This window comes from Imhoffiella purpurea, from assembly GCF_000585215.1.
Taxonomy (GTDB): Bacteria; Pseudomonadota; Gammaproteobacteria; order Chromatiales; family Chromatiaceae; genus Imhoffiella; species Imhoffiella purpurea.
Window position 1 is genome coordinate 56855 of sequence record NZ_AONC01000025.1, and the last position, 115343, is coordinate 172197.

Annotated in this window: 83 protein-coding genes and 1 tRNA gene (1 of these 84 cut by a window edge); 49 read left to right on the plus strand and 35 right to left on the minus strand. The window is 65.2% G+C overall.

Going from position 1 to position 115343, the window contains the following annotated elements:
* The 3 genes in view from secA to D779_RS08270 are tightly spaced (at most 10 nt apart) and all read left to right on the plus strand, a layout consistent with a single transcriptional unit that may run on beyond the window.
* Window positions 1-2798, plus strand: partial view of a preprotein translocase subunit SecA gene (secA, locus tag D779_RS08260; RefSeq protein WP_043752382.1) — the 3' portion only. The gene continues 31 nt to the left of window position 1, outside the view; 2798 of the gene's 2829 nt are visible here — the last part of the coding sequence; its start codon lies beyond the left edge, outside the window; its stop codon occupies window positions 2796-2798.
* Between the two features lie 10 nt (window positions 2799-2808).
* A complete protein-coding gene (argJ, locus tag D779_RS08265) occupies window positions 2809-4020 on the plus strand; it encodes a bifunctional glutamate N-acetyltransferase/amino-acid acetyltransferase ArgJ (protein ID WP_043752384.1) in 1212 nt (403 codons plus the stop codon).
* On the plus strand, window positions 3989-4972 hold the full coding sequence (locus D779_RS08270) for a Nudix family hydrolase (protein WP_052347962.1): 984 nt from the start codon (window positions 3989-3991) through the stop codon (window positions 4970-4972). Before argJ ends, D779_RS08270 begins: the two co-directional genes overlap by 32 nt.
* On the opposite strand, the gene yacG is transcribed toward D779_RS08270, so the two are convergent.
* From yacG to D779_RS08285, 3 genes are all read right to left on the minus strand, one after another.
* Window positions 4955-5155 (minus strand): DNA gyrase inhibitor YacG, encoded by a 201-nt coding sequence (yacG, locus tag D779_RS08275; protein WP_043752392.1) that lies wholly within the window; start codon window positions 5153-5155, stop codon window positions 4955-4957. The genes D779_RS08270 and yacG overlap by 18 nt on opposite strands.
* 14 nt (window positions 5156-5169) lie before the next feature.
* Window positions 5170-5937: a cell division protein ZapD gene (zapD, locus tag D779_RS08280; protein WP_043752396.1), complete on the minus strand. Its 768-nt coding sequence runs from the start codon at window positions 5935-5937 to the stop codon at window positions 5170-5172.
* A gap of 199 nt (window positions 5938-6136) precedes the next feature.
* Window positions 6137-8113, minus strand: a complete 1977-nt coding sequence (locus tag D779_RS08285) for an LOG family protein (RefSeq protein WP_043752398.1) — start codon at window positions 8111-8113, stop codon at window positions 6137-6139.
* A gap of 302 nt (window positions 8114-8415) precedes the next feature.
* On the opposite strand from D779_RS08285, the gene D779_RS08290 reads away from it, so the two are divergent.
* From D779_RS08290 to glcF, 5 genes are all read left to right on the plus strand, one after another.
* Window positions 8416-9165 carry a YebC/PmpR family DNA-binding transcriptional regulator gene (locus tag D779_RS08290; protein WP_043752401.1) on the plus strand — a complete coding sequence of 250 codons (750 nt, stop codon included), beginning with the start codon at window positions 8416-8418 and terminating at the stop codon, window positions 9163-9165.
* Between the two features lie 39 nt (window positions 9166-9204).
* Window positions 9205-9753, plus strand: coding sequence for a crossover junction endodeoxyribonuclease RuvC (ruvC, locus tag D779_RS08295; protein WP_052347963.1), 549 nt, complete (start codon window positions 9205-9207; stop codon window positions 9751-9753).
* A 4-nt stretch (window positions 9754-9757) separates the two neighbouring features.
* Entirely contained in the window at window positions 9758-10366 is a 609-nt protein-coding gene (gene ruvA, locus D779_RS08300) for a Holliday junction branch migration protein RuvA (RefSeq protein WP_043752403.1), read from the plus strand.
* Window positions 10367-10561: 195 nt separating this feature from the next.
* Window positions 10562-11647 (plus strand): glycolate oxidase subunit GlcE, encoded by a 1086-nt coding sequence (gene glcE / locus D779_RS08305; protein WP_081763406.1) that lies wholly within the window; start codon window positions 10562-10564, stop codon window positions 11645-11647.
* An 8-nt stretch (window positions 11648-11655) separates the two neighbouring features.
* Window positions 11656-12900, plus strand: a complete 1245-nt coding sequence (glcF, locus tag D779_RS08310) for a glycolate oxidase subunit GlcF (RefSeq protein WP_043752406.1) — start codon at window positions 11656-11658, stop codon at window positions 12898-12900.
* Here glcF and D779_RS08315 read toward each other — a convergent pair whose 3' ends face one another.
* Together D779_RS08315 and D779_RS08320 are read right to left on the minus strand one after the other, a co-directional pair.
* The gene (locus D779_RS08315) at window positions 12901-15312 is read right to left on the minus strand and encodes a putative bifunctional diguanylate cyclase/phosphodiesterase (protein ID WP_043752409.1); all 2412 of its coding nucleotides are present in this window, start codon (window positions 15310-15312) and stop codon (window positions 12901-12903) included.
* Window positions 15313-15586: 274 nt separating this feature from the next.
* Window positions 15587-15919 carry a hypothetical protein gene (locus D779_RS08320; protein ID WP_157726356.1) on the minus strand — a complete coding sequence of 111 codons (333 nt, stop codon included), beginning with the start codon at window positions 15917-15919 and terminating at the stop codon, window positions 15587-15589.
* Between the two features lie 359 nt (window positions 15920-16278).
* On the opposite strand from D779_RS08320, the gene D779_RS08330 reads away from it, so the two are divergent.
* The 3 genes from D779_RS08330 to D779_RS08340 are packed head-to-tail and all read left to right on the plus strand — an operon-like array spanning window position 16279 to window position 19938.
* Window positions 16279-17805, plus strand: coding sequence for a DegQ family serine endoprotease (locus tag D779_RS08330; protein WP_043752418.1), 1527 nt, complete (start codon window positions 16279-16281; stop codon window positions 17803-17805).
* A gap of 25 nt (window positions 17806-17830) precedes the next feature.
* Window positions 17831-18505: a winged helix-turn-helix domain-containing protein gene (locus D779_RS08335; protein ID WP_043752421.1), complete on the plus strand. Its 675-nt coding sequence runs from the start codon at window positions 17831-17833 to the stop codon at window positions 18503-18505.
* Window positions 18502-19938, plus strand: coding sequence for a sensor histidine kinase (locus D779_RS08340; protein WP_052347964.1), 1437 nt, complete (start codon window positions 18502-18504; stop codon window positions 19936-19938). The genes D779_RS08335 and D779_RS08340 overlap by 4 nt, the downstream gene beginning before the upstream one ends.
* Before the next feature lie 121 nt (window positions 19939-20059).
* On the opposite strand, the gene D779_RS08345 is transcribed toward D779_RS08340, so the two are convergent.
* Window positions 20060-21271: an exo-beta-N-acetylmuramidase NamZ family protein gene (locus tag D779_RS08345; RefSeq protein WP_198295689.1), complete on the minus strand. Its 1212-nt coding sequence runs from the start codon at window positions 21269-21271 to the stop codon at window positions 20060-20062.
* Window positions 21272-21423: 152 nt separating this feature from the next.
* On the opposite strand from D779_RS08345, the gene queA reads away from it, so the two are divergent.
* From queA to D779_RS08390, 9 genes are all read left to right on the plus strand, one after another.
* Window positions 21424-22446, plus strand: coding sequence for a tRNA preQ1(34) S-adenosylmethionine ribosyltransferase-isomerase QueA (gene queA / locus D779_RS08350; RefSeq protein WP_043752644.1), 1023 nt, complete (start codon window positions 21424-21426; stop codon window positions 22444-22446).
* Between the two features lie 396 nt (window positions 22447-22842).
* Entirely contained in the window at window positions 22843-23325 is a 483-nt protein-coding gene (locus D779_RS21615; RefSeq protein ID WP_332307751.1) for an H-NS histone family protein, read from the plus strand.
* A gap of 476 nt (window positions 23326-23801) precedes the next feature.
* Window positions 23802-24074, plus strand: a complete 273-nt coding sequence (locus D779_RS08360) for an RNA recognition motif domain-containing protein (protein WP_043752646.1) — start codon at window positions 23802-23804, stop codon at window positions 24072-24074.
* A 120-nt stretch (window positions 24075-24194) separates the two neighbouring features.
* The gene (locus D779_RS08365; protein ID WP_052347965.1) at window positions 24195-26042 is read left to right on the plus strand and encodes a M61 family metallopeptidase; all 1848 of its coding nucleotides are present in this window, start codon (window positions 24195-24197) and stop codon (window positions 26040-26042) included.
* Window positions 26039-27037 carry a bifunctional biotin--[acetyl-CoA-carboxylase] ligase/biotin operon repressor BirA gene (gene birA, locus D779_RS08370; protein WP_043752429.1) on the plus strand — a complete coding sequence of 333 codons (999 nt, stop codon included), beginning with the start codon at window positions 26039-26041 and terminating at the stop codon, window positions 27035-27037. Before D779_RS08365 ends, birA begins: the two co-directional genes overlap by 4 nt.
* Window positions 27037-27777, plus strand: a complete 741-nt coding sequence (locus D779_RS08375; RefSeq protein ID WP_043752654.1) for a type III pantothenate kinase — start codon at window positions 27037-27039, stop codon at window positions 27775-27777. Before birA ends, D779_RS08375 begins: the two co-directional genes overlap by 1 nt.
* Before the next feature lie 173 nt (window positions 27778-27950).
* A complete protein-coding gene (locus D779_RS08380) occupies window positions 27951-28535 on the plus strand; it encodes a MarR family winged helix-turn-helix transcriptional regulator (protein ID WP_232424122.1) in 585 nt (194 codons plus the stop codon).
* Between the two features lie 288 nt (window positions 28536-28823).
* Window positions 28824-29984, plus strand: a complete 1161-nt coding sequence (locus D779_RS08385; RefSeq protein ID WP_232424123.1) for an HlyD family secretion protein — start codon at window positions 28824-28826, stop codon at window positions 29982-29984.
* Between the two features lie 17 nt (window positions 29985-30001).
* Entirely contained in the window at window positions 30002-31534 is a 1533-nt protein-coding gene (locus D779_RS08390; protein WP_043752433.1) for a DHA2 family efflux MFS transporter permease subunit, read from the plus strand.
* Window positions 31535-31775: 241 nt separating this feature from the next.
* Here the strand turns inward: D779_RS08390 and D779_RS08400 are convergent.
* Window positions 31776-31852, minus strand: a tRNA-Arg gene (locus tag D779_RS08400).
* Window positions 31853-32175: 323 nt separating this feature from the next.
* Here D779_RS08400 and ppsR (D779_RS08405) point away from each other — a divergent pair.
* Window positions 32176-33552, plus strand: a complete 1377-nt coding sequence (gene ppsR, locus D779_RS08405; protein ID WP_043752438.1) for a transcriptional regulator PpsR — start codon at window positions 32176-32178, stop codon at window positions 33550-33552.
* Between the two features lie 16 nt (window positions 33553-33568).
* A complete protein-coding gene (locus tag D779_RS08410) occupies window positions 33569-35659 on the plus strand; it encodes a GAF domain-containing protein (protein WP_081763407.1) in 2091 nt (696 codons plus the stop codon).
* A gap of 171 nt (window positions 35660-35830) precedes the next feature.
* Here D779_RS08410 and D779_RS08415 read toward each other — a convergent pair whose 3' ends face one another.
* From D779_RS08415 to ppsR (D779_RS08425), 3 genes are all read right to left on the minus strand, one after another.
* Entirely contained in the window at window positions 35831-37033 is a 1203-nt protein-coding gene (locus D779_RS08415; protein WP_043752442.1) for a geranylgeranyl diphosphate reductase, read from the minus strand.
* Window positions 37034-37137: 104 nt separating this feature from the next.
* Window positions 37138-38043, minus strand: a complete 906-nt coding sequence (gene chlG / locus D779_RS08420) for a chlorophyll synthase ChlG (protein WP_043752662.1) — start codon at window positions 38041-38043, stop codon at window positions 37138-37140.
* Between the two features lie 180 nt (window positions 38044-38223).
* A complete protein-coding gene (gene ppsR / locus D779_RS08425; RefSeq protein WP_043752664.1) occupies window positions 38224-39669 on the minus strand; it encodes a transcriptional regulator PpsR in 1446 nt (481 codons plus the stop codon).
* A 579-nt stretch (window positions 39670-40248) separates the two neighbouring features.
* Here ppsR (D779_RS08425) and bchF point away from each other — a divergent pair.
* From bchF to D779_RS08490, 13 genes are all read left to right on the plus strand, one after another.
* Window positions 40249-40767 carry a 2-vinyl bacteriochlorophyllide hydratase gene (gene bchF, locus D779_RS08430; protein ID WP_043752445.1) on the plus strand — a complete coding sequence of 173 codons (519 nt, stop codon included), beginning with the start codon at window positions 40249-40251 and terminating at the stop codon, window positions 40765-40767.
* The gene (locus D779_RS08435; protein ID WP_043752447.1) at window positions 40764-42050 is read left to right on the plus strand and encodes a ferredoxin:protochlorophyllide reductase (ATP-dependent) subunit N; all 1287 of its coding nucleotides are present in this window, start codon (window positions 40764-40766) and stop codon (window positions 42048-42050) included. The genes bchF and D779_RS08435 overlap by 4 nt, the downstream gene beginning before the upstream one ends.
* Before the next feature lie 4 nt (window positions 42051-42054).
* Window positions 42055-43635 carry a ferredoxin:protochlorophyllide reductase (ATP-dependent) subunit B gene (gene bchB / locus D779_RS08440; protein WP_043752449.1) on the plus strand — a complete coding sequence of 527 codons (1581 nt, stop codon included), beginning with the start codon at window positions 42055-42057 and terminating at the stop codon, window positions 43633-43635.
* Window positions 43610-47356: a magnesium chelatase subunit H gene (locus D779_RS08445; protein ID WP_043752452.1), complete on the plus strand. Its 3747-nt coding sequence runs from the start codon at window positions 43610-43612 to the stop codon at window positions 47354-47356. The genes bchB and D779_RS08445 overlap by 26 nt, the downstream gene beginning before the upstream one ends.
* Before the next feature lie 23 nt (window positions 47357-47379).
* Window positions 47380-48270, plus strand: coding sequence for a ferredoxin:protochlorophyllide reductase (ATP-dependent) iron-sulfur ATP-binding protein (gene bchL, locus D779_RS08450; protein WP_043752667.1), 891 nt, complete (start codon window positions 47380-47382; stop codon window positions 48268-48270).
* Entirely contained in the window at window positions 48270-48971 is a 702-nt protein-coding gene (gene bchM, locus D779_RS08455; protein WP_043752456.1) for a magnesium protoporphyrin IX methyltransferase, read from the plus strand. The genes bchL and bchM overlap by 1 nt, the downstream gene beginning before the upstream one ends.
* A 340-nt stretch (window positions 48972-49311) precedes the next feature.
* The gene (puhA, locus tag D779_RS08460) at window positions 49312-50094 is read left to right on the plus strand and encodes a photosynthetic reaction center subunit H (protein WP_043752670.1); all 783 of its coding nucleotides are present in this window, start codon (window positions 49312-49314) and stop codon (window positions 50092-50094) included.
* Window positions 50091-50741, plus strand: coding sequence for a photosynthetic complex putative assembly protein PuhB (gene puhB, locus D779_RS08465; protein ID WP_043752459.1), 651 nt, complete (start codon window positions 50091-50093; stop codon window positions 50739-50741). The genes puhA and puhB overlap by 4 nt, the downstream gene beginning before the upstream one ends.
* 30 nt (window positions 50742-50771) lie before the next feature.
* Window positions 50772-51233, plus strand: coding sequence for a photosynthetic complex assembly protein PuhC (gene puhC / locus D779_RS08470; protein WP_043752461.1), 462 nt, complete (start codon window positions 50772-50774; stop codon window positions 51231-51233).
* A 148-nt stretch (window positions 51234-51381) separates the two neighbouring features.
* The gene (puhE, locus tag D779_RS08475) at window positions 51382-52305 is read left to right on the plus strand and encodes a putative photosynthetic complex assembly protein PuhE (protein ID WP_043752464.1); all 924 of its coding nucleotides are present in this window, start codon (window positions 51382-51384) and stop codon (window positions 52303-52305) included.
* Between the two features lie 609 nt (window positions 52306-52914).
* On the plus strand, window positions 52915-54201 hold the full coding sequence (gene hemN, locus D779_RS08480) for an oxygen-independent coproporphyrinogen III oxidase (protein WP_052347968.1): 1287 nt from the start codon (window positions 52915-52917) through the stop codon (window positions 54199-54201).
* Entirely contained in the window at window positions 54198-54791 is a 594-nt protein-coding gene (bchJ, locus tag D779_RS08485) for a bacteriochlorophyll 4-vinyl reductase (RefSeq protein WP_043752472.1), read from the plus strand. The genes hemN and bchJ overlap by 4 nt, the downstream gene beginning before the upstream one ends.
* A 74-nt stretch (window positions 54792-54865) precedes the next feature.
* The gene (locus D779_RS08490; protein ID WP_043752475.1) at window positions 54866-56254 is read left to right on the plus strand and encodes an AMP-binding protein; all 1389 of its coding nucleotides are present in this window, start codon (window positions 54866-54868) and stop codon (window positions 56252-56254) included.
* 40 nt (window positions 56255-56294) lie between these two features.
* Here D779_RS08490 and D779_RS08495 read toward each other — a convergent pair whose 3' ends face one another.
* The 6 genes from D779_RS08495 to D779_RS08520 all read right to left on the minus strand — a co-directional run bounded on the left by D779_RS08495 (window position 56295) and on the right by D779_RS08520 (window position 62813).
* The gene (locus D779_RS08495; RefSeq protein ID WP_043752477.1) at window positions 56295-57077 is read right to left on the minus strand and encodes a DUF4412 domain-containing protein; all 783 of its coding nucleotides are present in this window, start codon (window positions 57075-57077) and stop codon (window positions 56295-56297) included.
* A 71-nt stretch (window positions 57078-57148) separates the two neighbouring features.
* Window positions 57149-58489: a phenylacetate--CoA ligase family protein gene (locus D779_RS08500; RefSeq protein WP_052347970.1), complete on the minus strand. Its 1341-nt coding sequence runs from the start codon at window positions 58487-58489 to the stop codon at window positions 57149-57151.
* Between the two features lie 192 nt (window positions 58490-58681).
* The gene (locus D779_RS08505) at window positions 58682-59119 is read right to left on the minus strand and encodes an ACT domain-containing protein (protein ID WP_043752480.1); all 438 of its coding nucleotides are present in this window, start codon (window positions 59117-59119) and stop codon (window positions 58682-58684) included.
* Between the two features lie 120 nt (window positions 59120-59239).
* A complete protein-coding gene (locus tag D779_RS08510; RefSeq protein WP_043752483.1) occupies window positions 59240-60577 on the minus strand; it encodes a phenylacetate--CoA ligase family protein in 1338 nt (445 codons plus the stop codon).
* 16 nt (window positions 60578-60593) lie between these two features.
* Window positions 60594-61088 (minus strand): indolepyruvate oxidoreductase subunit beta, encoded by a 495-nt coding sequence (locus D779_RS08515; RefSeq protein ID WP_043752486.1) that lies wholly within the window; start codon window positions 61086-61088, stop codon window positions 60594-60596.
* A gap of 93 nt (window positions 61089-61181) precedes the next feature.
* On the minus strand, window positions 61182-62813 hold the full coding sequence (locus tag D779_RS08520; RefSeq protein WP_043752491.1) for a thiamine pyrophosphate-dependent enzyme: 1632 nt from the start codon (window positions 62811-62813) through the stop codon (window positions 61182-61184).
* A gap of 247 nt (window positions 62814-63060) precedes the next feature.
* On the opposite strand from D779_RS08520, the gene amt reads away from it, so the two are divergent.
* Entirely contained in the window at window positions 63061-66150 is a 3090-nt protein-coding gene (gene amt / locus D779_RS08525) for an ammonium transporter (RefSeq protein ID WP_052347971.1), read from the plus strand.
* Window positions 66151-66205: 55 nt separating this feature from the next.
* Here amt and D779_RS08530 read toward each other — a convergent pair whose 3' ends face one another.
* Window positions 66206-67405 carry an HDOD domain-containing protein gene (locus tag D779_RS08530; protein ID WP_043752494.1) on the minus strand — a complete coding sequence of 400 codons (1200 nt, stop codon included), beginning with the start codon at window positions 67403-67405 and terminating at the stop codon, window positions 66206-66208.
* Between the two features lie 44 nt (window positions 67406-67449).
* Window positions 67450-68343 (minus strand): sensor histidine kinase, encoded by an 894-nt coding sequence (locus tag D779_RS08535; RefSeq protein WP_052347972.1) that lies wholly within the window; start codon window positions 68341-68343, stop codon window positions 67450-67452.
* Between the two features lie 437 nt (window positions 68344-68780).
* On the opposite strand from D779_RS08535, the gene D779_RS08540 reads away from it, so the two are divergent.
* Window positions 68781-71015, plus strand: a complete 2235-nt coding sequence (locus tag D779_RS08540) for a methyl-accepting chemotaxis protein (protein ID WP_198295690.1) — start codon at window positions 68781-68783, stop codon at window positions 71013-71015.
* Window positions 71016-71094: 79 nt separating this feature from the next.
* On the opposite strand, the gene D779_RS08545 is transcribed toward D779_RS08540, so the two are convergent.
* Genes D779_RS08545 through D779_RS08550 form a run of 3 tightly spaced genes read right to left on the minus strand, consistent with a single transcriptional unit; the run spans window position 71095 to window position 74478 of the window.
* Window positions 71095-72465, minus strand: a complete 1371-nt coding sequence (locus D779_RS08545) for an alginate export family protein (protein WP_043752497.1) — start codon at window positions 72463-72465, stop codon at window positions 71095-71097.
* The gene (locus tag D779_RS22620) at window positions 72455-72625 is read right to left on the minus strand and encodes a symporter small accessory protein (RefSeq protein ID WP_198295691.1); all 171 of its coding nucleotides are present in this window, start codon (window positions 72623-72625) and stop codon (window positions 72455-72457) included. The genes D779_RS08545 and D779_RS22620 overlap by 11 nt, the downstream gene beginning before the upstream one ends.
* 14 nt (window positions 72626-72639) lie before the next feature.
* Window positions 72640-74478, minus strand: a complete 1839-nt coding sequence (locus tag D779_RS08550) for a sodium:solute symporter family protein (protein ID WP_043752500.1) — start codon at window positions 74476-74478, stop codon at window positions 72640-72642.
* Between the two features lie 159 nt (window positions 74479-74637).
* Here D779_RS08550 and D779_RS08555 point away from each other — a divergent pair, with 159 nt between their 5' ends.
* Window positions 74638-74991 carry an acyl-CoA thioesterase gene (locus D779_RS08555; protein WP_043752503.1) on the plus strand — a complete coding sequence of 118 codons (354 nt, stop codon included), beginning with the start codon at window positions 74638-74640 and terminating at the stop codon, window positions 74989-74991.
* A 189-nt stretch (window positions 74992-75180) separates the two neighbouring features.
* Here D779_RS08555 and D779_RS08560 read toward each other — a convergent pair whose 3' ends face one another.
* Complete coding sequence (locus D779_RS08560) at window positions 75181-75846, minus strand: hypothetical protein (RefSeq protein ID WP_232424126.1); 666 nt, start codon at window positions 75844-75846, stop codon at window positions 75181-75183.
* A 238-nt stretch (window positions 75847-76084) separates the two neighbouring features.
* On the opposite strand from D779_RS08560, the gene D779_RS08565 reads away from it, so the two are divergent.
* Together D779_RS08565 and pbpC are read left to right on the plus strand one after the other, a co-directional pair.
* Window positions 76085-81598: an alpha-2-macroglobulin family protein gene (locus tag D779_RS08565; RefSeq protein WP_043752509.1), complete on the plus strand. Its 5514-nt coding sequence runs from the start codon at window positions 76085-76087 to the stop codon at window positions 81596-81598.
* Between the two features lie 5 nt (window positions 81599-81603).
* Window positions 81604-83784 carry a penicillin-binding protein 1C gene (gene pbpC, locus D779_RS08570; RefSeq protein ID WP_232424127.1) on the plus strand — a complete coding sequence of 727 codons (2181 nt, stop codon included), beginning with the start codon at window positions 81604-81606 and terminating at the stop codon, window positions 83782-83784.
* A gap of 76 nt (window positions 83785-83860) precedes the next feature.
* On the opposite strand, the gene D779_RS08575 is transcribed toward pbpC, so the two are convergent.
* Complete coding sequence (locus D779_RS08575; protein WP_157726357.1) at window positions 83861-87697, minus strand: hypothetical protein; 3837 nt, start codon at window positions 87695-87697, stop codon at window positions 83861-83863.
* Between the two features lie 823 nt (window positions 87698-88520).
* Between D779_RS08575 and D779_RS08585 the strand changes: the two genes are divergently transcribed.
* Genes D779_RS08585 through D779_RS08595 form a run of 3 tightly spaced genes read left to right on the plus strand, consistent with a single transcriptional unit; the run spans window position 88521 to window position 92513 of the window.
* Window positions 88521-90473, plus strand: coding sequence for a TonB-dependent receptor plug domain-containing protein (locus tag D779_RS08585; protein ID WP_232424128.1), 1953 nt, complete (start codon window positions 88521-88523; stop codon window positions 90471-90473).
* A gap of 29 nt (window positions 90474-90502) precedes the next feature.
* On the plus strand, window positions 90503-91087 hold the full coding sequence (locus D779_RS08590) for a hypothetical protein (RefSeq protein WP_043752518.1): 585 nt from the start codon (window positions 90503-90505) through the stop codon (window positions 91085-91087).
* Entirely contained in the window at window positions 91080-92513 is a 1434-nt protein-coding gene (locus tag D779_RS08595) for a GGDEF domain-containing protein (protein ID WP_052347989.1), read from the plus strand. Before D779_RS08590 ends, D779_RS08595 begins: the two co-directional genes overlap by 8 nt.
* A 65-nt stretch (window positions 92514-92578) precedes the next feature.
* Here the strand turns inward: D779_RS08595 and rho are convergent, their stop codons facing one another.
* Both rho and trxA read right to left on the minus strand, forming a co-directional pair.
* Window positions 92579-93835 (minus strand): transcription termination factor Rho, encoded by a 1257-nt coding sequence (gene rho / locus D779_RS08600; RefSeq protein ID WP_043752525.1) that lies wholly within the window; start codon window positions 93833-93835, stop codon window positions 92579-92581.
* 192 nt (window positions 93836-94027) lie between these two features.
* Window positions 94028-94354 carry a thioredoxin TrxA gene (gene trxA / locus D779_RS08605; protein ID WP_043752527.1) on the minus strand — a complete coding sequence of 109 codons (327 nt, stop codon included), beginning with the start codon at window positions 94352-94354 and terminating at the stop codon, window positions 94028-94030.
* A 244-nt stretch (window positions 94355-94598) separates the two neighbouring features.
* On the opposite strand from trxA, the gene D779_RS08610 reads away from it, so the two are divergent.
* Window positions 94599-96353, plus strand: coding sequence for a DEAD/DEAH box helicase (locus D779_RS08610; protein ID WP_043752530.1), 1755 nt, complete (start codon window positions 94599-94601; stop codon window positions 96351-96353).
* 13 nt (window positions 96354-96366) lie between these two features.
* Here D779_RS08610 and yrfG read toward each other — a convergent pair whose 3' ends face one another.
* Entirely contained in the window at window positions 96367-97050 is a 684-nt protein-coding gene (gene yrfG, locus D779_RS08615; RefSeq protein WP_043752533.1) for a GMP/IMP nucleotidase, read from the minus strand.
* 69 nt (window positions 97051-97119) lie between these two features.
* Between yrfG and nudE the strand changes: the two genes are divergently transcribed.
* The 5 genes from nudE (at window position 97120) to D779_RS23120 (ending at window position 104177) form a co-directional block, all read left to right on the plus strand.
* Window positions 97120-97665 carry an ADP compounds hydrolase NudE gene (nudE, locus tag D779_RS08620; protein WP_043752536.1) on the plus strand — a complete coding sequence of 182 codons (546 nt, stop codon included), beginning with the start codon at window positions 97120-97122 and terminating at the stop codon, window positions 97663-97665.
* Between the two features lie 46 nt (window positions 97666-97711).
* Window positions 97712-98746, plus strand: coding sequence for a thioredoxin family protein (locus D779_RS08625; RefSeq protein WP_052347975.1), 1035 nt, complete (start codon window positions 97712-97714; stop codon window positions 98744-98746).
* A 241-nt stretch (window positions 98747-98987) separates the two neighbouring features.
* Window positions 98988-101102: a phosphate acetyltransferase gene (pta, locus tag D779_RS08630; RefSeq protein ID WP_043752540.1), complete on the plus strand. Its 2115-nt coding sequence runs from the start codon at window positions 98988-98990 to the stop codon at window positions 101100-101102.
* Window positions 101099-102298, plus strand: coding sequence for an acetate/propionate family kinase (locus tag D779_RS08635; protein WP_043752545.1), 1200 nt, complete (start codon window positions 101099-101101; stop codon window positions 102296-102298). Before pta ends, D779_RS08635 begins: the two co-directional genes overlap by 4 nt.
* 109 nt (window positions 102299-102407) lie before the next feature.
* Window positions 102408-104177 carry an OmpA family protein gene (locus D779_RS23120; protein ID WP_043752548.1) on the plus strand — a complete coding sequence of 590 codons (1770 nt, stop codon included), beginning with the start codon at window positions 102408-102410 and terminating at the stop codon, window positions 104175-104177.
* A 67-nt stretch (window positions 104178-104244) separates the two neighbouring features.
* On the opposite strand, the gene D779_RS08645 is transcribed toward D779_RS23120, so the two are convergent.
* From D779_RS08645 to D779_RS08685, 9 genes are all read right to left on the minus strand, one after another.
* Window positions 104245-105657 (minus strand): FtsW/RodA/SpoVE family cell cycle protein, encoded by a 1413-nt coding sequence (locus tag D779_RS08645; RefSeq protein WP_052347976.1) that lies wholly within the window; start codon window positions 105655-105657, stop codon window positions 104245-104247.
* Window positions 105658-105699: 42 nt separating this feature from the next.
* Window positions 105700-107274: a peptidoglycan D,D-transpeptidase FtsI family protein gene (locus D779_RS08650; protein ID WP_043752551.1), complete on the minus strand. Its 1575-nt coding sequence runs from the start codon at window positions 107272-107274 to the stop codon at window positions 105700-105702.
* A complete protein-coding gene (gene menC, locus D779_RS08655) occupies window positions 107271-108332 on the minus strand; it encodes an o-succinylbenzoate synthase (protein WP_232424129.1) in 1062 nt (353 codons plus the stop codon). The genes D779_RS08650 and menC overlap by 4 nt, the downstream gene beginning before the upstream one ends.
* Entirely contained in the window at window positions 108329-109249 is a 921-nt protein-coding gene (locus D779_RS08660) for a 1,4-dihydroxy-2-naphthoate polyprenyltransferase (RefSeq protein WP_081763411.1), read from the minus strand. Before D779_RS08660 ends, menC begins: the two co-directional genes overlap by 4 nt.
* A gap of 71 nt (window positions 109250-109320) precedes the next feature.
* Window positions 109321-110181, minus strand: a complete 861-nt coding sequence (gene menB, locus D779_RS08665) for a 1,4-dihydroxy-2-naphthoyl-CoA synthase (RefSeq protein WP_052347977.1) — start codon at window positions 110179-110181, stop codon at window positions 109321-109323.
* Window positions 110182-110238: 57 nt separating this feature from the next.
* Entirely contained in the window at window positions 110239-110838 is a 600-nt protein-coding gene (locus D779_RS08670; protein WP_043752552.1) for a Uma2 family endonuclease, read from the minus strand.
* A 19-nt stretch (window positions 110839-110857) separates the two neighbouring features.
* Window positions 110858-112570 carry a 2-succinyl-5-enolpyruvyl-6-hydroxy-3-cyclohexene-1-carboxylic-acid synthase gene (gene menD, locus D779_RS08675; protein WP_043752555.1) on the minus strand — a complete coding sequence of 571 codons (1713 nt, stop codon included), beginning with the start codon at window positions 112568-112570 and terminating at the stop codon, window positions 110858-110860.
* A gap of 6 nt (window positions 112571-112576) precedes the next feature.
* Window positions 112577-113962: an isochorismate synthase gene (locus D779_RS08680; protein ID WP_043752558.1), complete on the minus strand. Its 1386-nt coding sequence runs from the start codon at window positions 113960-113962 to the stop codon at window positions 112577-112579.
* 105 nt (window positions 113963-114067) lie between these two features.
* A complete protein-coding gene (locus D779_RS08685) occupies window positions 114068-114982 on the minus strand; it encodes an alpha/beta fold hydrolase (RefSeq protein ID WP_043752708.1) in 915 nt (304 codons plus the stop codon).
* Between the last annotated feature and the right edge of the window lie 361 nt (window positions 114983-115343).

The following is a 115343-nucleotide window of genomic DNA, read 5'->3' on the forward strand; positions in this document are numbered from 1 at the left end:
GCAGCCGTAACGACCGGCTGGTCAAGTCGCTGATGAAAACGGTGGCTCAGATCAATGCGCTCGAGCCGACGCTGGCATCGCTGTCGGATCAGGCGCTCGCGGCGAAGACGAACGAGTTCCGCGAACGGCTGGCGGCCGGCGCCGAATTGGATACGCTCCTGCCCGAGGCCTTCGGCGTGGTCCGCGAGGCGGGCAAGCGTGTCTTGGGGATGCGTCACTTCGACGTCCAGATGGTCGGCGGCATGGTGCTCAACAGCGGCCGCATCGCCGAGATGCGCACCGGCGAGGGCAAGACCCTGGTCGCGACGCTCGCCGCCTATCTCAACGCGCTGCCGGCCAAGGGCGTGCACGTCATCACCGTCAACGACTATCTGGCGCGCCGCGACGCGGCCTGGATGGGGCGGCTCTATCATGCGCTCGGTCTGTCCGTCGGGGTCATCAACTCCTCCGGCGGCATGGGGCCGGACATGGCTTCCTACGTCTTCGACCCGGATTTCGAGCCGGACGGTGATCAGGGGTATCGGCATCTGCGCCCGGCGACCCGCCGCGAGACCTATGCCGCCGACATCACCTACGGCACCAACAACGAGTACGGCTTCGACTATCTGCGCGACAACATGGCCTTCACGCCGCAGCAGCGGGTCCAGCGCGACCCCTTCTATGCGATCGTGGACGAGGTCGACTCCATCCTGATCGACGAGGCCCGGACCCCGCTCATCATCTCGGGGCCTTCCGAGGGCAACACGGATCTCTACAAACAGATCGACGGCCTGATCCCCAGGCTCACCCGCCAGGATCCCATCACCAACGAAGAGGGCCAGCCCGACTTCGGTCCGGGCGACTACTCGATCGACGAGAAGATCCGTCAGGCCTTCCTCAGCGAGGAGGGGCACGAGAAGGTCGAGCGGATGCTGGTCGAGATCGGTCTGCTCGAGGAGGGTGCGAGCCTCTACGATCCGGGCAACATCGTGCTGATGCATCATGTCTATGCCGCGCTGCGCGCCCACGCCCTCTACCAGAGGAACGTGGAGTACATCGTGCGCGACGGCCAGGTCGTCATCGTCGACGAATTCACCGGCCGCACCATGCCCGGGCGGCGCTGGTCGGAGGGTCTGCATCAGGCGATCGAGGCCAAGGAGGGGGTCTCCATCCAGGCCGAGAACCAGACGATGGCCTCGATCACCTTCCAGAACCTCTTCCGGCTCTATCCCAAGCTCTCGGGCATGACGGGCACGGCGGACACAGAGGCCTACGAGTTCCAGCAGATCTACGGGCTGGAGGTGGTCGTGATCCCGACCAACCAGCCGATGGTTCGCGACGATCGCGGCGATCTGGTCTATCTCACCCAGGACGAGAAGTACCAGGCCATCATCGACGACATCCAGGATTGCGTGAAGCGCGGCCAGCCTGTTCTGGTGGGTACCGCCTCGATCGACGCCTCCGAGCTGGTTTCGGGTCTGCTGAACAAGGAAGGCATCCCTCACGAGGTGCTGAACGCCAAGCAGCACGAGCGCGAGGCCGGGATCATCGCCCAGGCCGGCAAGCCGGGGGCGGTCACCATCGCCACCAACATGGCGGGCCGCGGAACCGATATCGTGCTCGGCGGCAACCTGGACTCCGAGCTGGACGAGGCCGGTCCGGATGCCGATCGCGACGCCATCCGCGCGGCCTGGAAGGAGCGTCACCAGGCGGTCCTGACGGCGGGCGGTCTGCACGTGGTGGGCACCGAGCGTCACGAGTCGCGGCGTATCGACAACCAGCTGCGCGGCCGTTCGGGCCGTCAGGGCGATCCGGGCTCCTCGCGCTTCTATCTCTCGCTCGAGGACAACCTGATGCGCATCTTCGCCTCCGACCGGGTCGGGCGCATGATGCAGCGTCTCGGCATGCAGAAGGGCGAGGCGATCGAGCATCCCTGGGTGACCAAGGCGATCGAGAACGCCCAGCGCAAGGTCGAGGGGCGCAACTTCGACATCCGCAAGCAGTTGCTCGAATACGACGATGTCGCCAACGACCAGCGCAAGGTCATCTATCGTCAGCGTCGCGACCTCATGGACGCGCTGGACGTCTCCGAGACCGTGGAGGCGATGCGCGCCGATACCCTCAAGGGTCTGATCGACGGCTACATCCCGCCCGAGAGCCTGGAGGAACAATGGGACCTGCCGGGCCTCGGCGAGGCCCTGACGCATCATTTCGGCGGCGACTGGCCGATTCAGCGCTGGCTGGACGAGGATCACGACCTGCACGAGGAGACCCTGCGGGCCAAGATCCGGGACGTGCTGATGGAGCGTTACCGCGCCAAGGAAGAGATGATCGGCACCCCGAACCTGCGCCAGCTCGAAAAGACCGTGATGCTCCATACCCTGGATACCCATTGGAAGGACCATCTGGCCGCCATGGACTATCTGCGCCAGGGCATCCATCTGCGCGGATACGCCCAGAAGAATCCCAAGCAGGAGTACAAGCGCGAGGCCTTCGAGATGTTCTCGGCCATGCTCGACGGCATCAAGCAGGACGTGGTCACCACATTGGCCAAGCTCGAGGTCCAGGTGCAGGGCGCGCCCGAGCTCGATGCCTACGAGTCCGCTGCGGAGCGGAATCGGTTCGAGTTCAAGCACGAGACCTTCAAAGGTCTCGGGGCCCAGGAGCCCGAGTCCGGCGAGGCCCCCGAATCCTCCGAGGAGGGTTTCGATCCGCAGCATCAGCCGTTCGTGCGCGACGGCCGCAAGATCGGGCGCAACGAGCCATGCCCCTGCGGCTCGGGCAAGAAGTACAAGCAATGTCACGGCAAGCTGAGCTGAGCGGGCGTCCATGAGCGATTCCGATCTGCCCTTCGAGCCTGTCGCCGGCGTGCGTCTCGCCGCCGGCGCGGCTGGTATCCGCTATCAGGGACGCGACGACCTGGTCGTCCTGGCCCTGGATCCGGGCACGACCTGCGCCGCGGTCTTCACCCGCAACGCCTTCTGCGCCGCGCCCGTGACCCTGGCGCGGCGGCATCTGCAGGCTGTACAGCCGAGTTACCTGCTGATCAACTCGGGCAACGCCAATGCCGGAACCGGCAAGCGCGGTCTGGAGGATGCGCACGCCTCCTGTCAGGCGCTGGCCGATCTGGCCGGCTGTGGGGCCGAGTCCGTGCTGCCCTTCTCGACTGGTGTCATCGGCGAGCATCTGCCGGTGGACCGGATCGCCTCGGCCCTGCCCGCCGTGCTCCAGTCGCTCGACGCGGATGCCTGGCCCCGTGCGGCTCGGGCCATCATGACGACCGACACCCGTCCCAAGCTCCGCTCGGTCCGTTTCGACCTGAACGGGCGCACGGCGACGGTCACCGGCATCGCCAAGGGTTCCGGCATGATCTGCCCGAACATGGCGACCATGCTCGCCTTCCTGGCGACCGATGCCGTCGTCGACCCCGAGGTGCTTCAGACCTGTCTGCGCTCCGCCGCCGACCGTTCCTTCAACGCCGTCAGCGTCGACGGCGACACCTCGACCAACGACGCCTGCGTCCTGGCCGCGACCGGCGCGCTCGGCAATGCGCCGATCGAGGATCCCCATGGGGCCGACTATGCCGCCCTGCTGGCGGCGGTCGAGGCGGTCTGCGTCGATCTGGCGACCGAGATCGTCCGCGACGGCGAGGGCGCGACCAAGCTGGTGCGGATCCGGGTCGAGGAGGCCCTCGACCGTGACGAGGCGCGCCAGGTGGCCTATACCATCGCCCATTCGCCCCTGGTCAAGACCGCGCTCTTCGCCTCGGATCCCAACTGGGGCCGCATCCTGGCCGCGGTAGGGCGCGCCGGGGTCGCGGATCTGGACATCGATCGGATCCGCATCCATCTCGGCGATGTTCTGATCGTCGAGGAGGGCGGGCGCGCCGCCTCCTATACCGAGGAGGCCGGTGCCGCCGTCATGGCCGGGTCCGAGATCGACATCCGCGTCTCGCTCGGTCGCGGGTCCGTGGATGCGCAGATCCTCACCTGCGACTTCTCCTACGACTATGTCCGCATCAACGCCGAGTACCGCAGCTGAGGTCAGGTTCATCCATGTGATGGCCGGGGCCATCGCCGACGCCGATGGCCGGATCCTGCTGACGAAACGCCCGGATCACGTCCATCAGGGCGGCCTCTGGGAGTTTCCGGGCGGCAAGCTGGAGCCCGGCGAGTCGCCCGAACAGGGGCTGGCGCGCGAACTGGAGGAGGAGCTGGGTATCCGGATCCGGGGCAGCCGTCCGCTGATCCGGGTGCGTCACGACTATGGCGATCGGCGCATCCTGCTCGACGTGCATCGGGTCGAGGACTACGCGGGCGAGCCGCACGGTCGCGAGGGTCAGCCGCTGCGCTGGCTCGCTCCGGAGGCCATGGATCCGGCCGATTTCCCGGCGGCGGATCGTCCCATCATCCATGCGCTGCGTCTGCCGTCGCTGTTTCTGATCACGGGCGAGGATCCTGCGGATGCCGATGCCTTTCTGGCGTGTCTGGATCGGGCCGTCGCGCGCGGCATCCGCCTGGTTCAGCTGAGGGCCCCGAGCCTGGATGGCGATTCCTATGCCGATCTGGTGCTCCGTGCCTATGCGCTTTGCGAGTCGCGCGGCGCCCTGCTGCTGCTCAATCGCGATCCGGACGAGGTCGAGGGGCTGCCCCGTCACGGCCTGCATCTGTCCGCGCGACGCCTGATGGAATCTCATGCGCGACCTGGGGGGCCAGGCGAGTGGGTCGGCGCCTCCTGTCACGATGCCGCTCAGCTGGCACGGGCTGCCGATCTCAATCTCGACTATGCGCTGCTGTCGCCTGTGCTTCCCACCTTGACGCACCCTGGGGCCGAACCCTTGGGCTGGGAGCGATTCGCCGAACTCGTGGATCCGGCCCCCTTGCCGGTCTATGCCCTGGGCGGTCTCGGGCCGGAACATCTCGATCAGGCCATCGCGCGAGGGGCTCAGGGCATCGCGGCCATCCGCGGCCTCTGGTCAATGCGGGGTCGATAGATCGTCCGAGGGCGGCGGATCCTCGCTCGGGGCATCCGTGGGATCCGCGATGCGGTGGCTCTCGTTGAGCCATTCGCCCAAGTCGATCAGCCGGCAGCGCTCGCTGCAGAATGGGCGCCACTGGGACTGCTCGCTCCATTCCACCGGTTTGCCGCAGTTGGGGCAGGAAACCTCTTTCGCCATGGTCTCGGGGTCGCTCAGAAGGCGCAGCAGGTGAGCCTGAAGTCCACGTCCTGGTTGTGTTGAGAGGCGCGTCCGCGCGGCTCGGCATTCATGAAACGGATGCTGAAGCGGTTCTTGTGGCCGCTGATCTCGGGGAAGATATCCGCCTCCGCGTCGAGAGCCACCCGTAGCAGCTGGGCCGGTAGCTGGGGATCGAGCGCCTCCTGGAAGAATCCGCCTTCGGCCAGCACCTTCCGCCGCGATCCGCTTGAGCGGACGAGCATCAGGATCAGCCGGATGCCCTCCATCGCCGGCTGAAGATCATGGAGCCAGTGGTCGAGCCGATCCTGGTGGACCTCGCTCGACTGGGTGAGCCAATGGTGGAAATGCGGCAGGTCGAAGCTGCAGGTGGCGCCCGGGATGCTGCTGCGCTGGGCGATTCCCTTGAGGAATTCGTCCTCGCGCGCCGTGTGTCCGATGGGGCCGGGGATGTTTTGGATGCCTTCGAGCGCGCGGCGCATGTCGCCCAGCAGCTGTTCGAGCGCCTCGGGATCGACGCCGCGCTGATTGGTCATGCGGCCGAGCGTGACCTGATGGCGGTCGAGCTCCTTGATGATGTCGTTCTTGACGTCCGCGCGCGCCGTGATGGCGATGATGTCCAGCAATGCGGCGATCGCGGCACGCGTCGTGCGCCGGTCATCCTCGACCATGAAATGATCGAGCTGTCCGAATTGGTGCTCGAGCCTGAGAAAGGTTCGGATGCGCTCGTTGAGTGGATGTTCGTATGTGGTCAATGTGGACACGGCTGTTTCTCGAAACTGTCGAGACGTGCATCCTGGGACGCATCCCGCACGGCGATCAAGTGTCTAGGGTAGGGTATCTGGAATGTGCACACTAGACTTCGGGTGAATTGTCCTGGTTTCGATGGGGAATGTCACCTATCCCCGATGATCCTGTCGGCGAAGATGGCGACCGGCTTCGCGCGAGGCCGGGCTAGGGCGCTCATCCAAGACGCAGCCTCTGCTTGTAGAAATCGGGTACGGCATCCGGGTCGCTGGTCATGAGGACCTGATCGATCAGCCAGGGCGGCACGCGACCCTGTCTGGCCATTTCGGCGAGCTGCTCGCGCAGCCCCTGCCAATAGAAACCGTTCCCCGATCCGTCGAAGAAGACGAGCGGGCTGCGTTCGATGACGCCCAGCTTCATGTCGGTCAGGGTGAGACCGATCTCCTCCAGCGTGCCGACGCCGCCGATCAGGAAGAGATGGAAGCTGGCGATCTCGAACCAGCGCTGCCGGGACTGGCGGCTGCGTGCCTGGAAGGTCTGGTAGAACTCGGCGCTCTGGTTGGGCTCCTGGTCGATGGTTTCGATGAAGCTGGAGCCGGCCATGAGCCCCATGTGCTGGGCGATGTCCGTTACCTGCTGCATGGCGCCGGGTCCGCCGCCGGTCAGGATGCCGATGTCGCTGCCGAAGAGACCGCGCAGATTCTCCAGCAGCCGTTCGGTCTGGCGGACGGCGCGATCGTTGAGCGGTCGGGTGGAGCCGTAGATGGCGAAGATGAGGCTCGAGCTGAAGCGGTCGACCTTGTCCGAGGTGGTGAAATAGCCCCGCAGTCCGCGGAAGACGTGGCGGACCACGTGTCCGCGCATCTCGTTGCACCAGAAGACCTCCAGCCCCAACCCCTCGTAGTCGGCGAGCCGGCCGTGGTCGCGCGACGAGAGGAAGGGGCCGTGCTCGAAGGAGGCGCGGCGGAAGACGATACGGGCGACCCGCTGACGCAGTGCTGCGGCGCAGATCTCGGTGTGCTCGATCAGGTTGGGGAAATATCCCAGCAGCAGCGTCGCGCGCGCCCCGTCCGCGAGTTCGCCGAGGATCTTGGTACCGCACTCGACCGGGATGTCGAGATGCAGCCCCTCGGCGACCAGCCCGGCGGCGAGGTCCGTTCCGATCCTGGGGTCGCGCGGCGTCTGCGGGTGGGTCCAGAGCTGCTCGGGCGGGGCGCCGGTCAGCAAGGGGAGCGGATCCAGCGTCGCCGCCATCATGCGGTGCGAGTAACGGCCGCCGACGGGGGATGCCTCCAGCCGGTCGAAGACCCGGATCAATGCCTGGCAGGCATCGGGGCCGCTGCCTTCGCGCGGTGCCGGCTCGGCGAGGTCGTGGCCGTGCCAGTAGCGGGGTGGCGGATCCAGGCGGATCGCCTCGTGCACCGAGGCGGCGATGCTGGGGTTGATGATGAGCTGCTCGGTACGGTTGATGAATTCCAGATAGACGTTGGTTCCCCGGGTCGTGATCGGGTCCAGGACGGTGGCCTGGAGATGGAAGCCCAGCGATTCGTCGAGATTGCGCAGTACCACGTAGTGGCTGTGCAGGAACATGGAGCAGGCGGTGACCAGTCCGTCCCTCGGCTGCAGCTCGATGTGGTCGACCTCCTCGCGGACCTGCAGCCGGTTGAGCAGATCCTTGCCGTCGGCATGGGTGGCGATGGCGGTGATCTCTTCCGTGGTCAGGGGCTTCTGGAAGCGGAAGATCTGGCGCTGCGGTCTCAGGATCAGATAGCCGTTGCCGTCGAGCGAGAAGCCCTCGGGGACCTGCAGCCGGTTGTCGCGGATGAGCCGATGGATGTCCGCCGAGTCGAGCCGGTTGTCGGTCGGGCAGAAGACCAGCCGGCCGACGCGCAGTCCGGGAACGATGATGCGTTCGAGGTGTGCGCCGATGCCGTAGGAGACGATGGCGGGGACGACCTTCAGCCGGATGTCGCAATACCGACCGTCGAGATCCGGTTCGCCCAGGGGCAGGATGTTGATGCCGAGCCGGGCGAGTCGACTGCGGGCGGCGAAGACGAGATCCGGCTCGCGTCCGCCGATGGCGCGCCGGAAATCCGGTGAGAGCGCGAAACGCGCGATGACGACGAAACCGCCGTCCTCGCGGCCTTCGATGCGGGTGATCCAGCCGTCTCCGGTTTCAGGGGTGGCATACATGATGGGGGCTCGGGATGCTGTCGGCGGGCGATCGACTCTGAATACGGGATCCCGAGGGTACCACAAGGGCGGTCTCTCGGATTCGGGTTCCAGGCGTCGCGGCAGAACCCTCGCTTGCGGCGCGAACCGGTTTCGCCTCGTGGTTCCCGGCGATGCTAAAATGACCGGCTAATCACTTGGCAGCGCAGGCTCATGGTCTCCGTGGCTCGTTTATCGGGCATTCGTCGGGGCCTCCTGGATGCGTGCCCGCGGCGTTCGGCGCGTCTCGCCGGACAGAGTCATATCTTGAGGAGAACGCACCCATGGCCGGTCACAGTAAATGGGCCAACATCAAGCATCGCAAGGCCGCGCAGGACAAGCAGCGCGGCAAGGTCTGGACCAAGCTGATCCGCGAGGTCACGGTCGCCGCGCGCGAGGGCGGCGGAGATCCGGGCGCCAACCCCAGGCTCCGACTCGCCATGGACAAGGCCTTCGGGGCCAACATGCCGCGCGACACGGTCGATCGCGCCATCAAGCGCGGCGCCGGCGGCATGGAGGGCGAGAACTACGAGGAGATCCGCTACGAGGGCTATGGTCCGGGCGGCGTCGCCATCATGGTCGACTGCATGAGCGACAACCGCAACCGTACCGCCTCCGAGGTCCGGCACGCCTTCACCAAGCGCGGCGGCAACCTGGGCACGGACGGCTCGGTCAGCTATCTCTTCACCAAACAGGGCGTCATCAGCTTCCAGCCCGGCACCGACGAGGACGCCGTGATGGAGGCCGCGCTCGAGGGCGGTGCCGAGGACGTGGTCGTCAACGACGACGGCTCGCTCGACGTTGTCACCTCGCCCGAGGACTTCGCCGCGGTCAAGGATGCCCTGACCCAGGCCGGATTCGACACCGAGGTGGCCGAGATCACCTACAACGCTTCGACCCAGGCCGAGCTCGATCAGGAGACGGCCGAGAAGCTGCTGAAGCTGGTCGAGATGCTGGAGGACCTGGACGACGTGCAGGACGTCTACCACAATGCCGACATCTCGGACGAGATCATGGCTGCGCTGGATGTCTGATTCGGAACGGGGAGCGCATCCGGGCCACCGGCCGCACGCATGCTGAACCGTCCTGCAGGGAGCGGCGAGCTGCGCCACCGCATCCTGGGAATCGACCCGGGATCGCGGACGACCGGGTTCGGCGTCATCGATACCGACGGTCATCGCAGCCTGCGGATCGCGAGCGGCTGCATCCGGGTGGGCGATCAGCCCTGGCCCGACCGGCTCGGCCTCATCTTCGACCGGGTGGCCGAGATCGTCGCCGAGCACCGTCCGCACGAGATGGCCGTCGAGCAGCTCATCTTCGCCCGCGACCCCACAGCGGCGCTCAAGATCGGCCAGGCGCGCGGCGCCGTGCTCTGCGCCGGGCTCAAGGGCGGGGTGAGCGTCCACGAATACAGTCCCAAGTCGGTCAAGCTGGCGGTGGTCGGGACCGGGGGGGCGGAGAAGTCCCAGGTTCAGCAGATGGTTCGCGTGCTGCTGGCATTGACCGAACTCCCGGCCGAGGACGAGGCGGACGCGCTCGCCATCGCCCTCTGTCATGCCCATTCCATGGGGATTCCCGCGCGCAAGCGCGCGGCGGCCTCTTGGCGCGATTGGAGACCCTGAAGCCATGATCGGTCGTCTGCGTGGTGAGATCGTCTTCAAGCAGCCGCCCTGGCTGCTGCTCGACGTCGGTGGGGTCGGTTACGAGATCGAGGCCCCCATGTCCACCTTCTACGAGCTTCCGGCCGTCGGCGAAACGGTGATCCTCATCACCCATCTGGCCGTCCGTGAGGACGCCCAGATCCTCTACGGTTTCATTCGCGAGCAGGAGCGCGCGCTCTTCCGTTCGCTGCTCAAGGTGAGCGGTGTCGGCGCACGCATGGCGCTGGCCATCCTCTCGGGCATGGACGCGGCGCGATTCAGAGCGTGCGTCGAGCAGGAGGACAGCACCGCGCTGACCCGGATTCCAGGGATCGGCAAGAAGACGGCGCAGCGTCTGATCATCGAGATGCGCGATCGGCTGGATGCCGTCGGCGGTGTCGCCGGTCTCGTCCCGGGGCCGGCCGCGTCCCAGGTCGGTGCCGAGGATCGGGCGTTCGCCGATGCCGTGAGCGCACTGGTCGCGCTCGGCTATCGTCCGCCCGACGCCAGCCGGATGGCCAAGGCCGTCGACGACGGCGCCAAGACCTCCGAGGAGATCATTCGGGCCGCATTGCGATCCGTGAGCGCATCCTGATCGGGGCGTTCGATCGGCGGATCCGAGCGATCCGTCGGCTCGCGTTCAGGCTGTGGATCCGGACTGGCGTCTTGTCCGGACGGACCGACATCCCCATTCTTGGACCACGGTGGATACATCGGTCGCGAGGCGCGTGCGCTGCTCGGCCCTTGGCATGCACATCCGAGAGCGCCGATCTCCGTTTCTGGGGGAATTGTGAGCAAGGATTCGACGACCCTGTTCCAAGAGCGTGTGAAGACCGCGATCGCCGAGGCATCGCCAGTGGCGATCCTCGGCAATGGAACCAAGTCCTTCTACGGGCGAATCGCCCAAGGCCAGCCGTTGCGCGTCTCCGAGCATGCGGGGATTCTCAACTACCAGCCCAAGGAACTGGTGCTGACCGCGCGTGCCGGGACGACCCTCGACGAGATCGAGGATGCGCTCGCCCGGCAGGGGCAGTCGCTCGCCTTCGAGCCGCCGCATTTCCGTCCTTCGGGAGATGCGCCCGATGCCACTCTGGGTGGAACCCTGGCCTGCGGACTCGCCGGACCGGCTCGACCCTATGCCGGGGCGGCACGCGATCTGGTCTTGGGTGTGCGGATTCTGACCGGGCGAGCCGAGGTGCTGAGATTCGGCGGTGAGGTCATGAAGAACGTCGCCGGATACGACGTCTCGCGTCTCATGGCTGGCGCCATGGGGACGCTCGGGATCCTGCTCGACATCAGTCTCAAGGTGATGCCGCGCCCCGCGATCAGCGAGACTCGGATACTGAGTGCGGGGATCGAGCAGGCGCTGGACCTCATGATCGACTGGGCCGCCAAGCCCTGGCCCGTCACGGCGACCGCCTGGTACGCGGGGCGGCTCTGGGTGAGGCTCTCCGGCGGGCGTCAGGGTGTGAGCGAGGCGGCGCAGCGGATCGGCGGGGAGGTCATGGATCCGCATGAGGCCGAGACATTCTGGCGCGACCTGATCCGCGAGCAGGGTCATCGGTTCTTCAGCGGCGAGGGGCCGCTGTGGCGTCTGTCGCTGCCCGCAAACGTCCCGCACCTGGCGCTCGCGGGCGATCAGCTGATCGAGTGGAGCGGCTCTCAGCGCTGGCTGCGCGGTGACGCGGATGCCGAGCGGATCCGCGGCGCCGTCTCCGCCGTCGGCGGTCATGCCACGCTCTTTCGCGGGGGCGACCGGGCGGGCCATGTCTTCCATCCGCTGTCCGAGCCCCTGATGCGGCTGCATCTGCGTCTCAAGCAGTCCTTCGATCCCCACGGGATCCTCAATCCGGGCCGGCTCTACGCCGAGTTCTAGGGTCGCGCATGCAAACCGAGATCCTTCCCGAACTGCTCGCGACCGCCGAGGGTCGCGAGGCGGACGAGATCCTCCGATCCTGCGTCCACTGCGGATTCTGTACCGCGACCTGTCCGACCTATCAGCTGTTGGGCGACGAGCTGGACGGACCGCGCGGGCGCATCTATCAGATCAAGTCCGTTCTGGAGGGTCAGACACCGACCCGTGTGACCCAGCGGCATCTCGACCGCTGTCTGACCTGCCGCTCCTGCGAGACCACCTGTCCGTCCGGCGTGCGCTATGCTCGGCTGCTGGATATCGGGCGTCATCTGGTGGAGGCCAGGGTTCGGCGTCCGCTGGCCGAGCGTCTGCTGAGACGCGCGCTCGTGCTGACGCTACCCCATCCTCGGCGTGCTCGATGGCTGCTCGGTCTGGCTCGGTTCGCGGCGCCTCTGCTCCCGTCTGGGTTGCGGGCGAAGATTCCGCGCGCCCAGACGGTCGGCTCCATTCCGCCGCCGCTCGGCCGCAGACGCATGCTGGTGCTCGGCGGCTGCGTTCAATCGGCTGCGACCCCGGCGACCAATGCCGCGGCTGCTCGTATCCTCGACCGCTTCGGAATCGATCTGGTCGAGGTGCCCGAGGCCGGCTGCTGCGGCGCCCTGGCCTATCATCTGGATGCCCGTGAGGAGGGGCTCGGCGCCATGAGGCGCAACATCGACGCCTGGTGGCCCGAGATCGACTCGGGATGCGAGGCGATCCTGGTCAACGCCAGCGGTTGCGGCGCCATGGTCAAGGAATATGGGGAGGTTCTGGCAGGCGACCCGGAGTATGCGGCCAAGGCGGCCCGGGTCGCGGAACTGGCGCGGGATCCGGCCGAAATCCTGGCCGGCATTGAGGATCTGTCCGCGCTCGGGCCTCCTGGATCTGGACCGCGTATCGCCTTCCATGCCCCCTGCAGTCTCCAGCATGGTCAGGGGATCAGACTGGTGGTCGAGTCGATCCTGTCACGGTTCGGGTATGTCCTGACCCAGGTGCCGGACGCCCATCTCTGCTGCGGTTCGTCCGGGACCTATTCCATGACCCAGCCGGAGCTGTCCAGAAGGCTGCGCGACGACAAGATCGCTGCGCTGACCTCGGAATCGCCCGCGCGGATCGCGACCGCCAACATCGGCTGTCAGCTGCATCTTGCCTCCGGGGCTCGAGTCCCCGTGGTGCATTGGCTGGAGCTGCTGGATCCGGAGCGGATTCGGCCGGAACGAGCCTGTGGCGAGTGATCATCTCAGGTCCTCCAGGCGCGCGGGCCGGGAGAAGAAATAGCCTTGAGCGCAGTCCACGCCGATCTCTTCGAGGATGGTGAGGATGTCCGTGTTCTCCACGAATTCGGCGATGACCCGCTTGTCCATGCCGTGAGCCATGTCGGTGATGGCCTTGACGAAGATACGGTCCTCGCGGTTGTTGGGCAGGTCGCGAATGAAGGCGCCGTCGATCTTGATGTCGTCGACCGGGAGCTGGCGCAGATAGGCGTAGGAGGCGTAGCCGCTGCCGAAGTCGTCGAGGGCGAAACGGCAGCCGAGATCCTGGATGCTGCGCATCAATCGGGTGGCGCTGGACAGGCTGTCGATCGCGACCGATTCGGTGATCTCGAAAGAGAGCCGTTCGGGTGCGATCCGATGCCTCTGGATGCGCTGCTTCAGTAGGGACAGGATGGTTGGGTCGTCCATGGCGTTCGCGGACAGGTTGATCGCGATCCGCATTCCCGGATTCCGGGCCAATGTCTCGATGGCCTGGTCGAGGACCCAATGATCGATGTTCTGGATCAGACCGGTCTTTTCGGCGATGGGGATGAAACGATCCGGGAATACCATGCCTCCCTCCTTGCCGCGCATGCGCAGCAGGGCCTCGAAGTGACAGGGGGCGCCCGTGGCGAGATGGATGATCGGCTGGAAATAGAGCTCGAAACGCTCCTCCCGCAGCGCCTGGGCGATCTCTTCCTTCCAAAGGATCCGGTCGTTGAGCTGCTCGCGGGATGTGTCCTGGGACGAAAAGAGGTGCCAGCGGCCACGGCCCCGGTCCTTGGCCTGGTACATGGCCAGATCGGCATTCGCCATGAGCTGCGGAATGTCGAGCCCATGATCCGGGAAGGCGACGATGCCGATGCTGGCCGAGATTCGGTGCTGTCGGCCCTGTTCGCGCAGGGTGATGCCGCGGATGGCCTTCTGGGCCGCCTCGGCGCTGGCGATGGCGTCTTCTGGGCTGGACTCGGGAAGCACCAGGGCGAATTCGTCCCCACCGAGACGGGCCAGAAGGTCGCTCGATTGGGCGATGCCGCGCAGCTGTTCGGCGACGCGCTTGAGCAGTGCGTCGCCCACCTGATGTCCGCTCAGGTCGTTCACGTCCTTGAACTCGTCGAGATCGAGGAAGAGCAGCGCGCCCTGGTGACCGTAGCGCGCGGCCTGATCCACGATGCGCTCGAAGTCCTCGTTGAAGCGACGCCGGTTCATCAGGCGCGTCAGCGGGTCGTGGTCGGCGAGCCAGGCCAGTTGTTCCTCCGCCTGTTCCCGGTCCTGCTGCAGCAGCTCCATGCGATCGGTCAGCCGTCCGACCGTTTCCACCATGAGGTCGATCTCGTCGCGGGGCAGCTGCAGGTGGCTGAAGGGCACGAGCGCGGCGCGCAGATCGGCGTAGCGCCGTTCGGCGAGCAGCGGCAGGGCGGCGGCGAGATCCCGCAGCCGGTAGAGTGGCGGCTGCATGATCACCAGGAGCAGGGATTCGGACAGCAGCAGTCCGAAGACCGCGATCAGGAGGCTGTCGTGCCAGGCATCGCGGATGCTCTCCTGTTGGGCGGTCACGTCGTTGATCACATAGGCGTTGACGCCTGCGGCCAGCCCGCGGATGCGATAGATCTCGAACCAGCCCTGGTCCATCTCGATCATGATCGGGTCCCGTTCCGGACCTGCGTCGCTCAAGGATGCCTGCGCGGCGCGGAGTATGGGCAGCGAGCGCTCAGGAAAGGTGATGACGGGAAACCCGAGATGGTCTCGAGCGTCATCCGGGGCGGAATCCCGGTGGCCGATCCTGTCGACGTCGATGGCGATCTCGGCCCCGGTCAAGGCATTGAAGGACAGCAGGGCATCGGCGAGCGAGCGTTCGAGAATCAGGGATCCGGCGAATGCGCCTTTCCACAGCTGGGGAACCACCAGATACTGGCCGCATCCGAATTCGCAGGAGAGCAACGAGAAGGTGCTTTCGGGCGACTCCGCCAGGCGTGTCAGGAGCTCGGGGGGCAGCTCCGGCGTACCCTCGGGCCAGGATATCCTGTGCGCGTTGTGGGGTTCGATCCAGTGTACCGAGCGGATGTCCCATTCCAGGTCGAGCAAGGCGCCGTGCGCCTCGAGCGCCTTGACGAGCTTGTCCGTGAGATCGGCGGCATCGGCCGGACCCAACAGGGGGACCAGGCTGGCCAGCTTCGACATCTCCTGGGTGCGCTCGTGGAGCATGGCGCGCAGGTGGCGAATCTGCTGTTCTCTGATCTGGGCCTGTTGCAGCTCGAACTGGCGGATCGATTGGGCATTGGCCAGAAAGGCGAGGGATGCGTTGACCACGACCAGGATGAGGCTGAGTACGATGACCGCCTTCCAGCGCAGACTGAAAAACCCAATGATATGGGGGCGCTCTTCGCCCAGCATATGCGTTGACCTCATAGAAGCGCACGGAGAGAGAGGCTGCGAAGGCGTCCCAATCCTCCCGCTAGATCCCAAGGGGGGCGATCGGCGTGACTCGTTTCATAATGGGGCATGAGCTCGATGTCCGCGTCTATGCGGGTCAGGGGCTCCAAATTCAGCGCATTGTACTGGAATGCGAGAATCCAGTTGAGATGATCGATGGCCCCTTCGTTCTCATCCCGGCGTCATCCTTCGTCTCGCCGCTGCGACGGCGCCGCGACCCAAGTCGGACAGCCTCCTAACGGAACACTTCCTGGGCGATGCCGTTGAGGGTGATCACCTTGATGAATCCCGCCGTTCTGGACGGACAGAAATAGTTGAGCGTGCGCACCTGCTGGACCGACTGATTCGTATCCTGGGCATTGAGCCCGATCGAATAATCGCCGCCCGATTTCATCGGAAAGCAGCCGCAGAGGGCGAGCTGCTCGGTGGTCATGCCGGGTTCGGGGCTGCAGCCTTTCCCCTCCTTGCTCGTCGCGTCCGATTGGCATCCGGGCAGACCGATCGTGGACGCCAAGACGATGAGCGTCATGGCGAAGACGCATGGATCCGTGGCTCGCGGGGTGGTCATGGTCGAATCCTCTCTCAGTGCGGCGAACGTTGGGTCTCTGGTGCAGGAACTGCAGCCGGCTCTCTGCGTCTTGGCTGTAGCGGGTTTCCATCCGAGTCATTGGTCTCGGAAGTATTCGAGCATCTTCGTGGATCGCGACGGCGTCTCCCCTGAGGCACGCTGTCGGATCGAGATCTGGCTCGATGGCCGGGCAGGATACGCCATCGGTCTCTACCTGACGGAAAATTAAGGATTCGTTAAGCCGCGTGACATGCGACTGCCCGGATACTGGTCACTCATGACGGCCTGTTCGGTCTGTGGCCTCGTCGGCCGATGGACAAGCCGGTCCTTTTTCCGATGATCTCATGAGGAGCAGGAACATGACGTCGCAAACATCGATCGAATCCTTGGAACACCGCAAGCCCGTACCGCGTCACCGATTGACGAAGACGGTGGTGGCGAGCGCCGTGGCCCTGGCTCTGGTCGCCGGGGGGGGCGTGATGGCTCGGGCGGAGAATCCGCCGGTGTCGGCGCTACCGGCCGCGGGTCAGCCGATGGCGCTGCCCAGTTTCGCGGACGTCGCCGAACGGGTGTCTCCGGCGGTGGTCAATGTGAAGGTCACCTCCGAGATCGGCGGTTCTCCAATGGTGCGCGGTTTCCGTGGCATGCCCGACAATATGCCGGTTCCCGAGTTCTTCAAACGCTATTTCGGCGAGCTTCCCCAGGGGACGCCGCATCGCGTTCAAGGGCAGGGCTCGGGCTTTCTGGTGGACCCCGATGGCTATATCGTGACCAACAATCACGTCATCGATGGGGCCACCGAGGTGACGGTCGTTCTCAATGACGGTTCGTCGCATTCGGCCAAGATCGTCGGGCACGACGACAAGACGGATCTGGCCCTGCTGAAGATCGAGACCGATCGCCCGCTCGCCTATGTCGAGCTGGGCGATTCGACCAAGGCCCGCGTCGGCGACTGGGTGCTGGCGGTCGGCAATCCATTCGGCTTGGGCGGTTCGGTGAATGCTGGCATCATCTCCGCGCGCGGACGCGACATCCATTCCGGACCCTATGACGACTATCTGCAGATCGACGCAGCCATCAATCGCGGCAATTCGGGCGGTCCTCTGTTCGATACCAGCGGCCGGGTGATCGGCGTCAATACCGCCATCTATTCGCCGACCGGTGGCAATGTGGGGATCGGATTCGCCATCCCGGCCGAGACGGTCAGCCGCGTGGTCGCCGATCTGCGCGCGGACGGTCATGTCGAGCGCGGCTGGCTGGGCATCCGGATTCAGCCGGTGACCGAGGATCTGGCCGCCGGTTTGGGTCTGGGCGCGGCCCGAGGCGTCCTGGTCGCGGACGTGGTGCCGGGCGGGCCGGCGAGCGCGACCGATCTGCGTGCCGGAGACGTTATTCTGAGCGCCAACGGCGAGAGGATCGAGAACTACAAGGACCTCCCCAGGCTGGTGGCCGATCTCAAGTCGGGCAGCCGCATGCGGCTGGAGGTGATCCGCGACGGCAAGCCTCGGCATCTGGAGGTCGAGGTCGGCGCCATGCCGGACGAGGATCGGATCGCTTCGGCTTCCAGGTCCGACGGCCAGTCGGAAGGGAATCCGCATCTGGGGCTCTACCTGGCGCCTCTGACGCCCGAACTGAGGATGCGTCGCGGGCTGGACGCGGGCAGCGAGGGCGTCTTCGTCGCCCAGGTCGAGCCCGGCAGTCCGGCGGCCGAGGCCGGAATCGAGCCCGGCAGCCTCATTTCGATGGTGGGGGCGGATCCGGTCAGCTCGCCCGAGCAGATTCAGTCCGCGGTGCGTCGGGCGAGCGCTGAGAAACAGCGGGCGGTGATCATGCGGGTCGAACGCGATGGACAGGCCCTGTTCGTGGCCGTCCCGCTCTCGGCCTGATTCGAGGTTGGGAGGTCGAGGGTCGATGCGTATCCTGCTGGTCGAAGACGATCGTCAGATGGCGGACTATCTGCGCAAGGCGCTGGTGGAATCGGGCGCCACGGTCGATCAGGCCGGTGACGGCCGCGAGGGACTGCTGATGGCGGCCAGCGGGGACTATGACGTCCTCATCCTCGACCGCATGCTGCCGGGCCTCGACGGGCTCGGCATCGTGCGCACCCTGCGCGCCTCGGGCAATCGCACGCCGGTGCTCTTCCTCAGCGCCCTCGGCGAGGTCGACGACCGAGTCGAGGGGCTGCGCGCCGGTGGCGACGACTATCTGACCAAGCCCTTCGCCTTCTCCGAGCTGCAGGCCCGTGTCGAGGCCCTGCTGCGCCGCGGCGTCTCCGAGGCCCCGGAGACGCGGCTCTGCGTCGCCGACCTGGAGATGGATCTGCTCAAGCGGGAGGTGCAGCGCGCGGGCCGGCCGATCCAGCTACAGCCGCGCGAGTTCCGACTGCTCGAATGTCTGATGCAGCAGGCCGGGCGCGTCGTGACCCGAACCATGCTGCTCGAACAGGTCTGGGACTATCATTTCGATCCCCAGACCAACGTCATCGACGTGCATATCAGCCGGCTGCGCGGCAAGATCGACAAGGGCTTCGAGCCGCCCCTGCTGCATACGGTCCGCGGGGCCGGCTATATGATCCGCGCCGAATGACGCCCCCCGCGCTCGCCCTCGTCGGCGCATGGACCGAGCTGCGCGAACGCGCGGTCCGCATCCTGCGCAGCTCCACCTTCCGGCTGGCGCTGCTCTACGTTCTGCTCCTCGGCGTCTCCGTCGCCATTCTGCTGGAGTTCATCTACTGGTCGACCGCCGGCTATATGGACCGTCAGATCGAGGCCACCATCCAGGCCGAGATCCGCGGTCTCGCCGAGCAATACCGTCAACGCGGACTGACCGGGTTGACCGCCGTGATCAGCGAGCGGGTGGCGCGCGACCCGGTCGGGTCCAGCGTCTATCTGCTGGTCGACGGCGAGTTGCATCTCATCGTCGGCAACCTGGATCGGTGGCCGGTCGAACTCCCGGACGCCGACGGCTGGATCAGCTTTCATCTGCGCGAGCGCGGACCGGACCGCTCGGAGGAACACGAGGCTCGCGCCCAGGTCTTTCGGCTCCGCAGCGGTCTGCGGCTGCTGGTCGGTCGCGACGTGCGCGATCTGGAGGCGATCCGGGCGGTGATCCTCGAGGCCCTCGGCTGGGGTCTGGCCATCACCGCCGGGCTCGCTCTGGTGGGGGGCTGGCTGATGAGCGCGAGTCTGGTCCGGCGGCTCGAATCCATCAACCAGACCAGCCGCGAGATCATGGAAGGGGATCTGTCCCGGCGCATTCCATTGAGCGGGAGCGGCGACGACTTCGATCAGCTGGCGGCCTCGCTCAATCGCATGCTGGAGCGGATCGAGGCGCTCATGGCCGGGGTCCGCCAGGTCTCGGACAACATCGCCCATGACCTGCGTACCCCGCTGACGCGTCTGCGCAACAAACTCGAGCTGCTCCGTGCCGAGCTGCCGGATTCGGGGTCGGCGCGCTCACTGGCCGAGGAGACCATCTCGGACGCCGAGGAGATGCTGGCGACCTTCAATGCGCTCCTGAGGATCGCGCGCATCGAATCGGGCAGTCGCCGCTCGGCCTTCGGCGCGCTCGATCTGGTCCCTCTGGCGGAGGACGTGGTCGAGCTCTACGAGCCGGTCGCGGCCGAGCGCGATCAGCGGCTGACGCTTGAGCGGGGCGGGCCGGCCTGGATACTGGGCGATCGCGATCTCATGTTTCAGGCACTCGCCAATCTCGTCGACAATGCCATCAAATATACGCCGGTCGGCGGCCGTCTGGGCGTTCAGCTCAACGTCGCTGACGATCGGGTGAGGCTCGTCGTAACGGACGATGGTCCGGGCATCCCGAGCGAGCTGCGCGAACGGGTCTTTCGTCGTTTCTTTCGCGTCGACGACAGCCGCTCCACGCCTGGTAGCGGGTTGGGGCTGAGTCTGGTGCTGGCGATCGTCCAATTGCATCGCGCGACCATCGAACTGGGGGACAACGGACCTGGGTTGCGTGTCGTTCTGGGATTCGAGTCTTGGATGGTGCGCGATACATGATCCAAGGGGCTGCGATGGATGATGAATTAGCGCGTGCGCTATGAGGCTAGATGGAGTATTTTACCCGGCTCGATCGAATTCTTATTCGAATTCGATCGGTTGCTGAATTCCTGCATTTACACTATTGGGCGTAGATTTTCAATGGCGCGGTCGTTTCCGCCCAATGTTCCTCGTCGGTCTCCAGGCGTCTTTCGAGGTCTCCGGGTTGCCCCTCGGGATCGTCGACCCATTCGCGCAGGAAGGTTCCGCCGGACAGCAGGTCGATGGCGAGGCGGTCCTTTTCGTATTCGTAATGGAAGTGTCGCCAGATCGGGTAGTCCGGATACTCGAGGCGCAGGCATTTCAGGAGTAGGGAGATCAGGCGATAGGGCTTGAAGCGTTCGTGGCCGTAGCTCGATCCGTCCGTATGGATCTGCAGCCCGGAGCAGAGTCGTCCGGCGTGCTTGTGGAAGGTCGGCTCGAACCAGCAGGGGCGGATGAGGGCGCCCTGGGTCCAGCTCGGGCACGACTGAAGCATGCGACGGAGCACGCGCTCGAAGTCGACATCCGGTGCGCCCGCCAGTTCGAGTGCCGTGGTGGTGCCGCGCCCCTCGGAGAGGGTGGTGCCCTCGAGCAGCACCGTGCCGGGAAAGCAGCGGGCCATGTTGAGGCTGGATGCGTTGGGGCTGGGGTTGATCCAGGCGAGTTCGCCGAGCGGCCAGCCGTATCCTGGGGGCTGCGAGGGGCGATAGCCCTCCATGGCGACCAGATGCAGATCCAGCTGGCTGCCCCGGTCGGACACGAACCATTTGGCGAGTTCTCCGAACGTCAGCCCGTGGCGCATGAGGATCGGGCCCGCGCCGACGAAGCTCTCCCAGCCGGGTTCCAGCAGGCTGCCCTCGATCGGTCGCCCGGCGGGGTTGGGACGGTCCAGCACCCAGAGCCCCTTGTCGGATGTACTGCAGGCGTCGATCAGATAGCCCAGCGTTGTGACATAGGTATAGATACGCGTTCCTATGTCCTGGAGGTCGACCAGGAGCACGTCGAAGCTGTCGAGCATCTCCTGGCTGGGGTAGCGGACCTCGCCGTAGAGGCTGTAGACGGGAATGCCGTAGTCGGGATCGACCGCGTCGGAGGTCTCGACCATGTTGTCCTGTTTGTCGCCCTTCATGCCGTGTTGCGGGCCGAATGCGGCGACGATGCTCAGCTCGCTCAGATCCATGAGCGCGTCAAGGCTGTGCTGGCCTCTCGACGTCACGGACGCCGGGTGACCGAGCAGTGCGATACGGCGGCCCCAGAGCGGCTTTCGGAGTTCGGGGTTTTCCAGCAGGCGATCGATGCCGAGTTTCATCATCTTTTCCGGGACCTGTTTCGGTGCCTTGCGTGCGAATGAATGGGTGGCGAAGGCCGTACCGGGGCGACGGCGGGAATCGCTCCTCCGGATTCGGCCCCTGCCCAATGTACCAGGCTCGGCAGGTGCTTCACGATTCTATTCATGACGAAATGATGCGGCGATCCGATTTCCATTACGACCTTCCGCCCGAACTGATCGCACAGCGACCTGCGGCCGAGCGTGCAGGGGCACGTCTCATGACCTTGGACGGGCCGAATGGTGCGCCGCGCGATCTCATGTTCAGAGATCTGCCGCTATTGCTTCGCCCCGATGATCTGCTTGTTTTCAACAATACGCGGGTCATGCGGGCGCGTCTCTACGGACATAAAGAAAGCGGGGGTCGCGTCGAGGTGCTGCTCGAGCGTCTGCTCGGTCCGCGGGAGGCCCTCGCCCATATCCGTTCCAGCAAGTCGCCACGGTCCGGTACCTGCATCCGTCTCGCCGAGGGGTCGCCTCTGGAGGTGATGGGACGCGAGGGCGCATTGTATCGTTTGCGGGCATGTGAGAAAGACTTCGATGCGCTGATGTCGGCTTATGGCCATCTGCCGCTGCCGCCCTATATCCAGCGATCGGACGACGAGGCCGATGAATCGCGCTATCAGACGCTATTCGCGCGGCGCGAGGGTGCCATCGCGGCCCCCACGGCCGGATTGCATTTCGACGAGGCGATGCTGAATCGGCTCGCCGATATGGGAATCGAGCGCGCAGAGGTCACCCTTCACGTCGGTGCCGGAACCTTTCAGCCGGTGAGAACCGAGGACTTGGACCGGCATGAGATGCATTCTGAATGGCTGGAGGTTTCCGAAGAGGTGTGTGGCCAGATCGCGCGGACCCGATCTCGGGGCGGGCGTGTCGTCGCGGTCGGGACAACCTGTGTGCGCAGTCTGGAAACCGCCGCCGCGGACGGATCCCTGCGGCCTTTTCGAGGCGAGAGCCGGCTCTTCATTCGGCCGGGTTATGCATTTCGCGTCGTCGATGCCATGATCACCAACTTCCATTTGCCCGAGTCCACTTTGTTGATGCTCGTCGCGGCCTTCTCGGGTTATGACCCCATCATGAACGCCTATCGACATGCCATATCCCGGCGCTATCGTTTCTTCAGCTATGGGGATGCGATGTTCTTGACGGGCACCTAAAAAACTCGGGGGTAGGCGGATCGAATTCCGTTCCAGCATTCGCCGGGTTCGCGATCCTGAAGTGCGATTCTCGAATTCCTGAAATATCAATGTCTTGCGTTCTTGGCTGCTGGCTTGGTATGCGAGTGCCGCAAGAATAAGTGCAATCCATCGATCTTTTCTTGGGTAGTGTCCAATGGACTTGGCCTGCCCTTCTTCGTCGCCTTGGGGTTTTTCCGCAATACCTGGATTGGAATCCGCCCGAATGATTTGGCGATGCTCGAGTGAGTTTCCGGCGCGTTCCATTCTTGTGCTCGTGTAGACGATCTGGGTCTTTTTGTTGTGGCCCCATTGATATTTTCTTGAATGATTCAAGCCCGTTCGTCGTCGCATGGAGGCATGTCTTCTTGACATTTAATGTCTATTGCATACATTATTGCCATGCACCCTGATTCGTGTGCTTTCATTCGATTCGATCATTGTTTTCTGGAGGTATTGCACGTGGAGTACGCTTCTCTTAGCGTCGAGGAAATTCAGCGCCAACTCCAAGAGGCTGAAAACAAGAAGGTGGAACTGAAGCGCCTTCTGGAAGTGCGTCGTGAAGAAGGCAAGGATGATATCGTCCAGCAGATCAGGGATTTGATCGAGCAAAACGGATACGATTACGACGAAATCATTCCTCATGTCTCGCCCAAGCGTCGTCGTGGAGCCGGTGGGCGTAAACTGGTCGGGGATCGTCAGTACAAGCGTTATGTGGATCCGGATAACCCGGACAACGTCTATGTTCGCGGCGTTCTGCCTGGCTGGATGAAGCAAAAGATGGCCGCCGAGGGATACGATCCCGCTTCTAAGGATGATCGCGAATCATTCAAGGCGAATTGTCTGCGAGAGGAAGGATAAGGCTGCTCTGGCCTTCGCATCCCAATCCTCATCTGCGGGCGGGTGTGGGAGCGACATGGATTTGGAGCGGAGTTTCGTTTGTCAGGCATCGGATATCTGTTGCCGCATGCCGGACGGTTCCTCCGCTCGGAGGGTATTTTCCCTCGCTAGCTTTTGCATTGTTCTGCGCGTACACTGCCAATCACGCGTCTCGATGACGGTATCCGCCGATGAGCGGTATGTCCCCCCTCGAAAGGCATGCAGCCTTCTCAGACAGGCATTCGGTTCATGAACTGTCGGTGGTCGCTGGTTTGCGGCTGCTCGGAATTTCTTAGCTGCAGGGCTTCCCATTCGTCGCAGTATGTGGATGGGTATCCGGGCTATGAAGCACGTTAGGTCTCCTGTGGTTGGAGACGAAGACCGGCGAATCAGTTGTGCATTGATTTTTCGACCGTTCTAATCACTCTCTTCAATGCGCGTTCCCTGGAATTCGAATGATGAACATCTATGTCGGCAACCTGGCCTACGGCGTGACCCAAGAAGAGCTGCGCGACGCCTTCTCGGCATATGGCGAGATCGCGAGCGTGAATTTGATCACCGACAAATTCACCGGTAACTCGAAGGGTTTCGGCTTCGTCGAGATGCCGAACAACGCCGAGGCGGATGCCGCGATCAAGGGGTTGAACGAAACCCCTCTCAAGGGCCGCAACCTCAAGGTCAATGAGGCCAAGCCGCGCAGTCCGCGTCCTTCTCGCGGCCCGCGCTGGTAAGATTCGTCCTCGCCCCGGGATGTCCGATCCCGGGAGCGATGGGTTGGCGATCCTCGAATCGCCCTCGCTCGCCCGAGCCTGGTAGGCTATCGGCTGGTTGACTGCTTCCGATATCCGTCCATGCCCGATACTCCAATCGCTACCGACCCAGGTTCCTGCGCGCTCCTCTATCGCGTTCGGCCCGAATCCCCACATGCCCATCTGTTTCGCGTCGAGATCCTGGTCCAGGATCCGCCGTCGGGCGTTCTGAGGCTCTCCATGCCCGCCTGGATTCCAGGCAGCTACATGGTTCGCGATTTCGCCCGCAATCTGTCCAGGGTGGATGCCTGCGATGATGCGGGGGCGCCGCTCTCCATCGCCAAAAGCGACAAACAAACCTGGATCTGTGAGCCGAGAGGTCGGCCGATCAGGCTGTCCTATCAGGTGTTCGCCTGGGATCTGTCGGTTCGCGGTGCCCATCTGGATGCCCGGCATGCCTATTTCAACGGTTCTGCGCTCCTCTTGAGGGTTCATGGCCTGGACGACCGGCCGTGTCGGATGGAACTCTTTCCTCCAGAGGCTGCGGCCGGGGAGGGCTGGAGTCTTGCGACCAGCATGCGGGCCCTGCAAGTCGATCCGGCCGGCTTCGGGTTGTACGAGGCGCAGGACTATGAGGACCTGATCGATCATCCGGTCGAGATGGGGGCGTTCGTATCCTGCGCCTTCGAAGTGGACTCCGTTCCTCATCGTCTGGCGATCAGTGGCCGTCACTGGGCGAGCGAGTCGCGTCTGGTCGAGGACCTGAGCCGGATCTGTGCGCAGCACGCGGCGCTGTTCGGCGGACTGCCGGTCGATCGCTATCTGTTCCTGGTGACCGCGGTCGGTGATGGCTATGGCGGGCTCGAGCACCGCTATTCGACGAGTCTGATGTGCGCGCGGGACGATCTGAGCGGCTCACTGGACGCGGGGGTGACCGAGGGCTATGGACGCTTCCTGGGGCTCTGCAGCCACGAATATTTCCACCTCTGGAACGTCAAGCGCATTCGTCCCGCCGCACTGGTGGAGGGCGGGCTCGATCGCGAGGTGCACACGCGTCTGCTCTGGGCATTCGAAGGCATCACCTCCTACTATGACGAGCTGGCCCTGGTGCGCAGCGGCTGCATCGATCGTCGGACCTATCTCGGTATGCTGGCCCAGACCATCACGCGTGTCATGCGCACCCCCGGTCGACGGGTGCAGACCCTGGCCGAGTCGAGCTTCGATGCCTGGACCAAATTCTACAAACAGGACGAGAACGCGCCCAATGCCATCGTCAGCTATTACGCCAAGGGCGCGCTCGTCGCATTGGCGCTGGATCTGACCCTGCGTCATCGCACTCTGGGGGCCGTCTCGCTGGACGATGTCATGCGCGCCCTCTGGCGCGAGCATGGCGAGGCGGGGATCGGCGTGGCCGAGCATGGGGTGGAGGCGATCGCCGAGAGGATCTCCGGCCTGGATCTGAGCGATTTCTTCGCCTCGGCCCTGGATTCCACCCGGGAGCTGGACCTGGCGCCTCTGCTCGCGACGGTCGGGATCGAGATGCGCTTGCGTCCCGCTCGTGGTGCCAAGGATCTGGGTGGCCCGGTCGATGCCTTCGATGCTGTCGAGCCATCCGAGACGCTTTCGATCCGTCTCCGTCCCGGGGCTCCGGAGGCCGTCGTGCAGAACGTCCTGGCCGGAGGGGCCGGCGAAGAGGCGGGTCTGGCTCCGGGCGATACCCTGATCGCGGTCGCCGGTCTGCGCGCCAACGCCGAGAATCTGGATCGGCTGCTGAGGCGCGCGGCGGCCGATGGGGTCGTCGAGATCCATGTCTTCAGGGGCGACGAGCTAGTCGTCCTGCAGGCCGTACCTCGGCCGGCCGAGCCGGATACCTGCGAGCTCCTGTGGCTGGATCGGCCGTCCGAGTCGGTCGAACGTGCGCGGCAGGCCTGGCTGGCCAGTCTGGCATGAGCGCGGCGGTGGAACCCCATCTGGCGCTCGTGCGGATGCTGGCCGATGGCCGCTTCCACTCGGGCGAGGCGATCGCCGAGCATCTGGGCGTGACCCGCGCGGCGGTGTGGAAGGCGCTGCGTCGCGCGGCCGATCGGTTCGGTCTGGAGGTCGAATCGGTTCGGGGACGTGGCTACCGGCTTCCGGTCCCTTTGGAGCTGCTCGACCGCGAGGCCATTCTGGGCGCGATGTCCGATGCCGGGCGCAATGCCGTGTCGCGTGTCGAGATCCACGATCGGATCGATTCCACCAATGCCTATCTGATGCGCGAGGCCGCGCTCGGGATGCCGTCCGGCGTGGCCTGTCTGGCCGAGCGACAGACCGCGGGGCGTGGCCGTCGCGGACGTGTCTGGGTGTCTCCCTTCGGCGTCAATCTCTATCTGTCGCTGCTGTGGCGTTTCCCATTGGCCCCAGCCGCCTTGGGCGGAATCAGTCTCGCCGTCGGGGCGGTGCTCGCCGACCTGCTGCATGCCGAGGGGGTTGCGGACCTGACGTTGAAATGGCCGAACGATCTGCTGTGGCGCCGGCGCAAGCTCGCTGGCCTGTTGCTCGAGGTGTCCGGAGAATCGCAGGGGCCGAGCCATCTGGTGGTGGGGCTCGGCATCAATCTGCGGATGCAGACCGGCCAGGGGGACGAGATCGAGCAGCCCTGGGCCTCGCTCGAAGAGGCGCTGCAGGGTCGGCCGTGTCCGCGCAACCGGCTGGCCGGCAAGGTGTTGGACGTCTTGGCCGGGGCCCTGGATCTCTATGGCCGCGAAGGGCTCGAGCCCTTCGCGGAGCTCTGGCGTCGGTTCGATGGACTCCATGGCGAGCCGGTTCGGCTGATGCTTGGCGAGCGCGTCGTCTGCGGCACGCACGCCGGGATCGCGGACGACGGCTCCTTGATCCTGGAGACGGGCGGGGGCAGGATGCGGTTCCAGGCCGGCGAAGTGAGCCTGAGGGCGATGGGGTCTTGATGATGCTGCTGCTGGATATCGGAAATACCAACCTGCGCTGGGCGCTCGCTCGCTCCGAGGACGCGTTCGAGGTCGAGGTGGCGCGTCATTCCGGCGCCGTGCCGCTCGATGTCCTGGCTCGCTGGGAGGTCTTGGATCCGCCTTCGCGGCTGATCGTCGGCAACGTGGGCGGTGCGGCGGTCGGCGAGTCGGTGCGGCGGGTCGCTCACGCCTATTGGGGACTCGAGCCCGAGTTCGTGTCGGTTCGGGCTGCATGGCGCGATCTCCGGATCGCCTATGCCGATCCCAGTCGGCTCGGGGTCGATCGTTGGCTGGCCCTGATCGAGGCGCATGCCTCTGTGGATGGGGCCGTGCTCATCGTCGATGCAGGAACCGCCGTCACCTACGATCTCATCCTCGGCGACGGGCGTCATCTTGGCGGTTCGATCCTGCCCGGTATCGAGATGATGCGAAGCAGTCTGTTGGCCGGCACTCAGATTCCTCGGATCGAATCCGAGCCGAGCGGCCGTTCCTGGGCGACGGATACCGGGAGCGCGATAGCGGCCGGCAGCGTTCAGGCCGTTGCGGCGCTGGCGGACCGGCTGTTCGAGCATCTCGCGCATGAGGCCGGAGCCGAGCCCAGCATGCTGCTCTCGGGCGGAGATGCCGACCGAATAGCGTCGGCGATTCAGGCGCCTTGCGAAATGGTGCCCGATCTGGTGTTGCGGGGGTTGGCGCGAGTCGTCCGGGAGTTGTCCTGAACTACGGCATCGGCGGCGATCCCGCCGGGCGGCGACGTCAAGGCCGGAACCAAGGGCCCGATCGATCGATGCCGTGCCCCGACCCTGTCGCGATATTTCCAGTCGATCTTCGTTGGATCCACCCCAAATCCCAGCCGGCACCGACGCATTCGCAACTCGATCACGCGAGTTGAGTGCTCCTGGCCGTCCCGCAGCCCTCTGGTTATGCCGGATCGCAGGATCTTGACGATAGCAGCTTAGGCAGTTATTGTTTGGGCAGCAATAAAGAGATCGATTGTGCCATGATGCGTGAGACGCGCCTTCAGCCATCTGTCGATGCAGGTCAGGGCCCCTTCTCGAGCGAGAGTGTGGGACGGTATCTGAACGAGGCATCCGTGAGACTGATGGAGGCGCTTGATCGGCAAGCCAGGGGCGTCGGCGTCAGCGCCGCGCAGTGGCGCGTGTTGATACGGATTGCCTTGGATATCGACACGACGGCGGCCGATCTCTGCCAGAACTTGCGCTACGACACGGGCTCCATGACGCGGATGCTGGATCGTCTGGAAAATCTGGGACTGATCCGACGGGAGCGCAGCACCGAGGATCGTCGGGTCGTCCGACTCAGTCTGACCGAGGAAGGAGAGGCGATCTGTCCGCGCCTGCAGCAGATCGGTATCCGGGTTCTCGATCATTTCCTCGGGGGTTTCACGCAAGAAGAGGTCGTTCTCCTCAGGGATCTGTTGAAACGCATCGCTTCGGCCCCGCCGCTCACGAACTGAAACCACAAGATACCGTCCAGGTGCGGAGTTCAAGGGGATGGGTAGGAAGGGTTTTGTCTAAATAGCTGCCTAGGCAGTCGCAGCTTTAGCAGTTAGATGGCTGTGCAGGGTATGGAGTCCCTGCCATTTTCCAAGATTCAATCGAGATCTCCCATGGCTTCGGATCTGTCAGAGTCGTCCGCCCATCCGCGCGCTGAGTCCGCCCCGACGGCTTGCGCCGCTTCTTTCCCTCCGAATCGACCCAGACACCGCCGTATCTTCGGCATGCTTCTGGCCGGATTGATCTTCATGGGACTAGGCGGGGCCTATGGCCTTTACTGGTGGATGGAGGGCCGTTTCCTCGTCGGGACCGAGGATGCCTATGTGGCCGGCAACCGGATCCAGGTCACCGCTCAGGTCGCGGGCACGATCATCGCCGTGCATGCCGAGGATACGGATCGCGTCCAGGCCGGGGACACCCTGGTCGTGCTCGACGATACCGATGCGCGCGTGGCGCTCGACCAGGCCAAGGCCGCCTTGGCTGAACGGGTGCGAGAGGTCCGGGAGCTCTTCGTGCAGTCCCGCGTGCAGGAAGCCAGGGTCAAGGTCCGTGAGGCCGAGCTGAAGCGCGCCGAGGACGATCTGGTCAGCCGGAACCACCTCGCCAGGACCGGCGCCACCTCGCAGGAGACGCGCCGGCACGCCGAAAATGACGTGGCACAGGCCCGGGAGAGTCTGGCGGCGGCCCGCGAGGATCTGGCGGCGGCCCAGGTCCTGATCGACAAGACCTCGGCGAGCGAACATCCGCGCGTGCATCTGGCCGCCGCCCAGTTGCGCGCGGCCTATCTCGACTGGCGACGCACGCGGGTTCCGGCGCCGGCCTCGGGACAGGTGGCCCAACGCTCGGCGCAGGTCGGCCAGCGCACGGAGCCTGGGGCTCCGCTGATGTCGATCGTGCCGCTCGAGGATCTGTGGGTGGACGCCAACTTCAAGGAGGCCCAGCTGTCCGATGCACGGATCGGCCAGCCGGCGGAGATGACGGCGGACCTCTACGGCGGCGACATTCACTACCACGGCCGCGTCGTGGGGTTGTCGGCGGGGACCGGGTCGGCATTCGCGCTTCTGCCGGCCCAGAACGCCACGGGCAACTGGATCAAGGTGGTTCAGCGCGTTCCCGTTCGGATCGCCCTCGATCCCCAGGAACTGGCGGCGCATCCGCTGCGAATCGGCCTTTCGATGCGTGTCACGCTGGACGTTCACGACCGGGAGGGCTCGCAACTCTCAGCCGTGAGGCGGAATGCGCCTGTTGCCGAAACCTCGGTCTACGAGGCCTTGGATCGGGACGCGCAGGCTCTGATCGACGAGGTCGTCGCCGCCAATCTCGGGGACTCGGATATCTCCCAGGCCGCTGCAGGCGGAACCGCGGAGACGGCCTCCAGTCCGATCGACGCCCCGACGGCGGCGCGTTGAAGGATGGGAGTCGAGGGATGAGCCAAGCCCCTCTCGCGCCGCCTCTCCCCCCGCTGACGGGTGCCCCCCTGGTGCTGGCCACCATCGGCCTGTCCCTGGCCACCTTCATGAACGTGCTGGACACGACCATCGCCAACGTCTCATTGACGCCCATCGCAGGCGATCTGGGCGTGAGCCCCAGCCAAGGTACCTGGGTCATCACATCCTTCGCCGTGTCCAACGCCATCACCATTCCTTTGACCGGCTGGCTGGCCCAGCGGCTGGGGGCGCGGCGGCTGTTCCTGATCTCGACATCCCTGTTCACCCTGGCCTCCCTGCTGTGCGGCCTGTCGCAGAGCCTGGGCATGCTGCTGATCTTCCGCGTTCTGCAGGGACTGGTATCGGGTCCCATGGTCCCCTTGTGCCAGACCCTGTTGCTACAGTCTTTTCCCCGGGAGAAGGCGGGCATGGCCCTGGCCTTCTGGGCCATGACGGCGACCGTCGCCCCGGTCATGGGACCGATCCTGGGCGGCTGGCTGACCGACAACTGGTCCTGGCCATGGATCTTCTACATCAATATTCCAGTCGGTCTGGCGTCCGTCTGGCTGACCGCCTTCGCCCTGCGCGGCAGGGAGACCCCAACGACCAAGCGTTCGATCGACTATGTCGGCCTGATCCTGCTGGTGGTGTGGGTCGCGGCGACCCAGATCATGCTCGATCGGGGCAAGGAGCTGGAGTGGTTCAATTCGCTCGAGATCGTCCTGCTGGCCGTGGTGGCGGTCATGGGTCTCACCTTCTTTCTCATCTGGGAGTTCACCGAACGGCATCCCGTCGTCGATCTCTCCCTGTTCAAGGAACGCAACTTCGCCGCCGGCACGCTGGCGCTCTGCCTGTCATACGCGACCTTCTTCGGCACCCTGGTCCTCATCCCCATGTGGCTGCAGCGTTTCATGGGCTATACGGCGACCTGGGCCGGCCTGGTGACCGCGCCGATTGGAATTCTGGCACTCGTTCTGTCGCCGATCATCGGGCGCCTGATGGGCAGGGTCGATCCCCGGCTCTTCGTCACCCTTTCCTTCGGCGTGTTCTTCCTGTGCAACGCCTGGCGAGCGACCTTCTCGCCCGAGGTCGACGCCGGCACCATCGCCGCCACGCATCTGGTTCAAGGGATCGCCATGGCCACCTTCTTCCTGCCTCTGACCGCGATCATCCTCTCCGGGCTGGAACCTCACCGCATTCCAGCGGCATCCGGTCTGTTCAACTTCCTGCGGCTGATGGCCGGCGCCTTCGCGGCCTCCATCTGGACCACGCAGTGGGAAAACACGGCCGCGCGGCATCATGCCTACCTCACCGAGTCCGTCACGGCAGCCTCGGCCGAGACCGCACGGGTGCTAGACACCTACCAGTCCATGGGGATGACGCAGCAGCAGGCCTATGCCCGGATCGCTCGGACGATCGACACACAGTCCTATTTCCTCTCGATCCTCGATATGTTCGCGCTGGCCGCCGCGCTCTTTCTCGGGCTGATCGCCCTGATCTGGCTGGCCCGACCGGCTCGACAGGGGGCGTAAATGCCGGAGGTCGCGCATTTGGAGGGTGGGTTCGCGCGCTTCCTGGCTGCGCTCCACACGCGCGACGAATGCAGGATCAGGATGGCAAGGCGGCCTCTCTCGGTCGAGGGCCAAGCTCGGGCGGTCACAGGATCCGTCATTGACCTGGGGCGCATCGACGCCCGATGCCGATCCGGCTATATTCCCGCAATGGGTACATGAGTCGGATGGATGAAGGGATAAGCGCAAGAAATCGAAAACATGGTGCCCTCGACAGGATTCGAACCTGTGACCTATCGCTTAGGAGGCGATTGCTCTATCCAACTGAGCTACGAGGGCGATGCGGAGATAGTATTCCGACCAGTAAGTTTAACGCAGCTCGCCGGTACGAGTCATTCCCGTTTGATCATGGAATCCGATCCTGATCGATGAGATCCTAATATAGGCCGACGGCCGGTGTGTGGCGGATATCCGGCTTGTCCGAATCTAGTCTCCTCGTATTCCTGTGATCTCGAGCGTCGGTCCAGGATCCAGCGAGGACATCGACCCTTTCGGCCGGAGTGGTCGCGCTCAGGATCGTTCGCTGAGTCGGCTCGCCCCCTACTGAACGGCAGATGGATGCATGGCGCCGTTCATTCCAATGACACTGGATTCGGAAGCCTATGATTGGCGATAACCATCCCCGGCCGGACGTGACGCTGTACCTCGATCGGGAGGGCGTGATTCGACGCGCCGCCCTCTCCGTCGGCATGCCGGGCGAGGGCCTGGACGAATGGGTGGGCCGGCTCTGGTCGGAGACGGTGGATTCCTCGGCCAGTCGGATTCTGACGCGGATGGTGGCGGATGCCCGGGATACGGGCGTCTCGGCGCTGCATCAGGTCGCTCAGCGTTTCCCGAGCGGCCGCTCCATTCCCATCGAATACACCACCGTGCTGCTCGGTGCTCAGGCCGGGCTGGTGGCCGTTGGCCGCAGCCTCCAGGCCGTGACCGAACTGCAGTCGCGTCTGGTCGAGGCGCAGCAGGCCATGGAGCGCGATTATTGGAAGCTGCGCGAGGTCGAGACACGCTATCGTCTTCTGTTCAGGTCATCGACGGACGCCGTACTGCTGCTGCGCGCCAATACCTTGAGCATCGCCGATCTGAATCCCGTGGCCGCGGCCGCGCTGGCCCTGCCGTCGATACGTCCCAGTACGCTGAGTGGGAGGGAGCTGCTGCCGCTCCTGCCGGAGGACGAACGCAATCTCTTTCAATCCATGCTCGCGCAGGTGGCCGAGCAGGGGACGGCGCCTTCCATCATCGTGCATCTGGGGGCCGGCGCGATCGCCTGGGCCGTGCGTGCCTCTCTCCTGTCTTCGGAGTCCGGAGCGGTCTATCTGCTGCAGTTGACCCCTGCGCAGGCGGTTCCCTCTCCCGCAATTTCCGGCGATGCCCCCTCGGCGGCGCTACTCATCGAGCGTATGCCCGATGGATTCGTGGTGACCGACCGGGCCGGCTCGATCCAGCGGGCCAATCGCGGTTGCCTGGATTTGATCCAGATGCCGACCGAGCGGTCGGTGATCCATCAGACGCTCGGTCGCTGGCTGGGGCGTCCTGGCGCCGACCTGACCGTGCTGCTGGCGAACGTGCAGCGGCTGGGGACGGTGCGTCTCTTTTCGACGGTCATCCACGGCGAACTGGGAACGGAGACGGATGTCGAGATCTCGGCGACGGGCAATCTGGACGCCGATCCCGAGTACATCGGTGTTCTGATACGCGACGTCGGTCGTCGTCTTCCAACCCCGGCGGAACCCTGTCGTCTGGGGGATCGCCTGGGCGTTCTGACCGGCAAGATCGGCAAGCACGCCTTGCGCGCGCTGGTCGAGGAGACGGTTGCAATTGTCGAGCGCCACTATATCGAGGAGGCGCTCGAGCTGACCGGAGGCAATCGGACCGCGACGGCCGAGCTGCTTGGTTTGAGCCGGCAGAGTCTTTATGTCAAATTGAACCGCTACGGTTTGGATCACGAGACGGCGAAACATCAGGACGGGATCGTCGAATAACTGGAGGCCCACCGACTTGACTCACGGTTTCGTACCTTCCCTCGACAGTGGGTGGATCAGGCCGGATGAGTGCGAGGCGTCAGGTGTTCGGTCGGTCGATGCCATTCAAGCCCATGGCGCCCTGTTGGTGTTGCGGGAACCTGATCTCCGGATCCTGTGCATGAGCCGCAACGCCGGGGATCTTCTGGGTCTTGGCGAAGAGGTGCTCGGCCGCTCTCTGGCGGATGTCCACGGCGATCTCGCCGAGCGCATCCATGCCCATCTCGATCGGCCGCTGCATCGGGTTCCCCAGGCCATCCGGTGTCCGGCCGGCTTCGCCGGGCGCGCCTTCGACGTATCCTTGCACCGCTTCCGCCGGAACGAACTGGTGATCGAGCTCGAGTCGGTCGCGCCCTCGCCGGATACCTCCGTCCAGGTTCAGGAGATGCTGCGGGGCATTATCGCCTCCTCGTCGTGCGGCGCCTTGTGCGACGAGGTCGCGCGCACGCTGCGCGAGATCAGCGGTTACGACCGCGTCTTGATCTATCGTCTGGGGGTCGACGGCAGTGGAGAAATCCTGGCCGCCGATGGCGATTCGCATCTGGAGCCCGCTGTGGGACGGCGTGAGCCCGGGGTCGCTGCGGCCCTGGTCTCAGGGGGACTGAGTGGTGCGAATCGAGTTCGCTTCGTTGGGGACCGTGATGCCGAGGCGGTGCGCTTGGTTTGCGCCGAATCGACGATCGGCGATCCCGCCTTGGATCTGTCCGATTGCATTCTGGCTGCGCCGACGCCCAGCTGTCGCGACCTCCTCGCGCGTCTGGAGGCGAGGTCGGCCCTCGTGATGCCCCTGATCGTGGCCGGGCGTCACTGGGGGCTCATCCTCTGTCTCGATTCCTCTTCCCGTTATCCCGCCTACGCGATGCGTGCGGTCTGCGAATTGGTTGCCGAGGCGGCGGCGACCCGGATCGCGGCGCTCGAAAGCATCGAGCGTGCCCAGGTCGCCTTCTGCGTGCGCAGCCTGGAGCAGCGCATGATCGATTCCATCGCTGCGAGAGGCGACTGGACCCCCGCGCTCTTCGGCGATCCGGACGCCCTCTTGGGGCCTGTGTCGGCTCAGGGGGTCGCGCTCTTTCATGACGGCAGGACGATCACGGCCGGACAGGTGCCGGATGTCCAGGGGTTGCGGGATATCGTCGCCTGGCTGGATTCTCTACCGGATGCTCCGCTGATCGAAAGCCACTGTCTGGGCGGCGAGCGGCTCGATTTCTCGGCCTTCGCTCCATCCGTTTGCGGACTCATGGCGGTGCCCGTCTCGCGCGGTCTGGGTGAATATCTCATCTGGCTCAGGTCCGGGATCGGTGGCTCTTCATCGGAGCGGGCCATGCCTTGGACCTCGACGGATCGGGCGACGGGGACCGCGATCGCCGAGTCCGTCTCGGACGTCATCCAGCAGTTTCGCGCGGTGCGTCTGCTGATCGCTCAGGCGCAGCTCGCTCAGGTTCGTTCTCAGATGGAGATCGCCGAGCAGCCGCTCCTGGTCGCCGGTAGCGACGGCACCATTCTGCTCGTCAGCCGTTTCATGCGGCACCTCATGGGCGAGGCCGCCGACCCTATGCGTCGGATCGATGATCTGATGCCGCTCGTCGTCGAGCCGAGCGAGGCTGGCGATCGGCTCAGGGATCTGGTCGAGCGCCAAAGACCCTGGCGGGGGGAACTCTGTCTCAAGACGCGGGACAGCGCCCTGAGCCGTTTCATGGTTCGCGCGGACCCCGTTTTTTCGTCCCCCGGGCGGGTGCTGGGGTATGTCCTGATCTTCAGCGATTTCCCGGGGCGCAGCGTCGTGGAAGAGGCGCGCCGGCGATTTCAGGAAGGGCTGGAGCAGCGGCGCTCGAGTATCGAATCGGCGATCGGCTCGGGGGCCGAGGGGCCGTATCGGGATCTTCTGTGCTCGATCGTGGGAAACGCCCGGCTGGCCGAGTCCGAGGTGGTCGGCGGCATGGATCAGGATCGCATTCCCGCGGTGGTGGATGGCGTGAACGACTCGGTCGCGCGAACGGCCGAGCTTTTGGAGCATCTGGTGCGCTACGCGGGCGAGACCTCGAAGCTCGGAGGCTCGAGCAAGCAGTGATTCTGCATCGACTTGAACCTGGATTTACTGGAACCGCAAAGGCCCGGAATATGCGGCAGTCGCCTCCGTGTCTTTGCGGTTCCAGTCTTCGCTGACCGGAGCCGCCTCTCGCCGGTGCGTTCGCTGGCGGCAAGAGGCGTTTCGAGGCTGGTCGGTGGATGATGCCCTGTCTCAGCCCTTCCGTAGAGAGGCGATGCCGAGCAGATGGGCAAGGTCCTTGAAGAAGATGCGCAGATGGGCGCCCGGTCGCGCCTTGACCAGACGCTTGTTCATGTAGGCCTCCCAGGTCAGGTACTGGATGTCCGGATCCGCGCAGAGGCTGACGAACCGCTCGCGACGCTTGTCGCTGGAATACCAGAACTTCTGCAGAATTCCCAGGACCCAGAATACCTTGCCGTGGGCCTTCATGAAGCGCTGACGTGCCTTCTTGAGCGCCTTGGGATTGCCGGTGGCGCAGAACTCGTCGACCGCCTCGGCGGCCAGGCGACCGCAGGCCAGGGCGTAGTAGATGCCTTCGCCGGAGGCCGGCGCCACACAGCCGGCCGCGTCGCCGGCGAGCAGGATGTCGCGGCCGTTGTCCCAGACCTTCAGGGGTTCGAGCGGGATGGGGGCGCCTTCGCGGCGCAGGGTCTCGGCATCCTCCAGGCCGGCGCGGCGGCGCAGCTCGGTACAGGCCGAGCGCAGCGAGAACCCGGGGATGGCGGTGCCGACGCCGACGCTGATGGTGTCGCCGTGGGGGAAGACCCAGCCGTAGAAGTCGGGCGAGATGTCGCCCTGATAGTAGACGTCGCAGCGGGTACCGTCGAAGTCGGCGCCCTTGGGCGTGGTCACGATCTCGTGATAGGCGGAGACGTACTTGACGGTCTCGTAGCCCGGAACATAATTCTTGCCGACGAAGGAGTTGGCCCCGTCCGCGCCGATGACGGCCTTGGCGCGCACGCTCTCGGTTTCGCCGTTGACTCGCTCCTGACCCGGGCGGAAATGCACGACGGCGGTGCCGTCGCTGTCGCGCTCGATGCGGTCGAAGGTGGCGGTCTTGCGGGTCGCGCCGTTCCCGGCCGCGCGCTCGCGCAGCCACTCGTCGAAATGCTCGCGGTCGACCATGCCGACATATCCACCCTCGATCGGCATGTCGACCTTGCGGTCCGAGGGGGAGATCATGCGCGCCGAGTTGACCTTGGCGGCCAGGGCGGACTCGGGGATGTCGAAGTCGCGCATCGCCTGCGGCGGGATGGCGCCGCCGCATGGCTTGATGCGGCCGGCGCGGTCGAGCAGACACACGGAACGGCCCATCTTGGCCAGGTCGTTGGCGGCGGTGGCCCCGGCGGGTCCGCCGCCGATGACGACGACGTCGAAGGTTTCAGGGTTTGACATGGGGAATCTCGTCGATAGCAATGGTGCGCGCGCAAGTCCGCGCAGGGTTCATCTAAAACTGAGCAGTCAGCTTCCAGCTACCAGCTGTCAGCTGGTAGCTCTTCTTACTGGATCAGCCCGCGTACGGCGAATGCGCTGATCATCATGCCGGTGACATAGACGCTGACGCCCAGTCCGCTGAACCAGGTCGCACGTTCGCGCGGGTCGCCCAGGAAGCGGATCATCAGCGCGACCTGGATCAGCAATACCACGCCGACGGCGATGGCGTGAGCCGGCTTGTCCCAGGCGAAGAGCAGGGCGATGACGACGGCCTGCGGCAGCGCCATCACCAGACAGAGGAGTCGCGCGGCACCCTCGACGCCGAGCTGGACCGGCAGCGAGCGGACGTTCATCTGGGTGTCGCCCTCGATTGCCTTGAAGTCGTTCAGGGTCATGATGCCGTGGGCGCCGAGGCTGTAGAGCAGGGCGAGGACGAGGATCTTCCAGTCCGGAAGGGCACCGCCGATCATGACCGCCGCGCCTGTGACCCAGGCCAGTCCCTCGTAGGAGATGCCGGCCGCCAGGTTGCCCCACCAGCCGTTGCCCTTGAAGCGGAAGGGCGGCGCGCTGTAGCCCCACGCGATCGCCATGCCGATCAGGGCGATGCCGAAGACCCAGGGACCGAGCACATAGGCCAGCGCCAGCGAGACGCCGGACCAGATCAGCGAGAGATAGAGGCCCCAGCGGCCTGGGATGCGCCCGGAGGGAATGGGGCGGTCGGGCTCGTTGATGGCGTCCACGTGACGGTCGTACCAGTCGTTGACCACCTGGCTGGTTCCGCACATGAGCGGGCCGGCCAGGACGATGCCGGCGATGACCACGAGCAGCTGCTCCAGAATGGGGGCGCCCGAGGACACCACGCCGCAGCTGAAGGCCCACATGGGCGGGAACCAGGTGATGGGGTGGAGTACCTCCAGCATCGCGGAGGGCTGGGGATAGCGCGCGTTCGCGAGCGGCAGCGTTCGATTCATGCGGGAGACCTTCATCTGCTCCGAGAGCTTCGACTCATCGTGAGGGGTTGGGAATGGGGATGGATGGACGTCGTTCGCGCAAGCGTCCGCGCGGCATCTCCGATGCCGGAACGATCCGAGCCGGCGGTATCGGGATGCTCGAGAGGGGTGCAGCGAGCGGGAGCGGCGGCGATGGCCGGTTCAAGATCGATCCTTCTTGTCTGGCCCTGAAGGCTCCGAGGATTGATCCGCGACGATGCCATAACGATCGATTTTGACGTACAGGCTTTGTCGACTCAAGCCCAGCAGCTCGGCCGCCGAGGCGCGGTTGTCTCCGGTCAGCTTGAGCGCTGCCTCGATGCACAGACGCTCGATGGTATCGGTGGATTCGCGCACCAGTTCCTTGAGCGGAACGCGCCCGACCCGTTCGGTCAGCTGGTCCAGCCAGCGGGTCTGTTCCGGGGTCGTCGGCTGCTCGGCGCTCAGGCGGCGTCCGACGTCGCGGATGAAGAATCCGAAATAGGGCCGATCGCCGTTACGCACCGAGGCGGCCGAGATCTCGACGTCCGTGGTCGAACCGTATTCGCCGCGCAGCGTGGTGGCGAAGAGCCGGACCGTCGTGTGCTGACGCAGATTGGCCATGAGAACGTTCAGGTCGACCCCGGGTCGGCCGAGCCAGCGGTCGAGCGATTCTCCGCGCGCCTGCTGCTCGGTCGGGACCTCGGCGAGACTCAGGAAGGTGGAGTTCGCGGTCAGGATTCGGCCGTCCGTATCCGTGACGACCACGCAGTCCGGGGCGTTTTCGAGCACGCGCAGATAGCGCGCCTTGGTCTCGGGCAGCGCCGTGTTGGAGGAGGGAGCCGAGAGTAGCGGGGCGAGCCTCACCAGGATGAAGGAGGCGTTCTCCTGGCGCAGCAGCGAGGCCGACACCAGGAATTCCTGCATGCTGTCGAGCTGGTGCGCGCGCACGTCGTCCGCCCGGCCGGCTGCTCGGACCCCGGCGAGCAGGCCGTTGATCGCATGCATGCCCTCGGTATCGAAGCCCTCTGGAAATGGCCGGCCGATGACGCGGCTCGGGCTTTCTCCGAGCAGCTGGCCGGCGGCCGGGTTGGCCTCGACGACGCGCTGGGTCGGTGCGTCGATGATGAGGATCGCCTCGGACACCATGCGGAACAGCAGGCGATAGCGGGTCTCGACCTGGCGGAATCGCCAGTAGTCGCGCTCGAGCGCCTGCTGGGCGTCGACCAGCTGCTGCTGGAGCGCGGCCATTCCCTGAAGATTGCGGCCGATCGCGACGACCGGTCCGTCGTCGCGCAGACGCAACGCCCGGTATTGAATGGGGATGTCGGTTCCGCGGGTCGAGGGATGGCTGACCTGGCGCCAGCGGGTCATGCTCCGCTGACGCGCCTCGCTGAGAAGCGCCTCGAGATTGGGGCGGCTATCCGGGGAAACGGTGGATGCCCAGGGGCGACCGATCCAGTCGCTGTCGAAGTCCGCGAGCAGATCCTCGCTGCCGAATGCGATGTCGCTCACCACGCCCTGATCGTCGAGCACGACGGCGATGTCGGCCATGCCTTCGACCAAGGCCGCCGCCGTCTCGGCATCAAGGACGCCGAGGGATTCCCTCGGGGCTCTGAACGAACTCACGGCGACCAGACCCTCCACTGCCTTTGGGCGCGCCCCGTAGGTCCTTATTCCTGGACCTGCAGCGGCAGACTCGCCGAATTGATTCAAACGGTTGCGCGTGCCTTGTGGCACACTGCGTATCGATTTAAGAAAACTGGCTGTCGAGCCATCGATCGAATCGAGTCCCTTGTCGTCGGTGTACGGCTGAGGTCGTCCTCTCGAACACGGTCGTTTCGGAAAACGCCGACAGGGCGACAACCGCAGAACGATCATCTTGACAGGACGCTGTCACATAGGGGCCCTGATCGAGGGCTGTTCGATGCAGCTCGAGTCGGCGACGGTCGCGCCTTTGCGCCGAGCCCAGCGCGATTCTTCATGCGCCCCAGGTGAATTCCCTTTAAGGAAATACCCGGTTAGAGATGGTGAGACACGCCCGCCCATCCTTTAGGGTTTGACTCCCTATTGTGGTGGCTTGTTCGGGGTTGTCAAGTCAGGTTTACGTAAAGTTTGGTTGACGCATTCAGGAAAGCAGACTAGATTTCTGCATGCGACTTAAGTGATGATCTAAAGGATCTTGAGCGGATTCCGACCTAGTAGCAGATGACCCATCACCATACCCAAGAGAACTCGCGTCGTCCTCTTTACACTCCCGAAGAGCGGCGTCGGCGGGACGAGTCGCCGTGGACGCTGGTCCAGGGCATCCTTGCGCCCCTGCAGTTTCTGGTCTTTCTGATCAGTCTCTATCTGGTGCTGCGCTATCTCGCCACCGGCGAGGGCTATCTTGCGGCGACCGTCTCGGTCATCGTCAAGACGCTGGTGCTCTACACCATCATGATCACGGGCTCCATCTGGGAGAAGGTGGTCTTCGGCAAGTATCTGTTCGCCGAGTCCTTCTTCTGGGAAGACGTTTTCAGCATGTTGGTGCTGGCGCTGCATACCGCCTATCTGGTAGCGATCTTCACCCTGGATTCCCAGGCCCAGATGTTCATCGCCCTGGCCGCCTATTCGACCTATGTCATCAACGCGGCCCAGTTCCTCATCAAGTTGCGCGCCGCGCGGCTCGAAGGCGCTCGCAGCAAGACCGCTACCGGAAGCACGCTCGCCGAGGTCGCGGAATGAGCGGTGTCGACGCGCAGCGGCGCGCGGGCGCCGAGGCTTGTGGCGTGCCGAACGTCAATCGCGAGCGCGGGCAGCGCCAGGTCTTCTGCGGTCTGGCGGGTATCGTCTGGCTGCACCGCAAGATTCAGGATGCCTTCTTCCTGGTCGTGGGTTCGCGGACCTGCGCCCATCTGCTTCAGTCCGCCGCAGGCGTGATGATCTTTGCCGAGCCTAGATTCGCGACCGCCATCCTCCAGGAGCGCGATCTCGCCGGTCTCGCGGACTGCCATAAGGAGCTCGACCGGGTGGTCGCCGAGGTGCTCGAGCGTCGGCCCGACATCAAGACCCTGTTCCTGGTCGGCTCCTGTCCGTCCGAGGTCATCAAGCTGGATCTGAGCAAGGCGGCCGAGCGTCTGTCCGGCGTCTACGGCGGTCGCGTACGCGTGGTCGACTACTCGGCCAGCGGTCTGGAAACCACCTTCACCCAGGGCGAGGACACCTGTCTGAACGCGCTGGTGCCGCAGATGCCGGTGATCGCCGATGGCTCCCGCAGTCTGCTGGTCGTGGGTACCCTGCCGGACGTGGTCGAGGATCAGTTCTCGCGGTTCTTCCAGGAGCTCGGGATCGGTCCGGTGCATTATCTGCCGCCGCGTCAGGCGAGCGAGCTGCCTCCGGTCGGCAATGGAACCTCGGTCCTGCTGGCTCAGCCCTTCCTGAGCGAGACCGCGCGGATGCTGCAGAAGCGCGGTGCCACCCTCTTGAGCGCCCCCTTCCCCTTGGGTATCGAGGGAACCCTCGGCTGGCTGCAGGCTGCCGCCGATGCCTGGGGCATCCCCGAGGAGCGGGTGAAGGAGGTGACCGCCGCGGCGGTCGCGCGCGCCGAGCGCGGCCTGGCGCGTCAGCGCGAGCTGCTCGCCGGCAAGCGGATCAGTTTCCTGCCCGATTCCCAGCTCGAGGTGCCGATCGCCCGTTTTCTGCAGCGCGAGTGCGGCATGGAGCTGGTCGAGGTGGCGACCCCTTTCCTGGATCGGCAGCTGATGGAGGCCGAGCTGGGCCTGCTGCCTTCCGATCTGAGATTGACCGAGGGTCAGGACGTAGAGCGTCAGCTCGACCGGGTGCGCGAGGATCGCCCCGACATCACCGTCTGCGGCCTGGGCCTGGCGAATCCGCTGGAGGCCGAGGGGTTGCGGACCAAGTGGTCGATCGAGCTCGTCTTCAGTCCGATCCACGGATTCGATCAGGCGGCCGATCTGGCGGAACTCTTTGCGCGCCCCCTGGTGCGCGGCGCACTCTTGCAGGTTTGATCCCATGCAGTTGACCCTCTGGTCCTACGAAGGTCCACCCCATATCGGCGCGATGCGTCTGGCCGCCTCGATGAAGGGCCTGCATCTCGTTCTGCACGCCCCGCAGGGCGACACCTACGCCGATCTGCTCTTCACCATGATCGAGCGCCGTCCCCAGCGGCCTCCGGTCAGCTATACCACCTTCCAGGCGCGCGAACTCGGCAGCGATACCGCCGAACTGGTGAAGACGACCATCCAGCAGGCCTACGACCGCTTCAAGCCCAGCGTAGTCATGGTCGGCGAGTCCTGCACGGCCGAGCTGATCCAGGATCAGCCGGGCGCGCTCGCCCAGGGCATGGGGCTGCCGGTTCCGGTCCTGCCGCTCGAGCTTCCCGCCTACACTCGCAAGGAGAACTGGGGCGCCAACGAGACCTTCTACCAGTTGGTCCGCGGACTGTTGCGCAGTCGTGTCCCGGCACCCGGTTCGGAGCGCGAGCTGCGTGCCGCCGGTGCCCGCCCCAAGGCCAACCTGCTCGGTCCCTCGTCGCTCGGCTTCCGCTGCCGCGACGATGTGGTCGAGGTCACCCGTCTGCTCGATGGGGTCGGCGTCGACGTCAATGTGGTGGCTCCGCTGGGCGCCTCTCCCGAGGATCTGCTGCGCATCCCCGAGGCCGACTTCAACGTTTGTCTCTACCCCGAGATCGCCGATCAGGCCTGCAACTGGCTCGAGCGCATGTTCGGTCAGCCGACGGTCAAGACGGTGCCCATCGGGATCGGCGCCACCCGCGACTTCCTCTCCGAGGTGGCGCGGATCACCGGGATCGAGATCGACGCCACGGAACAGCCGATCTGGTCTAGAATGCCCTGGTACTCGCGGTCCGTCGACTCGACCTATCTGACGGGCAAGCGGGTATTCATCTTCGCGGATGCCACGCACGCGGTCGCCGCGGCGCGGATCGCCGCCGAGGAGCTCGGTTTCACGGTCGTCGGTTTGGGGACCTATGCGCGCGAGTTCGCCCGCGATCTGCGCGATGCGGCCAAGCGCTATGGTGTCGAGCCGCTGATCACGGATGACTATCTCGAGGTCGAGGCACGGGTCGCCGAACTGCAGCCCGAGCTGGTGCTGGGCACTCAGATGGAGCGCCATATCGCCAAGCGTCTCGGCATTCCCTGTGCGGTCATTTCGGCGCCGGTGCACATCCAGGACTTCCCGTCCCGGTATGCGCCGCAGATGGGCTACGAGGGTGCGAACGTCATCTTCGATACCTGGGTTCACCCCTTGATGATGGGGCTCGAGGAGCATCTCATCACCATGTTCCGGGAGGACTTCGAGTTTCACGATGCCGCCACGCCTTCGCATCTGGGGCCAGGGACACGCAAGTCCGCCCCCGAGCAGGCCGAGTCCGCAGCGAAGGGAGAGACGGGCGAGCCGACTGACGACGCGGGTACGATTTGGGCACCGGAAGCCGAGCAGGAACTGAAAAAGATCCCCTTCTTCGTACGCGGAAAGGCCCGTCGCAATACCGAGAGGTTTGCCGAGGAACGCGGGATCCAGACCATTACTGTGGAGACGCTCTACGATGCCAAAGCGCACTTCGGCCGCTGAGAAGCGTGCCAAATCCCCCGATGCGACGCCCGTTCGCGTCGTCATCGTCAATCTCGATGGGCATTTGGCCGGGACCACTCAGCGCGCGCTTCCTGCCGTTCAGCGCGATCTGCCGGGCTTGCAGCTCAACCTGCATGCGGCCACCGAGTGGGCCGACGATCCGGCCTCGCTGGAGCGCTGTCTGAAGGACATCGCCGAGGGCGACATCATCATGGTCACCATGCTCGTCATGGAGGACCACTTCAAGCCGATCCTGCCCGCGCTGGCCGCGCGGCGCGACGCCTGCGATGCCATGATCGTCTGCATGTCCGCCAGCGAATTGATGAAGATGACCCGCATGGGCGGCTTCACCATGGACGGCTCCTCGAGCGGCGGCCCCATGGCCCTGCTCAAGAAGCTGCGCGGCAATCGCGAACGCAGCCAGAGCGCTGGCGCCCAGCAGATGTCGATGCTGCGCCGCATCCCCAAGCTGCTGCGCTTCATCCCGGGTACCGCCCAGGACGTGCGCGCCTACTTCCTGACGCTCCAGTACTGGCTCGCCGGCTCGGACGAGAACCTGGCCAACATGCTGCGCTTCCTGGTCGACCGCTATGCCGACGGCGACCGCCGTCATCTGCGCGGCACCCTGAAGGTCGGCTCGCCGCTCGAGTATCCGGAGGTCGGTCTCTATCATCCCAAGATGAAGGGCCGGATCGGCGAGAAACTGCCCATGCTGCCGAGCGTCGGCCGCAAGGACAGCAAGGGCCGGGTCGGTCTGCTGCTGATGCGTTCCTACGTCTTGGCCGGCAACTCGGGTCACTACGACGGCGTGATCAAGGCGCTCGAGGCACGCGGTCTGGAGGTGGTTCCGGCCTTCGCCAGCGGTCTCGACGCGCGTCCGGCGATCGAGAAGTTCTTCATGCAGGACGGTATCGCCACCGTCGATGCGGTGGTTTCCCTGACCGGCTTCTCGCTGGTCGGCGGTCCCGCCTACAACGACGCCCATGCCGCCGAGGAGATGCTCACGCGTCTCGACGTCCCCTATCTCTCGACCCTGGCGGTCGAGTTCCAGACCCTGGATCAGTGGGAGGAGTCCAGCCAGGGTCTGCTGCCGGTCGAGGCGACCATGATGGTGGCCATCCCCGAACTGGACGGCGCGACCGGCTCCATGGTCTACGGCGGCCGTAACGGCGGCGGTCCCGAGGACGGCGCGCGCGACATGCATGCGCACGCCGAGCGTGCCGAGATGCTCGCCTCCCGCGCCGCCCAGCTGGTGCGTCTGCGCCGCGCCGAGCGTGCCGAGCGCAAGGTCGCCATCGTGCTCTTCAACTTCCCCCCCAATGCGGGCAACACGGGGACCGCGGCCTATCTGTCGGTCTTCGCCTCGCTCTATCAGACCCTGGTGTCCATGGATGCGGCCGGCTACAAGGTCGATCTGCCCGAGAGCGTCGACGATCTGCGCGAGCGCGTGGTCAACGGCAACGCCTCCCGCTATGGCGCGCATGCCAACGTGCATGTCCGTATCCCGGCCGACGATCACGTCCGCCGCGAGCGCTATCTGGCCGAGATCGAGAAGCAGTGGGGCGCGGCCCCGGGCAAGCAGCAGAGCGACGGTGCCTCCATCTTCGTGCTGGGCGAGCAGTTCGGCAACGTCTTCGTCGGCATCCAGCCCTCCTTCGGTTACGAAGGCGACCCCATGCGCCTGCTGTTCGAGAAGGGCTTCTCTCCGACCCATGCCTTCTCGGCCTTCTACCGCTATATCCGCGAGGATTTCGCCGCCCACGCCGTGCTGCACTTCGGGACCCACGGCGCGCTCGAGTTCATGCCGGGCAAGCAGGCGGGCCTGGGCGAGGCCTGCTGGCCGGACCGTCTGATCGGCGATCTGCCCAACGTCTATCTCTATGCCTCGAACAACCCCTCCGAGGGGACCATCGCCAAGCGTCGCTCGGCCGCGACCCTGATCAGCTACATGACGCCGCCGATCGCCCATGCCGGACTCTACAAGGGGCTGATCGATCTCAAGGGCTCGATGGAACGCTGGCGCTCCCTGCCGCCGAGCGAGGTCGACGAGCGCAAGTCGCTGGTCGAGATCATCCAGGCCCAGGCCGCCGAGCTGGAGTTGGCCGATCCCGAGCCGCAGTGGCCCGAGAACGAGGTCGATGCCCGCGTGACCAAGCTCAACGAGGAGGTCCTGGAGCTCGAGTACACCCTGATCCCGCACGGTCTGCACGTCGTCGGCGAGGCCCCGACCGAGGAGGAGCGCGTCGATCTGCTGATGGCCGTGGCCGAGTCGACCAAGGACATCCGACCCGAGAAGGCCGCGCTCGAGGCGCTGGTCGCCGGCAAGTCCGCGGAGAAGGCGCTCAAGGCCGGCAAGATGAAGACCTCCGAGGAGAACGTCACCCTGTTCCGCGAGCTGGCCGAGATCGACCGGCTGCTGATCCAGGACACCGAGATCCCGGCGATCCTGCGCGCCCTCGACGGTCATTTCATCCCGCCGGCGCCCGGAGGCGACCTGCTGCGCACCCCGGCGATCCTGCCGACCGGACGCAACCTGCACGGTTTCGATCCCTTCCGTCTGCCGAGCGCCTTCGCGGTCAAGGATGGCGCCGCCCAGGCCGCGCGTCTGATCGAGCGTCATCGTTCCGAGGGCAACGACAGCTATCCGGAGACCATCGCCCTGGTGCTTTGGGGGACGGACAACCTCAAGACCGAGGGTGGCCCCATCGGCCAGGCCCTGGCACTCATCGGCGCCCGTCCGCGCTTCGACAACTACGGCCGTCTGGCCGGTGCCGTGCTGATCCCGCTCGAGGAGCTGGGCCGTCCGCGCATCGACGTGGTCATGACCCTGTCCGGCATCTTCCGCGACCTGCTGCCGCTGCAGACCAAGCTGCTGGCCGAGGCATCCTTCATGGCCGCCTCCGCCGAGGAGCCGGTGGAGCAGAACTTCATCCGCAAGCACGCCCTGGAGTACCAGCAGGCCCACGGCTGCGATCTGGAGACCGCCTCGCTGCGCGTCTTCAGCAACGCCGACGGTGCCTACGGCGCGAACGTCAACCACCTCATCGACAGCAGCAGCTGGGACGAGGGCGAGGAGCTGGCCGAGACCTATACCCGCCGCAAGAGCTTCGCCTACGGGCGCTCCGGAAAGCCGGTGCAGCAGGCCGAGCTGCTCAAGAGCTGTCTGGGACAGGTCCAGCTGGCCTATCAGAATCTCGACTCGGTCGAGCTGGGCGTCACCACGGTCGACCACTACTTCGACACCCTCGGCGGTATCGCCAAGGCGGTCGGTCAGTACAAGGGCGACGAGGTCCCGGTCTACATCGGCGACCAGACACGCGGCGACGGCGTGGTGCGCACCCTGGCCGAGCAGGTCGCGCTCGAGACCCGCACGCGCATGCTCAATCCGAAGTGGTACGAGGGCATGCTCAAGCACGGCTACGAGGGCGTGCGTCAGATCGAGGTCCACGTCACCAACACCATGGGCTGGTCGGCCACGACCGGTCAGGTCGCGCCCTGGGTCTACCAGCAGCTGACCGAGACCTTCGTCCTCGACGAGGAGATGCGCAACCGCTTGGCGTCGCTCAATCCGACCGCCTCGGCCAAGGTCGCGAATCGTCTGATCGAGGCCCATGAACGCAATTACTGGTCGCCCGACGAGGCGACGCTCGAAGCGCTGAGAAAGGCAGGAGAAGAGTTGGAAGATCGGCTCGAAGGTGTGATCGAGGAGGCGGCTGCGTGACGATTCAGGATTTGCCCGCCGACATGTTCGGTTCGCTGCCCAAGCACCCAGACGGTGAGGGCAGCGTCCAGGTCCAGCTCGACCCGGATATCCGCATCGACACCGCCAAGGTGTTCGCCATCTACGGCAAGGGCGGTATCGGCAAGAGCACGACCTCGTCGAATCTGTCGGTCGCCTTTTCGAAATTGGGTAAGCGTGTCCTTCAGATCGGCTGCGATCCGAAGCACGACTCGACCTTTACCCTGACCAAGTGTCTGGTGCCGACCGTCATCGACATCCTCGAATCGGTCGACTTCCATGCCGAGGAGCTGCGCCCGAGCGACTATGTCTACGAGGGCTACAACGGCGTCATGTGCGTCGAGGCCGGCGGTCCACCGGCCGGCACCGGCTGCGGTGGCTACGTGGTCGGCCAGACGGTCAAGCTCCTCAAGCAGCATCATTTGCTGGAGGACACGGACGTCGTCGTCTTCGATGTGCTGGGCGACGTGGTCTGCGGCGGCTTCGCGGCCCCCCTGCAGCACGCCGAACGCGCTCTGATCGTGACCGCGAACGACTTCGACTCGATCTTCGCCATGAACCGGATCGCCTCGGCGATCCTGGCCAAGTCCAAGCACTATGGCGTGCGGCTCGGCGGCGTCATCGCCAACCGCAGCCGCAATACCGACGAGATCGACCGTTTCGTCGACGCGGTGGGGCTGAAGCGCCTGGCGCATCTGCCCGATCTGGACATCATTCGTCGGAGCCGGCTCAAGAAGTCGACCGTCTTCGAGATGGAACCGGAGCCCGAGTCGGGACTGGAGGCGGCGCAGCAGCAGTATCTGGACCTGGCCCAGCGTCTCTGGGACGGCGTCGAGCCACTGGAGGCGCATCCCATGCGCGACCGCGACATCTTCGATTTTCTGGGGTTCGATTGATGCCGAATGCTTCCTATCAAGAACGGCGCGGAAAGATCGAGACCTATTTCGATCGTACGGCGGCCGATGCCTGGTCCAAGCTGACCTCGGATGCCAAGGTCAGCCGGATTCGCGAGACGGTGCGTGCCGGTCGCGACGACATGCGCAATACGCTGCTGAGTTGGCTTCCGGCTGATCTCAGCGGCAAGCGTCTGCTCGATGCCGGCTGCGGAACGGGTGCCCTGGCCGTCGAGGCGGCGCGGCGCGGCGCGGAGGTCGTGGCCATCGACGTGGCCCCGACCCTGATCGAGATCGCGCGCGAGCGTGCGCCCAAGGATCTGGGCGGCGGCTCGATCCATTTCGAGGCGGGCGACATGCTGGATCCGGCCCATGGCCGATTCGACCATGTGGTGGCCATGGATTCCCTGATCCACTATCGGCCGGCGGACGTGGTTAATGTGTTGGCTGGTCTGGCCGAGCGGACCAGCGGCTCGATCATCTTCACCTTCGCGCCCAAGACGGTACCGCTCGCCATCATGCACGCCGTCGGACAATTCTTTCCGCGCAGCGATCGGTCGCCCGCGATCGAACCGGTGAGCGAGAAGACCCTGAAGGGACTGATCACCGCTGATGCGGGACTTGCCGGCTGGCAGCCGAATCGGACGCGGCGCATTGCCGTTGGCTTTTATACGTCTCAGGGCCTGGAACTGATTCCCGGATGAGACTCGGCCATACAGTGTTCCGGATCCGTTCGGGGCGCTGTGGTGAGGGCGCATCGTGCGCCGTGGAAGACACAGCCTGGTGCTGTGGAGATTGCTCTGGGGGCGCAGTCGGCGGCATTGGCCATAAGACATCGTCCAGTGATTCATCGGCCCGGCAATGACCGGTTTTTCTACCGGCTTATGGAGTCGTTCATCGCTTCGAGATGCTATCGTTTTTTCGCCACGCCGCTCGCTGTCGCCCCATTCGTGCGAACGGTGCGAGGACTCGGGTCCTGGCGGTCATCGCGCTTCGGGCTAGTCGGCTGTTCCGGCTGGCCATTTGTCCTACGGAGGTTACATCATGTCTGCTGCCATCACTGACTACATCGACGTTGCCCAATTGACGATTTGGGCGTTCTGGTTCTTCTTTGCTGGACTCGTCTACTATCTCCGCCAAGAGGACAAGCGGGAAGGTTATCCGCTTGACTCGGATCGCACCGAGCGTTCCGGCGGTCGTGTCAAGGTCGTCGGTTTCCCCGCTCTGCCGGAGCCCAAGACCTTCATCCTGCCGCACAACGCCGGTACCGTCGTCGCTCCTCGTGTCGAGGCCCCCATGGCCAAGCTCAACGCGACGCCTTCTGCGGCCTTCCCGGGCGCGCCCCTGGATCCGGTCGGCGATCCCATGCTGGCGGCTGTCGGTCCTGGTGCCTCTCCGGATCGTGAGAAGCACCCCGACCTGACCCTCGAGGGTCAGCCGAAGATCGTGCCGATGCGCGTCGCAACCGAATTCTCCATCGCCGATAAGGATCCGGATCCGCGTGGCATGACCGTCGTGGGTCTGGACGGCGAGACCGCTGGCACTATCACCGACGTCTGGGTCGACCGTTCCGAGCCTCAGATCCGTTACCTCGAACTCAAGGTTGCCGCCAACGGCAAGCAGGCGCTGGTTCCGATCGGCTTCTGTGTCTTCAACAAGAAGGAACGTAAGGTCAAGGTCGCCTCGATCAAGGCCGCCCATTTCGCCAACGTGCCCGTATTGTCCAAGCCCGATCAGGTCACCCTCTATGAAGAGGACAAGGTCGGCGCCTACTACGCTGGCGGTAAGCTGTACGCTACTTCGGAACGCTACGGACCCTTGCTGTGAGGGAATATGACTTCGAGCCCGTTCGCGGGCTTCCCGAGCGTCTCCCTCCTGGGGAGGAGATGCTCTGGCAAGGTGCGCCGCGCTGGACATCTCTCGCGCGGCGTGCCTTCCACGTCCGAAAGATCGTCGTTTATTTCGCCGTGCTCGAGGTCTTGGCGCTCGCCGTGGACTGGTCCGATGGTCTGTCCGTGGCGAGTGTCCTCTCCAGCCTGACCTGGATGGTCCTGCTGGCGGCCGTCTCCATCGGTGCGCTCTCCCTGCTGGCCTGGGCGATGGCGCGCACGACCCTCTACACGATCACGAACCGACGTGTCGTGATGCGTATCGGTGTCGCGTTGCCGATGATCATGAACTTGCCGTTCAAGCAGGTGAGGTCGGTGGATCTCAAGGCATATCCGGACGGAACGGGCGATATTCCATTGCTGCTCGCCAAGTCCGCTCGGCCGTCCTACATGATCTTCTGGCCGCATGTGAAGCCCTGGCATTTCTCGCCCGCTCAGCCGATGATGCGTGCGATACCGGATGTCGCCGAGGTCGCCAAGATTCTGGCGGGTGCCCTGAAGGATTACGCTGAGGAGGCTCGGCAGGACAACGACGACTCGGTCGATGCATCGGCCCAGGGTGGCGAGCCTTCGCTGGCCTCCTGACGGCATTTCTCATTCCGATGAGGTTCCATTTTGAGTGATGCGTTTGGTGAACGCCCTTTTCCCAAGGGCGTATTGATTGCCGTTGCCTCCTTACTGAGCTTCGTCATCATCATGGTCGGCGTTGCGCGATTGACTGGGGCAAAGATGGATCAGGCTCCGCTTGGGCCGATCGTCCAGGAGCGCGAGATTCTTTTCGTCGACCAGTCCGATGGTTCCACCAACGTGGTGGATAAGGCGAGCGGTGAGGTGATCCAGAATCTGGCTCCGGGGGGAGAGGGCTTCATCCGCGGTATTCTGCGGGCGATCTCACGTCAGCGTAGGGGCTACGATGTCGCGATCGGGGAGACTCCGTTCCGCTTGGCGCTGCGCGAGAATGGCAATCTGACTCTGGAGGATCCGGTCACTGGAATCCTTCTCGATCTGCGGGCCTATGGTGAAACGAACCAGGAGTCCTTCGCCGCGCTCATGACGGCGCTTGCACCCTCTCGATGACGGTTCCCGCGCCCATCCGGGCGGAGCGCAGGGAACCGGTCGACCCGCGACCGTATCCTGCCATCTACAGGGCGGTCGAACGTGATCCAGTCTTCGACTGAGCGTCGATCGTCCCTCTCGAAACGGCACCAAGACTTGGGTCTCAAGCATGTCCGACTTCGGTTTTCCCGTCATCTATGCGCTCGGCCTCTGGTGGTTCAGCACCGGCCTGGTGCTCTATCTCGACAACCTGCCAGGTCGAACCTTCCGTTGGACATTGCTCGGCGGCTCGTTCGTCCTGGCCGTCGCCATTTTCGGATTCGTCGTCAGCAGCGCCTCGACCTCGGTCGTCTCTCGGTACATCTCCTTCACCAGTGGCGTCGTCATCTGGGGGGTGCTCGAGATGAGCTATTTCACCGGCTTTCTAACTGGACCCCGTAAGACCGCCTGTCCTCTGGGATGCTCCGATCTGAAACGGTTCGGGTTGGCGATCCTGACCAGTCTCTACCATGAGCTGGTGATCATGGGGACGGTCCTGTTCCTGGTGCTGGTCTCCTGGGAGGAGCCGAATCAGGTCGGTACCTGGACCTTCGTCGTCCTGTGGCTGATGCGCTGGAGCGCGAAGCTCAATCTCTTTCTGGGCGTACCCAATCTCAACGAAGACTGGTTGCCCGAGCATCTGCGTTATCTCAAGACCTACATGTCGAAACGGTTCATGAACCTGCTGTTTCCCGTTTCCGTCACCCTCTCGACCGTGATGGTAGTGCTGATTGTGCTTCGGGCCCAGGAGCCGGAGCTCGCCGGCGCCGCGGCTCAGGGGTTGATCCTGGTCGCGACGCTTCTGGCGCTGGCCATCCTCGAGCACTGGTTGCTGGTTCTGCCGCTTCCGGACGAGGCGCTTTGGGCTTGGGCGTTGCCACGGCGCGAAACGCCCGGATCGGACGGCTCCGGTCAATCCTCGTCCGATTCGGCCCGGGCCGAGGTGCTGGCCAAGCGTCGTTTGTCGGCACGGCAGTCGGATTCCTCGCCTCCGCGAGCCGAATCCAGCAGTCCATCCTCCTCTCGGCCATGGCGGCGCGCCTATCAGGCATGATCGGCATCAACTCGAAAGCTCGAATCCGAGTGGATATCGGTGGAACTTTCCGGGGAGTGTGCTGACGAGGTAGAGCTTCTGGTTGGGGCGCAGTATAATCCTCAAGCGCCGATGATCACACATGAAGTCGACACTGCGTGACAGTGCATCCTGGCTTCCGTGTCCGCACGGGCTGGAGGAGTCAGTCGGCGCTGCCGTATCGATCGGATCCAGTCATGAAGTCTACTGGGTCCGATGAATGCGCATGCCCCGAGTTCTCTTCGATCCATGTCGACGTGCGTCCGCGAGGATTGTCGCAGGAGAGCGCATTTCTGATCCGTGTGCGCTGATTCGGTGTCGGTCGACGGATGTTCCCTGATCCAGCATTCATCGCGATCAGGAGTCGCGTGACGCATTTTGGGACGTAGGCAGGGATTGGCCCGTAAATCCTCGCGGAGTCAGGTGTATCGGCATGAATGAAGCCCGGTACGGTATGCGCCGTATCGGCGAGACCCAAGGTGACAGCGGTTCAATCTGACTAGATGGGTTAAGACCATGGCGCTTCCTTCCTCCTCCGTTTTTCCGCTTGAACTGCTCGAGCGATACGGTGTTCCGCCCCATGGATGCACAATGCCGTCATTGAGGCCCGTCGATGACAAGCCCTTCACCGATCTGCATTATCAAGAAGTCCTGTCCTCTTTCCGTCGACGTGCCGACGAGCGACTCGCCGTCTACGTTCACGTCCCCTTCTGTCACGTTCGCTGTCTCTACTGCGCCTGCGACACGACGGTGACCCATAGCGTCGAGAAGGTGGATCAATATCTGGATGCGCTCGAGCGCGAGATGGACATGGTGACCCGGCTCGTCGGACGCGGGCGCAAGCTCGATCAGCTGCATGTCGGGGGCGGGACCCCGAATCATCTCAACGAGCCGCAGTTGGCGCGTCTGATGGAAATCCTGGAGTGCCATTTCGAGCTCTCGGCCGATACGGTCACCTCGATCGAGTGCAATCCGCGCCGCTCCTCGGTCGGTCAGCTGGAGTTGCTCTACGGTCTCGGATTCCGTCGCGTCAGTTTCGGAGTCCAGGACCTCAACGCGGACGTTCAGCGTGCCATCGGTCGCGTGCAGTCGCTCAACATGGTTCGCGACGTCTATTACACCGCACGCGAGACCGGCTTCGAGAACATCAACCTGGATCTGGTCTATGGTCTGCCATTCCAGAACCAGAGGAGCTTCCTCGAGACGCTCGGTCAGATCCTCGAGCTCGCCCCGGACCGCGCCGCCTGCTTCAGCTACGCCCACGATCCATCCAGTCGCCCCCATCAGCACGCCATCAACGTCAACCATCTGCCATCCGCCGACGAGAAGCTGGCCTTGTTCGAAAACGCGGTCAAGGCATTCTCCGATGCCGGCTACCGGTGGGTCGGTCTCGATCTCTTCGTGCGCGAGACCGACGAACTCTTCGATGCCCAGCGCGAGGGACGTCTCTACCGCAATGCGATCGGCTATACCACCATGCCCTCGACCCAGGTGCTGGCGTTCGGTCCGAGCGGCATCGGCGAGGTCGGGGATGCCCTGGTTCAGAACGAGCCCGATCTGCGGGCCTGGCAGAAACGCGTCAACAGCGGTCATCTGCCGGTCGCCTGGGGGCGTCAGCTGAGCGAGATCGATCGGCGTCGGCGCGATGCCATGCTCTATCTGATGTGCAATCTTCAGCTCCCGGCGAGTTCGGCCGCGGATCTGGAGCAGGAGTACAAGCGTCTGTGCCGCAATGCCGAGCACGGACTGGTGGAGGTCTCGGAGGAAGGGATTCGCGTAACCTCCAAGGGTCGTTATCTGTTGCGCGGGCTTTGCGGGCAGCAGGATGATTTGGTCGATTGGGGAAGCAGCCAGTGGCGCTTCAGGGTGCCGAGTTGAAGACAGAGAATCATGGGCGCGTTGGTCCTAACGCAATCATTCGCGTCGCCGAGGCGCTCGAGGCCCGGCAAGGGTCCGACGCCGTATCCGAACTTTTTCAGCGCGCCGGGCTCGAGCGCTATCTGGATGCGATGCCGACCGCGATGGTCGAGGAAGGCGAGGTGACACGCCTTCAGTCCGCATTGCGGGATTATTTGGGGATACCCGTTGCCCGCGCCATCGCGCGCGATGCCGGGATGCGGACGGGCGACTATCTGCTGGCGGTACGTATTCCCCGTCCGGCGCAGGCCATCCTGTCCGTTCTGCCGCCCCGCCTGGCCACGCGAACGCTCCTCAAGGCCATCGGCGGCAACGCCTGGACCTTCGTCGGAACCGGCGTCTTTTCGGCCGATCCAGCATATCCGCCCAGATTGACCGTGAGCGATTCGCTGCTCTGCCGCGGCGCCACGGCCTCCGAGCCCTTGTGCGACTTCTATGCGGGCACCTTCGAGCGGCTCTTCACCCGTCTGGTCCACAAGGACGCCAAGGTGACCGAAATCGCCTGTCGTGCCAATGGTGCTGCGGACTGCGTGTTCGAGATCCGCTGGTAGCCGTGCGACCTCCGTTCTAGGCGCCGGGCGCGATGAATGAGCGCCCAAGCCTGCACGGTCGGGCATTCCCTCCGATGGCTCCTTTCCCCTCGTTCGCCGATGCCCCTTGGTTCGCGGGGCAGGGTTCCGCGCTCGTTCTGGGCGCGCGGGCCTGGACCTACGACGCACTGAGTGACCTGATCGGGGAGCGCGAGTCTGTTCTGCGCTGCTCGGGCGTTCGTGCCGGTCAAGTCGTCATGGCGCCCGATGCGCCGGCATGCGATCTCATCTTGATGCAGCATGCTCTGGCCCGGATGGGGGCCGCCTTGTTTCCGGTGCGTGCCGGGACCGAGCCCGGGATCATGGATGATCTGATCGCAGGAGCCGGAGTCGAATGGACCTGGGATCCCTCGGTCGAGAGTCTGCGGGCGACGGGCTGTCGGAAGGCCGCGTGCGAAAACCGCCCGACATCCCTGGCCTTGCTCATCAAGACCAGCGGGAGCAGCGGCCGGCCCAAGATCGCCATGCTCACCCCGTCCAATGTCCTGGCATCGGCGCTCGAGACCAATGCCGCGCTTGGCTTGGCGCCAGGCGACATCTGGCTGGCCTGTCTGAGGCCAAGCCACATCGGCGGGGTCTCCATCGCCTACCGTTGCGCGCTGGCGGGCGCTACGCTTCTGCTGCAGGAGGGATTCGTCGCCGAGGCCGTGGCGAGCGGCCTGAACGGCATGCCGGTGACGCATCTCTCGCTGGTTCCGCCCATGTTGGCGCGACTGTTGGATCTGGGCTGCCGGCCACCCTCATCCCTGAGGGTGGCCATGATCGGCGGTCAGGCTCTGAGCCTGTCGCTCGCCCAGCGGGCGCTGGATGCCGGCTGGCCGCTGCACATCAGCTACGGCATGACCGAAACCGGCTCCCAGATCGCGACGACACCGCGTCTTTCCGGCAGGATCCGGGAGACCTCACTGGTGGGTCGGCCCATGCGGGAACTCGAAATGGATTTGGGGGGCTGTGGCGAGAGGCCGAGACGGTTGCGTATCCGCGGATCCGTGGTGATGGCGGGGTATGCCAATCCAGAGCGTCGGCCGGGCGATGGGATCGAGGACGGCTGGTTCGAGGCCGCCGACCTGGCCTGCTTTACGGACGAGGGTCAGCTCAGGATCCTGGGCCGCGCCGACGACGTCCTGGTGGTGGGCGGCGCCAATGTTTCGCGTGCGCGGATCGAAGCGGAGCTGTCGCGCATGCCGGGCATCGGCGATGTCCTGATCGTCGATCTGCCCGATCCGGTCTGGGGTCATCGTCTGGTGGCCGTCTACAGCGGCGCGGTATCGGCCTTGCAGGTCGAGACCTGGTGCGGCGCGCATCTGACCGGCCCGGAGCGGCCGCGTGCCTTCAAGCGCCTATCACCCTTTCCGCTGCTCGATTCTGGCAAGCTCGATCGGAGGGGCATCGCTGATCTGGTCAGATCAGCGGATCCTGGCTGATCCTCCAGTCTCCTGTGGAATCAGCCAGGATTTCGGCCGATCAGGGATGCGGCTGTCCGCTCGGCGGGGCCATCATGTCCTTCTTGGTGTAATCCGAGGGGATCTCGAACATGGATTCGGGCACGGATTCTTTGCGGATCACCGTCACCTCGCTTTCGCTCTCCATGTTGGACCCCATCATCTGCATCTTGGTCTTGGTCAGGATGGGATAGCCCTCGATCTTTTCCATTTCGGCACGCATGCTCTTGGCGGCCTCGGAGTCGCCCAGCAGTCCGTCGGGACCGGACATGCTCATCATCTCGGTGTAACGGTCCAGGTCGATATCCACGTCCGTCGTCGCCCAGATCTCCTGCTGGATCTCCATCATGCCGGTCTTGGTGACCTCGTATTTGGTGCAGTCCCAGTCGCCGATCTTGCGGGTCTCGCCGGTCTTTTCGACCTTGATCCTGGTCTGCTCCATCATGGCGCGCATCTGCTCCATGCCTGGCTGCGACATGCCTTCCATCATGCTCTTGAGGTCGATCTGGTAATACTGCTTCGCGGTGTCGTTCACGAAGGTCATGGTGCCGCTGGCGGGGTCCAGGATCATGTTGGCACCGTCCGGCTGCGAGCTCACGACCTTCATCTTGCCGTAGGCGACATAGGTCTTGCTGACTTCTTCGGTCGGGCTCTCGCCCATCAATCCGGAGGTGCGGTTGACGGTCTCGATATAGAGACCCTCGTCTCCGGCGAAGACGGCCGGAAGGCCGAGGAGGGCGGTGGCGAGCACGAGGAGCCCCAGCCGTGCAGCGGTCAGGATGGGCCGAGCGAGGTGTTTCGTCATGGTTCGATTTCCCTGTTGTGAGGATGTCTTCATCTTGATCCGTTCGCCTGGGAACGGGACCGGTCTCTCTCTCAGTTCTGGATGTTGCGCTTGTCCAGCACCCGTTTCGCCTTGCCGACGAAGCGCTCGATGCTGCGGGGCTCGACCAGATCCACATGGGCGCGGATGCCCGCGACGGTGTGGATCTCTCGGCTGATGCGCTCGCAGAGCGACTGCATGCGGTCCATGCGGTCGGAGAAGATCTCGGGATGGATCTCCACCTTCACATGGACCTCGTCGAGCGTACCCGGGCGGCTGACCTCGATCAAATAGTGCGGCGTGGTGCCCTCGACCCGCAGCAGTGCCTCTTCGATCTGCGATGGGAAGACATTGACTCCGCGGATGATGAGCATGTCGTCGGTACGTCCGGTGACCCGGCTCATGCGCATCGTGGTCCGGCCGCAGGAACAGGGCTCGCGGTAGAGTCGGGCGATGTCGCGTGTGCGGTAGCGGATCATGGGCATGGCCTCGCGGGTCAGACTCGTGATGACCAGCTCGCCCGGCTCTCCCTCGGGAACGGGCTCCAGGGTTTCCGGATCGAGACACTCGACCAGGAAGTGGTCCTCCTGGATGTGCATGCCGTCGCGCGCCGAGCATTCGCCGCTGACGCCCGGGCCGATGATCTCGGACAGGCCGTAGTTGTTGAATGCCGAGATATCCAGTTCCTCCTCGATCTCGCGGCGCATGTCCTCGCTCCAGGGCTCGCCGCCGAAATGGCCTAGGCGGATCGGCAAGGAGCGCGGATCGATGCCGAGGTCGCGCGCCGCATCGGCGATGGTCAGCGCGTAGCTCGGGGTGCAAATGAGGCCCTCCGGGTCGAGAGCGCGCATGATCTCGATCTGGCGCCGGGTGTTGCCGGCGGCGGCCGGGATGACGGCGGCGCCGACCTTCTCGATGCCGTAATGGAGACCGAATCCGCCGGTGAAGAGGCCGTAGCCGAAGGCGACCTGGACGGTGTGCTCGGGTTTCAGTCCGCCGGCGACCAGGAAGCGGGCGCAGAGCTCGGACCAGATATCCAGGTCCCGTGCGGTGTAGGCGACGAAGGTCGGCTTGCCCGTGGTGCCGGAGGAGCCGTGGATGCGGGCCAGATCCTTGCGCGGGACGGCGAGCAGTCCCAGCGGATGGTGGCGGCGCATGTCGTTCTTGGTGGTGAAGGGCAGACGGCGAATGTCCGCCAGCGAGCGGATGCTGTGGGTTCCGATCTCGTGATGGGCGAAATGATCGCGGTGGAAGGGTACGTGCGCGACCCGCTCGACGAGCGAGCGCAACCGCTCCAGCTGGAGGGCCTCGAGCTCGGCGCGGGGCATGGTTTCGGCCGTCGGGTTCCAGATGGAGTCGGCGGGTGAATGGGGCTGTCTATCGGCTAGGGACATCGTCCGAGGTACCTTCTGTGGTGAGCCGCGGGGGCTCGCGACGGCGAGTCCCCGCGGCCCTGTCGGTCCGCCGGGAGCGGGCGCAAGCCGGGCCGGCCCGGGCGACGGAGAGGTTCCGGCGTCACTTCGAGCGGTCCGGCGTCCGGGATGGGCGCTCGCGGCGTCTTGCGCTGGGTTTGAGTCGAATCCGGATCAGGATGTCGAGCTGATGAGTTCCTCGCCACCGACGACGTGCAGACCCTTGTCGAGCAGAACCTGGACGGCCCGGTCGGGGTCCTCGAAGCGGAAGATGAGGATGGCCTTGTCGCCGCGGCGCAGCGAGTAGGCGTACATGTACTCGATATTGAGATCCGCGTCCTCGAGGATCTTGAGCGCGGCGGCCAGGCCACCCGGGCGGTCCAGCACGTCGACCGCCACCACCTCGGTGACGTTCACGACCCAGCCGTCCTGCTCGAGGATGCGCTTGGCCTTCTCCCAATCCCTGACGATGAGACGCAGGATGCCGAACTGGGCCGTGTCCGCCAGGGACAGGGTGAGGATGTTGATGTCCTCGGCGGCGATCGCGGCCAGCGGGGCCTCGAGACGCCCGGGGCGGTTTTCGAGGAAGAGCGAGAGTTGTTGCAGTTTCATGGCAGTGGGCTCTCTTGAAAGGGGCTCTCATGGAAGGGAATCGAGTCACGCAGGCGCGGAGGATCCGTGCGTCTGCATGGCTCGAGGGCAGCGCTCGGGGCGGGTCCGTCCGGACTCGGCTCAGCCCTCGTTGCGGCGGTCGATGACGCGCTTGGCCTTGCCCTCGCTGCGCGCGATGGTGCGGGGCTCGACCAGACGCAGCTCGACCCGGATGCCGATGATGTGCTCGATCGCCTGGGCGAGCCGCTTGCGCACCTCCTCGAGACCGCGGATCTTGTCGCTGAAGACCTCCGGGGTGACCTCGACCTCGACCGCGATCTGGTCCAGCCCATGGGCGCGGGTGAGGATGATCTGGTAATGGGGCAGGGTGCCCTCGACCCGCAGCAGGGCGGCCTCGATCTGCGAGGGGAAGACGTTGACGCCGCGGATGATGAACATGTCGTCCGAGCGGCGCCCGATGCGGCGCATGCGCCGGATGGTGCGTCCGCAGGCGCAGGGTTCGGTGATGATGGAGGTGATATCACGCGTGCGGTAGCGGATCATCGGCATCGCCTTCTTGCTCAATGTGGTGAGCACCAGCTCGCCCTCCTCGCCGTCCGGCAGCGCCTCGCCGGTCTCGGGATCGATGATCTCGGGGTAGAAATGGTCCTCGAAGATGTGCAGACCTTCCTGGGTGCTGCATTCGCTGGCGACGCCCGGTCCCGTGATCTCCGAGAGGCCGTAGATGTCGTAGGCCTTGATGCCGGCCTCGGCCTCGATGTGCTTGCGCATCCCGTCGGTCCAGGGCTCGGCGCCGAAGATGCCGATCTTCAGCGGCAGTTCGCGCAGGTCCACGCCCAGTTCGCGGGCGCGCTCGACCATGTGGGTGAAATAGCTCGGGGTACAGCAGAGCGCCGAGACCTGGAAGTCGCGGATGAGCATGATCTGACGGTCGGTGTTGCCGCCCGAGATGGGGATCACGGTCGCGCCCAGCGTCTCGCCGCCGTAGTGGGCGCCGAGCCCGCCGGTGAAGAGTCCGTAGCCGAAGGCGTTCTGCAGGATGTCCCCGCGGTGCATGCCGCAGGCGGCGAAGGTGCGCGCCATGACCTCGGACCAGACCTCGACGTCCTCGCGGGTATAGGCGACCACGATGGGTTTGCCGGTGGTGCCGGACGAGGCGTGCAGGCGGACCACGTCGCTCATGGGGCTGGCGAAGAGCCCGAACGGATAGGTGTCGCGCAGATCGGTCTTGACGGTGAAGGGCAGGCGCTGGATGTCTTCCAGCTGCTGGATCGAGTCGGGCGTCAGGCCGCGTTCATCCAGCCGGCTGCGGAACAGCTCGACGTGTTCGTAGGCGCGTGCGACGACGGCACGCAGTCGCCGCAGCTGCACCTCCCTGAGCGCCGTTTCGGGAAGGAAGTCCGGTGCGCTGGCGGGATGAAAGCCGCCTTCCGCGTCGTTCCAGAGCTCTCTCAGCATGATGTCCTCGTGGTGCTCAGTCGGCCTGAGAGCGCTCGAGCGCGGCGGCGCGTCCGAGGGCGAAGGCCTGTTCGTTGATCTTGTGGAGTTTCTCGGCGAGGTTGGCGTACATGGCTGCGAACCACTCGTCCTCGGGGATGTCCAGGACGGTGGATGCGGCACCCAGCAAGGCCACGTTGAGACTCTTCTTGTTCTTGAGCGCACCCTCGGCGAGCACGTCCGGACCGATGAGGATGCCGCCGTCGCGCAGGGTGGGGCGGTTGATCTCGATCTGGGTTGCCTCCAGGACCAGCAGCACGTCGGCCTCGCCCGGCGGAACCATGGGGCTCAGCACCCGGGTGCCGAAGCGCACGTCGCTACTGACCGATCCGCCGCGCTGGCTCATGCCGTGCAGCTCGCTCTTCTTGACGTCGAATCCGGCGCGGAAGGCCGCGTCGGCCAGGATGTCCGACGCCTTGAGGACGCCCTGACCGCCGAGTCCGGCGATGACTACGTTGGTAACTTTCGTCATGCGATCACTTTGAGAATTGTCTGTCTTGCGCTCGGACAGGTTCGGGGATGGGCGAGACCTGTCCATCGGTTGTGGGGGATGCCGCGCGCGAACTCAGCCGGCCGGCTCGGCCGCGCATCCCTTCTCGGCGGCCAGCTGTTCGGCGGCCGCCTTTTCGTAGAAGCGGATCTTGGGCGCGGCCAGCACGCAGGGCTGGCGGGTGACCACCAGGGATGTTTCCGGCTTGGCCAGCAACTCGGCGATCAAGGTCTTCAAGCCCTCCTCTCCGGCACTCGATTCGACCACATGGACGTTCTGCACGCCCATGGATTCGGCCAGCGCCTCGAAGCTGATCTTGCCGGTCGGCGAGTGGTCGAGCAGGCGTCCGGTTCCGGGATGCTCCTGCTGTCCGGTCATGGCAGTGGTGCCGTTGTCGAGGATGAGCACCAGATGGCCGGTTGCCGGCGGGTTGTAGACCATCTCGGCGATCCCGGTGATGCCCGAGTGCACGAAGGTCGAGTCGCCGATTACGCTCACCACCCGCCGCGCCTGATCCTCGGGCAAGACGTGACGCATGCCGAGCCCGACGCCGATGCTGGCGCCCATGCAGACGCAGGTGTCCATGGCCGAGAAGGGGGGCAGCACCCCGAGCGTATAGCAGCCGATGTCGCCGGCGACGATGCAGTCGAGATCGCGGAGCGCCTGGAACACGGTGCGGTGCGAGCAGCCCTGGCACAGCTCGGGCGGCTTGCCCTTGGGCGGGATCGGCTCGGGACTGGTGTCGCCGGCGAGGATGCGCCGGACCCGCTCCACGTTGAGTTCGCCGAAGCGGTACATCTCGGGCTTGCCCTCGGCCGGGATGCCGGCCGCGCGCAGTGCGTCGACCAATACGGGATCGCCTTCCTCCACCACGACCAGACGCTCGACGCCCTCGGCGAAGGCGCGGATGCGATCGAGCGGCAGCGGGTAGGTGAGACCGATGGTGAGCTGGCGCGCCTCGGGGGCCGCCTCGCGGGCATGCACGGCGGCGATGCCGGTGGCGACGATGCCGAGCTCGGCCTTGCCCTCGTCGAGCCGGTTGGGGCCGTCCTGCTCGTTCCAGTCGGCGATCTCGGCCAGCTTCTGGCGCAGCCGGTGATGGGCCGGCTTGGCGTAGGCCGGGATCATGACCCGGGCCGGGATGTCGCGCTCGAATCGGGGCTCCGCCATCTCGTCGGCCGAATCGCGTGGCACCACCGCCGTCTTGGAGTGACAGACCCTCGTCGTCAAACGCAGAATGACCGGGATCTTCCAGCGCTCTGAGATCTCGAGTCCGAGCCAGGTGAAATCATAGGCCTGCTGGGAGTCGATGGGTTCCAGCATGGGCAGGGCGGCGGCACGCGCATAATGACGGTTGTCCTGCTCGTTCTGGCTCGAGGCCATGCCCGGGTCGTCCGCCGAGACCAGTACGAGTCCGCCCTCGATGTCCGTATAGGCGGCGGTGAACAGGGGGTCGGCGGCCACGTTGAGACCCACGTGCTTCATGGTGACGAGGGTCCGGGCCCCGGCGAAGGCCGTGCCCATCCCGACCTCGAGCGCCACCTTTTCGTTGGGCGACCATTGCGCCCGTCCGCCGAGGCGGTCGAATGTTTCCAGGATCTCGGTGGAGGGCGTCCCCGGATATCCCGTTCCCAGCCTCACGCCCGCATGCAGCGCTGCCAGCGCGACCGCATCGTCTCCACTCATTAAAAGCCGTTCGCCACTCATGTCTTGGATTGCTCTCGCTCTGTGCAGGATATTACGGGCGCATTATCCGCTGCACCGCTCTGGGGCAGCAACTGCCCACGGCCTTGGGTTCCTGCCTCATGTCAAAGGCGGGGAGAATCGAGGTGCTGCAGGACCGGGTCGCGACCGGTCGCCTTCTCTGAATGACCTGTCGATAAGTCGACGGTTACGACGGTTTTGGGGTGTACCATTGGGATCATCGACCTGATGTGTCCCAGTCCATCCGATCATGTCCGACGGCCTCGATATCGCCTGGATCCTGCTCTGCGCCTTTCTGGTGTTCATGATGCAGGCCGGTTTCCTCTGTCTGGAAACCGGTCTGGTGCGGACCAAGAACAGCATCAACGTCGCCATCAAGAACATCACCGACCTCTGTCTGTCCGGGTTGGTCTTCTGGCTGTTCGGCTACGGTCTGATGTTCGGCGATTCGCACGCCGGCTGGATCGGGACCGACGGCTTCCTGTTCGGCGAGGAGGCGTCCGCGCGCGCGCTCGCGGTCTTCTTCTTCCAGGCCATGTTCTGCAGTACCTCGGCGACCATCGTCTGCGGGGCCGTGGCCGAGCGCATGCGCTTCCTCGCCTACGTTTTCTCGACCCTGATGATGGTCGCGCTCATCTATCCGGTGACCGGCCATTGGGCCTGGGGCGGGGTTCCGCTCGGCGAGCCGGCCGGATGGCTGGCGCGGATGGGCTTCATCGACTTCGCCGGCTCCACCGTCGTCCATGCCGTGGGCGGATGGGTGTCGCTGGCGGCCGTGCTGCGACTGGGTGCGCGCCAGGGCCGGTTCGAGGGCGCAGGCTTCCGTCTGCAGGGCGGCAATCTGCCCCTGGCGACGCTCGGCGTCATCCTGCTCTGGTTCGGCTGGTTCGGATTCAACGGCGGCAGCTCTCACACGCTCGACGCCAAGGTGCCGATGATCCTGCTCAATACCTTCATCGCCGCGGCCAGCGGATGCGTGGCGGCGATGCTCGCGAGCTATGCCCGTCACGGCTATCCGGCGGTTCTGGATCTGCTGAACGGCGTCATCGGCGGTCTGGTCGCCATCACCGCCTCCTGCCATCTCCAGTCCCCCATGATGGGCGCGCTCATCGGCGCGGTCGGCGGAATCGTCGTGGTTTATGGAAGCCTGTGGCTCGAACGGCTGCGGATCGACGATGCCGTCGGTGCCATCCCGGCACATCTCTTCGCCGGCATCTGGGGAACGCTGGCGGTCGCGCTTTTCGCGCCGGATTCCGCCTTCGTCCAGACGGGCGGCCGTCTCCAGCAGCTCTGGGTCCAGTGTCTGGGATCCCTGGCGATCGGGTTCTATGCCTTCGCCGTCAGCTTCGCCCTGCTCTGGCTCATCGGACGCTTCTATCGGCTGCGCGTGGATGCCGAGTCCGAGCGGCTCGGGCTCAATGTCGCCGAGCACGGGGCCACCACCGAGATCCTGGACCTGCTCATGGAGATGGACGGCCAGCGCCGCCGCGGCGATTTCTCGCGCCCGGTGACCGTCGAGCCCCATACCGAGGTCGGGCAGATCGCTAGCCAATACAACCATGTGCTGCAGCGGGTCAACCAGGAGATTCAGCGGCGCGAGGACGTCCTCAATGCCCTGAGCGCCAGCGAGGGCCGCAAGAGCGCGATTCTCGACGCGGTTCTGGACTGCATCGTCACCATCGACCGGGATGGACGCGTGCTCGAGTTCAATCCCGCCGCGGCGCGGACGCTGGGCTGCTCGCAGCGCAGCGCCATCGGACGCGATCTCGCCGATCTCATGATCCCGAGCGAGTGGCACGAGGCCTTCCACCAGGCACTGCGCAGCGGCTTCGTGGTCGAGGGGCGCTTTCTGCTCGATCAGCGGACCCATACGGTCCTCAAGCGCGCGGATGGCGAGACCTTCCCGGCCGAGATCGGCATCACCCAGGTGATCGGCGGGCGCCATCCCGAGTACAACCTGCACGTTCGGGACGTGACCAAACAGCGCGAGATCCAGCGCCGGTTGCATCAGCTGGCCCATTTCGATTCGCTTACCGGGCTGTCGAACCGCCATTTCTTCCGCAACAGCCTGTCCTTCTATCTCACGGCCGATACGTCGCGTCAGGTGGCCGTGCTCTTTCTCGACCTGGACCGCTTCAAGAACGTCAACGACACCCTGGGCCACGCCGCGGGCGATCAGCTGTTGCGCGCGGTGGCGGAGCGTCTGCGTCACTGCGTCCGCACCGACGATCTGCTGGCGCGTTGGGGCGGGGACGAGTTCATCGTCGCGCTGCTCGGCGTGGAGGGTCAGGCGGCGGTCGAGCACAAGGCCGACCAGATCCTGCGCGAGCTCGAACGTCCGCATCGGATCGATGGCCGCACGGTTCGGGCGCCGGCCAGTATCGGTGTCGCCACCTATCCGGATGGCGGGGACAGCCCGGAACTGCTGATCCGCAACGCCGATCTGTCGCTCTATCAGGCGAAGAAGGCCGGACGGAATCTGTTCCGGGTCTTCAGTACCGACATGGCCCATCTATTGAGCGAGCGTCTCGAGCTGGAGTCCGATCTGCGCGAGGCGCTGGAGCTGGGCGAATTCGAGCTCTTCTATCAGCCGCAGCTCCTGATCGATACGGGCGAGCTGATCGGTTTGGAGGCCTTGCTGAGGTGGCGGCGGCCGGGCAGGGGCGTGGTGATGCCGGCGGTCTTCATTCCGGTCCTGGAAGAGACCGGGCTGATCGACGGCGTGGGCGAGTGGGTGCTGCGTGCGGCCTGCTCCCAGTATGTTTCCTGGTGCAAGGCGGGATTGCGGCCGCCCCGGATCGCCGTCAACGTTTCCGGCCGTCAGTTTCTGCAGACGGGGTTCAGCGAATCCGTGTCGCGCATTCTGCGCGATCAGGACGCGGCGCCGACGGCGTTCCAGCTGGAGATCACCGAGACCGTTCTGGCGCGGGACACCCGGCATTGCATCGATACCCTGCGCAGCCTGCGCGCTCTGGGGCTGGAGATCGCCCTCGACGACTTCGGGACCGGCTATTCCTCGCTCAGCTATCTCAAGCGCTTTCCGATCGACGTGATCAAGCTCGATCGTTCCTTCGTGAGCGAGTGCCACCTCAAGGAGGAGGACGCCGCAATCTGCGCCGCGGTCATCTCGCTCGGCCGCACGCTCGGACTCAAGACCGTGGCCGAAGGGGTCGAGGAATCCACTCAGCTGGAGTTCCTCCAGCGCGAGGGCTGTCTGGCCTGCCAGGGCTATCTGTTCAGTCCGCCCAAGTCGGCCCATGAGACGGCCGAATTGCTGCGCGAGCGTTCCTGTCTGCCTCCTCGGTCGTCCAGGTGCGTCGAACCGGTCGATCCCGCCTGAACCTACCTCCCGGGGCTGGGTCGCGTGGCGTCCGCGCGACGCGGTCTGTGGGCATTCAATGTCCCACCGCGCTGTCTGACGTGCTGGACCCGATCAGTTCCATCCAGACAGGGATGTCGTCCAGACAGCCGACCTCGCTCAGATAGTCCAGATCCAGATGCGCCTCGGCCCCCGGTGCCCCGTGGGCGATGATATCCGCGACGTGCACGACCGTGAGCGTCGTGAATCCCTCGATTCCCGACCGAGACGGATGATGGTGCCAGGCGACAGCCTGGACGAGCGGCTGCGGAAGCCCCCAGAGCCGCATGAGATAGGCGCCGACCCAGCCATGGTGTGCGCCTGCGATCCTTATTTCCTCGTTGCATAGCTGAATTCCCGAGCCGCCTTCGAGCAGCGTCCCCCGATCGGGGTGATCCTGGAACTCGGCCGCCAGCACCAGCCGGCCGATATCGTGCAGCAGGCTGCCCATCGTCGACTCTTCGCGTTCGGCCGTGCTCATCTGGCGGTGACGGGCGATCCGCATGGCGGCTGCGGCGGTTTTGAGACCTTCGCGATTGAGACGTTCGCGCCAGCTCAGAAGGTTCGGATTCTGCGGTGAGTTGACGAACATCTCATGCTGCAGAACCAGACTGGATAGCAGCCGGATGCCGAGCATCTGCACGGCCTGCTCGATTCGCACCACCTGGGTTCGGCCGGCGAAGAAGGCGCTGTTGGCCAGCTGCATGATCTTGGCCACGAGCGCCATGTCCTGGTTGAGCAGGGCGCAGATGTCCGTCAGGGAGCTGCTCTGGTCCTCCTCCAGAGCCTTGGTCAGATGGGTGAAGAGATGCGGCAGGGGCGGCAGTGCTCTGAGCCCGCCCAAGCGTCGTCGCAGGCCGTCGGGCAAGGGCATCTCGGCCAGCGCCGAGGCGCGCTCGATGAGGTCGGTGATCGCCTTGGGATCGAATGGCTTGCCGATGATGAGATGGGCGTAGGGAACGACCTCTGCCATCTCGGCCTCGCCGCTGTATCCAGAGAGCACGGCCCTCAACCCGCCCGGATTGCATCGAGCGGCCTCCTGCAGTACCTGGACGCCGTTGCATCCGGGCATGCGCATATCCGTGACCACCAGATCGTAGTCGGTTTCCCGCAGACGTCGGAGGGCCGCCAATGGGTCGCCTTCCAGGTCGAGTCGGTCGGTGTCCGGAAGGTTTCTCAAGGTGCGCCGGATGGTGCGCAGAATGGCCGGCTCGTCGTCGACGAACAGGATCTTCATGTCTTTCCTCCTAGCCTCGCGCTGCGTTCTCGCGGGTGGTGTCTTCAAGAGCGTCCATCGGGCGACGGTCGGTGCGGATCCTCATCTGGCGGTTCGGTTGGCAGGGGCAGGAATACGCTGAATCTGGCCCCATCTCCGGGCTCGCTCGAGAGCTCGATGCGTCCGCCGTGCGCGTGGACGATGTCGCGGCTGATCGAGAGTCCCAGGCCGGTTCCCTGTCCTGAGGGCTTGGTGGTGAAGAAGGGGGTGAAGACCCGGTCCAGGTTTTCGGGGCCTATTCCGGGGCCGTCATCGGTGACGGTCAGGCGGACCTCCTTGCCGATCAGGGCGGTCTCGATATGGATCTCGCCGAAGTTCCTGATCGCCTGGGAGGCGTTGACCAGAAGATTGAGGATCACCTGATTGATCTCGCCCGGCTTGCCGCTGAGGATGGGGAGGTCGTCCAGTGACTGATGGACCTGCGCCTTGTACTTGAGTTCGTGCGAGGCCACCTTGAGTGCGTCGCGCACGCACTGGTTGAGGTCGAAAGGTTCTCCGTCCGGCGAGTCGGCGCGCGCGAAGCCCCTCAATCCGCCGACGATGTCCTCCAATCGCTGGACCCCCTCTCGCGTGTCGGAAAAAAGCGGCTGGATGTCGTCGAGGACCATGTCCAGGTCCTCGTCGCCGAGGGTCTCTGCGAGCCGCCTGCCCAGGCGGGTCTGGCCGGCCTCCATGTCCCGTGTCGACTCCGAGACGAGCTGCAGCAGGGGGCGCAGTATCTGGAGATATTCCTCCAGCATGATCAAATTGTTCTTGACGAATCCGATGGGGTTGTTGAGCTCATGGGCCACCCCGGCGGCGAGCGAGCCGAGTGCCGCCATCTTGCCCGATTGAATGAGCTGCTCGCGCAGCGCGTCGGTCTGGCTGCTGTACCGGTCGTCCTCTCGATCCTCGTTCATCTCTCAACCTCGTTGCAGACATCTCGTTTGGAACTGGCTGGTGCGGTCCGATGTTCGTGCCCGGTCTCGTCAGGGGGTTACTTGTAAGTAGAGCCTCTTGCGTTCTCAGTCCAGGACCTCATGTAAAGCGACGATCCGTGTGTGAGCGATCATGCCGACGGTCGTACGATTATCGATCGAATCCGTGTCCGATTGTGAGGAGCCAGCGTCAAGGGGCCCGCCGGGGATAGCGCCCGAGCAGGGATCCGATCTCTGTCGGGACATTTGACGTCGCCTCGATCCAGGGGGCGGGCAAAGCGTTCGCGCCGTGGATGCCGGATCGTCCTCGGCACGAGAGGGTGTAGGGCGTGAAGGGTTGCCATCTGTCGCCACTGCTTCCCCTGTCTTACGGAATCAACCAATAACACTGGATGAAATCGCCCATGTCGTTGAAATCGATGTCTGTGAAGCAACGTCTGACGATGCTGGTGGCAGCCATGGCATTCGGTTTGCTTGTGGTCGCCGGTATCGGTGTCTACCAGATCGCACGCGTCTATGCGGCCGCCAACTTCGCGAACGACAATACGGTACCGGCCTTGACGGCATTGAACGAACTGATCGTTGGGATAGAACGCGAGCGTATCAGAACCATGCGACATGTCTTCGTCGCAGAAAGCGCGGCGGAAATCGCCGATATTGACCGTTCCATCGCTGGCGCCGAGCAGGACATTCAAGCCGCGTTCGATGCCTACGAGCCGACCATCGTCGATGCGGAGGATCGGCGGCGCTTCGAGGAGGTCCTCTCCCATTTCAGGCGGTTCGAGGTGGCGCAGGCTCCGGTGCTGGATGCCTCGCGCTCCAATGAAAAGGGACTGGCGCGCGAGCGTTTTCTGTCTTTCGACGAGGCCGGCAAGGCGTTGGAAACGGAAATTCACGATTTCATCGAATACAACATCGGGCTTGGCCAGAAGGGTGCCGCCGATGCCAGGGACATCAGGGATCGGCAACTCTTCGTCATGACGGCGGTAGCCGGACTGACCCTTCTCGCGGCTATCCTGATCGGGGCCTGGATGATCAGGCATCTCATGGGACAACTGGGCGGGGAGCCCGCCTATGCTGCGGAGATCGCCAACAAGATGGCCGCCGGCGAACTGGTGGATTTCCAGATTCGGCCGGGCGACAAGGAGAGCGTGTTGGCGGCGATGCACCGTATCCTGTCGACGCTCAAGGAGTTCGTTTCGGCCCAGCAGGAGAACGCGAGGCAGCACGACCTGGGGATGATCGACCACCAGATCCCGGTCGAGCGTTTCCATGGCGTTTACGCCCAGATGGCGCACTCCATCAACGAACTGGTGAAGGCCCACATCGCGGTCAAGATGCGGGTGGTCGAGGTCGTGAGCCGTTACGCGGTGGGCGATCTGTCGGTCGATATGGATCGGCTTCCCGGCCGCAAGGCCGAGATCACGAAGGCGATCGATGGCGTCAAGGCGAGTCTCGAGGCCGTCAACGGTCAGATCAAGGAATTGGTGGAGGCTGCCGTGGCGGGCGATTTCAAGGCCCGAGGCGACGCCGAGCGCTTCCAGCACGAATTCAGGGAGATGGTCGAAGGTCTGAACCGTCTCATGGACATCAGCGACGTCGGGCTCGGCGAGGTCTCTCGCATCCTGGAAGCCCTGGCGAAGGGCGACCTGACCCAGCGTATCGAGGGCGATTACCAGGGGACCTTCGGCCGCTTGCAGAAGGATTCCAACGGAACGGTGGCGCGTCTGCGCGAGGTCGTGGGTCAGATCATGGACTCCACCGAGGAGATCGATCGCGCAGCCAAGGAGATCGCGGCGGGCAATCAGGACCTGTCGAGCCGGACCGAGTCCCAGGCCAGCAGTCTGGAAGAGACGGCCAGCGCGATGGAGGAATTGAGTTCGACGGTCAAGCAGAATGCCGAGAACGCCCGCCTTGCGAACGATCTCGCTCAGTCGTCGAACGCGAGTGTCGCGCGCGGAGGCGATCTGGTGCGCCGGGTCGTTTCGACCATGACCGAGATCCAGGACAGCTCGCGTCGGATCGCCGACATCATCACCGTGATCGACGGTATCGCCTTCCAGACCAATATCCTGGCGCTGAACGCCGCGGTCGAGGCCGCGCGCGCGGGCGAGCAGGGCCGAGGGTTCGCGGTCGTCGCCGGCGAGGTTCGCAGTCTGGCTCAGCGCAGCGCCACGGCGGCCAAGGAGATCAAGGATCTGATCGCCGAATCGGTCAATCGGATCGACGAGGGTGCGACCCTGGTGAACGAGGCGGGCACGGCGATCGAGGAGGTGGTGACCAGCTCGACTCAGGTGGCGACCCTGGTGACCGAGATCTCTTCGGCGAGCCGCGAGCAGAGCACGGGCATCGAGCAGGTCGCGCAGGCGATCGGTCAGATGGACGAGATGACGCAGCAGAACGCCGCGCTGGTGGAACAGGCGGCGGCCGCGGCCGAGAGCCTCGAGGAGCAGACCAATGGTCTGGTGCGCTCGATGAACCTGTTCCAGTTGGGGGCCGGGTCGGACACGCAGGCTCTCGTCGCGTCAACCTCGAAGCCGGTGGCTCGGCCCGCGCCCAAGCCGGTTTCTCGGCCCGTCAAACAGGTTCCTGCTCCGGTACGACCAAAGACGGCCCAGGCTGCCGGCGCCGAAGACGAATGGGACGAGTTCTGATTCTAACCTCGGTTTTCTCGATGGCGACTGTCGCGCCCGAGCCGATCGAATGCCCCGCAGGCATTCGATCGGCTTTTCTCTACCAGCTGTAGTTCAGCTGCATGCGAACGAAGAAGGAGTCGTTCTGACGGCTGTCGGCGTAATAGTCGCCCGGCATCAGATACTCGGCGACTAGGTGTCCCGAAAGGTTCTTGTTGAACTTGGTGCGGACCCACCCGGTGAAGAGATGGCCGCGGAAGTCGCCGTCGCCCGAGATCAGAGCCGTCTGATAGGCGTAGCTCGGATATTCCTCGGCGGCCCAGAGTGCGTGGTAGTCGAGCGAGACCTTGGTCGTCGAATGCACCTGGGCGCTCCAGCCGGCGTTGAGATGATGGAGGTTGGTCGCGCCGCCCACCCGGCTGTCGAGCGGCCACTGGTAGATCATCAGCTCGCTCCACTGGGGCCAGCGCGACCAGAGCGGATCGAACCCCTCGTCGTCCTCGCTGTCCGGATCGTCGCCCGACAGATACTCGTAGCCCAGATGCAGCGCGTTGTTCAGCGGGTCGTTGAGGCTGTAGGTCAGGCGGCTGTTGAGTCCGAAGGCGCTGAGGTCGCGGTCGTTGCGGGTGCCCCATTCATAGACGAACTCGGCGCGCAGCCCGAGATTCTCGGTCAGCTTGGTGTCGGCGCGCGCTCCGAGGGCATAGATGTCGGCCGAGTTGCTCGGCGAGGCGAACGGATAGCCGTTGTTGACGCGCAGGTTGCCGGGCGTGTCGTTCGGCGCGTCGTGCTTGTAGATGAAATAGCCGTCCAGGTCGCCGTCCAGCAGAGACTTGTTATTGGCGTAGAGGACGACGCCGGTCTCCTGCTGTTCGGTCTGGTCCTCGAGCTCCCCGTTGAGCGACTGTGGGAAGCGTCCGGTGTCGGGGTTCTGGTCGATGTAGATGAGATCGAAGGTGGTGCCGATGGCCTCGGCGGTGTAGGTGGCGCGCGCGGCATCGAAATAGAAAGTTCGGGAGCCGTCGAGCGGCGTTCCATCCATGATCAGCCAGCCGTTGCCGATCATGATCTCCTGGCGGCCGATTCGGGCCGAGAGCGGCAGTCCGGCGATGTTCTTGGCGTCGAGATGCAGGAGATCGAAGAAGATGCCTCCGCTGTACCAGTTCTCGAGCGCCGGATAATCGGAGCGGTTCGGCGACTGGTAGTGCCGCCCCTCCCAGGCCAGCCGGGCCTTGACCGAGATGTTCTGGTCGAAGGCATAGTCGCCCCATAGACGGGCGCGCAGCCGCTCGAAGGTGCGGTCGGCGGTCTTGCTGTCGGCGTCGAGACCGATATTGTCGACGAAGATCTGCCGCAGGCGCACGTCTCCGCCCCAGGTGAATGGCGATGTCGTTTCTTCGGCGACGGCCGTGGTGCAGCAGAGGGCTGCGGTCAGTCCCCCGATCAGGAATGTCGTTGTCTTAGAGCTCATCGTCTACCTTCTTTTCTTCTAGCGCCCATTGGCGGTCCTCGTTGGTAATCTCATCGCGCGCGGCGTTGCGGCGTGCCAGCCCGTAGAACAGGCTCGCCAGGGTCGCCGCGACGATGCCGAAATAGGCGATCAGCACGAAGGGGTCATCGATACCAATCATGTTTCACGGCCTCCTCAGCGTTTTTTTTCGGGGAAGCAGCGGCGCAGGTGCTCCGCGTCCGGTGGGGTGGTGAAGGCACTGACCAGCATGAGGGTCAGGGCCGCCGCCGGCAGGGCCACGATGATCGGATCGACCGAGGGCCAGTTGGGATGGTCGGCCAGGATGCTGGTCTTGCCTCCCGTGACCAGCTGGACCAATCCGATCGCGGCCGCCTCCTTGGACTTCACAAGCAGCAGCCAGAACAGCGAGACGCCCATGCCGACGACCATCGAGGCCAGCGCGCCGACGCGCGTCACCCTTCGCGAGAAGAGTCCGCCGATATAGGCGGGCAGGAAGCTGGCGGCGCAGAGGCCGAAGAAGATGGCGGTGAAGCGGGCGACGACGTATTCCTGGCGCACCGTGTAGCTGATGGTGACCGCGATCAGCAGGCCGAGCACGATGGCCGTGCGCATGACCAGCAGGCTGGGTTCGCGGCTCTGTCCCTTGTCGCCGATGCGCTCGTAGAGATCGCGTCCGGCCGCCGTTCCGATGGTGTGGAACTGGCTGGAGATGGTGCTCATGGCCGCCGCCAGCAGGGCGAGGAAGAAGATGACGCCGAACCAGTGCGGCAGCGCCGCCGAGATGAAGGCGGGGATGATCCGGTCGGCGTCGCCTTGGACGTAGGTCACCGCGGTCGAACGGCCGCCGACCAGCTCGAAGTCCTGGCCCGAGGCGTCCCGGGCCTGGCTGTGCTCGGTTACGATGAGCGCAGCCTTGGCTGGAGACTGGGTCTTGGCACTGATGACCGGCTCCCAGTCGCCCGCGTCGTTCTGCTTCATCAGCTCGACCAGGGCGCGATCCTTCTCGGCGTCGATGACCTGGACCACCTTGCCGTGCAGGATGGGACCGTTCTGGGCGAACCAGGCGTTGGAGAGACTGCCGACCAGGAAGGGCGTGCCGGTCATCAGCATGATGAAGACGGCGCCGATCGGCACGGCCCGGTCCAGCTCGCGCCGGCTGCGCACCGTCATGAAGCGCACCACCAGCTGGGGCTGGGCGAGCACGCCGATGCCGACGCCGAGGATGATGGAGGTGATGACGATCCACCAGAGGTCGTAGGATTTGTCGCCCCAGCCGAAGGCCGGCATGGCGGTCCAGCCCTCGTGCCCCATGGCCTTGAGCGGTCCGGGAACCATGTCCGCCATGTCGGTCAGATAGCGGTGCCCCTCGGTGATGCCCCCCAGGCTCGAATAGGTGAAGACGAGCAGGAAGATCATGGCGAGTGCCATGACGAACCCCTGGAAGGTGTCGGTGTACATGACCGCCTTGAGTCCGCCGGGGATGACGTAGGCGGCGGTGATGACCGCGAAGATCAGCAGTGCGACCTCGAAATCGATCCCGAACTGGGTGGCGGCGAAGATGCTGCCGCCGGTCATGACCGCGGCCGAATAGAGCGGCATGAAGAGAAAGATGAGCGCCCCGGCGAAGATCTGGATGGCCCGGCTCTGGTAGCGCAGCCCGAGGAACTCGGGGAAGGTATGGGCGCCCAGATGGTGGCCGAGTCGGCGGGTCGGTTCTCCGAACAGCGTGAAGGCGATGAGGATGCCGACCGCGATGTTCAGGAATGTGAGCCAGAGCAGGCTCATGCCGAAGAGTCCGGCCACCCCGCCGAAACCGACGATGGCCGCGGTCGAGATGAAGGTCGCCCCGTAGGAAACCGCCATGATGATCGGGTGTGCGGAACGTCCGCCGACGAGAAAATCGGCCGCCGAGCGTGTTCCCCGATAGCCGAGCCAGCCCAGGTAGCCGGTGGCGAGCAGGTAGGCAAGAATGACGAGGATGTCGATCCAGCCCACCGAAGGATTTCCGGCCATGTTTCCCCCTATTTTCGTTGATTTTTAGGTCTTTGCGATCGCGGGGGCGAAAAATACCCTGATCACTGAGGGCATTTATATAGATCCAGCGCATGAAAATGACGCTTTTGTGAGGATTTTGTCCTCAATTGGCACGCTTGTAATATCGGGAGCTCAGACTTGGAGACGTATACGGTCGTCAGACCTGAACATCTGAACCACTATGGCCATCTGTTCGGTGGCTGTTTGTTGAAATGGGTCGATGAGATCGCCTGGATCGCCGCGAGCCGGGACAATCCGGGTTGCCGGTTCGTGACGGTCGGCATGGATCGGGTCGAATTCCACCGCGGGGTGCACTCTGGAACGGTGCTGCGGTTCGATGCGGTCGAAAGCTGTCGCGGACGGACGTCGCTGACCTATTCGGTCACGGTATTCGCGGATGACTTGGAAACGGGCGAGGAGGAATCCATCTTCTCCACCTGTATCACATTCGTGCGTCTCGACGAGTCGGGCCGGAAGATGCCTCTCGGCTGAGACGCGGTCGGCCCGGGATGGGCGTATGGTCCGCCGTTCAGGATCCGGCGGGCTCGCCCCTCTCCCTGATTGGGAGAGGGGCCGTGTCTTCGTCGATTGCCGCGGAGGGCTTGGCTCTCTCTGACGCCTCGGAGAGGCGAATGTACGAGTCCTGACCCGGGAACTAAGGTCGATGCCTCCGTTAGGTGCTTACGAGCGGCGCTTGGCGGCGATGGAGGCGCGGGTGGTGATCAGCATGAAGGCGGTGAGGACGAACGCGGCGGCCGCGATGCCGATGATCATGCTCAAGGGCTTGGTTTGGGCGTCAGCGATCCCCAGTCTGTCGCCGACGGGCTGAAGGATGGCGGTATTGCTCGGATCGACCAGAAGATAGCCGCAGAGGCCGAGGAAGGCGCCGAAGAGCAGCATTTTCCAATCCATGTTCAGGCCCGTGGCGATTGCCAACAGGGCGACGAGGAACATGAGTGCGAATGTGGTCTTCTGGGCTCCGAGCGAGGTGTCGGCCCCGAGGGTCTGAAGCAGCGACAGCAGCCAGATGAAGCCGCCCCAGATGATGACCTGCTTGATGAGATAGATGAGACGCCACTGACCGTTCGCGTAGGCCGATCCCCAGCCGGAGATGAGTGCGACGACGGCGGCGAGGGGGACGAACATTTCCCAATACTTGACGGTGCCTGCCATATCCTCTCGGCTGAGCCAGACGAGAACGACTGTGCAGACGTAGAGGACGATGAATGGCAACAGCGCGAGCATCAACGAACTTTGTTTTTTACCTGCGTTGGACACGACGAACCCTCCTGAATGGGTCAGTGTGGTAAATGGCCGATGGCCTTGGTTAACTGCGCGCGAGACCATCGATGAGGTCAAGCGCTTCGATATTAACCCTTACCGAAACTGCGTGTTAAGGGAAAAAACGCGCCTCTTTCGGGTCATTCCACCCTCCTGAAGCCCCCAATCCACCCCAAGTTCAGCGATTCACGCGATTTTTCGGCGCCTTTACCGCCGTCTGGCGACCAACTAGAGTTGGTCCGTGGGATCATCGGCTTTCCGTATTTTCGACTCCAAGGGTTCGTTTTATCAAAGGGGTAGCGCCATGCTCGGTTTCTGGCCCGTCGCGCGTCTGTCGTTCCTGTCCGGCTTTTTGCTTCTCGTCCTGTCGTTGGCTCTCGGACATCCGCATCCTGCCTTCGCTGGCGAACGCGAGCTGACCATGACCCTGGGCACGGACTATTTCGGTCGCGATTTCGCCACGCTCAAGGGCGTGACCCTGGATGCCTGCAAGGCGGCCTGTCTGGACGACCAGCGCTGCAAGGCATTCACCTTCAATACCAAGGCCGGCTGGTGCTTCCTCAAGGAGAGCTTCGCGGATCCGCGTCCATTCGAGGGTGCCGTGTCGGGGCGCATTCGGGAGTCCGGGATGTCGAGTGTCGATCGGGCGTCGACCCGGGCCTCCGAGCTGGGCTTTCTCCCCCCCCGCGAGCTGAGCGCTGCGCGCGCCCTCGTCGAGACGCTCGCCCAGTCCGCACCCAAGGCGGCGTCGCGCGCGACACTGGTGGATCAGGCGCGCTCGGCCATGGCGGCCAAGAATCCGATGCGGGCGGCCGATCTCTATGCCGACGCGCTGGGACTCGGGGCCACCAGCCGAGACCTGTGGATGGCCTTCTCGGAGGCAGCCGGTGCGGCATCGCCGTCGGGCTGGCAGGAGCGTCAGCGGTACGAGAAGGAGGCGACGGCGGCGGCCATCAATGCCTATCTGCGCTCGGACAGCGTTCAGGAGCGCGCCGACGCGCTTCAGCGGATGGGGATCTCGCTGGCCGATCGTCAACGCTGGAGACCAGCGATCCGTGCGACCCGCGCCTCGTTGGCATTGGTCGAGTCCGAGTCCCTGCGCGCCGATTACGACAAGCTGATCGCCGAGCACGGTTTCAGGGTGACGGGGCACGAGGTGGATTCGGATGCCGCCGATCCGCGCATCTGCATCCAGTTCAGCGATCCCCTGGCGCGCGACCGGGCCAACCTGACCGATTTCGTGCGGATCCGCGACCGCACCGACCTGCCGGTCGAGGTCGAGGATCGCCAGATGTGCGTCGACGGCGTGCGTCACGGCGAGCGCTACGCGATCCAGGTGCGTTCGGGTCTGCCCGCTGCCGACGGCGAGGTGCTGACCAAGGGCAGCGATCTGGACATCTATGTGCGCGACCGCTCGCCGATGGCGCGCTTCCTCGGTCGCGCCTACGTCCTGCCCAAGGGCGGCGAGGCGGCCATTCCGGTCGTGTCCGTCAATACCGATCGGATCGATGCCGAGGTCTATCGCATCGGCGACCGCGCCCTGACCCAGGCGATGGACGACGGCGTCTGGCGGAAACAGCTCGACACATGGAGTGCCGGACGCATCCGGGAGGCGCTCGGCGAGTCGGTCTGGAAGGGCTGGGTCGAGGTGCGGTCCCAGCTCAATCGCGAGGTGACGACGGCGGTTCCAGTGGGCGAGGTCGTCGCCGATCTCGAGCCCGGCGCCTATGCCATGACGGCCCGGGCGCACAATGCGACCGACGACTCGGATACCCGCGCCACCCAGTGGTTCGTGGTCACGGACCTGGGACTGGCGACCTTCTCGGGCAACGACGGACTGCATGCCCTGGTGCGCTCGCTGTCGAGCGCCGAGCCGGTCGCGGGTGTCGCGGTCCGTCTGATCGCGGTCAACAACCAGGTCCTGGGGCGAGGCACGACCGACGCCCAGGGTTATGCCCGATTCGCTCCGGGTCTGCTGCGGGGCACGGGCGGCAATGCCCCCGCGCTGCTGGTCGCCGAGGGCGAGGGCGGCGACTATGCCTTTCTCGATCTGACGCAGACGCCCTTCGATCTGTCCGATCGCGGCGTCGACGGCCGCCTGCCGCCCAAGCCGCTCGACGTCTATCTGGTCAGCGAGCGCGGCGCCTATCGGCCGGGCGAACTGGTGCATCTCACCGCCCTGATCCGCGACGCCCGGGCCAAGGCCGTGCCCGATCTGCCCATCACCTTCGTGGTCAGACGTCCGGACGGGGTCGAGTATCTGCGCCGGCTGACCCAGGACGCGGGACAGGGGGGGCATCAGCTCGATCTGTCCATCACCCGTACCGCCATGCGCGGGACCTGGCAGGCCTCGGTCTACAGCGATCCCAAGGCGTCCTCGCTGGCCGATCTCTCCTTCCTGGTCGAGGACTTCGAGCCCGAGCGACTGACCTTCGACCTGGAGGGCGGGGACGCGGCGATCGACCCGGACGACCCGGCGCCCATCGCGGTGGACGCGCGCTTCCTCTATGGCGCGCCCGCGGCCGGTCTGGCGGTCGAGGGCGAGGTCCGGGTGACGCCGACGGACAGCCTGGCCGGATACGCGGGCTATCGCTTCGGTCTCGAGAGCGAATCCTTCGCGCCGGTCGGCGGCGCGCTACCCGCCGCCGAGACCGACGACTCCGGCAAGGCCGAGGTCGCCCTGACCTTTCCCGATCTGCCGCCGACCAGCAAGCCGCTCCAGGCCAGCGTTCAAGTGCGCGTGGTGGACGACAACGGCCGCCCGGTCGAGCGCTCCCTGACCCTGCCGCTCGCCGATACCCGGGGACGGATCGGCGTCAAGCCGCTGTTCGACGGCTCGGTGGAGGAGGGCGGCAACGCCCGCTTCGAGATCCTTGCGCTCGACGCGCAGGGCGAGCGGACCGCGCTGGCCGGGGTGCGCTGGACACTGTCTCGCGTGAACACCAGCTTCCAGTGGTACGCGTCCGACGGCACCTGGGACTACGAGCCCGTCACCAGCACGCAGCGGGTGGCGAGCGGGACGTTGGATCTGGACGCTGAGAGTCCGGGCCGCATCGAGTCGCCGGTCGAGTGGGGCGCGTATCGGCTGGCCCTGGAGGACCCGAATGGATCCTCGCTGCCCGTGGACCTGGACTTCGAGGCCGGCTGGTACGTCGCGCCGGCCGCCCAGGACACGCCCGATCTGCTCAAGGTCTCGCTCGACCGGTCGCGCTATCGCGTCGGCGAGACGGTCAGGGCGCGTCTGGAGCCGCGCTTCGCCGGGCTGGCGCTGGTGATGGTGGTCGACGACCGTCTCGTCTCCATGCGCGCGGTCGCGGTGCCCGAGGACGGCGCCGAGGTCGAGCTGCCGGTGACGGCGGACTGGGGGCCCGGGGCCTACGTGACCGCCGTGCTCTATCGGCCCATGGATCTCGAGGCCAGGCGCATGCCGGCGCGGGCCATCGGCCTGACCTGGGCCACGGTGGATCCTGGTCCGCGCCGGCTGGATCTCGCGCTGGACCTGCCGCCCGAGCTCCAGGGCTCCGTCAAGCCGCGTCAGACCATCGAGATCCCGGTCTCGGTCGCGCATGCGCCCGCCGGCGAGCGGGTCTATGTGACGGTCGCGGCGGTCGATGTCGGCATCCTCAATCTCACCCGCTATCAGGCGCCCGCGCCCGACGGCTGGTATTTCGCCCAGCGCCGGTTGGGCATGGAGATCCGGGATCTCTACGGTCAGCTGATCGATCGCATGCAGGGTGTGCCCGGCGTGGTGCGCTCGGGCGGCGACGGGGCGCTGCTCAAGATGGAGGGGCCGCCGCCCACCGAGGAGCTGGTGGCCTTCCATTCGGGCGTGGTCGAGCTGGACGAGCGGGGACACGCCAGCGTCTCCTTCGACATCCCCGACTTCAACGGCACCATCCGGGTCATGGCCATGGCCTGGTCGGCGAGCGGGGTGGGACATGCGGTCGCCGATCTGCTGGTCCGCGATCCCGTCGTGGTCGCGGCGGCACTGCCGCGCTTCCTGGCGCCCGGCGACCGCTCGCGCCTTCTGCTCAATCTGACCCATGTCGAGGGACCGGCCGGCGACGTCTCCGTGCGGGTGTCGACCGAGGGCGGCCATACCCGCATCGCGCCCGAGTCGGCCGAGCAGTCGGCGACCCTGGCCGAGGGCGGCCGTCTCCAGCTCCGGGTGCCGATCGAGGCGCTGACGGTCGGTGACGATCGGCTCAGGATCGATCTGCGCACGCCCGACGGTCTGGATCTGACCAAGCGGCTCCGGGTGCCGGTGCGCTCCAACGCACCCGTGACCAGCCGCCGCCAGGTCCGCGAACTCGCCCCGGGCGCCGAGCTGCGTCTGGATGCGAGCTGGCTGGCCGACCGGCTCCCAGGCACCGGCTCGCTGCTGGTCTCGATCGGCGGGGCCGGCCGTCTGGACGTGGCCGGTCTGCTGATGGCGCTCGACCGCTATCCCTATGGCTGCACCGAACAGCTGACCAGCCGGACCCTGCCGCTGCTCTATCTGGAGGATGTGGCGCGCTCGGTCGGTCTCGGCGGCGATGCCGAGCTCGGCGAGCGGGTGCGGACGGCGATCGGCGACATCCTCGCCAATCAGGGTAGCAACGGCGGCTTCGGGCTCTGGGGCAGCGCGAGCGGCGCCGATACCTGGCTCGACGCCTATGTCACGGACTTCCTGACCCGGGCGCGCGAGCAGGGCTACGCGGTGCCCGAGGTGGCCTTCGGCACCGCGCTGGACAATCTGCGCAATGCCCTGTCCTACGCCCCGGATTTCAGCAAGGGTGGCGAGGAGATCGCCTATGCGCTCTATGTCCTGGCCCGCAACGGCCGGGCGGCGATCGGCGATCTGCGCTACTACGCCGACACCAAGCTCGACGCCTTCGCCACGCCCATGGCCAAGGCCCAGCTGGGGGCGGCCCTGGCGCTCTACGGCGACCGGCTGCGCGCCGACGCCCTCTTCCGCAACGCCCTGGCGATGTGGAACCAGGGCCGGGACGAGGGTGGCTGGCGCGCCGATTACGGCTCGCATCTGCGCGACGGCGCCGCGCTCCTGACCCTGGTGGCCGAGACCGGCAGCACGGCGGTCGATCGCCAGGGACTGGCCCGGCGGATCCAGGACGCCTGGGACCGGGACGGCCGCAGCAGCACCCAGGAGCAGTCCTGGCTGCTGCTGGCCGCCCACGCCATGATCGCGGCCGCCGATGGACCGGATCTGATGGTGAACGGCGAGCGCCGCTCGGGCGGACTCTATCGCCGTCTCAGCGATGCGGACCTGGGCCGGGCGCCCCTGCGGATCGAGAATCCGGGCATGGAGCCCCTGGAGGTGCTGGTGACCGTCACCGGGGTGCCCGAGGTGCCCGAGCCGGCCGGAGGCGACGGCTATCGGATCGAGCGGGCCTATTACGATCTCGACGGACGGCGCATCCAGCCCAGCGGCGTCGACCAGGGCGAGCGCCTGATCGCCGTAGTCACGGTCACCGCCGATCGCGCCCGCCGGGCCCGGCTGATCCTCGACGATCCGCTGCCCGCCGGATTCGAGATCGACAATCCGAATCTCATCAAGGCCGGTGCCGTCGCGGACATCCCCTGGTTGGGGTTCGAGGAGCAGGCGCGGCACGCCGAATTCCGGGCCGACCGCTTCGTGGGCGCGATCGATCGTGCCGAGGGTGCGGCGCTGCGGTTCCAGTTCGCCTATCGGTTGCGGGCCGTCTCGCCCGGCGTCTTCGCCCATCCGGCGGCGACGGTCGAGGATATGTACCGGCCCAGCCTGCGTGCCTGGACGGGGACCCAGGTCGTGGAGGTGTCGGAACCGGCGGCGACCTGACGTCTGTGGGTGCGGTTCGGCGCTACTGGCTGTACGCTCGGCGAGGAGCGGCGCGATTTCAGGGCTCGCGCGTCGGTTCGCAGGCCGGATCCTGGCCCGGCGGTCTGCTGGCCGTGCTCCTGGTGGCGGCAATCTTGCCGCCCGGGCTCGGACAGGGGCTCGGGTGGTTCCTGGAGCGGCTCGCGGTCCCCGATCTCCATCCGCCCACGTCCGCGCTCATGCTCGATCGCCAGGACCGGCTGTTGAGGCCATTCACCGTCGACGACGGACGCTGGCGTCTGCCGGTCGCGCTGGACGCGGTGGATCCGGGCTATCTGGCGATGCTGACGGCGGTCGAGGATCGGCGCTTCCGCGAGCATGCGGGCGTGGATCCGCTGGCGCTGGTGCGTGCGGCCTGGCAGTGGCTGAGCCAGGGGCACATCGTCTCGGGCGGCTCGACGCTCAGCATGCAGCTCGCACGTCTGCTCGAGGGGCGCGGGACGCGGAGCCTGTCCGGCAAGCTGTCTCAGATCCTGACCGCCCTGGCGCTGGAGCGCCGGTTCGACAAGAACGCCATCCTGCGCGCCTATCTGACCCTGGCCCCCTATGGCGGCAACATCGAGGGCGTGCGGGCCGCCTCCCTGGCCTGGTTCGGCAAGGAGCCGAGACGGCTGAGCGCGGCCGAGTCGGCCCTGCTGGTCGCCTTGCCCCAGGCGCCCGAGGCCAGACGGCCGGATCGGGATCCGGATGCCGCGCGGCGTGCCCGAGACCGGATCCTGGCGCGCGTCCACGATTTGGGACTGATCGACCGGATCGCCCTGTCCGCCGCACTGCGCGAGCCGGTCCCGACCCGGCGCCGTCCCTTTCCCGTCCATGCGGCCCACCTCACCTGGCACGAGCATCGCGCGCATCCCGATCTGGCGACACAGCGGCTCGCCATCGACCTGGATCTCCAGTCGGGTCTCGAGCGCCTGGCGGAGGAAGCTGCGCGTCGTTTGGGTCCCAAGGTCTCGATGGCGATCCTGGTCGTCGATCACCGCAATGGCGATGTCGTCGCCGCGGTCGGATCGGCCGATCCCTTCGACGACGGACGGCGCGGATACATCGATATGACCCGGGCCCTGCGTTCTCCCGGATCCACGCTCAAACCCCTGATCTATGGCCTGGCCTTCGAGGACGGCGTCGCCCATCCCGAGAGCCTGATCGAGGATCGCCCGGCCGGTTTCTCCGGCTATGTGCCGACCAACTTCGATCGCGAGTTCCTGGGGACGGTCACGGTGCGGCGTGCGCTGCAGCTCTCGCTCAACGTCCCAGCCGTGCGTCTGCTGGATGCCGTGGGCCCCGTGCGACTGGTGGCACGCATGCGCCGGGCGGGGGCCGATCCTCGACTGCCTGATGCGTCGCCCGCCGGACTGGCGATCGGGCTGGGAGGCGTGGGGCTGACCTTGCGCGATCTGGTCGGAATCTACGCGGCATTGGCGCGTGGCGGCCGCGCGGTGGATCTCCGCGAGAACCTGACGCCGGCCCTCGGGGAACGAGGTGGCGGGCGGCGCTCGGTGAACGGAAATCCGCCGGTGCTCGACGAGCGGGCTGCCTGGACGGTTGCATCCATCCTGCGGGGCGTACCGACACCGAGCCGCACCCGGGCCGATGGGATCGCCTTCAAGACGGGGACCTCATACGGCTATCGCGATGCCTGGGCGATCGGTTTCGACGGGCGCTGGGTCGCGGGCGTCTGGACCGGACGCCCGGATGGTGCGCCGGTGCCGGGTCTGATCGGAATCGAGTCCGCCGCGCCTGTGCTGATCGATGTCTTCGCGCGGCTGGGTGCGCGGGTCCCGTTGCGAGCCGCGCCCGCAGGAACGCTGATGGCCTCGAGTTCGGCCAAGCTGCCGCCGCCCCTGCGTCATGCGCCTGCGGGTGGTGGGGAGAAGGGGGCGGCGCGTGCCGATCAGGCCCCTGAAATCGCCTATCCGCCCTCCGGGGCGCGCATCGATCTCGGGCTGTCCGGGGGCTCCGGCAGACCGCTTGCGCTCAAAGTCCGGGGTGGCCGCCCGCCCTTCACCTGGTTCGCCGACGGGAGTCCGATCCAGCGTCAGCCATTCGCGCGGGAGATCCTCTGGACGCCTGGAGGGGTCGGTTTTCTCGATGTGTCGGTCGTGGATGGCCAAGGCCATTCGGCTCGGGCGAGGGTGTTCCTCGAGTGAGACCGGGCGACACCGGCGACGCTCTGGGGATGCGGGCTTCGGTTTTCCAGTGGAATGCGGGCAGGCGCGAAGCGCATCAGCTCAAGACCGCAGAATATTCGGTCACGATGAGTATCGCGATGGCCAAGGCCCACGCCAAGGCCCTGAATACGGGTTCGTTGTACCATTCGGTGAAGGCCCCGTCGTGGATGGACTCGATGCGCCGAACCACGGCGAGCAATCTGTCGGATGGCGTTCTCGCTGCACGGTAATCGATGCCGGCGATCTCGTCTTTCAGATCCCTCAACAGCTGATTGCGGATGCGTCGAGCCGTTCCGCGCAAGAGGATGCCGGCCACCAGTGCGATGCCGATGCTGACGCCGATGAGCAGCAGAACCGATGCCGGCGTACCCCAATTGTCGAACCTGGAACTCAGGGAGAGCATCAGAAAGAGGATGACCACGATCGGCAGGTGGACGAACTGGGCCGCGGGTGCGGTGCGTTCCGCGATGAGCTCGGTGGAGAGCCAATAGTCTCGCGCCGACGCGAGATTGCCTGCCTGATCGAACTGGCACTGGGCCTCGCTCTGATAGGCTCCGATGGGCCAGCTGAAGCCGTCGGTCGTCTCGAATTTTCGTAGGAAACGGCTGCATAGTAACGCCTCGTCGACCGCGGCGAGCAGAAGCAGCATGAAAGGCAATCCGGCGAAGAGCCAGCCATTCGCCATTCCCAGCCAGTAGGAGTGGTCACCGCGATAGGGTGGCAGGGGCGTGCTCAGTCCGTAGACCATGAAAAATGACAGGAGCCAGAATGCCAGTGTGGCGGGGACGACGCGAGCGGCCCTTGCCAGTAGGGTCGCGTGTCGGCGATAGCGCTGCCATTCCGTCTGGATCGAGGGACGGGCACCGCGATCGTTTTCGGACCGCACACGCACGTCATCTTCTCTTCGGCCGATCCGGAAACCGATAAGCATGCTCAATCGTGCCCAAAGAGAGGGCCAGGTCGTCTGATAGCCGAAGAATTTGCACGCCTTCTCGGCAATCGGGGTCGTGCGATCGCTGCCGCGTCCTTCGGACCAGGCAGGGTAATCGTCTGGGGCCTGCTCATGGGGGCCAGATTCCTGGAGACCGAAGCGCTGGGTGATCCTCTCGTCCCCATCCTTCAGCTGGCGCCAACCATGGACGAGGAGCAGTGAGGCCGCGAGTCCGGCGATCAGTCTCATGATCTCCGACGGCCAGGTGCTGATGCCGCTGACGAAGGCGAAGGGTTCCTGGCACGAAGGAAATTCGAGTACTGCGATGATGGTCAGGGCGATGTAGATCGAAACGATGAGCATCGATGGATGATTCAGGTGCCAGCGCCATAGAGATGGATGCGAGGTCGCGAACTCGAAATGCGGGTTCGGAGAGTCGAATCGGCGGATCAGCGACGAGCCGTTGCTGGACAAGGACCTGATGGCGAACAGCCCCATCAGGGCGATGAGCGCCAAGGTGATCAGATGGGTTCTCAGGAAGCTGAGGATGCCGGAATTCCAATGCTGCGTTCGGGCTGTCGCAATGTCGTCGAAATCTATCGTCTTGTCGGCAGGCCCCTTTCCCGATGTGGCGACCGAGGCTTGCCCTCTGGGGCGAACGGGCAGCGACGAATACCAGTGCTTATCCGCTTGGATCGCTGGGATCTCGGGTGGTTCGACCTGGAAGAACCGGTGCCGCCCTACCTCGAAGAGCAGATGGCCGCTGCTGCGGACCTGTTCGGCGAGTTTGGCCTCGTCGCCCTGTAAAATCGCGAGCGTCGCAAGGTAGACCGAGGTTTGCAGTGAATGGCGAAATGGCGGGAATTCCCCCTGAGTGTACGCATCTCTTGGCCTATCCAGATTTTGACGCGGGCTCAGTCCGAAAGGGGCGGTAATGATGAGGTTGCGTGTGTGTGAAAATGCCTTGGCGTCGAGCAGGCCGGCATCCAGGTCGTTGGTGAAATAGAGGTGGGAGGGGAAGCGCTCCTTGAGTGCTTGAAGGATCAGTAGTTTGTCATAGTAGTTCGATCCCAGGATGCCGAAGGCCCTGATCGCGCCTCGATCGGTGCTTTTCAGCGCGACGTCCAGGTCGGCGATCTGTTGGGTGAGGCGTCGCAGATAGTCGTATTGGTTGGTTCCGATCGCGGGTTCCTTGAAGCCGGCATCCTGACCGGCGGCGATAGCCATCAGATCCAGCTTGCCGTCTTTGATGAGTGATGCGTTGTTCGAAGGCGGTGTCGTGACCGCCGAGCAGGTTCCATCGAGGCCGCGCATGTAGAAAAAGGTGTGCACCCAGGGAGGCGGTGGCACGTTTTCGGGGCAGGGGTCGCTGGCTCTGTTGTTTTGGCACCAGAGATCTGCGATCCGTGATTGGAACATTCGGGGGAGTGCGCGTCCGAATCTCGTGTCTTGCTCCGAGATCAGTGCGATATGGTCGCGCGACTCCAATGGGGTTGGGGATTCTCGTCCTGGGCCTGGATTGTGAGCGGCGAGGAAGGCGTGAATCAAGGATGCGTAACCGCCTTGCCGCTGGGTAGGGTCGACTCCACGAGTCTTGAGCTCTTCCACGAGGAGATGGATCGCCTTGTCGTCCGAGTGGATCGTGCGGTGTACGACGACGTTTGCGCATGGCGCATCTCGGTCGCTGTAGACTTTAGGGTCCCTGATCCTGATCGACTCCGCTGCCAGCCTGTCGAGTCGATCGCCGTGAAAGGCGGGGCTTAGCAGCGTGATCGGAGCGGTGGCGAAAGGCGACACGAGCTTGAAGTTGATCGGCTTGTCGGCCCATGGTGACGATATCAGGTCTTCGGCGGTGGGATCGGCTCGATTGTCGATATGCGAGTATGCCCCGTCACATTGGGAGCCACGCCAGCCGAGCAGTTCGACGTAGATGCGCTTCAGGCTATCGGAGGAGGCGGGTCCGATGACGCGAATGCTGCAGGATGTGAACGCAGGGTTTGTGGATTTGCGTGATGGATCGGGTTTGGTGCAGTAGAAGGGTCTTGGGGAGGTGTTATCCTGCTTGTTCTGGGGATAGCCGATCTCTTCGACGAGCTTGTCGACCGTCGTCAAGGGACCCGAGTAAGGCTTTTTCCCTGCATTCGGGCTGTCTCCATCGCTCCAGCGTCCAGAGAATTCTCCCAGGACCCCATGGATCGCTTCGTCGTTGAGCCAGAGTACCAGGATGATTCGGGACTCCCTGCGTGATTTCCACCGAAACGCCTCGAAGGGTATCTCGATCTCGATTTCGCGTTCCCTGGCGTTTTCGATGGCAAGAGACGGCTTCCATGTCCAGACGCCGATACGTTCCGGCTGGAGTGGGTGAAAGCCAGCGTGCGCCAGGGCCGCATGCGTCGCCAGGCGTATGCGCAGTCGCCATTCACGATCGACGGGATAGGGGCTGGCCCTGACCATGATCGGCATCACCATGAGTCGTGTGGTTTGGTCTATGGTCGCGAGATAGCTCAAGTATTGCTGGGGCGGAGAAGGATCTCTCTGTGCGTTCCGAGCTGTCGATGAGGTCGGGGTCGGCAGCATGGTTTGACCGTACAGGGACCATTTGCCCGCCTGAGGTGCGTAGTGAAAGGCGCTCGGTCCTGGCTGCATGAACCTGATTGGATGCCTGCCCGCCACACCAAACCAATGGACTTGCAGTGTCCTCGGCTGAGCTGTGGCTGTCGGTTCCGCTTCGGCCTTGTCGTTGCGCTCTGTTTCTTGTGGCCGCAACCGCTCTATGGCCTCGAAGGGATCCTCCCAGATTCTGGCCGGGACCGACTCGAAGGGATCCGTGGGCTCGGGACCGACGCTGGCCCTGGGGGGGCGGTGCGATTCGAGTGGATTCGGATCCAGGACCGCGGCCAGAATCAGCAGAGCCGCGACGATGACTCCAGACAGATTGATCGGAAGCTGCTGTCCGCTCATGGGGCCGCCTCACAGCAGGATAACGGAAGGCAGGTCATGGAACCGTCACGGTTTCCATGGCGCCCGATCTGAATATAGTCTACGAAAAGTGTTTTTGGCGGGCGGTCATCGGCATTCGTCTTCTGGCTGTATGGCCTGTCTGTTGGATCCGGCATTCGAATGTCGCTCGATGGGTTGTCGGAGGCCGGCTGAGAATCAGCCCTGCCGACCGACCTTTCAGGCGTTATATCTGTTCGATGTTCCCAGGCTTTCACCAGGGATATGGGGATCGTGCCTCGACCGGGTTTTCCATGGGCGCTCGCCCGGCTGCGAGCAGATCCTTCTCTGTCCGCGATTCGTGTGTGTCGGGACGGGCGGAGCCTTCAATCTGACGAAAAGAGATCTGAGATCGTTTATTCTCGTTGCTGCTGCTCGTTGCGTTCCGTGTTCCGTTCCGTGAATGGGCGCAGAGAGTGGCGGACTCGAGGCGGAAGTGCGTACTCGGGCGGGCTCGGCAATGCAGTCCCGTGCGGTCGCGGGCCTCGAGTCCGGACGATTCGCCGCAGGCTCGAAGAGCGGCTTGGATCTATATGATCCAGTGCCGCCCGCCGCGGCATGGCCGCTCGCGCGAATTTGTTCCTGGTGCGGTTGGTGTCATCCAAGGATCGAAGAACATGTTTGCTATCAGCTCGGGTTGGCCTGACCCAAGCCCCTCTGGGTCTTTTCGCGTCCGGATCGGGTGCGCTCGGCCATGAGTTCTGCTCCCAACGCATATAGACATCGCCCATGGTTTCGCCAAGCCGTCTTGTTTGACCCAGGGGCCCGCGCGGGGTATCTGAGGTGCTTGCTTTTCGGGATCGTACTGCTGTCGCCGACGGCTGTGACGGCGGCCGCCGAGGGTGCAGAGGACGGACCGCTTCGCGATCTGCTGGCTCTGCTGGACGAGGAGACCGAGCTGGCTACCCGCAGTGGCATGAATGCCGATTTCATCCCGGGCATGGCCTCCATCCTGGATGGCGAGGAACTGCTGCTGCGTGGAGCGCGCACGGTTTGGGAAGCCTTGTCTCTGGTGCCGGGCGTCGCCCAGGGGCTGGAGATGACCGGAGAGCGTCAGGTCCTGAGCCGAGGTGTCGGCTATTCGGGGTACACCTCGGGCAACATCAAGCTGATGCTGGATGGCGTGCCCCTCAACTCCGCGGTCATGGCGACCGCCAACGCCTTGCTCAACCTGCCGATCGAGCAGGTCGAGCGCATCGAGGTGATCCGGGGTCCCGGCGCCTCCGTGCATGGCGAATACGCCTATGCCGGCGTGATCAACGTGATCAGCCGCAAGCGCGAGCGCCGGATCCATGTCCAGCTGGGAGAGGGTGGCTCCAGGGGGGTCGGCGGCGTCTGGTATTGGGAGGATCCCGAGCGCGACCTGGATCTGTCGATCAATTTCGTCGGCGTGGAGGGCGAGGGTGGTGCCTGGGTCGACAGGGATGCGCTCTACAATAGGGGCCTCGAGTCCTACTCCTACGCCCCCGGCCGCTCCAACGAGTCGTCGCGTTTCCGCAGTCTGCTCGTCGATATGAGCTGGGGCGGGACCCTGGTCTCCTTGCAGGTTCTGAACGACGAATACGGCGACTATTACGGTGCCCATCATTATCTTCCGCCCGATGACGATCGGCTGGCCACCGAGCAGCGTTTCGTCACCGGACGCATCAGCCACGAGCTGATCCTCTCGGATACCTTGCGGGCGGATCTGCGCGCCGAGACCTGGCGTCACGATCGCTCGAGCGATCTCTATCTGCTTCCTGCCGGTTTCATGGGGATGGAGTCCGCGCTCTATGTCGAGCAGGATTACGACGAGGCCCGCTATCAGCTGGGCGCGGATCTGCATTGGCAGCCGAACGCACGGCATCAGCTGCTGCTCGGCCTGGAGGGCGGTCGCGCCGAGCTGCTGGATCCTCCGAGCGAGCATTGGTATACCGAGCGTCATCGGCGGATTCTCAGCGCGCTGGTGCAGGACCAGTTTCGGGCGACCGAGCGCATCGATCTGACCGCGACGGTCAGGCTCGACGATTACAGCGATGTCGGGAGCTTCGTCAGTCCCAGGCTGGCGGGGGTTTGGCGTTTCGACGACCACAACATCTTCAAACTGCAGTATGCCCGCGCCTTCCGGCCGCCGACCTTTCACGATCTCGAATATCCGGCCGAGGATCCGGTCAAGACGAGCGCGGTCAGCACCTACGAGATCGGTTACATTCGCAAGCAGGCGCGCTGGGAGGCGCGCCTCATCCTCTTCCAGTCCGATCTGGAGCGTCCCGTGACCATCGCCATGGGGGGCAGCGGGTTCGTCAACACTGCCGACGCGCGTCTGCGCGGCGTCGAGCTGGAGTACGAGTATCGGGTCGGACCCGATCTCAAGTTGGATCTATCCGCTTCCTATGTGGATGCGCGTCGCCTGGACGACGATGAGTCGCTGGAGGGCGGAACGGATCTGCTGGCCAACCTCGCCCTGCTATGGCGGCCCCTGCAGGACTGGACGGCGGCGGTTCAGTTGCGCTACGTCGGCGAGCGAGTCCGCGCCCTCTACGATGCCCGCGATCCCTTGCCGGGCTATACCCTGGCCGATCTCAGTCTGCAGTACCGCCCCGCCGCCAGGGGGCCCTTCGGGACCCTCGGGGTGAAGAATCTCACCGATGCCGATTATGCCTATCCCGATCAGTCGTTCGTCGGGGGCAGTCACGTGATGCCGGACGATTATCCACGTCCCGGCCGCACCTGGTGGCTGTCGGTCGGCTACAATTTCTGACCCGTCGACCATTATCGGTCTATATCCCAATGACCGGCCTTGCTTCTGGATTGATTCGTATCCTGATACTGGGGCTCTGCCTCTGTCTCGGCGTTTCGAACTCGGCCTCCGGGGGGGAGACGCTGTGGCGCGAGGACGCGCAGCGTTTTCGGGTCGGGCTCAAACTGTTTCCCGCCTGTCTGGGCGCTCTGGAGTCGCTCGCCGAGTACAGCACCCCGGACGGCAGGCTGCTGATACTGGTGGTCTACGAAGGATCCGATTCCGCGGCGCGTCAGGCGGCATCCAACCTGGATGCGATCGGTGAGATTCGCGGTATTCCGCTCGACGTACGGCTCCAGTCGGCCATGACCCTGGATGACTACCGGGGCGATGCGCCCGGTGGCATCTTCGTCGCGAGCGTCGGCATTCCGCCGGCTCGGTTGAAGGGCTGGTCCGTGCGCCATCGCGCCTTGGTCTTCTCGCCCTTTTCCGGCGCCGTCGAGGATGGGGCCGTCGCCGGTCTCTATGTGGCCGACCGAATCCTTCCCTACGTCAATCGAGCGCAAGCGCGACGCGCCAAGGTTCGGTTCAGGTCATTCTTCCTTGAGGTCGCGCGGTCCTATGAAGATGAGTGACAACGTCTTCATCGCCCATTGGCGCCCTTCGCTCCGGTTCGAGCGGAATCTGGCACTGATCTTCGGTCTGCTGGGTCTGACGCTCACGGTACTGATCGCCTTGCATTGGTACCTGGTGCTGGAGCCCACGCTCCGCATGGAGGCCGAAGGCCGATCCAGCGCGCTGGCTCATGCCCAGGTTCAGACGATCGAGAAGCTGCTGGACAGCGATATGACGCCCGCGCGTCTGCGCAACGAGCTCCAGACGGCCATGGACGGCATCCTGCTGCTCAAGGATCAGGCGACCGGCGCGCCCTTCGTCTACCGGATCACGCTGAAGCTGGATTACGATCTGTTCGATGCCCCCCGGGGAAGCCTCGATCTGACCCTGGGGCCGGGTGGCTGCGAGAACTGCTTCGTGTCCAGGGTGCCGCTCTACCATCCTCAGGATAGGCTCCTGATCGGGGTGGTGACCTGCTATTCCAGCACCCAGTTCCTCGATCATCTGATCGCGGATCTTCGCGCCAAGCTGCTGTGGGTGGTGGGGATCGTATTGTTCCTGATCCTGCTGGCCTGGTTCGAGACGAATCGTCTGCTCCGTCGTCTGCAGGACAGCGAGACCAATCTCGCCACCATCTTCGAGGCCGCGCCATCCCCCATGGTGCTCCATGTCGAGGGGCAGCTCGGTCTGCGCAAGGCCAACGAGGCGGCGAAGCGCTACCTGGGGCTCGAGGAGGACGCGACGGGTCTGCTCTCCAGCGATGCCTGGCTGGCGCTCTATGCGGCCGGTCTGCCGGACGCGATGGGCGAGCGGCGCGAGACGCGGATCCAAAAGGGTGATGGCGAGGTGCGCTGGGCGCTGGTGTCGGCGAAGTCGATCGAGCTCGCGCGCGAGCCCGGCAAGCTGATCACCCTGGTGGACGTCTCCGAGCTGAAGGCCACTCAGGACGAGCTGCGCTCGGCCTCCTTCACCGACGCCCTGACCAGCCTCTACAATCGGCGCTTTCTCTATCTGCGTCTCGCCAAGGAGATCGATCTGGTGAGGCGCTATGGACATCCCTTGTCGATCATCCTGTTCGACCTGGACCATTTCAAGCGGATCAACGATACCTTCGGTCACAGGGTCGGGGACGACGTGCTGGTGCAGGTCGCCGGAGCGCTCCGAACCTGTATCCGCGACGTGGACGTCGCCGGGCGCTACGGCGGAGAGGAATTTCTCGTCATCCTGCCTCATTCGACGGCGGCTCAGGCGTTCGAGGTGGCCGAGCGGATTCGCCATCTGCTCAAGGGGGTCGTCTGGCCGCAGAAGGATCTGCAGGTGACCATCAGCGGCGGGATCGGCCAGTATGGAGGCGAAGGGCTCGACGAGTTCGTGGATCTGGCCGACCAATGGCTCTACGCGGCCAAGGAGCGGGGCAGGGACTGCGTCCTCGGCCCGCCCGGCTGAGTGGCCCGCCGACGGGACCTTCGGGGCGAGCGCCTGCTCGACCCCCCGCGGGCTTCGGGTGCGTCTCAGCCCTTCATCGAGGAGAAGAACTCGTCGTTCGTCTTGGTCGCCTTGAGCTTGTCGTGCAGGAACTCCATCGCGGCCAGCTCGTCCATGGGATGCAGAATCTTGCGCAGGATCCACATCTTCTGCAGCTCGGCCGGTCCCATCAGCAGTTCCTCGCGGCGGGTGCCCGAGCGGTTGATGTTGATGGCGGGGAAGATCCGTCGCTCGGCGATGCGTCGGTCCATGTGGATCTCCATGTTGCCCGTGCCCTTGAACTCCTCGTAGATGACGTCGTCCATGCGCGATCCGGTGTCGATCAGGGCGGTGGCGATGATGGTCAGGCTGCCGCCTTCCTCGACGTTGCGCGCCGCGCCGAAGAAGCGCTTGGGGCGCTGCAGGGCATTGGCGTCGACGCCGCCGGTGAGCACCTTGCCCGAGGAGGGCACGACCGTGTTGTAGGCGCGGGCGAGTCGGGTGATGGAGTCGAGCAGGATGACCACGTCCTTCTTGTGCTCGACCAGCCGCTTGGCCTTCTCGATGACCATCTCGGCCACCTGGACGTGGCGGGTCGCGGGCTCGTCGAAGGTGGAGGAGATGACCTCGCCGCGCACCGAGCGGGTCATCTCCGTGACCTCCTCTGGACGCTCGTCGATCAACAGCACGATCAGGTGGCAGTCCGGATGATTGTGTCCGATCGACTGGGCGATGTTCTGCAGCATCATGGTCTTGCCCGCCTTGGGCGGCGAGACGATGAGTCCGCGCTGGCCCTTGCCGATGGGGGCGACCAGATCGATGGTGCGGGCCGTGATGTCCTCGGTGCTGCCGTTGCCGATCTCCAGCGTCAGGCGTTCCTGGGCGAACAGCGGGGTGAAGTTCTCGAACAGGATCTTCGACTTGGCGTTCTCGGGCCGGTCGAAGTTGATGTCGTTGACCTTGAGGAGGGCGAAATAGCGTTCGCCGTCCTTGGGCGGGCGGATCTTGCCCGAGATGGTGTCGCCGGTGCGCAGGGCGAAGCGGCGGATCTGGCTCGGCGAGACATAGATGTCGTCCGGACCGGCGAGATAGGAGGCGTCCGCCGAGCGCAGGAAACCGAAGCCATCCGAGAGGATCTCCAGGACGCCGTCGCCGTAGATGTCCTCTCCACGCTTGGCCTGTGCCTTGAGGATGGCGAAGATCAGGTCCTGCTTGCGGGAGCGTCCGACGCCCTCGATCTCCATGGATTGCGCCAGGGCGACCAGATTGGGCACCGGCGTCTTCTTCAATTCGGTTAGATTCATCACGGTTATCGTAAGACAGAGGTCATGGCTGGCAGACGGCGCCCCGCGTAGGAATCGAAGTCGCGAGGAAATGCGGGTGAGGGGCGGCAGTTTACCGGAGAGAGGGCGCCCGATCGGGCGCCCCGTATTTGATTCGGATCAGGCGGTCTCCTGGGGACTCGACCTAGTTGCTGGTCTCGTCTGGTTCGAACGTCACAGATTGCTGTCGATGAAGGCCGTCAGCTGCGATTTGGAGACGGCCCCGACCTTGGTCGCCTCGACCTCGCCGCCACGGAACAGCATCAGAGTCGGGATGCCGCGGATGCCGTATTTGGGAGGCGTGTTCGGATTCTCGTCGATATTGAGCTTGGCGACCTTGATGCGACCGGCATACTCCCCGGCGATCTCGTCGAGCACTGGGGCGATCATCTTGCAGGGTCCGCACCAGTCGGCCCAGTAATCCACCAGCACGGGTTCGGGGGATTTGAGAACCTCTTCTTCGAAAGAGTCATCGGTCACATGGACGATGCTATCGCTCACTGAAGTCGTCTCCCATATTGCTTGTAATAATTCGTTAAAAAGAGTATCGCGTATCGCGGGTGTGAGGGCTTGCCGTCGGTTTGGGACGTCGCGCGGATCGGGCGAGGAGCGGGCGGGCGAATTGGCGTTGGTATGAGCCCTTGAGTAAGATGCTATTTGATCCAAACGCAAGATAATTTGCAAGCCTTGCCCTCTGCGAGGTTCGTCACAGTTCACACGAGCCCAGCTCCAGACGCCCAGCTTCATGACTGACACACATCTCACCACGATTCGCTTCGACTCCTTCGCGCTCGATCAGCGGATCCACGCCGGCTTGGCCGATGCGGGCTTCTCGCTCTGCACGCCGATCCAGGCCCAAACCCTCCCAATCGCCCTGGAAGGCCGCGACGTCGCGGGACAGGCCCAGACGGGAACGGGCAAGACCGCCGCCTTCCTCTTGGTCCTGATGCAGCGTCTGTTGAGTCGGCCGGCACCCGAGCCCGCCTCCATCTCGCGGCCGCGCGCGCTCATCCTGGCGCCGACCCGCGAGCTGGCGGTGCAGATCCACAAGGACACCTTGCTGCTGGCGCGGCATACCGGGCTGCGGACCCAGGTGGTCTACGGCGGTACCGGCTATCAGAAGCAGCGCGACGACCTGGCTGCCGGCGTCGATATCCTGATCGGCACGCCCGGTCGGCTGATCGACTACTTCAAGCAGCATGTCTTCGATCTCAAGGGGATCGAGGTCGTGGTTCTGGACGAGGCCGACCGCATGTTCGATCTCGGCTTCATCAAGGATATCCGCTATCTGTTCCGGCGCATGCCACCGCCCGAGTCCAGATTGGGAATGCTCTTCTCCGCGACCCTGTCCTATCGGGTGACGGAGCTCGCCTACGAGCACATGAACCACCCCCAGTTGGTCAAGGTGGAAGCGGAGACCATCACCGCCGACCGGGTGCGCCAGTGCTGCTACATGACCTCGAACGAGGAGAAGATCCCGCTGCTGATCGGTCTGGTCCGGAGCTGGGAGGATGCGCGCATCATGGTGTTCGTCAACACCAAGCGCGAGGCCGACCGCGTCTGGGGCTATCTCCAGGGCAACGGCATCAATACCGCCGTGCTCTCGGGCGACGTGCCGCAGAAGAAGCGGCTCAAGCTGCTGCGCGACTTCACCGAGGGCTCCCTTCCCGTCCTGGTCGGGACGGACGTGGCCGCGCGCGGCCTGCACATCCCTGACGTCAGCCACGTGGTCAACTACGATCTGCCCGAGGATCCCGAGGACTATGTGCATCGCATCGGACGCACCGCGCGGGCGGGCGCCACGGGCGACGCCATCGGCTTCGTCTGCGAGACCTATGCCTTCTGTCTGCCCGATATCGAGGCGTACATCGGCTCCAAGATCCCGGTATTGCCCGTCGACGCCGCGCTTCTGGCCGAGGTCGATCCGCGTAGCAAGCTGCGTCCCGATCGGGCGGATCGCGAGGCTCGTCGTGACGGCGGGCGCAAGTCTCGGCGCGATTCGCCCCGGGACGGCGAGCGCGAGGGACGCGAGCGTCGGCCGCGCAAGGGCGAGCCCAGGAGAACGTCCAGGGACGAGCCGGACGCTGGCGTCGCGGATGCCGCTTCCGTCGAGCCGCCTTCCGAGGCTGATCGGCCCAGGAAGCCCGAGCGCAGGAGGACGCCCAGGGACGAGCCGGCCACTGGCGTCGCGGATGCTGCTCCCGTCGAGTCGCCTTCCGAGGCTGATTGGTCCAAGAAGCCCGAGCGCCCGCCGAAGGTCGAGCCGAGCCCATTGCTGCCCGCGCTGCCCATCGAGCAGGCGGCCCTGACCAGCCCGCCGCCGCCCTCCGTCCTGGCTCAGGTGGGGGCGATGGTCGAGCCAGCGGGATCGGGAGCCGAGGATGAGACGTCTTCGGAAGAGCCGAAGCGCAAGCGCCGTCGGCGTCGGCGCAAATCCTCGAGCGAATCGACGGGTGCGGGCACGGAGGATACGGCACCGACATCCGAATCGGTCGAGTGAGACGGGTCGCCGATCAGCGCAGCCCGGGCGGAAGGAGCTCGGAGAAGTTGCGGATGGCGGCGATCCCCGATGGCGAATCCTGGGGCGCCCGGGTGGAATCCGGCTCCAGGACGGCGATGGTCCAGCTCAGTCCATAGTCCCGCGCGGCCCTCAGTACATCGAGATTGTCATCGACGAAGAGGGTGCGTTCCGGGTCGAATGGCTCCATGGCCTGCAGCAGTGGCCAGAAATCGGCCGATTCCTTGGCTTCGCCGAGTTCATGAGACGAAATGATGCGCTCGAAATGACCGGCGAGACGGGTACGCTCGAGTTTCATGGCCAGGGTTTTTTGATGTGCGTTGGTCACCAGAACGCGGCGCTTGCCCAGTCTGGAGATCCACTCCAGGAAGTCCATGACATGCGGGTGCACCGCGATCAGGTGCTCGACCTCCTGCTTGAGCAGCAGGATGTCGAGTCCGAGCTCGCGGCTCCAATGGTCCACGCAATACCAGTTCAAGGTGCCCTGGATGTCCCGGTAGCGTGAATGCAGTAGGGCCTTGCCCTCCTCGGCCGAGATGCCTTTGGTCTCGGCGTAGCGGCGCGGGACGTGCTCGAGCCAGAAATGGTTGTCGAAATGCAGATCGAGCAGCGTGCCGTCCATATCGAGGAAGACGCTGTCGATTCCATCCCAGTCGATGCCGATGTCTGGTGCGTTCATGGTCGTCGGGTTCTTCCTCGGATCAGGCTGTCCAAATGCTCAGGTCGTCACAATAGCAGGAGCCCTTCGATGCGGCCGAAACCCAAGATACATGCCCGCCGCCTGGTGGCCCAGAGCAGGCTGTTCCGGATCGAGGAGATCGATCTCGAGTTCGCCAACGGCAGCCGACGTACCTACGAGCGCGTGCCGGGCGGCGCCGATTCGGTGTTGATCGTGCCCATGCTGGATGCCGAGACCCTGCTTCTGATTCGCGAGTATGGTGCCGGTAGCGAGCGTTACGAATTGGGGCTGCCAAAGGGGGTCGTCGAACGCGGCGAGGATCCGCTGTCCGCGGCCAATCGCGAGATCCAGGAAGAGATCGGATACGGCGCGCATCGACTGCGGATCATCGATCGGCTCTCGCTGGTGCCGGGATACATCGAGCACCATAGTCTGATCGTCCTGGCCCAGGATCTCTACCCCAGTCGACTCCAGGGCGACGAGCCCGAGCCGATCGAGGTGGTGCCCTGGCGGCTGTCCGAGGTCGATGCGCTGCTGGCGCGCGAGGATTTCGACGAGGCCCGCTCGATCGCCGCGCTCTTCCTGGCGATGCGGGTGATGGGTCGAGGAGAATGAGCGATTCAAGGCGTGCCATTTTCGTTTCCCTGGATGGAGGTTCGCGATGTTGCCGCGACGCGATCGGTCATGGCCGTTCCTGAAGGGCGTTCTGCTCTGTTCCTTGACCCTTTCCTCGCCCATGGCGGCGGATCTCGACACCGGCGATGCCTACAGCTTCGACGATTTCCCCCGTGAGGAGCCGCTGGTCTATCCGGACTGGTTCAAGCGCAGCTTCTTGGATATCCGCACCGATCTGGAAGAGGCGCTCGCCGCCGGCAAACGGGGCTTGATGGTCTATTTCGGTCAGCAGCGCTGTCCCTATTGTCAGCGCCTGATGCGCGTGAATTTCGGCTTGTCGGACATCGTCGAATATACCCGGCGTCATTTCGATGTCGTCCCCATCGATATCCACGGGATCGAGGAGGTCGCGACCTTGGACGGCGATCTGGTGTCCGAGCAGGAATGGGCGCTGCGCGAGGAAACCGACTTCACCCCCTCGATCCTCTTCTACGACGCCGAGGGTCGGGAGGCGCTGCATCTGCGCGGCTATTATCCGCCCTATCAGTTTCGTGCCGCGCTCGAATACGTGGCCGACGGCCACTATCGGCGCGAGTCCTTCCGCGATTATCTCGCCCGAGGCGAGAACCGCATGGTGTTCGACTCCGAGGATCTGAACGAGGAGTCCTTCTTCGCCCCGCCACCGCATAATCTGGACCGCCGCGTTCGCGCCGAGCGGCCGCTGGTCGTCTTCTTCGAGCAGGGCGATTGCCATCCCTGCGACGTGCTGCACGGTCAGGCGTTGCGCGAGCCGGCCGTGAGGCGTCATTTCGGCGATCTGGATGCCGTGCAGCTCGACATCCGCTCGGAGACGCCCCTGATCACGCCCGGCGGAAGGCGCACCACGGCCAGGGACTGGGCCGCCGATCTGGGGCTCTTCTATGCCCCGGCGCTGCTCTTCTTCGACGAGGCGGGACGCGAATTCCTGCTTCTCGACTCGGTGGCGGGCTTCTATCGGCTGCGTCAGGTGATGAGATACGTTGCCGCCAAGGCCTATCGAGATCGAAGCTACGGGGCCTGGAGAGCGTCGCGCAGGGAGTGAGAACAGGCTGCCTGAAACCCGTTTCGGGTTGCGCCATCCGTCGGTCATCGCTTGGTTCTGATCGGCCGCCAAGTGTCTGATATGCGGGTGCCGGTGGTCGACGTCAGACTGACTGCGGCGCGAATTCCGCAGATGTCCATAATATTTCCGTCGCCCGATGGCTGGGCGTTTCTGTTATTTTCGCGCATTGCAGCATGGGGCCGGACTGGACCCGTGCTTTTTTCCGTTACGAGGCAGATCGATGCAAAGCGTCTATATCGCCGGTGCTGGTGCTGGCAGTGGTAAATCCGTGGTCGTGCTCGGGATCATGGAAATGTTGTCGACCGTCAATCGCAAGGTCGGATTCTTCAGGGCCTTTGCTCCGAGGGGGATCCAGCCGGACAATCTGACCGCGCTCATCATGAGCCGCTACGATTTGCCCTTTCCTCCCGAGATGCTCTATGGCTGCACGGTCGAGACCGCCCGTCAGCTGATCGGCAGCGGCCGTTACGAAGAGCTGCTCAAGCTCATCATGAACAAGTTCAAGATGCTCGAGGAGCGGTGCGATCTGGTGGTCTGCGCCGGTACCGACTACAACGGCCTCATCCAGTCGCTCGAGTTCGGATTCAACGTCGATCTGGCCAACAACTTCGGCTGTTGTCTGGTGCCCGTGGTGCGCGGCTTCGAGCGCACCCCGCAGGAGGCCGTGGACGCGCTCCATATCTCTCAGGAGGTGGTGCGCGAGCGGGGAGGCGACGTCCTGGCCACGATCGTCAACGGCGTGAACCCCGAGTATTGCGAGACGGTTCGCGGCCGAGTGAACGACATGTTCTCGGACGAGGAGCGGGTCTACATCTTTCCCGAGCAGTCCGCGCTGGGGATGCCGACGCTCGGCGAGATCCGTCAGGCGCTGCATGCCGAGTGCCTGTACGGCGCTGGCGACGCCATGCAGCAGGTGGTCACCAACTACAAGATCGCGGCCATGGAGATCCCGGATTTCCTCGGCTACATCGAGGACGGTTGCCTCATCATCACCCCCGGCGACCGTGCCGACATCATTCTGGCCAGCCTGGTCGCGGATGCCTCCAGCGCATTCCCCAGGGTCGCGGGGCTGCTGCTGACCGGCGGACAGCGTCCGGCCGACCGGGTCCAGCAACTGATCGACGGTCTGCGCCGGACCAATGTCTCCATTCTGCAGGTGCCGGAAGACACCTTCACCACGGCGATGAAGGTCAATAGCATCGAGGCGACCGTCCTGCCGGGCGACGATCGCAAGATCGCCGCCGCGCTGGGTCTGTTCGAGGGCCAGGTCGACATCGACGATCTGCGCCGCCGGGTCGCGGTGCACCACTCCGAGCGGACGACGCCGCTGATGTTCGAGTACGAGCTCATCCGCCGCGCCAAATCGAAGCGCCAGCGGATCGTCCTGCCCGAGGGCGCGGACGAGCGCATCCTGCGCGCGGCCGAGATCCTCGCCCTGCGTCAGGTCGCCGATCTCGTCCTGCTCGGCAACCCCGAGCGCATCCAGCGCCGGGTCGGCGAGCTGGGTCTGAAGATCGAGGACATCCAGATCATCGATCCGGCCACCTCGCCGGACCGCGAGCGCTATGCCCAGACCTATTACGAGCTGCGCAAGCACAAGGGCATCTCGCAGCAGATGGCCCACGATGTCGTGGAGGACGTGAGCTACTTCGGTACCCTCATGGTCTATCTCGGCGACGCCGACGGCATGGTCTCGGGCGCGACCCATACCACGCAGCACACCATCCGGCCCTCCTTCGAGACCATCAAGACTCAGCCGAGCGTCAAGCTGGTCTCCAGCGTCTTCTTCATGTGTCTGGCCGATCGCGTCCTGGTCTACGGCGACTGCGCGGTCAATCCCAACCCCAATGCCGAGGAACTGGCCGACATCGCCATCACCTCGGCGGCGACCGCGGCCGCCTTCGGCATCGAGCCGCGGATCGCCATGCTCTCCTATTCGAGCGGATCCTCGGGCAAGGGCGAGGACGTCGAGCGCGTGCGCGAAGCGGTGGGCATGGTTCGCGAGCGTCGCCCGGACCTCAAGGTCGAGGGTCCCATCCAATACGACGCCGCCGTCGACATCAATGTCGGGCGCTCCAAGATGCCGGGCAGCGAGGTGGCCGGGCATGCCACCGTGCTCATCTTCCCCGACCTCAATACCGGCAACAACACCTACAAGGCCGTCCAGCGCAGCGCCGGCGCGGTCGCTATCGGTCCTGTGCTGCAAGGGCTGAACAAGCCCGTCAACGACCTCAGCCGCGGCTGTACCGTGACCGACATCGTCAATACCGTGGCCATCACCGCCATTCAGGCGCAGGCCGAGCAAGAGATCAAGATCGAGGGAAACGCAGAATGAAAGTGCTGGTACTCAACTCCGGAAGCTCGTCCATCAAGTATCAGCTCTTCAGAAGCGACGACTGGGTGGCCATCGCCAGCGGTCAGATCGGCCGCATCGGCGAGGCCGAGGGCGATCTCAAGATGGAATGGATCGACGCCGATGGCCAGTCCCAGTGCTCCAAGGACAATCGTCCGATTCCGGCGCATCAGGAGGGCATCGATCACATCGTCGACAAGCTCCAGGAGCAGGGCGTCCTGGCCGACGTCACCGAGCTTTCCGCCATCGGTCACCGCGTCGTGCACGGCGGGCCGCACTTCAAGCATCCGGTCGTGGTCGACGACGAGGTCGAGGCCGAGATCCGCAGCGTCATCCCGCTGGCGCCGCTGCACAACCCCGGTCATCTGGCCGGCATCGAGGTGGCGCGCAAGCATTTTCCGAGCGTGCCCTCGGTGGTGGTGTTCGACACCGCCTTCCACCAGACCATGCCGCCCGTGTCCTATCGCTATGCGATCCCGGAATATCTCTATACCGAGCATCGCATCCGCCGCTACGGCTTCCACGGCACCTCGCATCAATACGTCTCCAAGCGTGCCGCGGCCATGCTCGACAAGCCACTCGCCGAGTGCAATCTCATCACCCTGCACCTGGGCAACGGCGCCAGCGCCGCCGCCATCCGCAACGGCCAGTGCGTCGACACATCGATGGGTCTGACCCCGCTGGAGGGTCTGGTGATGGGCACCCGTTCGGGCGACATCGATCCGGCGGTGCTCATCTATCTGTGGAAGAATCTCGATCTCAACGCCGCGGCGGTCAGCCATCTGCTCAATCGCCAGAGCGGTCTGCTCGGCATTTGCGGCGTCAACGACATGCGCGAGATCAGCCACCAGGCCGAAGAGGGCAACAAGCGCGCCCAGCTGGCGATCGACATGACCCTGCATCGCCTGAAGAAGTACATCGGCGCCTACTATGCCGAGCTGGGAGAGGTCGATGCCATCGTCTTCACCGGTGGGATCGGCGAGAACTCGGTCGAGATCCGTCACGGCGCCTGCGAGGGGCTGAAACGGCTTGGTATCGAGATGGACGAGGCGGCCAACGCCGAGCGGATTCCCGGAGAGCGCGTCGTCAGCACACCCGACAGCGAGGTCAAGCTGCTGGTGATTCCAACCAACGAGGAACTCGAGATCGCCCAGCAGGCCTTGGCCACCGTCAGTTGACCGGAACGCTGGTGTTGGGCCGCGCGCCAACCCTGTAAATGCTGGATAATTGGCGTCCCGAGGAGCCTCTGGGCCATATCCAACAATAAACCACCCAAGGGAGGTGACGATGTCCGACTCCAGCGATTCGTTCTGGAAACTCATCGCCGTTTTTCTGTTTCTCGCCCTGGCCGGGGTCTATTCGCTGTACGACTGGTACGGCGATCGGCTCAAGGCCGAGATCGTCGAAAGGGATGCGCTGATCGACCAATCGCGCTCCGCCGTCCATGATGCGGATGAGCGGCGTCTGCAATCCGAGGCGGAGCAGAAGTCCATTCGCAGTCAGATCCAGTCGCTGAAGGAGCAGCATCAAGCCGAGCTGGACCGGCTGGCCGGACGGATCGATGCGCTGAAGCAGGAGAAGGCGCAGCTCGAGCTGGCCATCGATGGTTCCAATTCGGATCATCTGGTCGAGCTGGATGCCGCTCGCCGGAAGTTGGAGCAGGTCGAGGGCGAGAAGCAGTCGCTCGAGGCGGCCAATGCCGAATTGGAGAAGCTGTACGAGGCGGCGCATGAGCGCGCGATCTCGCTCAAGAACGATCTCGACAAGGTCGATCAGGCCATCGCCAAGACCGCCGAGGAGCATCAGGCCAAGATCGCCGAACTGGAGCGTCACCTGAACGAGCGGGTCAACCTGGCGCGTACCACGCCGATGGACGAGACCCTGGTGCGGGCGGCTCAGGAGGTCGGCGTTCTGCCGAAGCCGGAGGGCGATGTGGATGGGGCCGATCTGCAGGGGCTGACCCAGCAACTGGATGAGGCCAACGCCAAGCTGGAATCGCTCGCCGCCGAGCACGAGGCAACCCGCGAGCAGCTGGCCGAGGCCCAGGCGAGGCTGGAGCAGACCCAGGACGAGCTCGAAGGCGCCAAAGCCGATTTGGCATCGGCTCGGGAGCCGGCCCAGTCCGGTGCCGCGGACGAGGCGCCGGCCGCCGAGCTCGAGGATCTGAATCAGCGGCTGGCGGCAGAGCGTAAGGTCCGGGCCGCGCTTCAGGGGCAGCACGAGGCGGCGATCGCCGCGCTCCAGACCTCTCTCGAGGAGGCCAAGGCCAAGCTCGCCGCTTCCACCCAGGAGCTCGATCAGGCCCGGGTGAGTCTGGACGAGGCCGATCAGGTCATGGCCCAGCGTCTGGATGAGGCGCAGGCCAAGGTCGCGTCGCTCGAAACGGATCTGGAGCAGGAAAGGGCCAAGGTCGCCGACCTGCAGAGCGGAGACCAGGATGCCTTGCAGGCGGCTCGCGAGAAGCTGGCACGGCTCGAGACCGAGCTGGAGCAGGCCAGGTCCGCGGACGTCAAGGTCGACGAAACCGCGGCCAAGCGACTGGCCCAGGCCCAGGGCCGGATCGCCGCGCTCGAGGAGACCCTGGCCGAGGTGCGCCAGCAGATGAAGGGACAGGGCGCCGAGGTGCGTCTAGAGGCCGAGGCCAAGCTCGCCAAGCTGCGCGAACTCTCCGCCAGCTACGCCGATCTGGGCGGGACCTATACCGCTCAAGGCGTTCTGGTCCGACTGCCCGAAAGCGAGCTGCGCTTCCCGCCCGGCCAGTCGCAGCTTCCTTCCGGCGACTTGCCCAGTCTCAATCGCATCGCCAAGCTGCTCGCACGGCATTCGGAGCTGAGCGTGCGCGTGGAGGGGCATACCGACAGCAGTGGTGGCTCGGCGTTGAACCGCGAGCTGTCCCTGAAACGGGCCGAGGCGGTGCGCGATGCCTTGGTCGAGCGCGGTGTGGATGCGGACCGCATCGTCGCCGACGGGCTGGGTTCCGAACGTCCGATCGCGGACAACGCAACCTCGCGGGGGCGTAGCCTGAACCGTCGGGTCGAGATCTATCTGCGGGACTGAGGTTCTCTCGATGTTCGAGCGGACTCTGCGCCGCTCGGGCATCGTGCATCGGCGTCTATCCGCCCATTCACCTTTTCCTCGCCCTTTTGGCTTGGTCCGGTCGCGTTTCGCGGGCGGCTCGGAGTCTGCCGGTCGGTGTGCGAGGCGATTGAGCGCCTTGCCGTCGAGCGGGCGACCTCTCGGAGATCGCCAGGATCAGCCCGAGGCTGACGAACCCCGTGACCAGGCTGCTTCCGCCATGGCTGATGAAGGGCAGGGTGATCCCTGTCAAGGGGATGAACTTGGTGACGCCGCCGAGGTTCAGAAAGGTCTGGATGACGAGTACGCTGGTGAGACCGACACAGAGTAGCCTGCCGAAGTTCGACCGGGTTCGGTCGGCGATTTCGAGCATGCGGCCGAACAGGATGAGGAAGAAGATCAGCAGTAGGGTGCAGCCGACGAAGCCGAGCTCCTCGCCGATCACGGCGTAGATGAAGTCGGACTGGGCGATCGGGGTGTATTCCGGGTGACCCTCGCCGAAACCCTCGCCCCAGAGCCCGCCCGAGTACATGCCCGACAGCCCCTGCAGGATCTGCCAGCTGTTTCCGGTGGGGTCCTCGAAGGGCGACAGCCAGGCCGCGATGCGCCGTTGGCCGTGCGCGAAGATCTCCAGGATCAGATAGCCGGCAGCCGAGGCGAGCAGGGCGCCCAGTATCAGGTATCCACGCCTGCCGGTCCCGACGAAGAGCATCAGCAGCAGCGTCACGCTGAGGACGACGAAGAGTCCCAGGTCGCGCTGCAGTAGGAGCAGCCCGGCCAGCAGGATCCAGAACAGGGCCAGGGGCAGCAGTGCGCGCAGCGGGGGGATCGGAACGGCGGCCTTGCCCCAGTTGCCCAGCCGCCGGCCGTGACGATCGATGAAACCGGCCAGGAAGAGCACCACGGTCACCTTGAGCAGTTCGGTCGGGGTGACGAGCCCCGCACCATAGACGGCGCCGCGGTAGCGATGGCCGAAGACCAGCAGCAGGGCGACCAGAACCAGCGAGATTCCCGCCCACGCCCAGGTCCAGTCGGCGAGCCGCTCGAAGCGGCCCCGCATCAGCGCCAGACCGACCGCCAGCATGGTCAGTACCCCTCCGGGAAGCAGATAGAGGTCGGGCGTGGAGAGATCCTCGAGCCGGATGCCGCCCATGCGGTATTGGGCCAGCAGACCGAAGCCGGCGAGGAAGGCCAGGGTGCCGACCAGGATCTGATCCCCCTGGAAGCGTGCGCTCACCAGGATCAGATGCATGATCGCGAGTGAGAGGGCATAGAGGCCCAGCGGCAGCAGCGCGCGCGGATCCGTGGGACGTCCGTCGGCATATCCGGAGCCGATGACCATCAGGAATCCGAGCCCGACGGTGAGCGCGCTCCAGACCAGGATCTGGCGCTCGGGCCAGCGCGCGAGCCAGGCATCGGCCAGCGAATCCGTTCTGGGTCGCGAATGGGGCTTCGGTTGCATCTCGTCTCAGCGTTCCTGGCGTCTTTGCGGTTCGATCGTCATTCAATCGCCCTTGGCATGCGCCGCCAGCAGCAGGTCGCGGGCGATGGGCGCGGCGACCGCCGAGCCGTAGCCACCCTCCTCGACCAGAACGGCGATCGCGAGCGTCGGCCGCTGGGTCGGGGCGAAGCCGACGAACCAGCTGTGCGATGCCCCCTGTGGGTTCTGGGCCGTGCCGGTCTTGCCGGCGATCGATAGATCCGGGGTGTCGATGCCGCGCGCCGTGCCCTCGGCGACGACCGTGCGCATCATGTCCGCGAGCCGGTTCGCCGTGTCGGCGCTCATGAAGCGCGCCACGCCCTGGGGCGGATCCCTGTCGAGGAGCCTGGGTCTGACGGCGATCCCCTGCCGGGCCACGGCCGCCGTCAGCAGTCCCATGTAGGCCGGTGTCACCAGCAGTTTGCCCTGTCCGATCGCGAGCTGCGCCAGTCCGTAGAGATCCCTGTCCGAGAGCCTCGGCATCCGGCCGGTTCGCATGGCATAGGTGCCATAGGGCGTGCGATGCAGTGTGATCTGACGGTTCATCAGCATCCGCTCGCCGAGCGCGCGGAAGGCGTCGTGTCCCTCGATCACGCCGAGCTTGGCGAAGAAGACGTTGGACGAACGCGAAAGCGCGCGTCTCATGTCGATGCGTCCGTGCCCCTTCCAGCGCGATCCGTGCTCGAGCGCGCTGTAATACTCGTGATCGCGGATCTTGGGATAGCGCGACGAGGTGGTGTAACCGTCCGCCGGGCAGTCGATGCGCTCGTCGAAGCCGCGCTCCAGCGCCATGGCGGCGACTGCGATCTTGAAGGTGGAACCGGGCGGATAGAGACCCTGGGTGACGCGGTTGAGCAGTGGCGCGCTCGGGTCCTGGCTCATGAAGAGATCGGATGAGATGCGGTTGGGGTCGTAGGAAGGCACGCTGGCCAGGACCAGGATGTCCCCGTCGTTCGGGTCCATGAGCAGGATCGCCCCGCGCCGCTCGCCGATGCGCGCGACGGCCATCCGCTGCAGATCGGCGTCCAGGGTCAGGCGCAGATCCTGGCCGCGCGGACCCTGTCCGCCCCCGACGATCTGGCGTCCCAGCTCGCCCCAGCCGCTCAGGTCGGCCGGCGCGCCGCCGTTCAGATGGACGTTCGCCACCGCCTCCATCCCGGTCGATCCGAACCTGGGCTGGCTGTATCCGACCACCGGCGAGAAGACCGGGCCGTCTGGATAGAGCCGATAGACCTTGCCCTGGATCTCCTCGCTGTAGGCCAGGACCTCGCCGTTGCGGTCGAGGATGCGGCCGCGCCGGATCCAGTGGGCCGGGTTGAACTCGCGCCGGTCGTGCAGTTGCATGAAGGCGATGAACTGGGGCCGCAGCATGCCGGTCAGCTGCCAGCTCGCCTGGTAGATCAGCAGGGCGCCGAAGGCGATGGCGATCATGACCAGGGGGATGCGAAAGGCGCCCTTGGGACGGGCGAGATGACGCAGCTGAGCCATCTCGCGCAGCTCGAGGATCTGTTTGAGCAGGAAGAAGATCGCCATGAAGAAGGCGATATGCAGCGCCAGTCGCAGACTGGGCCAGATGGCTGGGTCGAGCGGCGGGCTCATGGGCGGTCGGCGATGAATCCGGATCCGGGGCTCGTGGGCCGCCGGATCCAGCCGTCCCGCGGGCGGGGCGGCCGGCCCAGATCCTCGGCCAGCCAGTCGGCGGTCGCAAGCCCGTGGGGAATGTTGCCTCCGATCGCGGCGGCGAGCTGGACGGTCGGCCAGAGACCGGCCGCGCTTTCGACCAGACTGGTGACGACCAGCTCGATGCCGGCCCTGTCGGCCCGATGCGCGAGTGCCAGGGTGCGATCCAGGCCGCCGAGCGCGGCCGGCTTGACCACGAGCCGTCGGACCCCGAGCGCGGCCGGATCCAGGTCCGGACCCAGTCCCTGGATGGACTCGTCGCGCGCCAGCGGAAAGGGCACGCGTGCCTGGAGCGCGGCCAGGGTCTCCGGGACCGGATCGCGCAGCGGTTCCTCGACCGATTCGATCGGGAGCTCGACGATCGCATCGACCAGCCGTTTCGCCTCCTCGGCGTTCCAGGCGCCGTTGGCGTCGAGCCGCAGACGGATGCCGGGAGGCAGGTGACGCGCGCATTGGGTCAGACGCTGGATCTCCTCGTCCAAGGGTCTCAGTCCCACCTTGAGCTTGACGACCTGGAAGCCTTGCCGGCCGGCCCTGGCGAGATCCTCGGGCGCGATCTCGTCGAGAGGTCCCAGCATGGCATTGACCGCGATCCGCTCGGCGGGAGACGGGGACAGATGGCGCGCGAGCGGAACCCCGGCGAGACGGCTCGACAGGTCGGCGAGGGCGCAATCGAGCGCGTAACGGACCGAGGGGGAGCGATTCAGTTCGGCGTCGAGGTCGTCCAGCGGTCGGGCCGTCGAGGGCGCGAGCGCCGAGGCTTGGACCCGATCGAGCGTTCGAGCGGCCGTCCGCGCAGTCTCCGTGCCTGCGGCAGGCAGCGGGGCACAGTCGCCGAAGCCGGCGACACCCTCGGATTCGAGCCTGACCAGCCAGCCGCAGCGGCGATCGAATCCGCCCCTGGCGCTCGACCAGGGGCGCCTCAGCGGCAGGTCGTAGGCCTGGATCCGGACGCGTTCGATCGTTTCAGGTATCAAGCGATCAGGAACCCGATGATCATGAGCACGACCAGCGCGCCTTGGTAGAGCGCGGTCTGGGCGAGCTGGACGTTGAGCGCCTCGCCGCTCGCCCCCCGGAAGAGCTTCGCGCTCAGTATGGCGGCCAGGGGCAGCGCGGCCAGCAGCGGCCAGCCCGCCCCGGGCAGACCGGCCGTGAGGAGAATGGGGATCGGAAGCAGCAGGAAGGCCGTGTAGAGCAGCCGGGCGCGCGGACGCTCGAGATAGTGACAGAGGGTGCGGCGTCCGCCTGCGCGGTCGGTTTCCAGATCGCGGTAGTTGTTCACCAGGAGGACGGCCGCCGCCGGCAGGCCCAGGGCGAATCCGGCGAGCAGCGGCGTTCTGCCGAAGTCGAGGGTCTGGAGATAGTAGGTGCCGCCGACGGCCGCCAGGCCGAAGAAGATGAGCACGAAGATTTCTCCGTAGGGTCCGTAGGCGATCGGACGCGGACCGCCCGTATAGGCGTAGCCGGCGACGAGCGAGGCGAGCCCGACCGCGAGGATCGGCCAGCCGCCGTGCATCAGCAGGACGAGCCCGAGCAGGAAGGCGAGGGCGAACATGAGGTGCGCCGCCATCTTAACCTGACGGGCGCTGAACCAGCCCTGGGCCGTCGCGCGCGCCGGGCCGACCCGGTCCTCGGTGTCCGTTCCGCGCTCGAAGTCGGATGCGTCGTTGTAGAGGTTGGTCCCGATCTGGATCGCCACCGCCCCCAGGAGGGTGCAGAGCGCGATCCATGGGGACAGCGATCCGGTCTCGGCGACCGCGAGCGCGATGCCCGCCACGACCGGGGTGACCGTCAGCGGTAGCGTCTTGGGGCGCGCTGCCGCGATCCAGCGGGCCGGCAGAGGCGGCATGTGTGGGGCTTGGCCAGACAGGCTGGCCTCTTGGGTATGGGTCATGATGCGTCGACTGGAATGTTGGTTTGAACCGCGAAGCAACTGTGTCGCTTTGCGGTTCGGTCGGTCTTTCGTCAGGGACGTCTCGGGAACTTGCCGAAATCGGGCTGGCGTCTTTCGAGGAAGGCGTTGCGGCCCTCCTGACCCTCGGTGGTGGTGTAGAAGAGCGCGGTGGCGTTTCCGGCCAGCTCCTGGATGCCGGCGAGACCGTCGGTGTCGGCGTTGAAGGCGGACTTGAGCACCCGCAGCGCGGTCGGCGAGAGCCGGTTCATCTGGCGGCACCAGTCGACCGTGACCGCCTCCAGCTCGGCGAGCGGGACGACGGTGTTGACCAGACCCATGTCGAGCGCCTCCTGGGCGTCGTACTGGCGGCAGAGGAACCAGATCTCCTTGGCCTTCTTGAGTCCCACGGTGCGGGCCATGAGACCGGCGCCGAATCCGCCGTCGAAGCTGCCGACCTTGGGGCCGGTCTGGCCGAAGCGGGCGTTGTCGGCGGCGATGGTCAGGTCGCAGATGAGGTGCAGCACGTGGCCGCCGCCGATCGCATAGCCGGCGACCATGGCGACCACGGGTTTGGGCAGGGTGCGGATCTGGCGCTGCAGCTCCAGGACGTTGAGGTGTTCGACCCCGGCCTCGTCCCTGTAGCCCTCATGGCCGCGGATCCGCTGGTCGCCGCCCGAGCAGAAGGCCAGGTCGCCGGCCCCGGTGAGGACGATGACCCCGATCTGCGGGTCCATGTGCGCCCGGTGGAAGGCGTCGATCAGCTCGCGGACCGTCTGGGGGCGGAAGGCGTTGCGCACCTCGGGCCGGTTGATGGTGATCTTGGCGATCCCCTCGGCGCGATGGTAGAGGATGTCCTCATAGCTGCAATCCGGGTGGCTCTCCCACTGGATGGGCGCCTGGTCCGAGCCGGTCCGATCCCCGGTTCGCTGCATCTGATCTGATTCCACCGAAAAAACCTCGTCGATTGGTGAAGCGGAATGCGGACGATCTCAGTCGCCCGCCTGTTTGTGATCGGCGCCGAACTCGACCCGCTCGTAGACGTCGCTCAGGAGGAGGACGCCATCGATTCCGGTCGGGACGACGCGTGCGTCCAGCGAATTGTATTCGGTCAGCAGCCAGCGGTTGCCATCCTGGCGTCCATAGTGCTCGATCCGATTGCTGTCCTGGGCGACCAGCAGATAGTCGCGCAGCGATGCCAGATTGCGGTAATGCATGAACTTGGCGCCGCGATCGTAGCCCTCGGTCGATTCGGACAGGACCTCGACGATCAGCACCGGGTCGAGCAGTGTGTCGATATGGGCGTCCTCGAAGCTGGGCTCGCCGCAGGCCACCACGATGTCCGGGTAGGTGTACATGCCGGTTTCGGAGACCTTGACGCGCATGTCGTTGCTGTAGACCTCGCAGGGTCTGCCGCGCATCTGGGCGTGGAGACTGGCGGCGATGTTCACGCAGATCAGGTTGTGCCGACGGCTCGCCCCCGTCATGGCGTGGATCTCGCCGTTGACGTATTCGTGCCGCGTCTCCTGCTGGCGCTCCCAGTCCAGGTAGTCCTGGGGCGTCAGGTGGTCGAGTGGCTGTGCCATGGTCATGATTCGCTCTCCTCCGTCGTCAACCCGAGATGCGCGACCAGAAGTCGCGGTGGATGCGTCGGCTGAGGTCGCCGTCGAGCCGGACCTCGATGATCCCGGCCTCGTCCTCATCGCCGGCCATGGACCGGGACAGCGCCTGGCGGAAGCCCTCGGCATCCTCGACCAGCCGATGGACGATGCCGAAGGATCGGGTCAGGGATGCCAGGTCGACATCGATCGGGGTCCGCCAGAGACGCTCGAAGTCGGGGAGTCCGTGCTGGGGCAGGTAGTCGAAGATCCGCCCTCCGCCATTATTGATGAGGATGCAGGGACGGTCGAGTCCTCGCAGCAGCGGGAGTCCGCTCAGGTCGTGGAGGAAGGAGAGGTCGCCCAGCAGGGCGGTGGTCGGAACGCCTCCGGCGTTGAGACCGGCGAGGGTCGAGGTCTGGCCGTCGATCCCGCTGGTGCCGCGATTGCCGAACAGATGCAGGGGGGCGGGGCGGGTGCCCGACCAGGTGTCGATCTGACGGATCGGCATGGAGTTGGCGCACAGCAGGCCTTCTCCGCTCGGCAGGGCCGCCAGCAGATCGCGGATCAGCTGCGCCTCGCACCAGGGCGATTTGGCCAGATAGGCGTCGATCGAGGCGTCGAGATCCGTCTCCGCTCGGATCCAGGCCGCCAGCCAGCCGCTGTCGGCGGGCGAAGGATCCGAGTCGGCGATCCTGCGGCAGACGGCGCCCGGATCGGCCTGCACGCGCCGTCTGACGTCGTGATTGGGGTCGCTCCATCCGGCCCCCGGGTCGACCAGATAGGTCGGAAGATCGGTCAGCCAGGTCAGCAGCGTCTTGGAGACGGGGACGCGTCCGAACCGCAGCACCCAGTCCGGCCTCAGGGTCTCGGCGGTCGCCGGGTCGCGCAGCAGGCTGTCGTAACGGGCGATGCGGTGCTCTGGGCCTGGACCGAAGCGCAGACCCGAGAGCGGGTCGCAGAGCACCGGGACGCCGAGCCGCTCGGCGCAGCGCCAGAGCGCCTCGGCCGCCTGTCGCGACCAGATGCCCGGACCGCAGCAGATGAGGCCGCGCCCGGTCAGGTGCGATGCCATCTCCCGGACGGACTTGGGGATGGGAATGTCCGATTCCGGCTCGGCGCATGGAGAGGAACAGGCCGGGATCGCCAGCCTCAAGGGCTCGCAGTCCGCGCGCGGGACCAGCGGCTCGCGAAAGGGCAGGTTGATGTGCACCGGGCCGGGCCAGCTGGCCTGGCTCACGGCGACGGCCCGGGTGCCGAGCGCGCGGATCGTCTTGAGCGCCGCGGATCCTTCCTCGGCCGGGCCTGGGTCGTGGAACTCGCGCGCATAGCCGCCGAACAGACGGGACTGGTCGAGCGTCTGGTTGGCACCCCAGCCGCGCAGTTCGGGCGGTCGGTCGGCCGAGAGCAGGATCAGCGGGATCTCGGACTGGGAGGCCTCCATGACCGCCGGCATCCAATGACCGAGCGCGCTCCCCGAGGTGCAGACCAGCCCGACCGGGCGGTCGGACGCTCGGGCCAGGCCGAGGGCGAAGAAGGCTGCGCTGCGTTCGTCGAGGACGACCTGGATCTCGATCGCCGGGTGATGCTGCCCGGCCAGCACCAATGGGGTCGAGCGCGAGCCGGGCGAGACGACCAGGCGGCGCAGGCCGCCCTCCGCCAGTCCGTCGAGCAGGGCCAGCGCCCAGCGCAGATTGCGGCAGCCGAGGTCCGCTGTGTCGCTCATGCCGGCTCAGGCGAACTGGAGCGCGGTCGACATGGCGGCGAGCTTGTGGCCCGTCTCCTGCCATTCGGCGATGGGGTCGGAGCCGGCGACGATCCCGGCGCCGGCGAAGAGATCGGCCACGCGGTCGTCGATCCGGGCGCAGCGCAGCAAGACCCAGAGTTCGCCGGTCAGGTCCGGTTCGACGATGCCGGCCGTGCCGGTGTACCAGCCGCGCTCCAGTGGCTCGTGGGCGCGCAGCCAGTCGTGCGCCCTCTGTCGCGGCTGGCCGTTGGTCGCCGGCGTCGGGTGCAGCAGATCGGCGAGACGGAAGACGTCCACGCCGGGATGCAGCTGACCGCGGATGACGCTCCAGAGATGCTGGGCATTGTTGAGCTGCATGATGCGCGGGCCGTCCGGCGGTTCCACCTGGCTGCAGCAATGGGTGAGCGCCTCGGAGACCGCGTCGGCGACCACGCGCTGCTCGCGCAGATTCTTCTCGCAGTGCTGCAGGTCGCGGGTGATCTCGGCGTCCCGGTCGGCGTCCTCGGCGCGGCAGGCGGTGCCTGCGAGTGCGTCGGCCTCGACCCGGTCGCGGCGCTGGGTGAAGAGACGCTCGGGTGTGGCGGCGACGAAGCTGGCGCCGTGGAGCCGGACGTTCACCACCTGGCAGGAGGGGAAGAGATAGGCGAGCGCGGCGTTCAATCGGATCAGGTCGAAGCGTCTGTGGCCCTGCAGTCGCAGGCGGCGCCAGAGCACGAGCTTTTCGACCCTGTCCTGTTCGATCTCGTCGAGCGCGGACAGGACCAGATCGCGCCACGCATCCTGGTCGGGCGTGCTGTCGCCCGGGTCCAGGTGGGCCGGTGTCAGCGGATCCTGGGCCGGGACCTCGAGCAGGGGCACCACGCGGTCGAGCAGCGGCTCCCAGCGGGTCAGAAGTGCATCGAGCGTCGAGGGCAGGGCCGTGGTGAGGACCAGGGCCGCCTGACCGCCGTGCGAGGCGAGCCCCAGTTCCGGTAGCCAGAAGATGGCGTTGGGCAGGTCGTCGTCGCCCGGTTGCGATGGGGCCGGGGAGGCGGCGAGGCCGAGCATGCCGAATCCCGAGAACCCCGTCTCGTCCGGGTCGAGGTGCTGCCAGTCGGCGGTCACCGCGCGTGCCTTGGCGCGCAGGACCTCGAGCCGCTCGGGCCCCTCGGCGCGCCATTCACCGGCGATTCCGTAGCCGGCCCGCAGGTCGCCGCGGTGGCTGTGGGCGAAGAGGAATCTCGGACCCGGGATGTCAGGGGCGTGGCTCAGGCCATGTGGGAGCTCGAGGATGACCGAGGCATGTCCCGCGTCGCGATCGAGCGGGAGCTGGGCGACGGCCTCGCGTAGACGAGCCTTGAGTTGCTCGAGGACTTTGAGGGGTTGCAGCATGAGTGGGCGGTGACGGCAGGATGATGGGTGCCCGGCACGGCCGTGCCGTTCGCAATGGTGACGGCACGGCCATGGCGAGGCCTGATGGGAAGTCGGCGTTTGAGTTTAGCGGAGCGAGGCCCAAAAACGTGCGATGGCGTCGGCGGTTTCGGCAGGTTTCTCCCATTGCGGCAGCCCGCGGGTCGGGCCGACGCGCTCGGCGCGCCATTTCGGATGACGGCCGAGGAAGTCCGGCAGCTCGTGGAAGTCGATGTTGGGATCCTTGTCGTAGACCACCAGGACGGGCTGGGTCAGCGTGTCGTAGAGCGTCTCCGTGGCCTTGGGTGTGAAGAGCTGGCCCGACAGGAAATAGAGCGGGGCGTACTTGGCGCCCGGCTGGTGCGTGGTCGCATAGGCGTAGTCGACGAGTCCCGGCGGGATCGGGCCCACGAAGGCCTGATTGTAGAAGAAGCGAATGCTGGGGCGCGTGGTCAGAAGACCGTAGAGACCGTCGTTGAGGCCCGGGATGCTGAGGAACTTGTAGGCGCGCTCGGCCGCCGCTCCGGTGGGAAGACCTCGGATGTTGAAGCCGGTGGGCGAGATCAGGGCCAGGGATGCGACCAGATCCGGCTTGTTCGCGGCCACGCGGGCGGCGAACTCGCAGCCGAGCGAGAAGGCCGCCAGGTCGCAGGGCGTCTTGACGACGCCTTCGAGGAACTCCGTGATGGCCGCGGCGTAGAGCTCGGGCGAGTAGCGGCGCTTGCTGCGGTCGGCGCGTCCGAAACCAGGCAGATCGAGCGCATAGACCGGGCGCTGCGAGCGGAAGTGGTCGAACAGCGGTCTCATCTCGAATGCGCTGGGTGCGGCATTCACGCTATGGATCAGGACCAGCGGGCGGCCGGCCGCCTTGTCGTCGACGTAGTAATGGATTCGGCCCGCCGTCTGGCAGACGAAGTCATGGCTGTCGGCCTCGATGGCGTTGGGGAGAGACGAGGCGCCAGGCTTGGCTGGGCCGGCGGCGGGAGTGGTTGCGGAGTCCATTTCGTAATACCTCATGTGAGCTCGGTTCTGGCATTCGCGGATCGCGCCGCGCCGATCCGATAGGGTCGGGGCGCCTCATCCACGCGTCAGACGTTTGAATTGGAATCGGTCGTGCTGGTTCCTGGCGATTCGGTTTCTGGGTCTTCAAGGGGCTCGGCGCCCATCACGCTGGTGGCCAAGACCGTATCTCGATCAACCGGCATAGATGGCGTTGGTGAGTCTGGCTTTCCATGCCGTCGAGCCCCGAGGGCATTAGACTGTGATGAGATTCAGATTCTGTCAGATACGTCTGACACTTCCATGTCAATCTAAGTTTACAGCGGTCTCGATCGCTTGTCTGGCGATGGCGGGTTGTTTCGGC

Bases quoted from the DNA above. Each gene is read 5' to 3' on its own strand.
- argJ (WP_043752384.1), top strand. From the start codon at position 2,809: ATGAGCGATTCCGATCTGCCCTTCGAGCCTGTCGCCGGCGTGCGTCTC.
- D779_RS08270 (WP_052347962.1), top strand. From the start codon at position 3,989: ATGTCCGCATCAACGCCGAGTACCGCAGCTGAGGTCAGGTTCATCCAT.
- yacG (WP_043752392.1), bottom strand. From the start codon at position 5,155: ATGGCGAAAGAGGTTTCCTGCCCCAACTGCGGCAAACCGGTGGAATGG.
- D779_RS08285 (WP_043752398.1), bottom strand. From the start codon at position 8,113: ATGTATGCCACCCCTGAAACCGGAGACGGCTGGATCACCCGCATCGAA.
- D779_RS08290 (WP_043752401.1), top strand. From the start codon at position 8,416: ATGGCCGGTCACAGTAAATGGGCCAACATCAAGCATCGCAAGGCCGCG.
- ruvC (WP_052347963.1), top strand. From the start codon at position 9,205: ATGCTGAACCGTCCTGCAGGGAGCGGCGAGCTGCGCCACCGCATCCTG.
- ruvA (WP_043752403.1), top strand. From the start codon at position 9,758: ATGATCGGTCGTCTGCGTGGTGAGATCGTCTTCAAGCAGCCGCCCTGG.
- glcF (WP_043752406.1), top strand. From the start codon at position 11,656: ATGCAAACCGAGATCCTTCCCGAACTGCTCGCGACCGCCGAGGGTCGC.
- D779_RS08315 (WP_043752409.1), bottom strand. From the start codon at position 15,312: ATGCTGGGCGAAGAGCGCCCCCATATCATTGGGTTTTTCAGTCTGCGC.
- D779_RS08320 (WP_157726356.1), bottom strand. From the start codon at position 15,919: ATGACCACCCCGCGAGCCACGGATCCATGCGTCTTCGCCATGACGCTC.
- D779_RS08330 (WP_043752418.1), top strand. From the start codon at position 16,279: ATGACGTCGCAAACATCGATCGAATCCTTGGAACACCGCAAGCCCGTA.
- D779_RS08335 (WP_043752421.1), top strand. From the start codon at position 17,831: ATGCGTATCCTGCTGGTCGAAGACGATCGTCAGATGGCGGACTATCTG.
- D779_RS08340 (WP_052347964.1), top strand. From the start codon at position 18,502: ATGACGCCCCCCGCGCTCGCCCTCGTCGGCGCATGGACCGAGCTGCGC.
- D779_RS08345 (WP_198295689.1), bottom strand. From the start codon at position 21,271: ATGATGAAACTCGGCATCGATCGCCTGCTGGAAAACCCCGAACTCCGA.
- queA (WP_043752644.1), top strand. From the start codon at position 21,424: ATGCGGCGATCCGATTTCCATTACGACCTTCCGCCCGAACTGATCGCA.
- D779_RS21615 (WP_332307751.1), top strand. From the start codon at position 22,843: ATGTCTATTGCATACATTATTGCCATGCACCCTGATTCGTGTGCTTTC.
- D779_RS08360 (WP_043752646.1), top strand. From the start codon at position 23,802: ATGAACATCTATGTCGGCAACCTGGCCTACGGCGTGACCCAAGAAGAG.
- D779_RS08365 (WP_052347965.1), top strand. From the start codon at position 24,195: ATGCCCGATACTCCAATCGCTACCGACCCAGGTTCCTGCGCGCTCCTC.
- birA (WP_043752429.1), top strand. From the start codon at position 26,039: ATGAGCGCGGCGGTGGAACCCCATCTGGCGCTCGTGCGGATGCTGGCC.
- D779_RS08375 (WP_043752654.1), top strand. From the start codon at position 27,037: ATGATGCTGCTGCTGGATATCGGAAATACCAACCTGCGCTGGGCGCTC.
- D779_RS08385 (WP_232424123.1), top strand. From the start codon at position 28,824: ATGGGACTAGGCGGGGCCTATGGCCTTTACTGGTGGATGGAGGGCCGT.
- D779_RS08390 (WP_043752433.1), top strand. From the start codon at position 30,002: ATGAGCCAAGCCCCTCTCGCGCCGCCTCTCCCCCCGCTGACGGGTGCC.
- ppsR (WP_043752438.1), top strand. From the start codon at position 32,176: ATGATTGGCGATAACCATCCCCGGCCGGACGTGACGCTGTACCTCGAT.
- D779_RS08415 (WP_043752442.1), bottom strand. From the start codon at position 37,033: ATGTCAAACCCTGAAACCTTCGACGTCGTCGTCATCGGCGGCGGACCC.
- chlG (WP_043752662.1), bottom strand. From the start codon at position 38,043: ATGAATCGAACGCTGCCGCTCGCGAACGCGCGCTATCCCCAGCCCTCC.
- bchF (WP_043752445.1), top strand. From the start codon at position 40,249: ATGACCCATCACCATACCCAAGAGAACTCGCGTCGTCCTCTTTACACT.
- D779_RS08435 (WP_043752447.1), top strand. From the start codon at position 40,764: ATGAGCGGTGTCGACGCGCAGCGGCGCGCGGGCGCCGAGGCTTGTGGC.
- bchB (WP_043752449.1), top strand. From the start codon at position 42,055: ATGCAGTTGACCCTCTGGTCCTACGAAGGTCCACCCCATATCGGCGCG.
- D779_RS08445 (WP_043752452.1), top strand. From the start codon at position 43,610: ATGCCAAAGCGCACTTCGGCCGCTGAGAAGCGTGCCAAATCCCCCGAT.
- bchL (WP_043752667.1), top strand. From the start codon at position 47,380: ATGTTCGGTTCGCTGCCCAAGCACCCAGACGGTGAGGGCAGCGTCCAG.
- bchM (WP_043752456.1), top strand. From the start codon at position 48,270: ATGCCGAATGCTTCCTATCAAGAACGGCGCGGAAAGATCGAGACCTAT.
- puhA (WP_043752670.1), top strand. From the start codon at position 49,312: ATGTCTGCTGCCATCACTGACTACATCGACGTTGCCCAATTGACGATT.
- puhE (WP_043752464.1), top strand. From the start codon at position 51,382: ATGTCCGACTTCGGTTTTCCCGTCATCTATGCGCTCGGCCTCTGGTGG.
- hemN (WP_052347968.1), top strand. From the start codon at position 52,915: ATGCCGTCATTGAGGCCCGTCGATGACAAGCCCTTCACCGATCTGCAT.
- D779_RS08490 (WP_043752475.1), top strand. From the start codon at position 54,866: ATGGCTCCTTTCCCCTCGTTCGCCGATGCCCCTTGGTTCGCGGGGCAG.
- D779_RS08495 (WP_043752477.1), bottom strand. From the start codon at position 57,077: ATGACGAAACACCTCGCTCGGCCCATCCTGACCGCTGCACGGCTGGGG.
- D779_RS08500 (WP_052347970.1), bottom strand. From the start codon at position 58,489: ATGTCCCTAGCCGATAGACAGCCCCATTCACCCGCCGACTCCATCTGG.
- D779_RS08505 (WP_043752480.1), bottom strand. From the start codon at position 59,119: ATGAAACTGCAACAACTCTCGCTCTTCCTCGAAAACCGCCCCGGGCGT.
- D779_RS08510 (WP_043752483.1), bottom strand. From the start codon at position 60,577: ATGCTGAGAGAGCTCTGGAACGACGCGGAAGGCGGCTTTCATCCCGCC.
- D779_RS08515 (WP_043752486.1), bottom strand. From the start codon at position 61,088: ATGACGAAAGTTACCAACGTAGTCATCGCCGGACTCGGCGGTCAGGGC.
- D779_RS08520 (WP_043752491.1), bottom strand. From the start codon at position 62,813: ATGAGTGGCGAACGGCTTTTAATGAGTGGAGACGATGCGGTCGCGCTG.
- amt (WP_052347971.1), top strand. From the start codon at position 63,061: ATGTCCGACGGCCTCGATATCGCCTGGATCCTGCTCTGCGCCTTTCTG.
- D779_RS08530 (WP_043752494.1), bottom strand. From the start codon at position 67,405: ATGAAGATCCTGTTCGTCGACGACGAGCCGGCCATTCTGCGCACCATC.
- D779_RS08535 (WP_052347972.1), bottom strand. From the start codon at position 68,343: ATGAACGAGGATCGAGAGGACGACCGGTACAGCAGCCAGACCGACGCG.
- D779_RS08540 (WP_198295690.1), top strand. From the start codon at position 68,781: ATGTCTGTGAAGCAACGTCTGACGATGCTGGTGGCAGCCATGGCATTC.
- D779_RS08545 (WP_043752497.1), bottom strand. From the start codon at position 72,465: ATGAGCTCTAAGACAACGACATTCCTGATCGGGGGACTGACCGCAGCC.
- D779_RS22620 (WP_198295691.1), bottom strand. From the start codon at position 72,625: ATGATTGGTATCGATGACCCCTTCGTGCTGATCGCCTATTTCGGCATC.
- D779_RS08550 (WP_043752500.1), bottom strand. From the start codon at position 74,478: ATGGCCGGAAATCCTTCGGTGGGCTGGATCGACATCCTCGTCATTCTT.
- D779_RS08560 (WP_232424126.1), bottom strand. From the start codon at position 75,846: ATGGTCTCGCGCGCAGTTAACCAAGGCCATCGGCCATTTACCACACTG.
- D779_RS08565 (WP_043752509.1), top strand. From the start codon at position 76,085: ATGCTCGGTTTCTGGCCCGTCGCGCGTCTGTCGTTCCTGTCCGGCTTT.
- D779_RS08575 (WP_157726357.1), bottom strand. From the start codon at position 87,697: ATGAGCGGACAGCAGCTTCCGATCAATCTGTCTGGAGTCATCGTCGCG.
- D779_RS08590 (WP_043752518.1), top strand. From the start codon at position 90,503: ATGACCGGCCTTGCTTCTGGATTGATTCGTATCCTGATACTGGGGCTC.
- D779_RS08595 (WP_052347989.1), top strand. From the start codon at position 91,080: ATGAGTGACAACGTCTTCATCGCCCATTGGCGCCCTTCGCTCCGGTTC.
- rho (WP_043752525.1), bottom strand. From the start codon at position 93,835: ATGAATCTAACCGAATTGAAGAAGACGCCGGTGCCCAATCTGGTCGCC.
- D779_RS08610 (WP_043752530.1), top strand. From the start codon at position 94,599: ATGACTGACACACATCTCACCACGATTCGCTTCGACTCCTTCGCGCTC.
- yrfG (WP_043752533.1), bottom strand. From the start codon at position 97,050: ATGAACGCACCAGACATCGGCATCGACTGGGATGGAATCGACAGCGTC.
- nudE (WP_043752536.1), top strand. From the start codon at position 97,120: ATGCGGCCGAAACCCAAGATACATGCCCGCCGCCTGGTGGCCCAGAGC.
- D779_RS08625 (WP_052347975.1), top strand. From the start codon at position 97,712: ATGTTGCCGCGACGCGATCGGTCATGGCCGTTCCTGAAGGGCGTTCTG.
- pta (WP_043752540.1), top strand. From the start codon at position 98,988: ATGCAAAGCGTCTATATCGCCGGTGCTGGTGCTGGCAGTGGTAAATCC.
- D779_RS08635 (WP_043752545.1), top strand. From the start codon at position 101,099: ATGAAAGTGCTGGTACTCAACTCCGGAAGCTCGTCCATCAAGTATCAG.
- D779_RS23120 (WP_043752548.1), top strand. From the start codon at position 102,408: ATGTCCGACTCCAGCGATTCGTTCTGGAAACTCATCGCCGTTTTTCTG.
- D779_RS08645 (WP_052347976.1), bottom strand. From the start codon at position 105,657: ATGCAACCGAAGCCCCATTCGCGACCCAGAACGGATTCGCTGGCCGAT.
- D779_RS08650 (WP_043752551.1), bottom strand. From the start codon at position 107,274: ATGAGCCCGCCGCTCGACCCAGCCATCTGGCCCAGTCTGCGACTGGCG.
- D779_RS08660 (WP_081763411.1), bottom strand. From the start codon at position 109,249: ATGACCCATACCCAAGAGGCCAGCCTGTCTGGCCAAGCCCCACACATG.
- menB (WP_052347977.1), bottom strand. From the start codon at position 110,181: ATGCAGCGAACCGGGGATCGGACCGGCTCGGACCAGGCGCCCATCCAG.
- D779_RS08670 (WP_043752552.1), bottom strand. From the start codon at position 110,838: ATGACCATGGCACAGCCACTCGACCACCTGACGCCCCAGGACTACCTG.
- menD (WP_043752555.1), bottom strand. From the start codon at position 112,570: ATGAGCGACACAGCGGACCTCGGCTGCCGCAATCTGCGCTGGGCGCTG.
- D779_RS08680 (WP_043752558.1), bottom strand. From the start codon at position 113,962: ATGCTGCAACCCCTCAAAGTCCTCGAGCAACTCAAGGCTCGTCTACGC.
- D779_RS08685 (WP_043752708.1), bottom strand. From the start codon at position 114,982: ATGGACTCCGCAACCACTCCCGCCGCCGGCCCAGCCAAGCCTGGCGCC.